This is a genomic window from Rhodanobacter sp. Root627, from assembly GCF_001427835.1.
GTDB classification, from domain to species: Bacteria; Pseudomonadota; Gammaproteobacteria; order Xanthomonadales; family Rhodanobacteraceae; genus Rhodanobacter; species Rhodanobacter ginsenosidimutans.
This window is the reverse complement of the sequence record NZ_LMGW01000004.1, coordinates 228,004-343,346: the sequence shown is the minus strand read 5'-3', so window position 1 is coordinate 343,346 and position 115,343 is coordinate 228,004. Positions and strand designations below refer to the sequence as shown.

Genomic DNA, 115,343 nt, shown 5'->3' with positions numbered 1-115,343 from the left:
GTCGGCGAAACGGTGGGCGTTGGCGGCGCTGGCGATGGATGCCAAGGGCGATTTCGACGGGCTGTCGGAAAACGTCTATCGGGTGCTCTACGAAGTGGAGAACAAGGCCGGCGATTACCGCGCCGCACTGGACTATTACCGGCACTACAAGGACGTGGAGTTCCGCTCGGTCAACAACACCCAGGCCATCGCGCTGGCCTACCACGCCGTTCACCAGCAACTGGCCATCCACAAGTTGCAGGTGGCCGAGCTGGGCAAGCAGAACAGCCTGCTGGAGTTGCAGCAGGCGCTGGACCGCAAGGCGATGGAGGCCAGCCGGCTCTACCTGGCCTTGCTGCTGGTCGTGCTCGCCTCGATCGGCTTCTGGCTGATCCGGCTCAAGCGCTCGCAGCTGCGCTTCAAGAAGCTGGCGCGCCGCGACAGCCTCACCGGCATCCTCAACCACCAGCATTTCGTGTGGGAGGCCGAACAGGCATTGCGCTACGCGGAAAAATCCTCGCGCCACGTCTGCGTGGTGGTCATCGACCTGGATCACTTCAAGCGCATCAACGACACCTACGGGCACGCGGCGGGCGATGCCGTGCTGATCCGGATCGTGGCCCTGTGCCAGACCCATCTGCGCTCCATCGACGTGTTTGGACGGCTGGGCGGCGAGGAGTTTGGGCTGGTGCTGCCGGAGTGCTCGCTGGGCGATGCGATGGCGATCGTCGAGCGGATACGCGCGGCCATCGCCACCACCCTGTTCGACGAACAGATTGTCGAAGGCGCCATATCGGCCAGCTTCGGGCTGGCCTCCAGCGACGGCAACGGCTACGTGTTGCCGGCCCTGATGGCCAAGGCCGATGCGGCCCTGTACCAGGCCAAGCACCGCGGCCGAAACCGCATCGAGATGCACACCGAGCAGGCCGGCTTCGTCCCGGCATGAAGCGGCAGCGGAAAGCCGCCAACGCCATGAACGCTGCCGCATTTTGAAGTGCGTACACTTGCCGGGCGTCCTGCCCGCTGCCGTTTGCAAGCGACGAGTCTGATGGACGACCGCGGTCGGCCCGTGTTGGCCGGCGTGCATCCGGGGTTGGGGGAGCGTCATGGGTTTCGACAGAAAGTATCTGGTGTGGGCACTGGGTTATGCCGTGGTCGGCATGGGCGTGGGCATCTACATGGCCGCGTCGAAGAATCATGCGGAGTACGTGGCGCACGCGCACATCCTGTTGGTGGGTTTCGTGGTGTCGCTGGTATACGGGCTGATCCACCGGCTTTGGCTGCACCGGCCGCGCAGGGCCATTGCCCGGACGCAGTTCGTGCTGCATCAGGCCGCCACGGTGGTCCTGCTTGCCGGTCTGCTGCTGCTCTATGGCAATGCGGCGTCCGAAGCGGCGCTTGAGCCGTTTCTCGGTATCGGTGCCATCGGGGTTCTGCTGGCGATGCTGTTGATGATCTTCATGGTGATCAAATACGCGGCCGCCGCCGAGGTGGCCGTGCCGGGGCTTCTTCCCCCGGCCGCCTAGACGTCTCCAGCGGCTGCGCTGGATGGGCCATCAGCCCGGCGTGCATCTCGGACAAGGCGGGTGGAGCGGTGTTTTTGCCGGTCCGGCACGGCCAATGCGCATTTTCGGGCCCGGTTCAGGATTTGCCGATCGCGGCTCCCCGAGTCAGGCAATGTAAATATTTCCGCGGCGTGGCGATGCTAGGTTGGACGACGCCCGAGCCGATGGCTGCGTCTGTGTCTGAAGTCACCGGCTCCTTACCCGAGGAGAAGCCATGATCAACTCGACGATGCGAAAGGTGTCCGTTCCGCTGTTTATTGCGGCCGTGGCGCTGGGTGGCTGCACCCACTACGTGAAACAGGCGGACTTCGATTCGGCAATCGCCGAGTTGCGAGCCAACGATCAGAAGCAACAGCAACAGCTGGATTCGCTGACCCAGGAAATGCAGCAGCGGTTCGCGAAATACGACGCCCAGATCGTCCAGATGGGCGGCCGGGTACGGGTCGATACCGCGGCGCACTTTGCGTTCAACGACGCCACCGTGCGCGATCAGGACAAACCCTTGCTGGATGATTTCGCCAAGGTCATCAGTAGTCATTATCCCGGCGCGACCGTCACCGTCGAAGGCTTTGCCGACCCCGCTGGCTCCAAAAGCTACAACCATCGCCTGGGCGAGCAACGCGCGAAGGCGGTGCGTGACTACCTGGTAGGCACCGGCCTGTCAGCCGACCAGTTGCGTGCGGTGAGCTATGGCGAGGACAGCAACCGCCAGGTGGATCGCGGCCAGTCGCGCGATGCGGGCGCCTCCAACCGCCGTGTCACCCTGGTGGTGGATTTTGCCGGCAGCGCCAGTAACGCGCAGGCCAGCGCCGGCTGATTGCAGGCAGGTCATCTGTGACATCCCGACAGGGGCGGGGCGCGCTTTTCCGGAAGTCGCGCGCCGCCCCTGCTTTTTTGCCGCCCAGGTCATGTTGCGCTGGCGTGTCGATCTGCTGGTCCGGCGGGCTGGATGGCCCGGTTTTCGGCGGCTGCCGGCCCGTTCGTGGCAGCACTAGCCAACGCCATCGAAAGGGTTAGACTGACCCCAGTAACCATTCCCGCCCCTCCCCAGGCGTGGAGGTTTCGACATGGTCATTCTGGCGTACGCAGCGTTGCTTGCTGTTGCCTCGACTGTTGCCTCGACTGCGCCGGTAACGCCGGTGTTGCCCCCCATGCCGCGCCCCGAACAGGTCATGGCGCTGCCGCCCGAGCTGCGCACGCAGTTGCAGGCGCAGGTGATTGACGGGGGCGGCTCGCGGCGATCACGACTGGAGCGGCTGGCGGGTTTCCTGTTCAAGAAGACCGGCCTGGGCATGGAGTACGCGGTCGACGCCACGTATACCGTCGAACAGGCGTATCGCACGCGCAAGGCCAACTGCCTCACCTTCACCCTGCTGACCGTGGCGCTGGCGCGCGAAGCGGGCCTTGATGCCTATGGGCAGGAACTTGTCGACGTCGTGTCGTGGCGCGCGGAGCGGGACATCGTCTACGGCTTCAACCACGTAAACGCGGGAATCCTGATCGGTCAGTCGCACTACACGATCGATGTGGCGCGGGATCTGCTTGTGGCGCGCAGCCCGCCCCAGCGGATTACCGACAAGCACCTGCTGGCGCTGTACTACAACAACCGTGCCGCCGAGCTGCTGGTGGGCGCCTCGCCCGCCGTGGCCGATCCGTACATGGCGATGGCGTTGCAACTGGCCCCGCATTATCCCAGCGCCTGGGCCAACGCGGGCGTGTTGAGCCTGCGCAAGGGCGACCGCGCAACCGCCGAACGCGACTACCTGAAGGCGCTGGCACTGGATCCGGAAAACTCGAGCGCACTGGTCAACCTGGTGACGCTTTACCGGGACGGCGGCGAGGAGGCGAAACGCGCCACCTACGCACGGCGGCTGGAGAAGATCCAGGCGAAGGACCCCTACTTCGCGTTCGTGCAGGCCGAGGGCGCGGCGAGGGAGGGGGATTACGAGGCGGCCGCGCAGCACTACCGCCAGGCCATCCGCCTGTACGACAAGGAGCCCCGCTTCTTCACCGGGTTGGCCCATGCCTATCAGCAGCTGGGCAAGGAGCGCGCGGCCGAATCGGCCCTGAATCGCGCCGCCACGCTCGGCCGCAGCACGGCGGGCAACTAGGCTCCGGCGCGCCCGGGGCGTCCGCCAAAAGTTCAGTCCCGGTTGCCGCGCGGCGGCCTAAGCTGTGCGGACGAAACCCGTATGCCGACGCCGCCCAGGCCGTTGCGGCCTGTCCTGTAAGGTAGGGGTGGGCCGGATCATCCGGCTGCCTCTGCTCCCCTTTTCCGCGTCGCCGTCGAAAGCCTGCCATGGGCGGTACAGCGCGCACTGCCCATCGCCTGCCTACCTCATGCTGTCCACCATCCGCACCGCGACACCGCTGCTGCTGAGTACCGTCTTCCTGCTGATGGGAGTCGGCCTGCTGCACACGCATATTGCGCTGGAGGGGCGCGCGCTGGGGTTTTCCGTGGCCATGATCGGCGTGCTGACGTCGGCCTATTACGCCGGGTTCCTGCTTGGCACCTACACCATCCCGCGGCTGACGCATCGCATCGGCCACATCCGCACGTTTGCGTTCTGCACATCGCTGGTGGCGGTGGTGGTGCTGGTGCAGGCGCTCGATCCGGTCTACGGCGTGTGGCTGGTGCTGCGCGTGCTGCAGGGCCTGCTGCTGGTCGGCTTGTACGCGATCATCGAAAGCTGGCTCAACGCGGTGGCCGAGCCGGCACATCGCGGCTCGGTGTTCGCGGTCTACATGATGGTGAACCTGGCGGCCAGCGCCACCGCGCAGCAGCTTTTGCGCATCCCGGGCGAGGGCTTCGTGCTGTTCTGTGTCGTCGCCATCCTGTTCTGTGCCGCCAGCCTGCCGGTGGTGCTGACCACCCAGCCGCAACCCCAGCTGCGTTCGATGCCCAAGGTGCAGGTCAGGCGCCTGTTCCGGCTGGCGCCCACGGCGCTGGTCAGTGCATTCATTTCCGGACTGGTGCTCGGCGCGTTCTGGGGTTTGCTGCCGTTGTACGCCGCTGCGCGTGGGCTGGGGGCGGGTGACATCGGCACTTACATGAGCGCGGCGATTGCCGGCGGCGTGGTGCTGCAATGGCCGCTGGGGCGCTTTTCCGACCGCATCGACCGCCGCCTCGCGCTGTCGCTGATCAGCGTCGTCGCGGCGCTGGCGGCGGTGGTCAACCTGTTGCTGCCGGCGGCCGGCGGGGCGGTGGCGATGGTGGTGATCTTCGTCTTTGGCGGCATGAGTTTCACCCTGTATCCGATCGCCGTGGCGCACCTGGTCGATTACCTGCACCGCGACGAATTGCTGTCGGCCTCCAGCACCGTGCTGCTGGTCAACGGCGTCGGCTCGGCGGTGGGGCCGCTGCTGGCCGGCGCGCTGATGTATCTGCTGCGGCCGGAGCTGCTGTTCGTGTGGTTCGCGGTACTCGACGGCGCACTGGCCGCCTACGCGCTGTACCGCTTCACCCGCCGCAAGCGCGAGGTGACCCCGGACGACAATTTCGTGCCGCTGGTGAACACCACGCCGACCGCGCTGGACCCGCGCGCGCCCTGATTTCCCGCCTTGCGCGGTCGATGTGGCGCAGGCCCACGCTGCACCGTTCCGCCGCGCGCCAGGCAGGGATGCGCGGCGCGCAAGCTGTTTTTTTTCGCGGCCGGAAGGCATGCTTCGCCCGTGGCTGTGGTCGCCATCGGGCGGCGTCGCCATCGACTTGGCAACGGGGGACACCAGGATGACCGAAGTCGCGCCGCACTTGTCAGTCCCCCGCGACTGTCGGCGATCGACGATGCATGGCCCTTCCGCATGCCGTGCGAACGTATCCCGATGCCACTGAATATCGACGCTGCCGCGCCGCCCCCGAACGGCGAGCGCCGGCCGGAACCTTACGCCGGCCGGGAGCGCAAGCGCGTCGTGATGCTGGCGATTTTCAGCCTGGCCTGGATCAGCACGGTGCTGGCCTGGACGCTGATGGCGTTGGGCGGCATCTCCTCACCGGCGCTGCGCGACGTGTTTGTGGCGAACCTCGTCTTTCACCCGTTGATGTTTGCGGCGGTCAGCGGGCGGATGCTGCCCGAGCGGGTGGTCGAGATGATGTGCCTGCTGTTTGCCACCGGCATCTGCGCGGCCTGCATGGTGCTGCGGCTGTACTTCCCCTCCTACGGCGGCCGCATTGACCTGGAGCCGCTGTATCTGTGGATTCCGGTGATCTATGTGTTCGCCTTCATCGTGGCCGGGCACAAGTCCAGCCTGCGCATTTCGCTGGGGATCATGGCGCTGTTCCTGGTGATCAGCCTGCCTTACCTGCTGCAGTCGCCGTCGCCGCGGTCCGCCAACTTCACCATCCAGTTGCACATGGTTTCGGCGGTGCTGGTGGCGGCGCTGTATTTCTTCTCCAGCTACCAGCAGCGCCTGCAGGTGGCGCAGTTGACGATGGACGAACTGGCGACGCTGTCGCACACCGACGAACTGACCCGATTGCCCAACCGGCGACGGATCTCGCAGGTGGTTGGCTACGAACTCGCCCGCTTCGAGCGCTACGGCAGCGGCTTCGCGCTGATCATGATCGACATCGACCACTTCAAGGACGTGAATGACCGCTTCGGTCATCCGGTGGGCGATCGGGCCCTGAAGGCGCTGGCGTTGCGCGCACGGCAGGCCTTGCGCGATGGCGACACGCTGGGTCGCTGGGGTGGCGAGGAGTTCGTGATCGTGCTGCCCGAGGCGGGGCTCGACGACGCCCTGCGCAAGGCCCATGCGCTGTGCGCGCACGTGGCACGCGCGCCGTTGATCGATGACCTGCCCATCACCATCAGTTGCGGCGTGGCCAGCGTCACGCCGGCCGATACGGCCGAAAGCCTGTTCCATCGTGCCGATGCGGCGCTGTATACCGCCAAGCAGCACGGCCGCAACCGGGCGGAAAGTGCCGCGCCGGCCTGATCGGGCGGGCGGCGCAAGCATGAAGAACGGTCCGGCTCGCCAGTCGGACGTGGGTACCGGGTCAGGGGAGTGGCGATGTCGATCGGATGGACTTTGCTGGGTACGTTCGGGCAGCTGATGCTGGCCTTCTACCTGTTCATGCTGGTCGCCTTTTCCGCCGGCGGCCTGGTCAATGGCGGCAATTTTCGACGGGCGCAGACAAGGCTGCTGGACCTGTCGTTGTTTGTGCTGCCCGGCACGTGTGCGTTGAGCGCGGTGATCGTGCTGTTTCTGCACTGGCACGGCGCTGACGGGAGGTCGTACGCCTGGTATGCGTTGCCACTGGGCGCGACGGCGCTGTACCTGATCTACTTCCGCATCCTGGTCCATCAGTCGCGCGGCGGTCGGTGAAGCGGGGCGAATCGGCAGGCGACTCGCCCCGTTGCCACATACGGGATGCTCGCGGCGTGTCGATCCGCCGTGGTGCGCTACATCCCCGCTGATTCGTCGACCTTCATCTGCGCGCGCGCCTCGCCCTTCGGGTGCGCCTTGGTGTGCAGGTTCACGTACGTCGCGCCGTCGAGCATGGCCGACTGGGTTGCGGCGTCAATGGTCACCGTATGGCTCATGCCGGTCTTGTACGGGCCGGGGATGAGTTTCATCACGCCGGCTTCCACGCCGGGTTTGGCCGGCCCATGGAAGTGCGCGATGGTGACGGGGCCGCTGAGGCCGCTGTAGTCGATGGTGTATTTGAGCTGGTGTGTGGTGGTGTCGAGGGTGGCCGCCACATGCCCCGAGGGCTGGCCGGCGGCGCCGTGCTCACCGGCGAAATCGCCGCTGAGGGAAACGTCCTTGGCCGTGGCGGCGGTGGAGAAGACGAGCATGGCGGCGATGGCCAGCGGTGCGAGTTTGAACAGGGACTTTTGCATGGTGGAATCCTCCGGGTGGGTGGCGCGGGTGTCCGGGCGGCAGCTGGATCGAAACGCCGGGCAGCCGGACCAACGGCGAGTGTGGTCCGCCCCGCGTGCAGGCCGTGGCAAGGTTTCGGGCAATGCCCCCTTATTGCTGCGGGTTAGGTAGACTTCGATGGCGCGTCGGGGATGCGCCAAAACAGGGGAAAATCAGGTGAACGAACTCGTCTACAGGAACGAGGCGACGTTGCGCGTCATTGCGCTCGTGTTGTCCGTTGTCATCTGGCTGGTGCTGATACTCGGCACCTTTGGTATCGCGCTGCTGTATCTGCTGGCGTTCGCGCTGTTTGCGCTGGTCGCCCATTCCGCCCTGATAGCGCATCTGCGGGGCAATGCCATTCCCATCAACGCGCGCCAGTTCCCGGACCTGCATGCGCGCCTGCAGCAGTGCGCGGCGAAACTGGGGATGTCGGTGCCCGAGGCCTATCTGGTCAACGGCAACGGCGTGTTGAATGCGTTCGCGACGAAATTCCTCGGCCGCAGTTTCGTGGTGTTGCTGTCGGACGTGGTCGACAGCATGGAGGATCGGCCCGACGCGCTGAATTTCTACATCGGGCACGAGCTGGGCCACTTGCGCCAGAACCACCAGACCTGGTCGACGGTGCTGGCCCCCGCGCTGTTCCTGCCACTGATCGGCGCGGCCTACTCGCGGGCGCGCGAGTACACCTGCGATCGCCATGGCCTCGCCGTTTGTGACCATCCGGAGGATGCGCAATACGGTCTGGTCGCGCTGGCGGCGGGCAAGCGGCGCTGGCGTTCGGTGAATCTGGCCGAATACAGCGCGAGCGCCGCGCCTTCACCGGGTTTCTGGATGTCGTTGCATGAACTGGCTGGCGACTATCCGTGGTTGAACAAGCGCCATGCGTGGTTGCACGCGCTGCCCGACCGACGCCAACCCGTGCTGGGTCGGCGCAATCCATTCGCCTGGCTGATCTGCCTGTTCATGCCGCGTGTGCCGGGGCTGGGTATCGGTGGCGGCGTGTTCGTGGTCGCCTACATCGGCATCCTGGCCGCCATCGCGCTACCCGCCTACCGGGACTATACGGGCCGTGTGGCGTCACGCACGGCGATGACGGACAGTGCGCCGTATCGCGATGCCGTGGCACGGTACGGCGCGAGCCACCAGCAGTGGCCCGCGTCGATGGAAGAGATGAACATGCCCCCGTTCGTGGGCAACCAGAGCACCGCGACGATTACTCTGGGTGAGAACGGCGTATTGGCGGTCGGGTTCGCCAAGCCACCGCTGCAGGGTCACGTATTGCAACTCACGCCCTACGTGACCGAGGGCGCCTTGCATTGGTCCTGCGCGGGTGATGTCCCCGCCAAACTGCTGCCGCTGGAATGCCGCGACCAGACGCAGCGGTAGCCATCCGAGGCAAGTGGCCGGTCCTGCCCCTGGTGGGTGGGCCGGTCCCCTGGCGAGCAGGCGGGCCGCGGAGGATGCGCCTGCGTCCAAGGTGTTTGGCGACGGTGCGGATTCATCGGGCATGCGGGGAACGGACGTATACTGACCGGGCCCGGCCGCGCCTCAGCGCTTTCCCCGCCGGACGCTGTGTTGACCCGATTCGGGAGACCGCCATGAAATTTTTCCCCGCGCCACTGCTCAGTGCCCTTGCCGTGCTGACGCTTGCCTGCGCCAGCGTGCGTGCGGCGCCGCCACCGCCGCCGCCACCGACCAACGTCACCGTCCACTACACCGACCCGAAGCTGTTCACCGAGACGAAGCGCAGCGCGTTCGCGCATCCGATCGATGCCAATGGTTACCTGAACCCGCTCAAGGATTACATCGCCCAGCGCGCGTCGCGCATCCTGGCGCCGGGCCAGCGGCTGGACATCACGGTGACGGACGTGGACCTGGCCGGCGAATACGAGCCCTGGCACGGGCCGAATTTGAGCAATATCCGCATCATCAAGAGCCGCTATCCGCCGCGGATCGATCTGGATTTCACGCTGTATGGCGCCGACGGCAAGGTGCTGCGCCAGGGCAGCCGCATTCTGCGCGACATGTCCTTCATGGACCACGCCGGCATCAGCGACAACGACTCGCTGCGCTACGAAAGGCCGATGATCGACCGCTGGCTGCGCCAGGGCCCCGACAAGCTCTGAGATATCGTCAGGCGTCCGGATCGCGCCCGAACCGCGGCAGGTTCCAGTGGCGGTGCAGGGACAGGAAACGCAGCGAAAAGCAGAACAGGATCGGCAACCACGTCGCCCACACCGGCGGCCAGCCCAGGCGCTCGCCGATGACCGTCATGGCGGCGCCGGCCAGCGCCGCCAGTGCGTAGATCTCCTTCTGCAACACGATCGACACGCGGGTCAGCAGCACGTCGCGCGCCATGCCCCCACCGATCGCGGTGACCATGCCCAGCAGCACCGCCACCTCCGCGTTGTGGCCGAACAGCAGCGCCTTGTGCGCGCCGTACACCGCGAACAGGCCCAGGCCCATCGCGTCGAACAGGCGCACGGGGTAGGTCAGCCGTTCCACCCACGGATACGCGGCGATGGTGAACAGCGCGGCGATCACCGCGGTGAGCAGGTAGCGCCAGTCGGACAGGCCGGCCGGCGGGATCGCGCCGATCATCACGTCGCGCGCAATGCCGCCACCGCAGGCGGTGATGTAGGCGATGGCGAGGATGCCGAACAGGTCGAGCTGGCAGCGTCGCGCCGCGGTGGCGCCGCTGATCGCGAAGGCGAACGTGCCGGCCAGATCCACTACGTTGAAAAGCAGTTGTTCGTTCATGCCGGTTCCATCACCCGCGCCGCGCGGCGATTCCCGTCGAACAATCTAGCCCATCCGGCGACGCGAAGAGCATGGTGCCGCGCCGCCACGTTGACCCGGCGGTTCCGCACCCGGTGCTACAGTGCGTGGCTTTCCACGCCGGGAGCATGCGCATGACGACAAGCCAGTCAACCTATCCCATCGGCACGCCCGGCCGTCCGTGGGGCGAGGCGGAAGTGGCGACCTGGCAGTCGCGCCAGCGCGTCCAGCGCAGCTACCGGGACGATGTGCTCGATGCCGTCGACGCGCTGCGTTCGCGTTTCGACGTGATCCCCTACGGCCAGCTGGATTACCCGCCGGACAGCTACCCGCTGCTGGCCATCCGCAGCCGCGACTGGCGCGAGGCGTTGCCCTGCGTGCTGGTGACCGGCGGCGTGCACGGTTACGAGACCAGTGGCGTGCACGGCGCGCTGCAATTCGCCGACCGGCACGCGGCGGATTACGCGGGCAAGGCCAACCTGATGGTGGTGCCGTGCGTCAGCCCCTGGGGCTACGAGCGGATTCATCGATGGAACATGCGGGCGCTCGATCCCAACCGCTCGTTTCGCGACAACAGCCCGGCGCAGGAGTCGGCGGCGCTGATGCGCCTGGTGGCGCCGTTCCGCGATCGCGTGCTGGTGCACGTCGACCTGCACGAAACCACGGACACGGACGAGTCGGAATTCCGCCCCGCGCTGGCCGCCCGCGATGGCGTGGCGTACGTGCCCGGCGAAATCCCCGATGGCTTCTATCTGGTGGATGACAGCGAGCATCCGCAGCCGGCGTTTCAGCAGGCCATCATCGACGCCGTGGCCAAGGTGACCCACATCGCACCGGCCGATGCCCGCGGCGAGATCATCGGCTCGCCCGTGGTGGGGCCGGGTGTGATCGCCTATGCGTTGAAGGCGCTGGGCCTGTGCGCCGGCATCACCGATGCGCCTTACAAGACCACCACCGAGGTCTACCCCGACAGCCCGCGCGCGACGCCCGAACAATGCAACGCCGCGCAGGTGGCGGCGGTATGCGCGGCGATCGACTACGCGTTGCAGCACGAGCGCTGAGCCGCCGATCCATCGGGGCGAAGGCGGCGCGGCGGATCAGGATTTGCGGATCAGGATTTCTTGCCGCCGCCGTCCTGCTTGTTCACCGTCGCCCAGGCGATGCGCTCGGCGGTCTTCTCCGACTTGCCTTCCTTCTTCTCGCTCTTCTCGATGTGCGACGCCTGCCGCTTCTGCTTGTCGGTGTAGGAGGATTTGTCACCTTTCGACATGACACGCTCCGTTGACGGGTGGGCGTTCACCGTATCGGGCGCCGAGTTAACGGGTAGTCGTGGATCGGCTGCAACGGCGTGAACAAAAACCGCTGTATCTGCAGGCCTCTTCTTCACGTTGCCTGCCACGGGCCTGTGGCATTGATGTGCCTTCACCATCGAGTTGCGAGGTCACCCCATGAGCCAGGTCCAGCAGGAACGTACCTTCGAGGACAGCGGCAAATCCTTCGCGGCGATTTTGAACAGGCAGGACGACGGGTTGTTCAGCGCCACCGTGAGGCTCCCCGACGGCTCGCTGCGCACGGTGCCGGCGGAGCACTTTGCCAGCGAGGACGAAGCCATGGAGGCGGCGCAATCCTTTGCGCACGAGTTGGTTGGTTCCTGCTAGATCCACACCTTCAGCGGCGGCAGTCGTCGCGGAGGGGCAGGAAATGGCGCGCCGTCTACAGCGATGAACACACCGGGGAAGGGCACGATGGCCGTGGCGGTTCGGTGGCGACGACACCTTCTCTGGATGCTGATCGGCGCGCTGGGGGCGGTGCTGACCGGCATCATCCTGCTCAACGTCTGGCCGCAGGAAAACCAGCTGGAGCAGCGGTTGGGCCATGTGAGTGCGGTGGAAAGCGCGCAGTTCCGGCGCGAGCTCGGCACGCTGCTGGGGCCAAGCGTCAGCGTGGGCAACGCGGTGGCGGATTTCCAGAACGGCGAGGAAATCTTTCCCGCGATGCTGGCGGCGATCCGTAGTGCCCGCCACAGCATCAACATGGAAACCTATATCTACTGGTCGGGCGAGGTCTCGAAACGGTTCATCGCGGCCTTGACCGAACGCGCGCGGGCCGGCGTGAAAGTGCATGTGCTGGCCGACTGGCTTGGCTCCACCCGCATGAAACAGGACGCCATCGATGCACTGCGCGACGGTGGCGTGCGCTTCGAGTATTTCCATCCGCTGCACTGGTACTCGCTCGACCGCATCAACAACCGCACCCACCGCAAGCTGCTGATCGTGGATGGCGAAGTGGCGTTCAACGGCGGCGTGGGCATCGCCGATGCGTGGGAGGGCAACGGCCTGCAACCGGATCGCTGGCGCGACATGCAGTTCCGGGTGGATGGGCCGGCCGCGGCGCAGATGCAGGCCATCTTCGGGGACAACTGGCTGGCCACCACCGGTGAAGCCTTGCTGGGTCCGGACTACTACCCCGAAACACCGGCGCGGGGCGACCTGGCGGTGCAGGCGTTCGCCAGTTCGCCCGAGGGCGGCAGCGAGAACATGCAGCTGATGTACCTGATGGCGATCAACGGTGCCCGCCGCCGCATCGATCTGGAGGCGGCCTATTTCGTGCCCGACGAACTTACCCTCACCGCACTGCGCGATGCGCTGAAGCGTGGCGTGCGCGTGCGGCTGGTGGTGCCCGGCCCGCATGTGGACAGCACGATCGTGCGCAACGCCTCGCAGGCGCAATGGGGCGCGATGCTGCAGGCCGGCGCGCGCATCTACCGTTACCAGCCCGCCTTGTTCCACAACAAGCTGATGATCGTGGACGGCTACCTCACCATCGGCGGCTCGGCCAATTTCGACAACCGCTCGTTCCAGCTCAACGACGAATCCAACATCAACATCTACGACCACGCCTTCGCCGCGCACATGACCGAGGTGATCGACCAGGACATCGCGCGTTCGCACGAGCTGACGCTGGCGCAATGGCGTGAACGGCCCTGGCGCCAGCGCGTGTTCGACTGGCTGTCGTCGCAAGCCGCCGAGCAACTGTAGGCCTGTGGGAGCGACTTCAGTCGCGATGCCTTTCACGCCGCGATGAAGATCGTAAACACCGGCGCTGACGTCCCTCCCGTAGTGGCGTTCGCCGCGCATTTCCATGGAAAACGCTACCGTCCACACCAGAATGTTTTACGCTGCCGGGACTCTCCATCAGGATCCCCGCCGATGAAACTCTCTCCCGTATGGCGCCACCCGCTGCACCGTGGCGCCGCTGCCGTGGCGATGATGATGCTGGCCTGCACGGCGCTCCCCGCCGGCGCGACGGCACCCACCGTGTCGTTGACGGCGGGCACTATTGCCGGCAACAGCAGCACCGAGGGCGACGTCGCCCTGCACGAGTTCCACGGCATTCCCTACGCCGCGCCGCCGGTGGGCGCGTTGCGCTGGAAGCCGCCGCAGCCGGTGGCGCCGTGGTCGGGCGTGCGCAAGGCGCAGCGCTTCGGGCCGCGCTGCATGCAGCGTCCCATCTTCAGCGACATGGTGTTTCGCAGCGACGGCGTCAGCGAGGATTGCCTTTACCTCAACGTGTGGGCGCCGGCGCAAGCGACCGGGAACAAGCTGCCGGTGCTGGTGTATTTCTACGGCGGCGGCTACGTGGCGGGCGATGCGTCGGAGCCGCGCTACGACGGTGCCAGCATGGCCGCGCAGGGCATCGTCACGGTGACGGTGAACTACCGGTTGGGCGTGTTCGGCTTCCTGGCCTTGCCTGCGCTCGCCGCCGAATCGCCGCAGCACGCGGCCGGCAACTACGGCTTGCTGGATCAGAACGCGGCGCTGCACTGGGTGCGGCAGAACATCGCCCGCTTCGGCGGCGATCCCGCGAAGATCACCATCGGTGGCGAGTCGGCCGGCTCCATGTCGGTGAGCGCGTTGATGGCCTCGCCCTTGTCCAGGGAGGTGATCGCCGGTGCCATCGGCGAGAGTGGCGCGCTGGTCGCACCGCTGGCGCCGCTGTCGCTGGCCGTGGCGCAACAGCGCGGCGAGAAGTTCATGGCGCAGGTGGGCGCCGATTCGCTGGCGGCGTTGCGCGCCATGCCCGCCGATGCCTTGCTGCAGGCCACGGCGGACAAGTCCACGCCCCGGTTCGCACCCGATGTGGACGGCTATTTCCTCACCGAGTCGCCAGCGGCCACCTTCGCGCGCGGCGCACAGGCCGCCGTGCCGCTGCTGCTGGGCAGCAATTCGCAGGAAGGTTCGTATGTCGGCCTGCTCGATGGAAAGGCCCCCGCGCCCGCCAACTACCGCGCCGCGCTCGAGCGCCTGTTCGGCGCGCAGGCACCGCGTGCGCTGGCGCTGTATCCGGGCAATGACGAGGAGGCAGTCAAGCGCTCGGGCACCGCGCTGGCGGGCGACATGTTCATCGCGCACAGCACCTGGCGCTGGATGGAACTGGCCCGCCACACCGGCAATGCACCGGTGTATTTCTATTACTACGACCAGCCGCGACCGGCCAAGCGGCATCCCGCGGCGGGCGAAACCGCCGATGCCGGTGCGGTGCACAGCGCCGAGATCGAGTACGCGCTGGGCAACCTCGACGGCAATCCCGTCTATGCGTGGACGACGGATGACCGCGAGACGTCGCGCATGCTGCAAGGCTACTTCGCGCAGTTCATCAAGCACGGCAACCCGAACGGCGAGGGCCTGCCGGAGTGGCCCGCAGCGACCGAATCCGCCGGTGGACTGCTGCGCCAGACCATCGATGCGCATCCGCACAGCGCCGCGGACAACGGTGCGGCGCGACAGGCATTCCTGCAGCAGTTCTATGCCAGCCAGCCCGGCGCGCTCTGAGGCAAGGCCGCGCGATGTGGCTCTGGTCGTGATTCCCGCCTGACCCGCTTCGTTGCTGGAAGCGGCCCGCGGGATGACGGCTCGCCAGGATTCCCAACGGTTCCGCGCGTGCCAGCTTCCTCCCCGTTTGGGGGCAAGGTGCCCGCGGGGCGGAAGAGGGCGTTCTTGCCCGAATCCCGACAAAACGGACTGGCGTCCTGCTCTCCAGGAGTGCCCGTTAAGGATTTGGCCGTCTGAATCGTCAAGGCGGCGTGCCCCGCTGATTTTCCTCGCCGTCAGCCGTGGCGGAACCGCCTGATTTCCGACTTCCCGACCACTGCGCTTCAGCGAGTTGACTTCACTATATCGGGCGGGTAACGTTACCAAGCTCCCGCGATTCGTGACTCGAATGTAGGAGCCGCTTCCATCGCGTTCCCTTCCGCGGAACGCGTGAGGTCGATGGGGAAGCGTCAGCCGAATGCGTCACGCAGCTCGTCAACACGCCGAGGATCCGGGGAGGATCTGGAATGCTGAACAGAGAGACCGGGAACGCATTTCGCGTTGCACGCGCCATCGTCATGGCCGCCGTCTTGTGGATGGTCGTGCCGGTGGTTTCCGCTGCCGTCCACGGCCCCTGGAATGCGCAGGTCCTGCAAGGTGGCGTCGGGCTCGATGCGCCGATGCCCGATCACGCCACGGTGCTCGACGCGAAGGCCGACTGGAGCGCCCATTCCTGGGTGTATCCGGCGCAGGTGTCGCAAGAAAAAGTATTGCTGGCCGGTTTCGGCGATCCCGCCGGGGCGGCGCGCTACTTCCTGATCGATCACGGTCGGCTGGGATTCTGGTGGGGAAACGCGTCGACCGTGTCATCGCCGGCTGCCTTGAGTGCGGGGCACTGGCATTTCATCGCGGCCGTCTCCAACGCCGACGGTTTCTCGTTGTACCTGGACGGCAAACGGGTGGCGTCCACGACGGCACCGCGGGTCGCGGTTGCCGCGAAGATGGTCATCGCGCCCGTCGCGCCATGGCCCGATGCGGACCACTTCGGTGGCAAGGTGGCCGGTTTCACCGTGCAGGATGGCGCTCTCGACAGCCGCCAGCTGGCGGCCATGGCCAAGCGGCCGCCCGATCCGCAGCTGACCCGGTATGCCGACGCCTCGCCATACTGGCCGGTGCAGGTCAAACAGATGGCCGGGCAGGTGGAGCCGCAGCCGCCAGCGACCTTGCCGGTGAGTCGCGCGCCGTTTTCCGCGCCTTCCGAAAAAGCGCCGGGCGATCGCATGGCCCTGAAGCCCGACGGCGCGCGGCAGTGGGAGCTGGGACGCTGGCAGCTCGCTTCCGCCACGGAACTCGACGGCGCAAAAGGCACCGCCATTTCGCTGCCGGGTTACGCGGCCGGCAAGCCATGGATGAAGGCGACGGTGCCGGGCACCGTGCTGACTACCCTGATCGACCGCGGCGTCTATCCCGACCCGGCGTACGGCCTCAACAACATGGCCATCCCCGAGTCGCTGCATCAGCACGACTGGTGGTATCGCACCACGTTCGCCCTGCCAGCCGGGCTTGCCGGCCAGCCGTTGCGGCTGACGTTCGACGGCATCAACTACGCCGCCGAAGTGTGGGTCAACGGGCAGCGCGCGGGGCAGGTCGTGGGCGCCTTCATCCGCGGGCAGTTCGATGTCACGGGCTTGCTGAAGCCCGGTCAGGACAATGCGATCGCGGTGCGTGTGTCGCCGCCGCCGAATCCCGGCGTGGCGCACGAACAATCAATCAGCGCCGGCGCCGGCCCCAACGGCGGCATGGAGGCGCTGGATGGCCCCACCTTCATCGCCAACGAAGGTTGGGACTGGATCCCGGCGATCCGCGATCGCGATACCGGCCTGTGGCAGAAAGTGGTGCTGAGCGCAGCCGGCCCGGTGCGGATAGGCGATACCCACGTCGTTACCCGCCTGCCGGATGCGGATCATCACCAGGCGGAAATCGACGTCGACGTACCGCTGGAAAATGCCGGCGCCACACCCATCCAGGGGCAACTGCGGATCGCCTTTGGCGACGTCAGCGTGGACAAGGCGGTGACCGTGGCGCCCGGCGGCACGACGGTAAAACTGCGCCCCGCCGAGTTCCCGGCGCTGCGGGTGCAGCACCCGCACCTGTGGTGGCCGAACGGCTACGGCGAGCCGTACCTGTACGACATGAAGGTCAGTTTCGCGACGGACGGAAAGACGTCCGATCAATCGCAGTTCCAGTTCGGCATCCGCCAGATCAGCTACGAGCTTTCGCTGTTCGACCGGCAAGGCAGTTTGCGTCGGGTGCTGGTGACGCCGGACATGACGAGCGCTCCGGGCGAACGCCTGGTCGACGTCACCCACAAGGGCATCCGCGAGACGCCGGACGCGTGGGCCTATTCCCTGTTGCCGGCGGCGGAACATTCGCCGGCGGTGACCGAGCTGACCGACAAGCGGCTGGCGCCGTACCTGATTCTCCGCGTCAACGGCGTGCGCATCGCGGTGAAAGGCGGCAGCTGGGGCACCGACGATTTCCTCAAGCGCATCTCGCGCGAACGGTTGGAGCCGTACTTCAAGCTGCAACGCGACGCCCACATCAACGTGGTGCGCAACTGGGTGGGGCAGAGTACCGAGCCGGTGTTCTACGAGCTGGCCGACAAGTACGGCCTGCTGGTATTCAACGATTTCTGGCAGTCCACCCAGGACTACAACCTGGAGCCGCAGGACGATGCGCTGTTCCTGCGCAACGCCGCCGACACCATCAAGCGCTACCGCAACCACCCCAGCGTCGCGCTGTGGTTTGGCCGCAACGAGGGTGTGCCGCAGCCGTTGCTGAATCAACGGCTGGACAAGTTGATCGCGGACCTCGACGGCACCCGGCTGTACATGCCCAGCTCCAATCGCATCAATCTGTGGAACAGCGGCCCGTACAGCTACCAGCCGCCGGCGGCGTACTTCACCACGCTGGCCAAGGGCTTTGCGGTCGAGGTGGGCACGCCGTCGTTTCCCACGCTGGAGTCGTTCGAGGCGATGATGCCCGCGGCCGATCGCTGGCCGATCAGCGACAGCTGGGCGTATCACGACTGGCATCAATCCGGTAACGGCGACGTGGGCAGCTTCATGGCCGCCATGCGCACCGAGTTTGGCGAGGCCACCAGCCTGGCGGACTTCGAGCGCAAGGCGCAGATGATGAACTACGTCAGCTACCGGGCGATCTTCGAGGGCCTGAACGCGGGCCTGTGGACGCAGAACAGCGGCCGGCTGTTGTGGATGAGCCACCCGGCCTGGCCCAGCACCACCTGGCAGATCTACAGCAGCGACTACGACACCCAGGCGTCCTACTACGGCGTCAAGGAAGCGTCCGAGCCGGTGCACGTGCAGATGAACCTGCCCGATCACCGCATCGTGGTGGTCAACAACACCGCCGCGCCGCTGCACGGCCTGACCGTGTCCGCGCACGTCTTTGCGCCCGATGGGGAAGGGCATCGCGAGCTGGCCACCGGCTCCGCCACGCTGGATGCCCCGGCCGTCGCGGTCACGCCGGTGACGATGGCGACGGCCGACATCGGCCGCTTGTCGAGCGAGCACGACCTGGTGTTCGTGCAACTGCAACTGCATGACGCCGGCGGCAAGCTGGTGTCGCGCAATTTCTACTGGGTGGCGCACGAGCCGGCCGACCTGCGGAAGCTTGGCGATTTGCCCCAGGTGGGACTGGACGTCCGGGCGCAACGCGACGCGGGCGGCATCCGTGTGGCGGTTCACAACCCGTCGCCGCAAGCGGCGCTCAGCACCAGGTTGACCCTGGTCGATGCACACGGCCAGCGCGTACTGCCGGCTTACTACAGCGGCAACTATCTCAACCTCGCGCCCGGCGAGACCCGTGAGATCAGCATAACCGGCGATGACCCGCCCGCGCTGGATGGCGCGGCCAAGGTGGAAGTGCGCGGATGGAACGTGCACGAGCAATCGGTGCCACTGCAAGCACGAAAGCCCACCATCCCGGCACCACACGCGCCGCAAGCCAGCGGCCCATAAGCCATGCATGCCGTCGCCCGACCGGGCGGCGGTGCGTGAAGGCGTGAGCGACCTTCGCTGCGCCGATGGGGAAGTCAGCACTTGATTAGGTAGCGTTACCACAATAACAAGGCCCGACAACAGGATGCGGCTCAAACCGCGGAGGAGAGAGAAATGACCCGTTTCAATTACCGCAATTTCCCGATGAAACCCCTGGTGGTGGCGGTTGCCGCCAGCCTTTCCCTTGGATGCTCGGCAGCGGTGTGGGCGGCGCCCGCCAATGGCGTTGCAGCATCCACGCCAGCGCAGCAATCCACACCGGATCAGAGCACACCGGATCAGAGCAGCGATACCACTGCCAAAAGCGGCGACGAACGCCGCGCCACGCGACTCCAGGCCGTGGTGGTGAGCGCGGGCATCCGCGCCTCCGAGCAGCGCTCGGTGGAATTGAAGCGCAACGCCACCTCGATCCAGGACAGCATTTCCGCCGTGGACATCGGCAAGCTGCCCGACGTGACGATCGCCGACTCGCTGCAACGCATCACCGGCGTGCAGATCAACCGTTCCGGCGGCGAAGGCAGCTCGGTCAACGTGCGCGGCCTGCCGCAGGTGGGCACCACGCTGAACGGCGAATCGTTCCTCACCGCCGGTTCGATCGTGTCGGTGCAACCCAACTTCACCGACATTCCCTCGCAGCTGTTTTCCGGTGCCGACGTGATCAAGTCGCCCACCGCCAGCCTGCTGAGCAGTGGCATCACCGGCACGATCAATCTGCGCACGCGCCGTCCGTGGGATCTGGAATCGGGCTGGACAGTCGCCGGTGCCGCGGACGGTTCGCATGGCTCCAAGGTGGACAAGTGGAACCCGGAGGCCAACGGCCTGATCGGCTTCAACGACGAGGGTAAATGGGGCGTGCTGCTTTCGGCCGCCTATTCCGATGACACCCTGGAGAACTCCACCGACGGCATGGACCAGTACGGCGGCAAGTTCTACGGCGAGAATGCGGCCAGCGCGACCGACGGCAGCGGCTTCCTCGGCGGCTTCAACACCGCGCCGATTCCCTCGGCCATCCATCAGCTGGGTGGCGGCAATGTCGACGTCAACGGCAACGGCAACGCCGGCGATGCGTTCTATGGCAGCCAGAATTTCACCGCCATCGACCGCCAGCTCGAGCGCAAGCGGCTGGGCATCAACGCGTCGGCACAAGCCGACCTGGGTGCGGGTTTCACCCTCACCAGCGACGCGTTCTTCACCCGCCAGAAGCAGTTCAACCGGCAGACCGGCTACCAGCTCAACTCGGCCAGCTGGATGGGCGGCACGTTCGTGCCCGTGGTTGCGCGCGATACCGGCAAAACGATCCAGGGCGCGTACAACGGCGACGAAGGCTGGAACCAGCAGCTGTACACCACGCAGGTGTACCAGAAGTGGCTCGGCGACCTGGAGACCTATTCCGAGAACGACGTCACCAACACCATCTCCCGCAACTTCAACCTGCAGCTGGATTACGACAACGGCGGCAATTTCACCGGCAGCGTCCGCGGCATCACGGCCAGCGCGCATGAAACGCTGATGCAGAGCTACGTGCAGTTCGCCGACGCCGATGGCACGGCGTGGCCCAACGATCCGGTTGATGCGGCGCCGCCGGGTACCTTCATCTATCCGGGCAGCAACCGCGTGTTCAACCCGAACGGCTTCGCGCCCAACGTGGTGCCGGTCACCGTCGACATGCGTGGCGACCATCTCGCGATCACGCTGCCGCAGGCATTGCAGACCTACCTGTCCGATCCGAACAACTACGCGTTGAAGACGGTGTCCAGCGAAGGCAACCATGAGCGCGAAAGCAACATGAACATCCTGCGCGCCGACGGTCACTATCGCTTCAATGACTCCGGCTTCAAGCTCGACTTCGGCATACGCAGCAGCATCCGTTCGGCGTCGAACATCAACTTCAACATGGTGGCACCGGTCTATGCCGGTAACGGTGCCAGCGACCCGAATGGTTGCCTGGTGCGCTGGAAGGCCGCCGACGTGGTGTTGAATGGCGGCGGCATCGACGGCGCCTGCACCGCGGGCAACGCGCAGGGCTTCTACCGTGCCGGCGTCATTTCCGCGCAGAACCCCAGCCAGCTGCCCGGGATCATCGGCAACAACATGCGCCACGACAACGGCCTGGCCGGCGTCAGCGGCGTGAGCATCTACAACCTCGATCCCAAGGCGATGGACAACCCGCTCGCGTTCCAGGAAGCGCTGTATCCGGGCGAGCAGCGCAACGTCGATCCGGGCGGTACCTGGGCCGTGCGCCTGAAGGAACGCACCGCCTACCTGCAAGCCGATTTCGACAGCGACGGCGAAGTACCGATCAGCGGCAACCTGGGCCTGCGGATGGTGCGCACCACGCTGGACGTCACCCAGCATGCGGTGGGCGACGCCGCGCCGTACGGCCTGCTGGCCGCGGACAACGGCACCATCCGCAGCTCGCGCACGTATACCGACTACCTGCCGGCGTTGAACCTGGCGTTCGATTTCACGCCGGAACTCAAGCTGCGCCTGGCGTACTCGAAAAACATGATGCCGTTGAACCTCGACCAGTGGGGCGGTGGCCTGACCCTGAACTACGGCATCGACACCTCCACGCCCGGTTCCACGCTGTTCCGCGTGCTGGGCGGGAACTCCTCCGGCAACCCGAACCTCGACCCGTGGCGCTCGTCGAACTACGACGCCTCGCTCGAGTACTACATGAGCCCGTCGACCATGGTCAGCGTGGCCGCGTTCTACATCGACGTGGACAGCTTCATCAACAACGGCAGCGTGCAGAACTGCGCCTTGCCCGACCAGGATGGCACGGTGCGCAACCACTGCGTGTCGATCAACGGGCCGGTGCAGGGCGGCGGCAACTGGCTGCACGGCTTCGAGTTCGGCCTGAAGCAGGACTTCAAGTTCCTGCCTGGCATCTGGTCGAACTTCGGTGTCGGTGCCAACTTCACCTTCTCGCCCAGCAACACGGGCACCGACCTGGCCGGCAACGAGATCCCGTTCCAGGACAACTCCAAGAAGCAGGCCAACCTGGTCGTCTGGTATCAGGACGACAGGTTCGAGGCACGGGTGGCGGGCAACTACCGCTCCAAGCGCGCCGTGTCGCAGAACTTCGGCGGCATCCAGGGCATGGAGGAGTACCAGGCGCCCACGTTCTACGTCGACGCCTCGGTCAGCTACAAGGTGACGCCGAACGTCGAGGTGTACGCGCAAGGCTCCAACCTGACCAACGAGCATGAGCGCTACTACCTGGTGTGGCCCGACCAGGTGGCCAACACCACGCAGTTCGAGCGTCGCGTGATGCTGGGTGTGCGTGCGCACTTCTGAGTGAAGTGAAGGCGGGTGCGCCGGGAGTTGCCACAACGACTTTCCGGCGCGCCACGCTGTGGTTCAGGCACGCTTTTCCGTCGTCCCGAACCGTTCGACGTGGCGTATTACACTCGGCCGACACTGGCCGCAGGTTCGACGCTCCCGAACGGCGAGCGACAAAGCCGGCGGCAACCGGGCGTCGAAAGCCGACGATCACTAACCCACGGTGAGAGTGCCATGTCGTCAACCAGAATTCTCATCCGCCGCCATGGGCGTCGGATCGCCATCGCCCTGCTGACGCTGCCCGGCCTGTCCGGTATGTACGCCGCGCATGCCGCGAGCGTGGGTACGGACGCCTGGTCGGCGGTCGATCCGCGCATCGGCACGGGTGGCGATGGCCACACCTTTCCCGGCGCCACCGTACCGTTCGGCATGATCCAGCTGAGCCCGGATACGGCGATGCCGGACTTCAAGCATGCGTACAAATGGGCGGCCGGTTACCAGTACGGCGACAGCAGCATCATGGGTTTTTCGCATACGCATTTTTCCGGCTCCGGCCATTCGGACCTGGGCGACGTTTTGCTGATGCCGATTGCCGGTGACATGCGGCTGGAGCCGGGCGACCCGGCCAGGCCGGGCAGCGGCTACCGCTCGCGCTTCTCGCATGACAGCGAAGTGGCGCAGGCTGGCTATTACGCGGTGACGCTGAGCGACTACGGCGTGCGCGCCGAGCTCACTGCGGGGCGCCGGGTCGGCTGGCATCGCTACACCTTCCCGGCGGGCAAGCCGGCGCACGTGCTGCTGGACCTGCGGCCCAGCATCTACGACTACACGGGCAAGGTGTTGTGGGCTAGCCTGCGCGTGCACGACGACGGCACGGTCACCGGCTGCCGCACCACGCGTGGCTGGGCGCCGGGGCGCGAGCTGTGCTTCGCGATGCGCTTCTCGCAGCCGATGGTTTCGCGCCGATTGCTCGATCGCGAAACCGATGTCGTCTACAAGGGGTTCAAGGGGCCAGGCAACCAGCCGGTGGACAACGATGCGCAGAACGGCCGCGCGCTGGTCGGCGTGTTCGATTTCGGCGCGTTGAAGAAGCCGCTGGAGGTGAAGGTGGCGATCTCGCCGGTGAGCGAGGCCAACGCGGTCGCCAATCTGGACCAGGATGGCGTCGGCTGGGATTTCGACGCCCGCCGCGCGGAGGCGAAAACCGCCTGGGCCAAGGCGCTGGCGGTGGTCGACATCGATGCGCCGAAGACGGCAAGAACGCAGTTCTACACCGCGCTGTACCACGCGATGCTGTCGCCGACGCTGAGCATGGACGTCAACGGCGATTACCGCGGGCCGGATCATGCGGTGCATCGGGCGAAGGATTTCGAGTTCTATTCCACCTGGTCGCTGTGGGACGTGTATCGCGCGCAGCAGCCGCTGATGGTGTTGCTGCACCCCGCCCGCAGCACGGATTTCATCCGCTCGCTGATCGCCGCGCGCGAGGCCAGCCCGTTCGGCATCCTGCCGGTGTGGGCGTACCAGGGGCTGGAGACGTGGTGCATGATCGGCTACCACGCGGTGCCGGTGATCGCCGATGCGTACATCAAGGGCGTGCGCGGTTTCGATGCGGAAAAAGCGCTGCAGGCGATGGTGACCAGCGCCAGCTACGGCCCCTACGGCGACCTGGCCGATTACATGAAGCTCGGTTACGTACCGATCGACAAGGAACCCGAGGGCGCCTCGAAAACGCTGGAATACGCCTACGACGACTGGTCGCTGGCGCAGATGGCCAAGGCCATGGGCAAGGCCGACGTCGCCGCCACTTTCGAAAAGCGCGCCGGCAACTGGAAGAACGCGTGGGACCCGCGGACTGGCTTCATGCGCGCCCGCCTCGCCGACGGCACATTCCGCGAGCCGTTCGATCCCACGGCGGCGGGCTACGGCAGCGATTTCACCGAGGGCAACGCCTGGCAGTACTCGTGGTACGTGCCGCAGGACGTGGCGGGGTTGATCGGTGCGATGGGCGGCGACGAGAAGTTTGTGGCCAAGCTCGATGCCCTGTTCGACGCCAAGGTCGACCCCGCGCACTTCAAGCACGTGGAAGACATCACCGGCCTGATCGGCTGGTACGCGCACGGCAACGAGCCCAGCCATCACATTGCCTATCTTTACGATTACGCCGGCGCCGCGTGGAAGGCGCAGGCGCGGCTGAAGCAGATCATGGACAGCCAGTACGCGGCGCGGCCCGATGGCCTCAGCGGCAATGACGACCTGGGCCAGATGTCGGCCTGGTACGTGTTCACCGCGCTGGGCTTCTATCCGGTGACGCCGGGCAGCGACGAGTACGCGATTGGCCGTCCCTTCGTGGCGCGCGCCAGCCTGCATGTCGGCAACGGCCGCACCTTCACGGTCAGCGCCACGCCGCTGGACGATGCCCATCCCTACGTGGGTGCGGTGACGCTCAACGGCAAACCGCTGGCGCGCACGTTCCTGCGTCACGCGGAGATTGTCGCGGGCGGTGAGCTGCACTTCACCATGCAGGCGCAGCCGGACAAGCGCTGGGGTACCGCCGTCTCGGCGCGGCCCGCGTCGATGAGCGCGTACCGGCCGTAACCCGCGGCAATGCGGACGGCGCTTGCTACGAAGCGTCCTCCGGCGGCGCCTTGCGCGGGCGCCGCGGGCCGGGCGCGGATTGCCGGCCCTGCGCCGCATCGATGGCGTCGATCCAGCCGGCGCGCGCGGTGGGGAAGGCATCGGCGTAGGGCACGTAGGGCTTGATGTCGAGAATCGGCGTGCCATCGAGCAGGTCCATGCCGCGCACGCGCAGCCGCGTTTCCTCCACCGCCACCAGCTCGACGGCGGACAGCCCGATCGCGTTGGGGCGATGCGGCGAACGCGTGGCCAGCACGCTGCGCTTGCCGCCACCGCGGGGCGGCTTCACCTCGGCCTTCCAGCCCTCGCTGCGATGGAAGGCGAACACCAGCCAGATGCGCTCGAACCCGGCCAGGTCGCGGAACGCGGCGGCCGGGAAACCCTCCACGAATTCGATCAACGCCTCGGCCGCCGCCGCCGTGGCCGTGCCTGCCACCACGGTGGACTGGTGGGGCGCGTCGATGCGTTGCGTATACGGCGACCGCGCATAGGCGATCGCATGGCAGGGCTGGGAGAAAGGCGTGTCGTGCATGGTCGAAGCGGCTGCGGGGGAGCGCCATTATTCCATTGGCCGAGGTTCCGGTCCGTTTTCGGCTGTCTCCGTGGCGGGCCGGGTGGATCCGTCTGTCCGGGCGGCCACGTCATCGTGTCGAAAGGTGCCGGCGCGGGTTGACGCACCAGTCACGCTCCGTGAGGCCACGATGTGGCATGGTGAAGTGGGCAGTTTCCAAGGATCCGTGCATGACCGACGCTCCCCAACCTGCGGCTGAAGACGCTCGCGCGGAGCGGCTTGCGGCCTTGTCGGCACTGGATACCGAGGCCGATCCGCTGTTCGATGCGCTGGCCCGCAGCACCGCCATCGCGACGGGCGCGCCGATCGCGCTGATCACCCTGATCGACAACGAGCGCCAGTGGTTCAAGGCCAACATCGGCTTCGCCGGCCTGCGCGAGACGCCGCGTGACGTGGCGTTTTGTGCGCAGGCCATCCTCGGTCCCGAGCTGATGGAAGTCACCGATGCCGGCAGCGATGCGCGCTGGGCCGAGAACCCGCTGGTGACCGGGTATCCGGGTATCCGTTTTTATGCGGGGATGCCATTGACGCTGCACGACGGTGTCCGCGTCGGTGCGCTGTGCATTCTCGATCGCACGCCACGCAAGTTGAATGACGAACAGCGCCGGGTCCTGGCGGCTCTGGCCGCGGCCGCGGTAGAGGCGCTGGAATTGCGCATGCTGTCGCTGCAGCGCCAGGCCGTGCGACAACGCCAGCGCGATGACGCCGTTTCGGGCCTGGAGGCGGCGAAAGCGATGGCGGCGCTGCTCGCCCGCACCGACCGGTTGATGGGCGCGGGGCGCTGGTCGCTCGATCTGGACACGAAGCAGGTCAACTGGTCCGATGAAACCTGTGCCGTGCATGACCTGCCGCCCGGTCATCACCCGACCTTGACGGAGGCGTTCAACTATTACACGCCCGAAGCCAGGCCGAAGATCGAATTGGCCGTAAAGGCGGCCATGATCGATCCGCATGCAAGCTGGGACATGGAGTTGCCCATGCTCACCGCCAAGGGGCGAAAGATATGGGTGCGCACCATCGGTTTCGCGCAAATGCAGCCGGCACCCGCCCGGCTGGTGGGCGTGGTCCAGGACATTTCCATCCGCCGGCGTGTCGTGGCGGCGCTGGAAGCCAGCGATCGGCGGTTCCGCAAGCTGTTCGAGTTCAGCCTTGGCCTGATCTGCACGCACGACCACGAAGGCGTGGTGCTGTCGGTGAACCCCGCCGCGGCGGCATCGCTGGGCTATTCGGTGGGCGAGCTGCTGGGGCGATCGCTGACCGATTTCATCCCACCCGAACGCCATGCCGCGTTTCACACCTACCTGTTGCAGTTGATGACCAAGGATCGCCACGCCGGCATGCTGGAACTGATTGCCAAGGATGGCGGCCGGCGCGTGTGGCAATACCAGAGCGTGCTGGACGACCAGAGCGACGAACCCTATGTGCTGGGACACGCGCTGGATATCACCGAGCGCTACCAGCAGGAGTTGCGGCTGTGGGACGAGGCCATCCGCGATCCGCTCACCAAATGCTTCAACCGCCGCTACCTGGACAACCTGTCCGACGCGCTCGCGTCCGAGGCGTGGGGTTGCATCGCCATCGACCTGGATCACTTCAAGCAGATCAACGACCAGTATGGCCATCAGCGCGGCGATGAGGTGCTGGTGGCCATGGCCAGATTCCTGTTCAGCCATGCCCGGCGCGACGACCCGGTGGTGAGACTTGGTGGCGACGAGTTCCTGCTGCTGCTGCGTGGCGCGGATGGCGAGGCGACCGCGCGGGTGGCGCGCGAGATCGAAGCGGACCGTGCCTCCGCGCCGATCGGATTCACCTTTGGTGCCGCCAGTTTCGGGCACGGCGTGTCGCTGTTCGACGGGCTGGGCGAGGCGGATCGGCGGCTTTACCAGCGACGGGCGATCGATCGCGCGCCTTCCTCCGGCGCCGCCGATCGGGTCAGCTGACTTCGCTGCCCAGGCGCAGGTTGATGCCCAGCGCGGTGGCCAGCTCGCGCATGGGTTCCGCGTCGCGGGTCAGCGTGATCCAGCCGGCGTGGCTGTCGTTGTCGGCTTCCCACGTCCACAGCGTGTAGCCGTATTCGGCCAGGCAGTCGTAGGCGGTGCCCAGCAGCGAAGCGCCATCCATGTCCTCGAAGAAGTCGTCATCGGCCGGGTCGCCGTTCCAGTCGATGGACAGGTTCCAGCGGGCGCACAACTCGTCGATCACCTGCACCAGCGCCCGCGAATCGCCGGCGTCGATGTGAAAGCCGGAGCGCCAGTCGATCACGTGGGCCATCATGTGGACCGGTTCGTAGCTGTCCTCGGCCATCGGCGCCACCGTCTCGCGGTAATCGTCGAACTGCTGCAGCGCGGTGTCCTCGTCGCCCGGGTTGATCAGCTGCAGCAGCTGCCACACCAGTGCTTCCACGGAGGCATCCTCGATGTCGTCGAACGCGTCGTCCGCATCGTAGTCGTCGTCGGAAACACTCATGGGGCACGTCTCGGGGGGAGGATGCCTATGGTTGCGCGTGCGGGCGGGATTGGAAAGCCTGCCGCGCCGGCCTAAGCCGATCCTAACGTCGACGCTGCACACTGCTCCTTTCCCGCCTCAGGTACGCGCCGGCTTTTTGCTAGAGTCCCGGCGCAGACAACGGACTGAAGAATGACAACGATCGACGACGATACGCGTGCCCGGCGCATGTTCTGGTGGTTCATGGCGGTGGCGCTGGTGGTGCTGGCCGCGGGCATCGGCCTGCGCGACCCGTGGCCGCCGGATGAACCACGCTTCGCGCTGGTCGCGCACCAGATGCTCAGTTCCGGGCAGTGGCTGTTCCCGCATCGCGGGATCGAGCTGTATTCGGACAAGCCGCCGCTGTTGATGTGGTGCGAGGCGATCACCTTCTGGCTTACCGGCGGCTGGCGCGGCGCCTTCCTGCTGCCCTCGCTGCTGGCCGGGCTGGGCAGCCTGCTGGTGGTCTACCGCACCGGGCGGCGCCTGTGGAACGCGCGCATCGGTTTGCTGGCGGCGGTGCTGCTGCTGGCGGCGATCCAGTTTGTCGATGTGATCAAGCACGCGCAGATCGACCCGCTGCTGCTGTTCTGGGTGACCATCGGCAATGCCGGCCTGCTGGTGCATTGCCTGCGCGGCCCGGATTGGCGGGCGTACTGGCTGGGCTGCTTCGCGGCGGGGCTGGGCGTGATCACCAAGGGCGTCGGCGTGCTGGTACTGCTGATGCTGCTGCCGTACCTGTTTGCGCGGCTGCGGCACTGGCCGGGGGTGACGCAAACCCGCGGTGATGGCTGGCGCTGGGCCGCGGGTGCGCTGGCGTTCCTGCTGCCGATCGCGCTGTGGCTGGTGCCGATGCTGGTGGCGGCCTACGGTTTCAACACGCCCGAATACATCGCCTACGTGCAGGATCTGCTGTTTCGCCAGACCGCCCAGCGCTACGCCAATTCATGGGCCCATGCGGAGCCGGCCTGGTTCTTCCTGCTGGTGATGGCGCGCGACTGGTTTCCGGTTTGCCTGCTGATCCCGCTGCTGTTGCCGGCATGGCGCGATGCGCTGCGCGGCCGTGAGGCACGCGTATTGCTGCCGCTGGCGTGGTGGTTGCTGGCCTTGCTGTTTTTCAGCATTCCCTCCGGCAAACGCGAGATCTACCTGTTGCCGGCGTTGCCGATGGTGGTGCTGGCGATGGCTCCGTTCGTGGACGGGCTGCTGGCCAGGCGCTGGTTTTCGCGGGCGGCGTTCGCGCTGGGCGTGTTGATGGGCGTGGTTTTCCTGGCCGCCGGTACCTGGGCGCTGTCAGCTCATCCGCGCGCCGCGCAGCGTATCGCCGCCGGGTACGAACTGCCCGATGGTGGCGCCGCGTTGTGGTGGTGCGCGATCGGCGTGGGCGTGCTGTTTGTGCTGGCGGCGGCGTGGTTCCGTCCCCGCCGTGGCGTGCTGGCGTTGCTGGTGGGGCTGGGTGCGGCGTGGGTGGGCTGGCCGGTCAGCACGTACCCGCTGCTCAATGACAACCAGTCCGTGCGTGCGCTGATGCGCAGTGCGGATGAGCGGATCGGCCCCGACGGTGAGCTGGCGCTGGTGCAGTGGCGCGAGGAGCTGCTGCTGCAGGCACGGCGGCCACCGGTGGAATTTGGCTTTTCGCGGCCCGCGGCGCAGCAGATGCACGATGCGCTGGCATGGCAGGCGCAAGCGCCGCAGCGGCGCTGGATCCTGGTCAACAGCGACGCCTTGGGCCCCTGCGTGGACCCGGCGCGGGTGGTGCGACTGGGCGTGGCCAACCGCAATGCCTGGTGGCTGTTCGATGCGGCGGCGGTGAAGCCGGGTTGTTCGATGGCGTCGCAATGAGCCGGCGGCGCCTCACGCAACGCCGGTGGCGCTCAGGTCACGCCGGCCTGGCAACGGCGCACCAGCCGCTCGAATTTCCGGCGATTGACGGTGGCGTTGTGGCGACGGCTCATGGAGCGGTGCGGGATGATGTTTTTCTCGCCGAAGCCGTCGATCATCATCAGCCGCGGCGCGGTGCCGTCGTTGCTGCCGTAAACCATGTTGAAGGCGTGCAGGTCGGTGGCGATCACGTTGTGCCGCAGCAGCGCGGCGAGCAGGTCGTCCAGCGCCTGGCGCATTGCGGCGGTGAAGCCGTCGCGGCCCAGCCAGGTCGCCAGCGTGGGCGCCAGCGCGCCATCGGCACCGAGGATCTTTTCCACCACCAGGCCCACGCCCAGGTCGGTGTCGGCCAGGCCGATGACCGCCGCCAGCGGAGTCGGGCCCGGGTCGGCGTGGCGCGAGGCCAGGTATTCCTTGAACTCGCGCACGTAGCCGCGATACGGGCCGGTGCGCGGCCATCGTGCTGTCGCCGCGGCGTTTTCGATCAGGTCGGTGCGGACCACCTTCACCAACTGCCCCGGCTGTTCCGGGTGCTGGTACACCTGCCGGTGCTTGCCGGTGGCGATCGGCGTGGCCTGGCTGAGTTGAAGCATGCGCGGCATCCCTGTTCGACTGGACGGTCATTGTGCGGCAGCGCCGCAACGATCGCATCCCGCGGCGCACTCATGGCGCTGCGCTAAACTGCACGGCTTCACCGGAGACTTCGTATGCGACGGCTTTCCTGGCGCTTCTTCGCGGCCACCATGGTTCTGCTGACGCTCAGTCGGCTGGGTCTGTCGGTGTGGCTTTGGTCGCGGGTGCAGCCGGCGGGTGGGCTGTGGCCGATCCTGTTCGGTGGCTGGCGCATCGACCTCAGTTTCCTGGCGATGATCTGCGCGTTTCCCATCCTGCTGTCGCCATGGCTGGGTCATCTCGCCTGGCCCACGCGCATCACCGCGTGGTGGTACCGCGTGTGGTGGCTGCTGTTCGTGCTGCTGGAAGTGTCCACGCCGCAGTTCATCCTGGAATACGACACCCGCCCGAACCGGCTCTACATCGAATACCTCAACAGCCCGCACGAGGTGTCGGCGATGTTGTGGCACGGCTACAAGGGCGTGCTGTTCTTTGGCCTGATCGTGCTGGGTCTGCTGGGCTGGTGGGGCTTCCGCTGGCTGCGCACGCAGCCGGTCGATGCGCGCATGAAGCTGGCCTGGCGGCCGGTGGTGACGGCGGTGGCGTTTGCCGTATTGCTGCTGGCCGGGCGCGGCACGCTGGAGCATCGCCCGCTCAACGCGTCGATGGTGGCCTTCAGCGACGACAGCATGGTCAACACGCTGCCGCTGAATTCCCTCTACAACGTGGCCAACGCGATCCGCGGCATGAGCAACGAGCGCTCCGCCGCGGCCGTCTACGGCAAGATGCCCGAGCCCGAGATGCAGCACATTGTGCGCGAGGCGGCGGGTTTCACCGGCCCCATGCTCGACCCCAAGTACCCCAGCATGCACCGCCAGCAGGCCAGCGCGAAGCCGGCCAAGCCGCTGAACCTGGTGATCATCATGGAGGAGAGCCTGGGCGCGCAGTTCATCGGCACGCTTGGCGGGCAGCAGCTGTCGCCGCAGTTCGATGCGCTGTCGAAACAGGGTTGGCTGCTGGCGCGCACCTATGCCACCGGCACGCGCTCGGTGCGCGGGCTGGAAGCGGTCAACACCGGCTTCCTGCCCACGCCGGCCGAGGCGGTGCTGAAACTGCCGCGCAGCCAGCGCGGCTTCTTCACCATCGCCGGCTTGCTGGGCGAATACGGCTACCACTCGCGCTTCATCTACGGCGGTGAGGCGCATTTCGACAACATGAAATCGTTCTTCCTGGGCAACGGTTTCGACGAGGTGATCGACCAGCCGAAGTTCGAGGTCAAGCCCGGTTTCACGGGGTCGTGGGGCGCATCCGACGAGGACATGTTCAACGAGCTGCACCACCGCTTGATGCAGGACGGCGACAAGCCCAACTTCACGCTGGCGTTCAGCGTGTCCAACCACACGCCGTGGGAATATCCGGCCGGCCGCATCAAGGCCACCGAGCCCGCGGCCAGCGTGCAGAACACGGTGCGTTATGCGGACTGGGCGATCGGGCAGTTCTTCGAGCGGGCGAAGAAATCGCCGTACTGGGACCACACCGTGTTCCTGATCGTGGCCGACCATGACGCCCGCGTGTTTGGCGCCAGCCTGGTGCCGGTGCGGCATTTCCACATTCCCGCGCTGATCCTGGGCGCGGGCGTGCCGGTGCAGCGCGACGAGCACATCGTCAGCCAGATCGACCTGGCGCCCACGCTGCTGTCGCTGATCGGCATCAGCAGCGTGCACCCGATGCTGGGCGCCGACCTCACCCGGCGTTATCCGGACCGGGCGATCATGCAGTACGGCGACAACTACGGTTACCTGAAATACGACCAGTTGGTGGTGCTGCAGCCGCACCAGAGCGCGAAGCAATTCCACTACGACGTGGGCGCCGAAACGCTCACCCCGGTGCCGCTCGACCCGACGCTGGACAAGCTGGCGCTGGCGCACGCGCTGTGGCCAAGCTGGGCCTACTTCAACCAGCGCTATGTGTTGCCGCCTGCCAGCGAGCAGCATGCGGTGCCGGCCACCGCCGGCAGCGCGGCCAAGCCGGCGGTGGTGCCGATCAAGGTGAACACGCCCGATTGCTGCGTGACGCGGCAGCTTTAGAAAAACAAAAACCCGGCATGACGCCGGGTTTTTGTTGTGGAAGCGCGGAAAACTCAACGCAGCAGCGAGCGCAGCATCCAGGCAGTTTTCTCGTGCTCCTTCAGGCGGCCGGTGACCATGTCAGCGGTGCCCTCGTCGCCCGCCTTGTCGGCGACCTTGATCGTCTCGCGGGCGGTGGCGGCGGCGATCTCGTGGCCTTCCACCAACTGGGCGACCATGTCCTTCCATTCCGGCACGCCGGCCTCTTCCTTGATCGAGGTGAGCTTGCCGAACTGGCTGTAGGAACCCGGCGCGAACACGTCCAGCGTGCGGATGCGCTCGGCCACTTCGTCGGCGGCCAGCCACAATTCGTTGTACTGCGTCTCGAACATCGCATGCAGGCTGTTGAACTGCGGGCCGGTGACGTTCCAGTGGAAGCTGTGGGTCTTCAGGTACAGCGAATACGTGTCGGCCAACAGCTTGGACAGGTTCTTGGCGACCGCTTCGCGATCCTTTTTGGCAATGCCGATGGAAATGGCCATGTGTCGCTCCTTCTTGGTGATCGATGCGATGGACCCACAGTAGCGGGGCGACCGCCGTTGGTGAAATGAAACCTTTGTATGCCGCCGATAGCTTTCGACTATCAGGCCGTCGCCAGCAGTTATCATGCGCGGTTCGATGAATGCCTCCGACCCGCCCACTCCCGAATCCGCCGCCGATCCCGGCCTGCGCAAGCTGCGCGGGCAGCTGGACACGGTGGCCAGCCGCGACTTCGGTCGCCTGCTGGGCCGCTGGCGTACGCTGTCGCGCCGGCCCGATGAGAACAAACTGGCGGCATTGCGCGCGGATATCGAGCGGTCGGCGGCAAAACGCCGCACGCGCGTCGCCGCCAAGCCGGCGATCCGGCTGGACGACTCGCTGCCGATCAGCGCCCGCGCCGACGACATCGTCAAGCTGATCCGCGAGCACCAGGTGGTGGTGATCGCCGGCGAGACCGGCTCGGGCAAGACCACCCAGCTGCCCAAGCTGTGCCTGGCCGCCGGCCGCGGCGAGGCCGGCATGATCGGCTGCACCCAGCCACGCCGGCTGGCCGCCCGCTCGGTGGCGCGCCGCGTGGCCGAGGAACTGGGCACACCGGTGGGCGACATCGTGGGTTTCCAGGTGCGCTTCAACGACCAGGTGTCCGAGCGCAGCCTGATCAAGTTCATGACCGACGGCATCCTGCTGGCCGAAACCCAGGGCGACCCGTGGCTGAGCGCGTATGACACGCTGATCATCGACGAAGCCCACGAGCGCAGCCTCAACATCGACTTCCTGCTGGGCTACCTGAAGCAGTTGGCGGCGAAGCGGCCACAGCTGAAGGTCATCGTCACCTCGGCCACCATCGACACGGCGCGCTTCGCCGAACACTTTGGCGGTGCGCCGGTGGTGGCGGTGGAAGGGCGTGCGTATCCGGTGGAACTGCGCTGGCGCCCGGTGAATGGCGCCCGCCCACCTGTGGGAGCGACTTCAGTCGCGATGGACGGCGCGAGGGAATCCGGATCGCGGCTGAAGCCGCTCCCACAGAAAGCCTCGTTCCAGCAAGGCAGCGCCGAACACATTGCTGCCGTGCTGGACGAAATCAGCCACGACGACCCGCGCGGCGATGTGCTGATTTTCCTGCCCGGCGAGCGCGAGATCCGCGACGCGCACCAGCTGCTGTCGCGCCGGCAATACCGCGAAACGGAGATCATGCCGCTGTACGCGCGGCTTTCCGCCGGCGACCAGGATCGCGTGTTCAGGCCCGGCACCAAACGTCGCGTGGTGCTGGCCACCAACGTGGCCGAAACCTCGCTCACCGTGCCGCGCATCCGCTACGTGATCGACACCGGCACGGCGCGGGTGAAGCGCTACAGCCAGCGCAGCCAGCTCGAACGGCTGCACGTGGAGCCGGTTTCGCAGGCCGCCGCCGACCAGCGCAAGGGCCGCTGTGGCCGCGTGGGGCCCGGCATCTGCTACCGGCTGTACGACGAGGTGGATTTCGCCGGCCGCGCCGCGTTCACCGATCCGGAACTGCTGCGCTCGTCGCTGGCCAACGTGATCCTGCGCATGCTGGCGCTGAAGCTGGGCGACGTGGAGCAGTTCCCGTTTCTCGACGCCCCCGATCCCCGCGTGGTGGCCGACGGCTATCGTCGCCTGGCGGAGATCGCCGCGATCGACGACGGGCGCAAGCTCACCGCCATCGGCCACACCCTGGCGCGGCTGCCGATCGACGTGCAACTGGCGCGCATGCTGGTGGAAGGCGAGAAGCTGCACAGCCTGCGCGAACTGCTGACCATCGTCTCCTTCCTCAGCATCCAGGACCCGCGCGAACGCCCCGCCGACGCGCGCCAGCAGGCCGATACCGCGCATGCGCTGTTCGCCGACCCCAAGTCCGATTTCATCGGCGTGCTGAACCTGTGGCGCGCCTATCACGATGCCCACGAGGAACTGACCCAGTCGAAGCTGCGCGACTGGTGCTCAAGGCATTTCCTCAGCTTCATGCGCATGCGCGAATGGCGTGAGTTGCATCGGCAGTTGTTGCTGGTGGTGGCCGAATTGGGGTGGCGCCTTTCCTCCGCGACCCCGTCGGGCAAGGGGCCGGTTCCGCGAGATAGTGGAAAGAAGAAGCACGTCCCCCATGAAGCGCCACGCAAGCCCCGACCCCTCTCCTCAATCCTCTCCCCAGAGGGGAGAGGAGGCGAACGCGAAGAGCAGGTTGCTGATGAAAAAGACGCTGCGCGTCTTTTTGAATCCATCCACCGCTCGCTGCTCGCCGGCCTGCCCACCCAGGTCGGTCGCAAGGACGAGAAGGGCATCTACCAGAGCACCCGCGAGCGCAAGTTCCACGTCTTCCCCGGCTCGGCGCTGTCGAAGACGCCGCCGAACTGGATCTTCAGCGCGCAGATCCTGGACGTGGGCGGGCGCGTATGGGGCATGAGCAATGCGCGGGTGGAACCGCTGTGGATCGAGCAGCAGGCCGCGCACCTGCTGCGCACCACTTGCCGTGAGGCGCACTGGTCGAAAAAGCGTGGCTGCGTGGTGGCGTACGAACAGGTGAGCCTGTTCGGGCTGGTACTGGTGGAGAAGCGGCCGGTGACGTTCCAGCGGCAGGACCCGGCGCTGGCCCACGCGATCTTCCTGCGCGAGGCACTGGTGCGTGGCGACATCGACAGCAAATCTGATTTCGTGCGGGCCAACCAACGGGTGCTGGAAGAGGCGTTGGGCATTGAGGCAAAGCAGCGACGCGAAGGCTTGATCCGCCATGAAGATGATCTGGTGGCGTTCTTCGAAGGCAAGCTGCCCGAGGACATCGCCAGCAGCCGCGCGCTGGATGCGTGGTACCGCAAGGCGCGTCCCGCCGAGCAGGCGGCGCTGCGCTGGTCGCTGGATGATGTGATGGCCGGCGGCGCGGGGCTGGATGCGAAGGCGTTTCCCGCGTGGCTGGACATCCCGCCGCTGGCCATGGATGGCCGAGTGTCGCGGGCGCAGGATGCGCAGGAGCGACCGCAACGCTACAAACTCGAATACCGCTTCGTGCCCGGCGACGAGGCCGATGGCGTCACCCTGCACCTGCCGCTGGCGATGTTGAACGCGCTGCCGGCCGCACGGTGCGAGTGGCTGGTGCCGGGCCTGCTCAGCGAAAAAGTGGCCGAGCTGATCCGCGGCCTGCCGAAAACCCTGCGCCGCAATTTCGTGCCCGCGCCGGATTTCGCCCGCGCCTTCGTCGAGGCCGAAGCGCCGCGCGACGCCTTGCTGGCGAAGGTGCTGGCCGGTTTCCTGAAACGCACCACCGGCGTCGACATCGACGCAGCGGCTTTCGACGCGGTCGAGTTGCCGGCGCATTTTCTGATGCGCTATCGCCTGCACGAGGGCGATGCCGCAAAACCCGGCAAGACCCTGGCCAGTGGTCGTGACCTGGCCGAGCTGCGTGGTCGTTGGGAAGGCCAGGCGCGCGAGGCGTTCTCGCGCAAGACCGACATCGAGCTGACCCGTGAGGACGTGGCCAGCTGGGATTTCGAGGAGATCCCCGCGCAGGTGCGCTCCGAAGGTGGCCTGGCCGCGTTCCCGGCCCTGGTGGACTTGGGCGAGACCGTGGCGCTGCGCGTGTTCGAGCGCAGCGACGAGGCGCGCGCGGCACACCGACAAGGTGTGGTGCGCTTGCTGCGCAACGCGCTGGCCAGTGAGGCGAAGCAGGCGCGCCGCCGCTTGCCGATCGCCAACCCGCTGTCGCTGAAATACACGCCGCTGGGCAGCATCGACAGCCTGCGCGAGGATCTGGTGGAAGGCGGCTTCACCGACCTGCTGGCGCGCCACGCACTGGATGCGCGCACCGCCGGCGATTTCGAAAAATTGCGCACGCAGTTGTCGCGCGAACTGTTCGGCGCCGCGGTGGAGCGGCTGAAACTGGCCGAGCCGATCATCGAGGCACAAGCCGATCTGAAGCCCTGGCTGCAGCCGCCGCTGATGGGCTTTGCCCGCGCCAGCTACGACGACCTGCACGAGCAATTCGATGCGCTGCTTACGCCCGGATGCCTGCGCGAGTTGTCGCTGGAACGGCTGGCCCACTACCCGCGCTACCTGAAAGGCATGCGGCTGCGCGCCGAACGGCTGCGTCAGGACCCGGCCAAGGATCAGCAACGCATGCTGCAGGTGATGCCGTACTGGCGCGCCTACCTGCAACATCGCGCCGCCGGCGTCGATGCGCAGGCGCTGGCGGAACTGCGCTGGCTGATCGAGGAGTGGCGCGTGTCGCTGTTCGCCCAGGAACTGAAGACGGCCGAACCGGTGTCGGCGAAGCGCCTGGCCAAGGCGCTGGGGGTTCTGTAGGAGCGGCTTCAGCCGCGACGGGAAGTGCAGCGGTGCGTGGTCGCGGCTGAAGCCGCTCCTACAGGTGGCGTGTTATCCCCGTTGCGACTTCAACCGCTTCAGGATTTCCCCGCGCGCCTCGCGCAGGATCGAATCGCGATCCAGGCTGGCTACGATGTCGGCGACGGCGCGCTTGGCGCCGGCGTCGCCCCAGGATTTGCCGCCGACCAGGTAGCGTTCGGCGGCGCGGCCGATCAGTACCGTGGCATACCAGCCCAGCGCGCCCTGCGCCGCGGCGGTCACCAGTACGGACAAGCCGGCGCTCATGCCCTTGAGCGCGGAAGCCACCAGTTGCATGCCCCAGATGGCGCCCATCAAGGCGGCCAGCTGCGCCGAGATCACCGCCACCAGCCGGCCGGATTCGGCACGCGTCAGCGGCAGGCCATAGATGCGCGACAGCTGCACCACCATCGCCGCATCCAGCCCCGCGGCGGCCAGCAGGTCGGCCACGGGAATCGGGTTCAACGCCACCGCCACGCCCTTGGCCAGGCAGTAATGGCGGATCAGCCGGGTGGCCACCTGTTGCCGCGTCTGCGCGATGCGGGCGCTGACCTGGTCGGTGAGCCGGCCCGCATACAGGCCGGCGTTGATGGCCGACAGCGTCTTGCCCTCATGCGCGGCGATCGCCAGCAGGCGCTCGCGCAACGCCGCCACGTCCGGGGCAGGAGCGCGTTGGTGGACGGTTTCCTTGCCCTGCGCGTCGACGTCGATCACGCGTTGCGCTGCGGGTAACGCGGCCGCGGCCAGCACGTCGTCGGGGCGTACCAGGCTAGCCACGCGCTGGCGCAGATGATCCAGCAGGTCGGCCAGTTCATCGGCGCCGTAGCGATCGGCCTTGTTCAACGCCAGCAGCAGCGGGCGCTGGGTGGCGGCCAGGGTTTTCAGGGCGTCCAGTTCCTGCCGGGTGAGGTCGCCATCGCAGACGAACACCACCAGGTCGGCGATCTCGGCCACATCGAAAGCCAGCCGCTCGCGCGCTTCGCCATCGAGTTCGTTGATGCCCGGCGTGTCGATCAACACCAGGCCGTCGTGTTGCGCCTCGTCCAGCAGCGCCTGGCCGGCCTCGGTGGTGGTGCCGTGCAGTACGCCCACGGGAAACGCCTGGTGACCGAGCAAGGCATTGCCCAGCGCCGACTTGCCCGCCGACACGCGGCCGAACACGGCGATGTGCAACTCGCCGCGCTCCAGTTTCGCCAGCATGCTTTCGATGCGAGCGAAATCCGCCGCCAGTTCGCTGCGCACCGCGGCGGGAATGGTGGAATCGTCCAGCAGGCTGCGCAGGCTGTCGGCCACGCGCGACGACCCGCTGGACGCGCGGGCTTGCGGCGCTGTTTCAGGATCGCGCGGCGTTGGCCGGACGAGTCCGCGCAGGCGCTGCCACAAGCTGTCGATAGCCAATGCCGCGCGCCGTTATTTCGCGGTCAGTTGCAGATGCGCGGTGACCTTCACGTCGGCGCCGATCACCGACGTGTCGGCGTACTCGCCGCCGCCCACGCCGAAGTCGAGCCGATGCACCACGCCATCCACATCCAGCGTGGCGCCCTGGGCGGCCGGCTGGAACGTCACGTCGAGGCTTACCGGCTTGGTGACGCCGCGCAGCGTGAGCTTGCCGTCGGCGATGACCTGCGCGCCGTTGCGGCGGAAACCGGTGGTGACGAAGTGGGCGGTGGGGAATTTCGCCACGTCGAAGAAATCGCTGCCGGGCAGGGCGCCGTCGCGATCGCTGTCGCCGGTTTTCACGCTGGCCAGGGTCACCGTGACGTCGAACGCGGCATGGGCCATGTCGGCAGGGTCGTAGCGTATGGCCGCGTTCCACGTGTCGAAATGGCCGTTGAACGTTTCGCCCTGGAAGCTGCCGCTGAAACCCAGCGTGCTGGCGGCCGGTTGCACGGTGTAATCGGTGGCGGCGGCAAGGCCGGGCAAGGCCAGCGCCAGCAGCAGGGCGACAGATAACAGGACGGGGCGTTTCATCGGCGGTCTCCTTCGGTATCCGGAAGCGGGCGCGGGCGACCGAACGGCAGCATCCTGCGCAACACATTGTCGTTGTCGAACACATGGTGTTTCAACGCGGCGCCCACATGCGCCACCAGCACCAGCAGCAGAAACCAGAACAGGTACTCGTGCACACCGTGGGCGAAGTGGCGCAGCGTGTCGTCCTTCGGCACCAGCGCGGGCAGGTTGAACTGCTTGAACCATTGCAGCGGCTTGCCGGTGACCGAATTGAACCACCAGCCGCTGAGCGGTATCGCCACGATCAATGCGTACAAAAAAGCGTGCACCGCCCGCGCTGACCATTGTTGCCAGCGCGGTGCCGGCTCCTCAGGTGGCCGACCATCGAACCACCGCCACAACAGGCGCAGCAACGCCAGCGCCAGCACGGTGAGGCCGATGGATTTGTGCAGCGCCAGCCAGTTGATCTTCTGCATCGGTGAATGGGAGAGATCCATCAGCAGGCCGAACGCGCCGTTGCCCAGGATCGCCAGCGCGATCGTCCAGTGGAAGGCCTTGGCGATCGCGCCCCATCGATCGGTAGTGCTGCGCAGTTTCATGCGATGTCCTGCAGGCGGAAATGGATGGCCGAAGTCTGGCTGACGGGTAGTGAAGCTGCCAGTAGCAGATCGACGAACGGTGTGTCCCCCCTGTAGGAGCGGCTTCAGCCGTGATGCTTCTGCTCTGGGGGGTCAAAAAACAGAAGCATCGCGACTGAAGTCGCTCCTACAGGTTCTTGGCGGGTGGTGGTGCGTTGCGCTCGCGCACGGCGTCGAGGGTGAGCGCGGCCAGCTGACGCAGGCGTGGGCCGTCGGCGTCGGTGAGCAGGGCTTTCAGGCGGGCGCCGGCATCGTCCTGGTCGAGGGTGTTGCGTTCGGCCAGCGAGGCGGACAGCGCGCGGCCCATCGCGTCGAAAATCAGCGCGTAGGCGAAGGCGTGCAAAATGCCGCCGCCCAGCGTGCCCAGGCCGGGAAACGCCTTCAGCGCATTGCCGGCCACGGCCAGCACGATCGAACTGCCGGTGCGCAGGGTGAGCCGGGCCTGGCGCACGAAATCCTCGATCTGCACATCGCTGACCGGCACCTCATGCAACTGGGCCAGGGCGCGAGTGAGGCCGGTGGCGAGCACACCCTGGATCACCAGGTCGCTGCCCGGCGCCACCGCGGCCAGCGCGCCCACCACGGCGCGGCGGGCGTATTTGCGCACGATGCGCTCGGCTTCCTCGGCGCGGCTTTGCGTTTCCAGCGCGCCGGTGCGTTGATGCAGGCCCGCCAGCACGGCGTTCTCGCGCCGGCTTTCCAGGCCTTCGGCGCCGCGGGCGGTGAGCCGGGCCAGGGCGCGCAGCAACGGTTCGATCGCCGGTTGGCGCTGGCGTTCGACGGTTTCGGTGCGGCCATCGGCGAGCGTGCGCTGGAAGCGCTCGCTGCCGCCGGCGCTGATCGCCAGCACCGCGCTGGCGATGCCACGCGACAACTGGCGCAGGTGGGCCAGCAACTGCTCGCGCTCGGTCGCGTCCCATTGGTCGGCCTTGTTCAGCACCAGCAGCAGCGGCTTGCCGAAATCGGCCAGCCAGCGTAGTTCTTCAGCCTGCTGGCGGTTGAGGTCGCCGGTGCACAGGTAGATCACCGCATGCGCCCGCAGTGCCTCCTCGCGGGCCAGGGTTTCGTGCACCTCGCCGCCGGCTTCGCGGCTGCCGGGCACATCGGCCAGCACCAGGGTGCGCCCGTCGGGCAACTGGCCGTCGTGGTGGCGCACCTCGCGCGTGGTGCCGCCGCGCACGTCGCTGGCGGCGATCGCCTGCGGCGCCAGTGCGCGGATCAGGCTGGATTTTCCGGTGGAGATTTCGCCGAACAGCGCCACGTAGACGCGCTCGCTGGCGCGGCGGCGGTCGAGTTCGGCCAGCTCGCTGCCCAGCGCGTCGGTGTCGGCGCCGCGGCTGTGCAATTGGTCGATCCGTTGCTCCAGGCTGCCGCGATCGGGCGCCGCCACCGGTCGGCGCTTGCGTCGCGGCCGCAGCAGCCACCACAGCACCGACAGGCCGGCCGCGGCGAAGATCGCCAGCGCGCCGCCCAGCGTCCATTGCAGCGCTGGGGGCAAGGCCAGGAAACGTTGCGCCAGCGCCAGTGCGCGCTCGGCGGCGGCAAACAGCAGCCACAGCAGCGCCGCCAGGGCCAGTGCGGTGAGCAGAAGTCGGAAGCGTCGGGGCATGCCGGCATTCTAGTGTGCATGCGCCCCGGTAACGGAGCGCCGGGGCCGCGGCACGGTGTCAGGCCGCACGCCGGACGCGTCGGCGCTCGCCGCATGTGGCCGCTTTTGGCATGATGGGCGCCGGGGAGGACATCCATGTTGGCAATGTTCCTGCGACACGCAGTGCGTGCGGCCGCCTTGCTGGTGCTTGCCGTGAACATGGCGTACGCCGCGTCGGCGTCCGCCACTACCGCGCCCGTCGCCGGTGCATCGGTTGTCGGCCCCCTGCCCACGCCGCAATTCCGTCGCTATGGCGTGGCCGATGGCCTGCCCAGCGGGCCGGTGTATGCGGTGGCGCAGGATCGCAACGGATTCATGTGGTTCGGCTCGTCGGCCGGGCTGGTGCGCTTCGACGGCGTCAGCTTCAAGACGTTTCGGCACTCGGACGCCGACCCCGAGTCGCTGCCGGCCAACACCACCTACGCCTTGTTCGTGGATTGCGAAAACCGCATCTGGGCCGGCGGCATTTCCACCGGGCTGATTTCCTACGATCAGCGCAGTGACCGCTTTCGCCATTGGCAGCATGGCGATGCGAAGCCGGACAGCCTCTCCGGCAACGAGGTGTGGAGCATCGCCGAAACCAGCGACGGCACGCTGTGGGTGGCTACCGACCACGGCCTGGATCGCCTGCGTGCCGACGGCAACGGTTTCGATCATCTTGCGCTGGACGCGGCGGGCGAACACGCCGCATCGTTCGGCGAGACCCGCGCGTTGCTGGCCGATGCGGATGGACGGTTGTGGATAGGCGCCAGGCGCGGCCTCTTCCTGCGTCGTGGCGACGGCACTATCAGCCGGGTGCCGATCGATCCGTCCTTCGAGGGCGACGTCGGCATGGCCTGGCACATCGAAGGCGGCCACGGCGAGGTTCGGGTGTCGATGACCGGCGGGTTGCTGGTCATTGGCAGCGACGGCGTGGCGCGCCCCGTGGCGAACAAGGCGCTGGCCGCCCGGCGCATTCCCAGCAGCACGCGCGACGCGCAGGGGCGGTTGTGGATCGGCACCATGGATGGCCTGCTGCTGGATACGGGCGACGGCAGGCTGCAGGCCATCGCCGGCCAGCCGCTGTTGCCGGGCGGGCTGCCCGGCAGCAAGATCTGGCAGACCGCGCTGGATCACGAAGGCGGCCTGTGGATCACCTTCGAGCAATCGAGCGTCGCCTACCTGCCGCCGGACTGGAACGGCTTCGCCCGTTTCACCCATGTGCCGGACGATCCGACCAGCCTGTCCAACATCGCCGCGTCGGCGATCCTGCTGGCGCGCGACGGCCAGTTGTGGGTGGGTGGCGAAAACGGCTGGGTCGACAAGCTGGACGCCACCACCGGCAAGGTCCAGCACGTGGTGCGCGGCGTGCGTGGGCAGATCGTGTGGCTGGCGGAGGATCTGCGCGGGCGCCTGTGGATCGCCAGCCCGGGCGAACTGCATCTGTTCGATCACGGCAAGCTGTCGCCCATCGATATCCGCAAGGCCGGCATCATGCGGCCGGTGATGCTTTGCGCCGCCACCGACGGCCGCATCTACGTGGCGGCCTGGGGCGGCGGCGTCTTCGCCATCGACGCCGACAGTCGCGCCATATCGAAAATACCGATGGAGGACCCTACCGAGGATTCGGTGGCCGTCGACCAGATCGGCTGCTACGCCGATGGGCCGTGGTACGCCAGCGCCGACGGGTTGCGGCGCTGGGATCCGGCGTCGCAGCAGATGGTGCTGGTTGACGGCGTGCCCAGGCATGAAATCCTCACGTTTGCGCGCGATGCCGGTGGCTTCTGGCTGGTGACGCGCAGCAGCATCGACCATTACCGTTACGCCGACGGCAAGGCCCGGCGCGACGATAGCGTCGACATCAGCGCGAAGCCGTTCACGTCGGTGCTGACCGACCTGCGCATCGACCGGACCGGGAATCTGTGGATGTTTGCCAATCCCGGTTTGTGGCAACTGGGCAAGGACAGCCGGCAACTGAAATCGTTTGGTCCGGCACAGGGTTTGTCGAATGTGGAGTTCAACAGCGGTGCCGTGGCGATCGCATCCAACGGCATGATGTTTGCCGCCAACAGCGGCGGCGTGGTGGCATTCCAGCCGGCGCTTTTCCCCGCGTCGGTGCCCGCCGGCTCGCCGCCGCAGGTGACCCTGGCCAGCCTCAACGTGCAGCGTGATGGTGCCATCCACGCGCTGCCACGCGATGGTTCCGTGGTGCCGCTGCACTGGCGCGACCGCGATCTGCGCGTGGAAGTGCGCGTGGCGTCCTACGTCAATCCGGAGGCCAATCGCTACCGCTTCAAATTGACCGGCTTCGACACCAGCTGGGTGGACGTGGACCATCGCGGCGAGCGCGATTTTGCCGGCCTGCCTGCAGGCGATTACACGCTCGAGGTGATGGCCGCCGGCCCGAGCGGCGTGTGGGGACACCTGGCCACGCCGCTGCGCATCCACGTGCAGGCGCCACCGTGGGCGCGCTGGTGGGCATGGGCGATCTACGTGGCGGTGCTGGCGCTGGTCGGCGGCCTGGGTCTGCGCGGGTGGCGCAACCGCATGGCCCAGCGCTATCGCCTGCAGCTCATCGAGCAGCAGCGCGAACTGGCCGAGCAGGCCAGCGCGGCCAAAACGCAGTTTCTGGCCACGCTCAGTCACGAGATACGCACGCCGATGACCGGCGTGATGGGCATGGCGGAGCTGCTGCTGGGCACGCCGCTCAACGCGCAACAGCACGACTACGCGCAAGCCATGCAACGCTCCGGCGGCATGTTGCTGAAGCTGCTCAATGATGCGCTGGACCTGGCCCGCATCGAGGCCGGCCGGCTGGAGCTGGAGCTGGCGCCGTTCGACCCGCGCCAGCTGGTCACCGACGTGGCGCAACTGGAGCAGGGGCTGGCACAGGCCAAGGGTCTGCGCTTCGTGCTGCAGGTGGATGACGACCTGCCCGAACGGGTGGTCGGCGACGCGGTGCGGGTCAAGCAGATCCTGCTCAACCTCGCCAACAACGCGTTGAAGTTCACCCAGCGCGGCAGCGTGACGGTGCGGGCGCAACGCAGCGCCGACGGTCTGCTTTTCAGCGTCAGCGATACCGGTCCGGGCATCCCCGAGGCCAGTCAGGCGCGACTGTTCGAGCGTTTCGAACAGGAGGCGGGGCCGCAGCGGCGCGCGGGCAGCGGCCTGGGCCTGGCGATCTGCCGCGAACTGGCCGACATGATGGGCGGCAGCATCGAGCTGGAATCGCGCATGGCCGGCGGCAGCACCTTCCGCGTGCGCCTGCCGCTGCCCGAGCCGCCGCCAGCGGCGCCGGTCACGCCGGTCGAGGGCAATCGCGCGCGCCGCATCCTGCTGGTGGAAGACGACACCATCGTGGCCGCCGTGTTGCGTGGATTGCTGGAGCAGCAGGGGCACCAGGTCTGCCACGTGGACAACGGCCTGGCGGCGCTGGCCGAACTGCCGCATTCGCGCTTCGACGTGGTATTGCTGGATCTGGACCTGCCCGGCGTGGACGGTTTCCAGATCGCCCGGCTGATCCGCCAGCGCGAGGGCGCCGGTCGACGCCTGCCGATCGTGCCGGTGACCGCGCGCTCGGGCAGCGAGGACGAGGCGCTGGCGCGCGCCGCGGGCATGGACGGCTTCCTGCGCAAGCCGGTGACCGGTGAGCAGCTGGCCGCGGCGTTGATCTGTTACGCCAATATCGACCTCGAGGAAATCGAGCCCGGCTGATGGATCGGTCGGCGGGAGGCACGTTGTGTGGGAGCGACTTCAGTCGCGATGCTTTCGACTTTTCCGAATCCCGAATCCCGAATCCCGAATCCCGTGAAAAGGCATCGCGACTGAAGTCGCTCCCACAGCGCTTGAGGCCTACATGTCGAACTTGCGTACCTCGAAACCTCGCCGCTGGTATTCCTTCCAGCGCGTGCGCGAACCTTCGCGCGCGGACGGGTCGGCGGGCACCACCTCCAGCACGCGCTGGTAGTTGCCGGGCGCGCAGGCGTCGCGCAGGTTCAGCACCAGCGGGCGGTCGGCAGTTTCCAGGCCCAGCGGCACGATCAGCACCGCGGTGGTCGCGTCATCCTCGTCACCGGCCAACTGGTGCGGGATGAAACTGTCCTCGTCGAACGACCACAGCAATTCGTCGACCGCCTCGGCCTGGGCGAAGTCGCGGGTCAGGATCAACAGCGGCTGCTGCGCGGCAAACGCCTTCTTGGTCAGCTCGCAGACCAGCAACAACGGCTGCTCGCGGAAGCGGGGTTTGTCGATCAGGTAGAAATCGGCGCGCATGGTTTTAAAGCCGGGATTCGGGATTCGGGATTTGGGATTCGATGGGGGTGCGGGCTTCGGCTGTTGCCAATCCCGAATCCCCAATCACGAATCCCGGTCGATAAGCCACTGCGCCAGCAACGCAACCGGCCGCCCCGTGGCCAGGCCCTTGCGGCCTTCGTCCCAGGCGGTGCCGGCGATGTCGAGGTGGGCCCAGCGCTGGCCTTCGGTGAAGCGCGACAGGAAGCAGCCGGCGGTGACGGCACCGGCGCTCTTGCCGCCGATGTTGGCGACATCGGCGAAGCCGGAGTCGAGTTGGCTCTGGTAGTCGTCCCACAGCGGCAGGCGCCAGGCGCGGTCGAGAGTTTCCTCACCGGCGGCCAGCAGTTCGGCGGCCAGGTCGTCGTGTTTGCTCATCAGGCCGCTGGCGTGTTTGCCCAGTGCCACCACGCAGGCGCCGGTGAGCGTGGCCGCGTCGACGATGGCCTGCGGCTTGAACTGCTGCGCCGTCCAGGTCAGCGCATCGCACAGGATCAGCCGGCCCTCCGCGTCGGTGTTGAGCACTTCGATGGTGAGGCCGGACAGGCTGGTGAGCACGTCGCTGGGGCGGTAGCTGTCGCCGCCGGGCATGTTCTCCACGCTGGGCACCACGCAGACCAGGTTGAGCTTCAGGCCCATCTTCACCGCGGCCACGAACGCGCCCAGCACGCCGGCGGCGCCGCCCATGTCGAATTTCATTTCCTCCATGCCGGCGCTGGGTTTCAGGCTGATGCCGCCGGAGTCGAAGGTGACGCCCTTGCCGACCAGCGCGTAGGGCTTGTCGCCCTCGCTGCCGCCCTTGTATTCCAGCGCAATCAGCCGCGGCTTGTTGACCGAGCCGCGCGCCACTGCCAGCAATGAACCGAAGCCCAGTTTCTCCATCTCGACTTCATCGAGCACGGTGCAGCTGACCTGCGCCTGCCCGTTGGCGAAGGCCTGCGCCTGTTCGGCGATATGGATGGGGTTGCAGATGTTCGGCGGCAGGTTGGCCAGGTCGCGGGCGAAGCGCACGCCCTCGGCGATGGCGCACGCCTGCTCCAGTCCACGCTGGGCATCGTCGCCGGCAGCGAAGGTGAGCGTGCCCAGCTTGGGCAGCGGGCTCTTGTCGCGCGGCTTGAAGGTGGCGGTGTAACGATAGGCGGCGTAATCGGCCGCCAGCGCGGCGATGCGTACGCGCCAGGCGCTGTCGCGACCGGGCACGTCCAGTTCGGTGAGATATGACACGGCTTCGACCACCGGCAGCTTCGCCAGCGCACGCGCCGCATCGATGCAGGCCTTGCGGAAGCGCGCGCCATCGAACGACTTCTGCGCACCCAGGCCCACCACCAGCACGCGTTTCGCGGCGATGCCCGCCGGCGCGAAAAGCACCACGCAGTCGCCGGCCTTGCCGCTGATGTCGCCGCTTTCCAGCTGGCGCTTGATGACGCCTTCAGCCGCGGCATCGACCTGTGCCGCCGCGCTGCTGAGCACGCCGTGTTCGTACACGCCGACCACCACGCAGGCGCTGTCGACGGTTTCGGGCGCGGCGGCGCCCAGGCTGAACTGCAATGTCATCGGAAGATTCCTGTGTGGGCCCGGCGCGGGCCGGACAGGCTAAACTCGCGGTTTGCCGGCCGGTCTGGGCACGGCTGGAGAGCGGGTTAGTTTATCGCATGCTGAGCATCCTCGACCGCTATTTCCTGCGTGAACTGGCGCAAACCGTGGCCGCCACCGTGGTGGTGTTGCTGGTGATCGTGGCCGGCAGCGCGTTCGCCCGCGTGCTGCAGCAAGTGGCCGGCGGCAGCTTTCCGGCCAGCGTGATGTTCCAGGTGCTGGGCCTGCGCACGCTCGACGGCCTCACCAACATGCTGCCGCTGGCCAGCTTCATCGGCGTGCTGATGGGCCTGGGCCGGATGTACCGCGAAAGCGAGATGCACGTGCTGGCGTCGTCGGGCATGGGCGCGAGCGGCTTGTTGAAACCCGTGCTGTTGCTGAGCGGCGTGCTGGTATTGATCACCGCCGTGGTGTCGCTGTGGCTGGGGCCGTGGGCGGTGCGCACCAGCGACATGATGGTGGCCGCGGCGAACCGTTCGGTGATCGCGGTGGGGCTGGATGCGGGCCGCTTCACCGATCTGCCGGGCAAGGGCGGCATCATTTTCGTCGAGAGTCTGAACCGCGACGGCAGCCAGCTGGGGCGTACGTTCGTGGCCACGCAGCGCGACGGCGACGGCCAGCCGCACATCAAGCTGGTCAGCGCGGCCAGCGGCCAGCTGTACCAGGAAAGCGATGGCGGCAATCGCTTCATCGCCTTCAAGCAGGGTTGGCAATACGACATTCCGCTGGGCACGGATGACTGGCGCAGCATGCACTACGCGCGCAACGACACCGCGCTCTCCGACGTGCAGGGCGATGACGACGATGACCCCGTGCATGCGCTGGACAGCTGGACGCTGGCCCGTACCGACGCCCCCGATGCGCGTGCCGAATTCGCCTGGCGCTCCAATGCGCCGGCACTGACCCTGGTGCTGTTGCTGTTGGCGGTACCGCTGTCACGGCAGAACCCGCGCGAACCGCGCTACGGCCGGCTGCTGCTGGCGGTGATCCTCTTCTACCTGTACTACCTGCTGCTGGCGATGGGCCGCGCGCAGATCGGCAAGGGCCACTGGCACAACCAGGCGCCGTTGTGGGGGCTGCATCTGCTGGTGGTGCTGCTCGCGGCATGGTTGCTGTGGAAGCAGTACAGCCCACGGAAAATCGCCGCCTTGCGGCCCGCGGCGGACAACGCATGAGCACGTTCACGATCAAGCGGGTCGACCGGCTGGTGGGCATGAGCGTGCTCGGCTCGCTGCTGATGGTGTGGCTGGTGCTGACCGGTTTCGATGCCATGACCCAACTGGTGCGCCAGCTGCACAACGTGGGCAAGAACGGCTACACGCTCAACAACGCCATCGTCTACGTGCTGGTGACCTTTCCCCGCCGCGCCTACGAGATGTTCGGCAATGCCGCCCTGATCGGCGGCTTGCTGGGTCTGGGTGGGCTGGCGTCGACGGGTGAACTGACCGCGTTGCGGGCGGCGGGCATGTCGCGATTGCGCATCGCCGCATCGGCCGCCGGGGTGATCGGGGTGCTGATCATGGGCGTGGTGGTGCTGGGCGAAACGGCCGCGCCGTGGGGCGACCAGCAGGCGCAGGCGATGCAGTTGCGGTTGAAGGCCGGCAACCTCGGCATGGCCACCAACAGCGGCCTGTGGGCGCGCGACGGCAACAACATCATCAACGCCAAGGCGGCCATGCTGAGCGCCCGGGGCACCGTGCAACTGGCGGACGTCCGCGTGTTCACCATGACCGACGACGGCCGGCTCAGCCGCTTCGACTGGGCGCGCACGGCCGAGCACGAAGGCAGCCAGTGGATGCTGCACGACGTGCGCAGCAGCGTGCTGGACGCGCAGGGCGTGCACACGCGCAAGACCGACACCCAGTCGTGGCAGTCGAGCCTGGACCCGCAGGTGCTGGCGCAGAACATGATCCAGCCGCAGTACCTGTCGATGCGGGATCTGCTCAGCAACATGGCCTACAAGGAGCGCAACGGCGAAAGCCCCGGCAGCTACGCCGTGGCGTTCTGGGGCCGTGCCCTGTACCCACTCAACGTGCTGGTGCTGGTGTTGTGCGCGATGCCGTTCGCGTTCGGCACGCTGCGTTCCGGCGGCCTGGGCAAGCGCATGTTCGTGGGGATGCTGCTGGCCATCGGCTGGTATTTCCTGCAACAGGCGCTGGTCAACTTCGGCACCGTCTACGGCGTGCCCGCCTTGCCGGCCAACCTGTTGCCCGCCATGGTGCTGGCGCTGGCCGCCTGGCTTTATTTCCGCCGCCACGCCTGATCCAACCCGTCTGCATGTCGACCGCGTGCGCCCCACGCCGGACATTTTTTGCGGCCGTCTTTCGATTATGAACGAAAGATAAACGCCGACTTCGGCGCCTTGAGCAAGTTCACGGCGCGACCACGCAGTAACAGGTGGAGCGACATTTCTGTCTGAAATCGCTTCCGCGGCACGTTCCATCGCTGTGCGCGTCTTCGTGCGCAGCCCGCGGGGCGGGCATGACGTGAACGCATCTGAAAAAGGGGTATCAAGTGCTGGTTTTTCGAGGGCATCGCGGCGGTTGCATGGCACCGCTGCGAGCTCATGCGCCCGACGGGCCGGCCACGTTGCGCCCAGTGAACAAGTTGCCCTTCCTCCGAGGAGACAAAAAGCATGGCCAAGCAGAGTAGTCAGAAATTCATCGCCAGAAATCGGGCGCCGCGCGTGCAGATCGAGTACGACGTCGAGGTTTACGGCGCGCAGAAAAAGGTCCAGGTGCCGTTCGTGATGGGCGTGATGTCGGACCTGTCCGGCGTCAACAACAGCGAGCTGCCGTCGATCGAGGAGCGCAAGGCGCTGGAGATCGACGTCGACAATTTCGACAACCGCCTGCAGTCGATGAAGCCGCGCGTGTCCTTTGCCGTGCCCAACACGCTGACTGGCGAAGGCAACCTCAACGTGGACATCACGTTCGAGAGCATGGACGACTTCTCGCCCGCCGCCGTGGCCCGCAAGGTCGGTGCCGTGGCCAAGTTGCTGGAGGCCCGCACCCAGTTGGCCAACCTCGGCACCTACATGGACGGCAAGGCCGGCGCGGAGAAGCTGATCTCCCAGGCCATCAACGACCCCGCACTGCTGCAATCGCTGGTATCGGCGGCCAAGCCCGCCGACACGGACGGAGAGTAAACACATGGCAACCGAAACACAGGCCGAACAGGGCGGCGCCACCGAAACCCTCGAAGCGGGCGACTTCGCCGCGCTGCTGAGCAAGGAGTTCAAACCCAAGAGCGAGCGCGCCAAGGAGGAAGTCGAATCCGCCGTACGCACGCTGGCCGAGCAGGTACTGAGCAAGTCCGACATCGTCTCCGATGATGTCACCCAGACCATCAACGCGTATGTGGCCGAGATCGATCGCAAGCTCAGCGAGCAGATCAACGAGATCATGCATCACGCCGACTTCCAGAAGCTGGAAAGCGCGTGGCGCGGCCTGCATCACCTGGTCAACAACACCGAGACCGACCAGCAGCTGAAGATCCGCGTGATGAACATCTCCAAGAAGGAGCTGGGCAAGACGCTGAAGCGCTACAAGGGCACGGCGTGGGATCAGAGCCCGATCTTCAAGAAGATGTACGAAGAGGAATACGGCCAGCTCGGCGGCGAGCCGTATGGCTGCCTGGTCGGCGACTACTACTTCGACCACAGCCCGCCCGACGTGGAACTGCTGAGCGGTATCGCCCAGGTGGCGGCGGCGGCGCATGCGCCGTTCATTGCCGCGGCCAACTCGTCGCTGATGGGCATGGACAGCTGGAACGAACTGTCCAACCCGCGCGACCTGGCCAAGGTGTTCTCCACGCCCGATTACGCCGCCTGGCGTTCGCTGCGCGAATCGGATGATTCCAAGTACCTGGCCCTGGCCATGCCGCGCACGCTGTCGCGCCTGCCGTACGGCGCGGCCACCAACCCGGTCGAGGAGTTCAACTTCGAGGAAGACACCGCCGGTGCGGATTCCTCCAAGTACACCTGGCAGAACGCAGCGTATTCGATGGCGGTCAACATCAACCGCTCGTTCAAGGCCTACGGCTGGTGCTCGCGTATCCGCGGCATCGAGTCCGGCGGCGCGGTGGAAGGCCTGCCGGCGCATACGTTCCCCACCGACGACGGCGGCGTGGACATGAAGTGCCCCACCGAGATCGCGATCACCGATCGCCGCTCGGCCGAGCTGGACAAGATGGGCCTGATGCCGCTGGTGCATCGCAAGAACTCCGACATGGCGGCTTTCATCAGCGCGCAGTCGCTGAACAAGCCCGAGGAATACGACGACCCGGACGCCACCGCCAACGCCGCTCTCGGCGCGCGCCTGCCGTACATGTTCGCCTGCTGCCGCTTCGCGCATTACCTGAAGTGCATCGTGCGCGACAAGATCGGTTCGTTCGCCGACCGCGAGCAGATGCAGAACTGGTTGACCAACTGGGTCATGAACTACGTCGATGGCGACCCGTCCAATTCCAGCGAAGAGACCAAGGCGCGCAAGCCGTTGTCTGCCGCCGAAGTCGTGGTCGAGGAAGTGGAAGGGGCACCGGGTTACTACACCTCCAAGTTCTTCCTCAAGCCGCATTACCAGTTGGAAGGCCTGACCGTGTCGCTGCGACTGGTTTCACGCCTGCCGTCGGCGGCAAAGGCCTGAGCAACGTTCGGCCGGATGGCGGCGCATGCCTCGTGCATCGCCACCATCCAGCCTTCGACGGGGAGAGAGCTCGATGCGTCTGATGCGCGAGGGCTGATTTTCTTCAGCAGGAGTGTGTCGGGTAGCGGGTGGCGCGAAGGGATGTATCGCTGCAAGTGCGATGCCGACGGCGGGGACAGTCCCGCGCCGGCGGCATCGATTTTCAATCAGATGAGTTCAAGGAGAGGTTTCAATGGCATTCGACATGCACATCAAGTTTGGCGCGGGCAAGGTCAAGATCGAAGGCGCGTCCAACCACAAGAAGCACAAGGGCGAAGTGCCGATCCTGGCGTGGTCGTGGGGCGTCAGCAACACGGGTGACCTGCACACGGGCGGCGGTTCGGCCAGCGGCGGCAAGGCACACGTGCAGGACATCTCGATCACCAAGTACGTCGATGGTTGCTCCAATGCGTTGATCGATGCCGTGTGCACCGGTGGCCGCATCGACACCGCGTGGCTGTACGTCACCAACGCCACCGGCGAGCAGACCGACTTCCTCACCATCGAGTTGAGTGAAGGCGTGTTGATCACCTCGGTGTCCACCGGCGGCAGCGGTGGCGAAGACAAGCTCACCGAGAACATCACCCTGCACTTCGGCAAGTTCAAGTACTCGTTCCAGCCGCAGGATGACAAGGGTGCCAAGCAAGGTGGTGCGAAGGAGTTCACCTACGACATCCAGGGCGTCGCCAAGGCCTGATCGATGTTGGGGAACCGGGCGGCGGGCTTCGAACAGCCGCGTCCTGCGTGGCTGCGCGTTTTTCGCCGCCCCGGTTCTCGCTGCGGTTCCGTTTCGCCACCAAAAACAATTCGAGCGTGGACATGACACCGGAAAACATGCTGAAGGAAGGTCGGTTGGACGAGGCGCTGCAGGGGCTGACGGCGCAAGTGCGCAGCAACCCCGCGGATGCGAAATGCCGGGTTTTCTTGTTCCAGCTGCTTGCCCTGTTGGGGCAGTGGGAACGCGCGAAGAATCAGTTGAACGTGAGCGGAGAGCTCGACGGGCTCAACCATATGCTGATGGTTAACGCCTACACGCAGGCCTTGCAGGGTGAATGCGGCCGCGTGCAGGTGATGGAGGGTGAGCGCTCGCCGGTATTGATCGGTGAGCCCGAACAATGGATGGCGCTGCTGCTGCAGGCATTGAAGCTCGATGCCAGTGGGCAGCATGGCCAGGCCGAGCCATTGCGGGAGCAAGCGTTCGCGCAGGCACCGGCAGTGGGCGGCAACATCGATGGCACGCCGTTCGAGTGGTTGGCTGACGCCGATCCGCGTTTCGGCCCGTGCCTGGAACTGATCGTCAATGGTGGCTATGCCTGGGTGCCGTTCGCACGCCTGAAAACGCTCGTGTTCGAGGCGCCCACGGACCTGCGTGACAAGATCTGGGCACCGGTGCAGATCACCTGGGCCAACGGTGGCCAGGCCGTGGGTTTTGTCCCCTGTCGCTACCCGGGCTCCGAACGTTCGGCGGACAGCGAGGTGGTACTGGCGCGCAAGACCGAATGGATCGATCAAGGCAATGACTCCTACATCGGCCTGGGCCAGCGCATGCTCGCCACGGATGCCGGCGATTACCCGTTGCTGGATATCCGCACCATCTCTTTCGACAGCGTTTGACCAGGGCGTACGCGAGCCATGGCCGAACTCACCACCCAGGAACGACTGCAGCCCTCGCTGCTTGACCGGCTGACCGACGACGAGCCGGGCAAGTCCGAAGAGAGCCGCGAGAAACGGGTGATCTCGGCCACGCGCTTGCGCGACTGCGTGACGCGCGACATTTCCTGGCTGCTCAATTGCGTGCACCTGGGCACCGATGTGGATCTGGAGCCGTACCCGGAAGTCAGCCGCTCGGTACTGAATTTCGGTATCCCCGATCTCACCGGCATGGCCTTGGCCGGCGTCGACGGCAGTGCGCTGCAACGCCAGATCAAGGACGCCATCCTGGCTTTCGAGCCGCGGCTTACCGGCAACACCTTGCGCGTGGTGGTGCAGTCCGACACCGCCCGCATGGATCGCCAATCGCTGGTGTTCAACATCGAATCGGAGATGTGGGCGCAGCCGATCCCGCTGAACCTGTACCTGAAAACCGAAGTGGACCTGGAAACAGGCAAGTTCAACGTTTCTGAAAGTTTTGGCTGAGCCTCATGGATCCGCGCCTGCTGCGTTATTACAACCGGGAATTGCAGCACGTCCGCGAGATGGGCGGCGAATTCGCGCGCGAGTATCCGAAGATCGCCGGCCGCCTGGGCATGGAAGGCTTCGAATGCGCCGACCCGTACGTGGAGCGGCTGCTGGAAGGCTTCGCGTTTCTCGCCGCGCGCGTGCAGTTGAAGCTCGATGCGCAGCAGCCGGTGTTCACCCAGCACCTGATGGAAATGATCTACCCGCACTACCTGGCGCCGGTGCCTTCGATGGCCGTGGTGCAATTGCAGGCGGACCTGAAGGAAAGCGCACTGGTGACCGGTCACACCGTGGCGCGCGATACCGCGCTGCGCAGCCTGATCGGGCGCGATGACCGTACCGCCTGCGAGTACCGCACGGCGCACGACGTCAGCCTGTGGCCGCTGCAGATTACCGAGGCCAAATATTTCGAGACGCCTGCCGCCATTGCGGCCGCGGGCGTGCCGATTCCAACGAACAAGACCGTACGCGCCGGCTTGCGGCTGAAATTCCAGGTCACCGCCGGCGCCCAGGCCAACATGCTGACGCTGGACGAGCTGCCGTTGTTCATCGCCGGTGCCGACGAACTGCCCAAGCGGTTGTACGAGCAACTGCTGGCCAACGCGGTGGGCGTGGTGGTGCGCACGCAGGGCGCCAGCGGTCCGATCGAAGAGCATCTCGACGCCGGCAGCATCCACAGCAAGGGCTTTGACGACAGCGAAGCGTTGATTCCCTACAGCGGCCGCTCGTTCAGCGGCTATCGCCTGCTGCAGGAATACTTCGCCTGCCCGGAACGCTTCCTGTTCGCCGTGTTCACTGGCCTGCGCAAGGTGCTGGCGCGTTCGAACAGCAGCGAATTCGAGATCGTGGCGCTGTTCGACCGCAGCGTCAGCCGGCTGCACAACGCCGTGGACGCGGGCAACTTTCGCCTGTTCTGCACGCCGGCGATCAACCTCTTTCCCCGTCGTGCCGACCGCATCCACCTGCAGCAGGGCAAGACGGAATACCACGTGCTGGCCGACCGCACGCGGCCGATGGATTTCGAGATCCACAGTGTCAGCAATGTCGAAGGCTTCGGCGACCGGCAAGAGCCCGAACAGCGCTTCCAGCCGTTCTATGGTTGCGACGAGCGCACCTGGCATAGCGGCAACGCCGCGTTCCATACCGTTCGGCGCGAGCCACGGATGCTGTCGGCGCGCCAAAAGTTGAATGGCGCGCGCTCGAGTTATGTCGGCAACGAGATGTTCATCTCGCTGGTCGATGCGGCCGACGCGCCGTACTCCACCCAGTTGCGCCAGATCGGCATGCAATTGCTGTGCACCAATCGCGACCTGCCACTGCAGATGCCGGTGGGCAAGTCGCATACCGATTTCACGCTGGACGTGGGCGCGCCGGTGGAATCCATCCGCTGTGTCGCCGGCCCGACCAAGCCGCGCGCGTCGGTGGCGGTGGGCGAAACCGCGTGGCGACTGTTGAGCCACCTGCAACTGAATTACGTGTCGCTGCTGGGCGACGGCAACGAGGATGGCGCCGCCGCGCTGCGCGAGATGCTGACGCTTTATTGCGATGAATTCGACTCCAGCGCCCGACGCCAGGTCGAAGGCATCAAGGCGGTCAGCTCGCAGCCGATCGTGCGGCGCATTCCGGTGCCCGGCCCGATCACTTTCGGCCGCGGCCTGGAGATCACGCTCACCTGTGACGACGGCGCCTTCGAAGGCACCGGGGCCTTCCTGCTGGGCTCGGTCATGCAGCATTTTTTCGCGCGCTACGTTTCGGTGAACTCGTTTACCGAAACCGTGCTGCGCACCCTTGAACGCAACGAGGTGGCCCGATGGCCGGTGCGGCTCGGCAAACGACAGACGCTGTAGCGCTGCAGAACGCGCTGCGCGACCGGCCGGAGGACTTCGAATTTTTCGAGGCCATCCGCCGGTTGGAGTGCGCCTATCCCGAGCAGCCGCGCGTGGGCGAATCCACCAAGCCGGCGGAGGACATGGTGCGCTTGTGCCACACGCCGTCGCTGTCGTTTGCGCCGCGCGCCATCGATCGTTTCGAGCCCGGTGGCCCGGGGGCGCCCGCGCGCATGCATGGCCTGTTTTTCGGTCTGTTCGGTCCCAATGCGCCGTTGCCGTTGCACTTGACCGAGTACGCGCTGGATCGCCAGCGCAACGAGAAGGATTCCACCTTCATCGCGTTCACCAACATCTTTCATCACCGCATGACGAGCCTGTTTTACCGGGTTTGGGCCGATGCGCAGCCGACGGTGCAGTTCGACCGCCCGCAGGAGGATCGTTTTGGTACGTACGTGGGGGCACTGGTGGGCTTGGCCACGCCCGGCCTGGCCGGCCGCGACGCCATGCCCGATCAATACAAGCGGTTTTTTGCGGGACGACTGCTGGCGCAGACGCGCAACGCGGAAGGTTTGCGCACGCTGCTGGAGGACTTTTTCCGCATCCCGGTGCGCATCGTGGAATTCATGGCCGAGTGGATGCGCCTGCCGTCGACGGCGCACCTGCGGCTGGGCCACTCCAGCGAGGTGGCGGGCCTGGGTCAGACCGCGGTGATGGGCGAATACGTATGGGGTGCGCAGCAGCGTTTCCGACTGCGCCTGGGGCCGTTGAACCGTGCGCAGTTCAACAATTTTCTGCCCGGTGGCGAAGCGCTGCGGCAACTGATGGCAGCAGTCAAGACCTACATCGGCGAAGAGAAAGCGTGGGATGTGCAGTTGGTGCTGAACCGGGATGAGGTGCCGGTGACGCGCCTGGGCCAGGCCGGCCGGTTGGGGTTGAGTACGTGGATGGGCCAGCGCCAGTACGACGGCGATGCCGATCACGTCGTACTCAGGCCGGTGGGGTAACGCGGCGCGCAGGCGCCATTCGATCAACAAGGGTTCGCTGCCGCATCCATCGGCGACGGCGGGCTCCGATAGCCAATCAACCGAAGGGATAAAAAGTCATGGCGGAAATTTCTCGCAGTGCGCTGTTTGGCAAGCTCAACAAGCTGGCGTACCGGGGCATCGAAAGCGCCACCGTGTTCTGCAAGCTGCGCGGCAATCCCTATGTCGAGCTGGTGCACTGGATCCACCAGATCCTGCAACTGCAGGACTCGGACCTGCACCGCATCATCAAGCAGTTCAACCTCAACCCGTCCAACCTGGCGCGCGATGTCACCGACGCGCTGGACCGGTTGCCGCGCGGCTCCTCCTCGATCTCCGACCTCTCCAGCAACGTGGAGGAAGCGGTCGAGCGCGGCTGGGTGTTCGCCACGCTGATGTTCGGTGAAGCGCAGGTGCGCACCGGTTATCTCCTCGTGGGCGTGGTGCGTACGCGTCACCTGCGCAATGCGCTGGTGGCCATTTCGGCCGAGTTCGACAAGATCAAGCCCGAGGCGCTGGTGGAGAAATTCGCCGAAGTGGTCGCCGGCTCACCCGAGGATGGCCAGAGCGCCAGCGACGGCTTCCACATTGGCGGCGCCGTTCCCGGCGAAGCCAGCGGCGCGATGGGCCCCGCGCAGATGGGCAAGCAGGAGGCGCTGAAGCAGTTCACCATCGACCTCACCGAGCAGGCGCGCGAAGGCAAGATGGATCCAATCGTCGGCCGCGACGACGAGATCCGCCAGCTCGTCGACATCCTGATGCGCCGCCGCCAGAACAACCCGATGCTGGTCGGTGAAGCCGGCGTGGGCAAGACCGCGGTGATCGAAGGTTTCGCCATGCGCATCGCCATCGGCGACGTGCCGCCGCCGCTGAAAGACGTGCAGCTGCGCGCACTCGACGTCGGCCTTCTGCAGGCCGGCGCCAGCATGAAGGGTGAGTTCGAGAACCGCCTCAAGCAGGTCATCGAGGAGGTTCAGTCCTCGACCAAGCCGATCATCCTGTTCATCGACGAAGCGCACACCCTGGTCGGCGCCGGCGGCGCCGCCGGGACCGGCGACGCGGCGAACCTGCTCAAGCCCGCGCTTGCCCGCGGCAACCTGCGCACGATCGGCGCCACCACCTGGGCCGAATACAAGAAACACATCGAAAAGGATCCGGCGCTGACCCGCCGCTTCCAGACCGTGCAGATCGACGAGCCCAGCGAGGAAAAAGCCATCCTGATGATGCGCGGCGTCGCCAGCGTGATGGAGAAGCATCACAAGGTGCAGATTCTGGACGAGGCGCTGGAAGCTGCGGTGAAGCTGTCGCACCGCTACATCCCCGCGCGCCAGTTGCCGGACAAGTCGGTCAGCCTGCTCGACACCGCCTGCGCCCGCGTGGCGATCAGCCAGCACGCCGTGCCCGCCGAAGTGGACGACACGCGCAAACGCATCCAGGCGCTGGAGACGGAGCTGGCCATCATCGCCCGCGAAAAGAACGTGGGTGTCAACGTCACGACACGCGAGGAAGCCGCCAACGACAAACTGGCCACCCAGAAAGCGCGGTTGGAAACACTGGAGGCGAACTGGGTCGCGGAAAAGGAACTGGTCGAAAAAGTCCTCGATATCCGCTCGAAGCTGCGCGGCTCCAATGCGCCGGTGGAAGGCACCGGCAGCGCGCTGGAGGAGTCGGCCAACCAGGAAGCGGAAGCCAAGAGCGCACCGCCGGCTGGCGAGGCCGCCTTGGACGGTGCCGAACGTGCGGCCGCACTGGAAGAACTGAAAGGCCTGCAAACCCGCTTGGCCGAGTTGCAGGGCGAAACCCCGCTGATCCTCGCCTCCGTCGACTATCAGGCGGTCGGCTCGGTGGTGTCGGACTGGACCGGTATCCCGGTCGGCCGCATGGTCAAGAGCGAGCTGGAAACCGTGATGAACCTGGCCGGCCTGATGGGTCAGCGTGTCATCGGCCAGGATCACGCGATGGAGATGATCGCCAAGCGCATCCAGACCTCGCGCGCCGGCCTGGTCGATCCGAACAAGCCGATCGGCGTGTTCATGCTCGCCGGCACCTCCGGCGTCGGCAAGACCGAGACCGCGCTGGCACTGGCCGAGGCGCTGTACGGCGGTGAGCAGAACATCATCACCATCAACATGAGCGAGTTCCAGGAAGCGCATACCGTCTCGACATTGAAGGGTGCGCCCCCCGGCTACATCGGTTACGGCGAGGGCGGCGTGCTCACCGAAGCCGTGCGCCGCAAGCCATACTCCGTGGTGCTGCTGGACGAGGTGGAAAAAGCCCATCCCGACGTGCACGAAATCTTCTTCCAGGTGTTCGACAAGGGCGTGATGGAAGACGGCGAAGGCCGCTCGATCGACTTCAAGAACACCCTGATCCTGCTGACCACCAACGCTGGCACCGACATGATCGCCGGCCTGTGCAAGGACCCTGAGCTGATGCCCGATCACGAAGGCATGGCCAAGGCGCTGCGCGAACCGCTGCTGAAAATCTTTCCGCCGGCGCTGCTGGGCCGCCTGGTGACGATCCCGTACTACCCGCTCAGCCCGGAAATGCTGGGCAAGATCGTCAAACTGCAGATCAACCGCATCAAGAAGCGCGTCGAAGCTCGCTACAAGATCCCGTTCGATTACAGCGAAGATGTGGTGAAGCTGGTGGTCGAGCGCTGCACCGAAACCGAATCAGGCGGCCGCATGATCGACGCGATTCTGACCAACAGCATGCTGCCGGATATTTCGCGTGCGTTCCTCACCAAGATGATTGAGGGTGAGGAGATTGCGAAAGTGCAGGTGGGGGTGACGGATGGGGAGTTTTCGTATGGGTTCGGGTGAGGCGCGGTTCACTCTTTGTGACAAAAATTGGGCCAGCTTAGTTTTTAACGATAATTGGAAACTTTATGCCTAATAAATCCTACGGAATACTGTTCAGTGATATTGGTGACGATTGCGGTAAATTCTATTTTCCGATAAAACTTTCGAGCTTGGCGTACGGCGATATGCCGCAATTTTTTGGCGGAACAATAAATGCCGGAGAAACGAAGTTAACCGCATTGATTAGGGAGGCTAAAGAGGAGAGCAACGACCAAGTTGTTGTATTGAGTTTGGGTACAAAAATACACAGCGCGAATGTTTTGGGAAGTACATATAATTTCTATGTGGTTACATCCTTTACGGGAACCCATTTTGTTGGCGATCTGAAGGGAAACAATGAAATGGCATCCATTCAGGAGTTTACTGTAACTACAGGTGGCGATGGCTCGATGGAGGATTTGATGAACAAATTGCGTGTTACGCCGAGCGAAGATTTTTCGTCATCAGAGACCTATGCGGCTTTTGAAAAGGCTATTGATTGGAGTCAACGTTAACTCTGAAGCGGGCCAGAGTACATTTTAATTTCAAATATTTGAAAAATGTGTCAGGGACAATTGTTAGAAGGATGCAGGGTCCTTAAACTGTCCTGACACCATTTATCGTCTCGACTTGAAATAATCAGTGCCATTTGGAGACCAAGGCATGGCAGATATAAAAGTTCCAACGAAATCAGAGTTCAAGTCGCTAACCGGTCGAACCGGAATGGGTAAGGTGTTTAAAAGGAAATCCGATCTCGATGCCATTTTCTCGGCATTGGAAAAGCATGACCATGCTTCGGGTATGGATGCGCAGATTTCCGCCCTGCGTGCGGTGAGAAGAGCCTGTATTCAATGGGTAACTGCCACGTTTGGCACCAATCGAGCGAGCTCGGGTGCAGTGAATCAATTGCTGACCCAATCAAACCAGAGATTTCTGGCGTTGATGGAAGCCCGGTATGCGGGTTCGCAGTCATCCTCAAGTCAAGTACCCGGCGCAAATAAAATCACCGCCGTCCCCAATCTTCCGTTTGGCAAAGAGCTTACGGGAAGCGACGTCAAGCGCACGGGTAATGCGCTTCAGGCCGGGCTGGCCGCCGAGAGAGGCGACCGCCATTGGGGCCCTCACGTACACAACAAGATGAAAGCCCTGTATGACCGATATGCCGCTACGGGCGGGTCGCTTTCGATGGGGGCATGGGCAGACCATGTCTTCCCCGCGAACTTGCAGGACGATCCCGGCGGAATGTACCTGGGGGGTGCCAATCAGGCTTCAGCTCCCTCCGCTCGGGAAATCTCCGAAGGCGTCAAATACTGCACGAAGGAGGAGCGGGCGGCCTACAAGTTGGACATCACGGCCGGAGTCGTCGATGACGTGGATGGGGATCCCTACGATACGGCGGGAAGGGAAACACATTTCTCCGGCTTTGGTTGGGCGATTTTCGTACTTGGATTTGACAACATCCTGTACTCGAACACGCATCTGGTGAACTTGTTCCATCACTCCAGTTTCTTCGCTGGAGAGCCCGTTCAATGCGGTGGAGAAATATGTTGCATTGGCGGAAAGGTTCGTTATTTGACCCCAAAAACCGGGCATTACCGGAGCGGAAAGCAGAACTTCTACAGAATGTTGAGCTTTCTTAGTTATCACGGTGTTGATCTGAACAACGTTCTGGCATGTCCCGAGCCGCACGTGTCGCCCATGAAATTCTGGCGCGCCGCAGATGTATTCAGTGCGAATGGAGGCGCACCTTCCACGCCACCCGTGCAGACTGGCGGCCCCGGAAAACTGCAAAACGCGGGGGTGCCGCAATGGCCGGTGCCACCCATGGCCCTCTGATATGCGTGATTGAATTGGGCATCGGCGCCGGTTGCCGATGGAGCTTTGAAAGGAGAACGCCGTGCAGCCAGCCGCTCGATTGACCGACATGCACACCTGCCCGATGACCACCGGGCCGGTGCCGCACGTGGGTGGCCCGATCATGGCGCCGGGTGCGCCGACGGTACTCATCGGCGGGTTGCCGGCGGCGTGCATGGGCGACATGGTGACCTGCGTCGGGCCGCCGGATTCGATCATCAAGGGCTCGCCGAAGGTGCTGATCGGCGGCAAGCCCGCCGCGCGCATGGGTGACAGCACGGCGCACGGTGGGGTGATCGTATTGGGCTGCATGAAGGTGCTGATCGGATGAGGTCGAAGCTGAAAAGAGCGAAGGCGGACAGGGCGAACGTGTCGTTTCGGCGGCCGTACCAGCGCGGCGCTGTTGATGCAACGGCAAACGTCTTGCAGCAAGCCATGCAAGCGCATCAGGCGGACGAGCTGGATACGGCCGAGAAGCTGTATCGCGAGATCCTGAAGTTGCAGCCGATGCAGCCGGATGCGCTGCACTACCTGGGCGTGCTGTGCCACCAGTGTGGGCGCAGCGATGAAGCGGTAGAACTCATCGGCAAAGCCTTGAGCATCACCCCGCGGCATCCCGATGCGCACAACAACTTGGGCAACGTCCACAAGGAATGCGACCGGCCCCTGGAGGCGGAGGCTTGCTACCGCCGGGCGTTGGAGTGCGGCCCCACGCATTACAACGCGTTGAGCAATCTAGCCGTGGTGCTGGAGATACAGGACCGCCTCGATGATGCCTTCAACGCCTATACCGCGTTGCTGCAGCAGGCGCCGCAGTTTGCGCCGGGCCACTATCTGCTGGGCTTGTTCCTGCGCAATCACGCACAGAATGTGGAGCACCTCGAGCAGTCGGCGGAATGCTTTCGCACGGCGTTCGAGATCGATCCGCGCAATGTGCGCGCGCTGGAGGCGTTGGGCGTGTCGTTGTATGCGCTCAAGCGACACGAGGAGGCAGCGCAGGTCTATCGGGACTGGCTGGTTCGCGAGCCGGAGAACCCGGTGCCCCGACACATGCTGGCCGCGTGCGGCGGCGCGGACGCGCCGGCGCGGGCGGACGATGACTATGTGCGCAACGTGTTTGACGGCTTCGCCGAAAGCTTCGACGAGCAGTTGCTGAAGAACCTCGGCTACCGGGCTCCCCAGGTGTTGACCGATGCGCTGACGCAGGTGCTGGAAGCGCCGCAGTCACGGCTGGATGTGCTCGATGCCGGCTGCGGCACGGGGCTGTGCGCGCCGTTGATTCGCCCGTGGGCACGCCAGCTGACGGGCGTGGACCTTTCCGGCGGCATGGTCGAAAAGGCTCGCCTGCGCGGCGGTTACGACACCTTGGCCGTAGCCGAGCTCACCGCCTATCTGGAAGCGCAGCCCGCCGCATACGACGTGGTGCTTTCGGCCGACACACTGGTCTATTTCGGCGACTTGCTGCCCGTGCTGCGCGCATCGCGTGCGGCATTGCGTCCCGATGGCTGGGTGGCCTTCACGCTGGAAGCGCTGGACGGTGAGCTGGATCGCAGTGAGCTGTCTTCCAGTGGTCGTTATCGGCATTCCCGCAACTACGTGGAACGGGCGTTGCTGCAGACCGGCTTCGACGACATTCGCATCGTGCCGGACACCTTGCGCAAAGAGGCAGGCGAACCGGTGCGCGGCTGGGTAGTGCTTGCACGCCGCGACAGCAGTGACGTGCGGGGTGAAGCGGAATGAGGTGACCGCGTACAAGTCACGCGACCCGCCAGCCATATCGGCGATCGCAACTTTCGCAGCGGATTCTGCGGAGGCTGATCAAAGGATTCGCCGAGCCGGTTCAGGCCCGGCGATCGAGTTGGACCGGTGATGGGGTGAACCCCGGCGCTGATCAGGCATGGCAAACACGCTGCTTCAGCGCAGCACACCACGGCTTCGGAGACGCGACAAGATGGCACACGCGATCACAATTTCGACCGACCTCGGCGACAAGCTGCTGTTCGCACGGATGACCGCGACCGAACAGCTGGGCCGGTTGTTCTCCATGCAGGTCGCGCTGCTGTGCAAGGACGAGAAGGTCGACCTGCGCAAATTGCTCGGTACGCCGATGACGGTGAAATTTGTTGCCGACGACGGTTACACGCGGTACTTCAACGGCATCGTGTGCGAGGCGGCGCAAACCGGCTTCGAGACCATTGCCGACGTGCGCTATGCCGCGTACAGCGCCACCCTGGTACCCAAGCCCTGGTTGCTGACGCGCAAGATCGACTGCCGCATCTATACCAAGAAGAGCGTGCCCGAAATCATCACCGCGGTGCTGGCTGAGATCGGCTATGCCGACGTCAAGAACAGCCTCAGTGGCAACTATCCCAAGCGCGACTACTGCGTGCAGTACCGCGAGGACTACTTCAGCTTTCTCAGCCGCCTGATGGAACAGGAGGGCATCTATTATTTTTTCACCCACAGCGCGAGCACCCATACGATGGTGCTGGCCGATGCGCTGGGCGCACATGCAAGCATCCCGGGCTTCGAAAAGCTGCCGTACAGCCCGGTGGCCGATCGCAGCCGGCGCGCCTCCGCGTCGATCAGCGAGTGGCGCAGCGCGCAGACCGTGAACTCGATGAAGTTCCAGCTCACCGACTACGACCCGCTCAACCCCAAGACGTCGTTGCTTGCCAACGGAACGATCGGTGACACCAGCGACTACCACGGCGTTTCGGGTCTCGACGTGTTCGATTACCCGGGCAGCCACGTGCTGACGGCCGACGGTCAGCGCTACGCCCAGGCGCGGCTGGAAGCGCTGAACGTGCCCCATTCCCAGCATCACGGCAGCACCGATGCATGTGGTCTGGCGGTGGGCGCGCTGTTCAAGCTGACGGAATTTCCGCGCAGTGAGTTGAACGCCGAATACCTGGTGACCGGCACCCGCATCCAGCTTGAAGAATCGGATTACGCCTCAGGCAATGGCAATGACGTTGAGCCATTTGCCTGCACATTCGAAGCCATCGACAGCAAACTGCCGTATCGCAGTGCGCACACCACGCCCAGCCCGCGCATCGTGGGCCTGCAGACGGCCGTCGTGACTGGCAGCGAAACCGACGAGGACATCGCCGTCGACAAGTACGGCCGCGTGCAGGTGACGTTCCACTGGAACAAGCCGGACAAGGACAAGGCGCAAAGCTCCTGTCCGGTGCGGGTGGCGTCGCCGTGGGCGGGCAAGACCTGGGGCGCGGTGAACATTCCGCGCGTGGGTCAGGAAGTGGTGGTGAGCTTTCTTGAGGGCGATCCGGATCGGCCGCTGATCATCGGCAGTGTCTACAACAACGACAACATGCCGCCGTACACGCTGCCGGACAACAAGACCCAGAGCGGCATCAAGAGCCGCAGCCTCAACGGCGTGGCGGCCGATGCCAACGAGCTGCGCTTCGAGGACAAGAAGGGCAGCGAGGACTTCTTCATCCACGCGCAGAAGGACATGCACGAGGAGGTGGAGAACGACCACGTGGTGGCGATCGACAACGACGAAACCATCACCATCAAGAACGACCAGACGCTCACGGTAAAGCACGACCAGACGGAGAAGGTCGACAACGACCGCAAGCATACGGTGGGCAACAACGACACGCTGGACGTGAAGCAGAACGGCACCACCACCATCGGGCAGAAGTTCAAGCTGGACGCGGGCAGCGAGATCGAGCTGGTCACCGGTTCGTCCAGCATCGTGATGAAAAGCTCGGGCGAGATCGAGATCAAGGGCGTCAACATCACCATTACCGGCAACAGCTCGGTGAAGGTGAACGGCCAGACGTCCGTGGCCATCAAGTCGGGCGCCACCATGGACATCGGTGCGGGCGCCAGCATGAAAGTGAAAGCGGACGCCATGCTGGACATGGCTGGCGGGGCGATGACCACGGTCAAGGGTACCAAGCTGACCCTGACCGGCGACGGGATGGCGCAGTTGTCCGGCGGCATCATCATGATTGGTTGAGCAGGGGGAATCGTCGACATGTCAGCGGTAATGCAAGCATCCACCGAGATGGAACTGTCCGAGCCCTCGAGCGCGCGGCTGCGCGCGGACATGGCGCCGTTGGCGGCGGTGCAGTTGCTGATCGAAGCGGGTGAGACACCCGAGGCACTGAAACTGCTGGCGCGGTTGCTGCCCAAGCGCTACGCCGTGGCCTGGCTGTGCCAGTGCGCCCGCGATCAGTCGTTGTCGATGGAAGACAAGGCGGGTGCCGCGCTGGCCGAGGCGTGGGTGCGCGATCCCGACGAGCCGCGCCGGCGCGCCGCGCTGGATTTTGCCAGCGCGGGCGAGTACCGCTCGCTGGGCGCGTGGATCGCGGCATCGGCGGGATGGTCGGGTGGCAGCCTGGCGCCGGCCACGCAGGAGGCTGCCGTACCGCCCGCCGACCATCTCACTGCGCGCGCCGTGGTGGCCTCCATCAACCTGATGGCTGCGCTGGATATCGAGCAGTTCACCGAGCGTCGCAACGGCTTCATCGAACGGGCTATGGTGCTGTTGGGCAACGGGGTGGGGTCGCGACATGACTGAGTACATGCCGTCGCGTCATTACCCGCTGCGCGGCGGTGCGCGGCAGCCGGCGGTCGCGCGGGCGTGGCGTTCAACCATTCAACAAAAGGGCCGCGGACAGGGCACCGCGGCGCTGATTTTCTTCGAGGTGATTTGATCGTGTCGACCCCACAGACATTGCTGCTGGCCGTGATCGGACACCAGGCGGCGCAATTCGGCAGCCGCAGCCAGAAGGCGTTCGAAGGGCGCGACGGCAGCATCGGGCGATCGGAGGATTGCGACTGGGTGTTGAGTTCGTCCGGCGTTTCGCGCGTGCACGCGATGATCCGCTGCCTCAACGGCATCTATTTCATCGAGGACCGCAGCACCAACGGCATGCTGCTCAACGGCCGTCCGCTGATCAAGGGCGACCCGTCCGCGCTGAAGGAAGGCGATCGCCTGCAGATCGACACCTTCGAGGTCAGCGTGAGCCTGCAGAGCGGGAATGCGGAGACCATCTTCGCGCCCTCGACGCCGATGGCCGCCGCTCCCGCACCGATCGCCAGCGACCCGCTGGATTTCGGCCTGCTCGATCTCGGCGCGCCCGCCGCGTCGTCGCCCGGCGATCTGCTGGGCGACAGCCTGATCCCCGGCAGCGGCCAGGGCGATGCGGGCGCGTTTCTCGATCCGCTGAGTTTCCTCGATGCGCCGCCGGCGTCGTCGCCGCTGATTCCCGAGACGCCGGCAAGCAGTGCCGGCTCCGACTGGAACCAGAACGTGGGGCTGGAGGATCACTTCCGTCCACCCACCACCACCGGCCAGCGCCAGGCCCTGCCGGAGAACTGGGACCTGACCATGGGCGATTTCGGGGCCAAGTCGCCGGCGCCCAGTCCGGCACCGGCACCTGCGCCCGTGCCGGCCCCGATTGCACAGCCAGCGGCGCCGATGGCGGCCGCGCCTGCGCCCGCCATGCCGCCGGAAGTCGAGCAGATTTTCCAGATCGTGATCGACGGCGTGATGGACGTGCTGCGCGCACGCGCGGAGATCAAGAACACCTTCCGCCTGCCGGTCACGATCATCCAGCGCTCGGAAAACAACCCGCTGAAATTCGCGCCCACCGCCGAAGAAGCCATGCAGAAAATCATGGCGCCATCGAACACGGCTTTCCTGTCCGGCTCGGCGGCGTTCCAGGACGCGTTCGACGACATCCGCTGCCACCAGATGGCGATGCTGGCAGGTGTGCGCGCGGGCTTCGATTCGCTGATGGCGCACTTCAACCCCGAACGGTTCGAGCACGAGGTCGATGGTGGCAAACGCTCCGCGTTCGGCGGCAAGGGCAAGTATTGGGAAAAGTACCAGGACAACTTCGAAGGCCTGATGAAGGACCCCGACGAATGCTTCCGGCGGCTGTTCGGCGACGAGTTCGCTCGCGCCTATGAAGAACAGCTGTCGCGGCTGAAATCGGCGCGACGGGCCAGCCATTCGTCACCGCGCTGAGCACGCATGTAACGAGCGTCGCAGCACGACAGCGACGAAAGAGAAGGGGCAGGGGTAGCGGTACGACAGCAATGAATGCGCCCGCATCGATCCATCGATGCGGGCGGGCAACGTCCGGCGGCAGCGCCGGCATGGTTCACCAAGATGGGCGGAAGTGAAGCGATGACGCAGAACAACAAGGTGGTTTGGAGCGAAGGCCTGTTTTTGCGGCCCCAGCACATGCAGCAGCAGGAGCGCTACCTGGAGCGCCTGGTGGAGCTGCGCGCCGGCGCCCTGCGCCCCTACACCTGGGGTTTCACCGAACTGGAGCTGGAGGCCGACCTGCTGGCGATCGGCAAGTTGGGCATCCGCAGCGCCCGCGGCACCTTCCCCGACGGCACGCCGTTCTCGATGCCCAACGACGACCCCCTGCCACCGGCACTGGAAGTCGATGCGAACTGGCGCGACCAGACCGTGTTCCTCACCCTGCCGCTGCGCTCGCCCACGCAGCCGGACAGCGGCCGGCCCGAAGCGCCAGCGGAAAAACTGTTCCGCTTCCGCGTGCGCGAAACCGAAGTGCGCGATGCCTCCGGCAGCGTCGATGGCCTGACCCCGCTGGAAGTCGGCGGCATGAGCAGCCGGCTGTTGCCGCAATCGCAGCCGATGGAAGGGCTGACCCAGATTCCGCTGGCGCGCATCGTCGAATGCCGCGCCGACCGGCGCGTGGTGCTGGACGAGGCGTTCATGCCCTCCGCGCAGAGTTGCCGCGCGGTACCGCGGCTGGTGACCTTCCTCACCGAATTGCTGGGCCTGCTGCACCAACGCGGTGAGGCGCTGGCCGCGCGGGTGGCATTGACCGACCGTGGCGGCGCGGCGGAAATCGCCGACTTCCTGCTGCTGCAAGTGGTGAACCGGTTCCAGCCGTTGATCGCGCACCTGGCCGAATCGCCGTCGCTGCACCCGGAGGATTTCTACCGCACCCTGGTCGGCATGGCCGGCGAGCTGGCCACGTTCACGGCGCCGGGCAAGCGTCCCGCCGCGTTTCCGCCGTACCGCCATGAACTGCTGCGCGAGAGCTTCGAGCCGGTGATAAGCGCACTGCGCACCAGCCTCAGCGCGGTGATGGAGCAGACCGCCACGCCGATCCCGCTGCAGCAGCGCAAGTTCGGCGTGTGGGTGGCGGTGGTGCCGGACCTGACCTTGCTCGATACGGCCGCCTTCGTGCTGGCGGCCAAGGCCGACATGAAGTCCGAGGACCTGCGCCGGCAACTGCCCGCGCAATCGAAAATCGGCCCGGTCGAGAAGATCCGCGACCTGGTCAACCTGCAACTGCCCGGCATCGCGGTGGCGCCGATGCCGGTGGCGCCGCGGCAGATTCCGTACAACGCCGGCTATCTGTATTTCGAGTTCGACAAGCACTCGCCCATGTGGCGTCCGCTGAAAACCTCGGGCGGCATCGCGTTCCATTTCGGCGACGAGTTCGCCGGTCTCGACCTGCAACTGTGGGCCATCAGGGGCTGATCACATGAACAACGGCAACGGGCCCATTGACGACGATCCCATGCGCGACGCCACCGTGGTGCGGCCGCGCTCGGCCACGCCCACGGCGGCGCCTCCTTCCGCGGTGCCGGCACCATCGTTGGCGCGCGGGCCGGCGCCGCGTATCGACCAGGCCAGTGCGGCGGAAATCAGCGAGTTTCTTGGCGGCGGCATGAACCCGCTGGTGCAGACCGCCAGCGCGCTGTTGCTGCTGGCGGTGCAATTGCGCCTGAGTGCCTCGCAGCCCGATGCCGCGCACCTGCGTGAGCAGGTGATCGCCCAGGTGCGCAAATTCGAAAGCCACGCGCAGGCGGCCGGCATCCCCGCGCAGACCGCGGTGGCCGCACGCTACGTGCTGTGCGCGATGCTGGACGAATCGGTGTTGAACGCGCCGTGGGGCGAGCACAGCGGCTGGGCGCAGAAAACCTTGCTGGTGACCTTCCATGGCGAGTCGTACGGCGGCGCCAAGTTCTTCCAGATCCTCGAGCGCCTGTGCGCGGATTTCGCCAAGCATGTCGACCTGATCGAGCTGATGTACATCTGCCTGGCGCTGGGTTTCGGCGGCCGCTATCAGATCGAGTCCGGCGGCCGCGCCAAGCTGGCCGAGATCCAGGAGGACCTGTACCGACGGATCAAGGCGCAGCGCGCGCCGGCCGCGGAAGAGCTGGCGCCGCACTGGCGCGGCGTCGAGGATCGCCGCAACCCGCTGGTGCGCTACGTGCCGCTGTGGGTGATCGCGGCGGCGGCAGCGGTGCTGTTGCTGGCGGGCTTCGTGTATTTCTATTCGCGCCTCAACGATCTGTCGGCGCCGGCCAGCGGCCAGATCGCCCAGATCGGGCTGGAAAGCGCCACGCCGCCGGACACCGCGCGCCTGAACCAGGCCCAGCCCAAGCCCGCGCGTCCGACGCTTAAGCAACTGCTGGCGCCGCAGGAACAGGCGGGCGAGCTCAGCATCATCGACCGCGACGATGGGCAGGAGCTGCTGCGCCTGAGTGCGCCGTCGATGTTCGCCTCCGGCGGTACCGAGGTGAGCGCGGCGCAGCTGCCGCTGCTGCAGAAGATCACCCAGGCGCTGAACCAGGTGCCGGGCCGGGTGATCGTGGTGGGCCACACCGACGACCAGCCGATTCACTCGCTGAAGTTCAAGGACAACTTTGCGTTGTCGGCGGCGCGCGCCCGTTCGGTGTTGCAGATCCTCAGCCAGGGCATCGACAACGCCGCGCGGCTGGAATCCAGCGGCGCCGGCGCGTCGAAACCGATCGCCCTGCCGCCGGATCTTCCGGCCAATCGCACGCGCAATCGCCGCGTCGAAATCATCTACATCCCCGAGGGTTGAGCGAGTGAGCAAGCTGATGACGTTGTTTAGGACCGGCTGGTTCATCACCCTCGTCGGGATCGTGTTGCTGTCGGTGCTGATCTGGCTGGGCGGCCCGTACCTGGGCCTGGGCGATTCGCAGCCGCTGGCCAGCCCGATCACGCGGCTGGTGCTGATCGTGCTGATCGTGGTGGTGTGGGTGGTGTGCCTGCAGGTGCAGCAGCTGCGCGTGCGCAGCAAGACCAAACAGATGTCCGGCGACCTGGCCGGGCAAGGCGAGCAGGACGCGGGCGATGACCGCAGCACGGCCGAGCGCGCGCAGTTGCAGGGGCGCTTCCAGGAGGCGATCGACACCTTGCGCAAGACCCGCCGCGGCGGCAGCAACCTGTACACCTTGCCGTGGTACGTGGTGATCGGCCCGCCGGGTTCGGGCAAGAGCACGCTGCTGCAGAATTCGGGCCTCAACTTTCCGTTGTCCGACCGCTTCGGCAAGGAAGCGCTGCGCGGCATCGGCGGCACCCGCAACTGCGACTGGTGGTTCACCGACGAGGCGGTGTTCCTCGATACCGCCGGCCGCTACACCACGCAGGATTCGGACCGCGGCGCCGATGCGTCGGCGTGGACGGAGTTCCTGAAGCTGCTGCGCAAGTACCGCAAGCGGCGGCCGATCAACGGCGTGATCATCGCCATGAGCATGTCCGACCTGCTGGTGCTGGACGAGACCGGCCGGCACGAGCACATCCAGGCGATCCGGCGCCGGCTGGACGAATTGGTGGAGCAGCTGCGCATCGGCGTGCCGGTGTACCTGGTGTTCACCAAGTGCGACCTGATCGCCGGCTTCACCGAGTTCTTCGACGACCTCAACCCGCAGCTGCGCAGTCAGGTGTGGGGCATGTCGTTCCCCGTCGGCAAGACCGTCGACGGCACCGCCGCGCGCAGTTTCGCCGACGAATTCGGCTTGCTGCTGGACCGGCTCAACACGCGCATCCTCGACCGCCTGCATACCGAGCGCGATCGGGCGCGGCGCGCGGCGATCCTGTCATTTCCGCAGCAACTGGGCGCACTGCGCGAGATCGCGCAGCAGTTCGTGGAAGGCGTGTTCAGCGGGCACAAGTACGGCACGCCATTGTTGTTGCGCGGCGTCTATCTCACCTCGGGTACGCAGGAAGGCACGCCGATCGACCGCATGATGGGCGCGGTGGCGCGCACGTTCGGCGTGGATGCGGCGCAGGTGCAGGCACCGGGCGCGCAGCGGCGCACGTTCTTCGTCGAGCGTCTGCTGAAGGACGTGCTGTTCAAGGAGTCGGGCTTTGCCGGCACCAACCCGAAACTGGAACGGCAGAAGGTGCTGCTGCAGGCCGCCTCGTACGTGGGTGTGCTGCTGCTGACGCTTCTGCTGTTCGCGGGCTTCACCACCAGCTACGGCCGCAACAAGGCCTATCTGGCGCAGGTGCAGACGTCGCTGCAGGGCTATTCGGCCGATAGCGACCCTTCGTCCGCCACCAGCCAGAAAGCCTATTTCGCGATGGCGCTGGAGCGGCTGGAGGCGTTGTCCGCCGTGCAGGACACGGCGCGCAAAGACCAGGGCGACGTGCCGCTGTTGATGCGCTTCGGTCTGTACCAGGGGCATGCCGTGGGTGACGAGGTGCACGACGCCTATATCCGCGAGCTCAACGGCGTGCTGCTGCCGGGCGTGGCGTCGCAGTTCCGCAGCGGGCTCACCGGCAGCGCCAGCGATCCGCAGGCGCTGTACTACTACCTCAAGGGCTATCTGATGCTGGGTGAGCCCGAGCATCAGGACGCCGATCAGCTGATCGCGCTGACCGACATCGAGTGGCGCAAGATCTTCCCCAACGATCCGGTACTGCAGAAGGCGTTGTCCAAACACTTCCAGGCCTTGGTGGCCGAACCGGGGCGGCTGCATCCGCTTACGCTCGACAACGCGTTGGTGGAGCAGGCGCGCAGCACGCTGCGCACGGCGGATCTGTCCACGCTGATCTACGGCAGCCTCAAGCTGTCCGCCACCGGCGCGGACCATCCGCCGTTGCGGCTGGACAAGGAGCTCGGCTTGCTCGGCAACGTGTTCCGGCGCAAGAGCGGCGCAGCCCTGTCCGACCCGTTGCCGGCGCTGTTCACCCAGCCGATGTTCGCCGACGAAGCCGGCAAGGGCATCGAGCAGGCGGTGAAGCAGTTTGCCGCGGACGACTGGGTATTCGGCGGCAGCAAGATCGACGCGATCGCACGGGCGCGCCTCGTGCAGCAGGTGCTGGCGCTGTACCAGCAGGATTACATCAAGGCATGGGACGCGCTGCTCGATGACCTGGAGCTGCAGCCGATCAACAGCATCCAGGATGCCAGCGCGATCGCGGCCAAGTTGTCCGGCCCCAGCTCGCCGCTGAAATCCCTGCTGCAGGTGGTGCGCGACAACACCCACGACATGCTGCGCGCGCCCCCGGCCAGCGCGGCCGAAAGCGCGGCAGCGCTGGCGGAGAAGGCCGCTGCGAAAAAGGCCACGCAGAGTGCGTTGTCGCGCGCGCTGGCCAACGCCAACGGCGCGCCGGCGGCTGACACCGGCGAGAAGCCGGGTGCAGCGATCAGCGAGCATTTCGACACGCTCAACAAGCTCACCGATGGCGCACCCGGCGCCGCGCCGATCGACCGCACCTTGAGCGTGCTCGACCAGCTCAGCAAGACCTTGCTGACGATGACCGACTTCAGCAGCGCGGCTGGCCAGCCCAACCCGCAGTTGCTGATGGCGCAGCAGGAAGCGGCACAGTTGCCGCCGCCGGTATCCGGCTGGGTCAACGCGCTGACCGGCAAGAGCCAGGCGCTGGTGGCCAGCGGCACCAAGGGTGCGCTGGGCGACCAGTTCCAGCAGGCGGTGGGCAACGATTGCGCCGATTTCATCCGTGGCCGCTATCCGTTTGCGCCCAACGGGCGCTCGGAAATCCCGCTGCAGAACTTCGGCGAGCTGTTCGGCAACGGCGGCCGCTTCGACACGTTCAACAAGCAGACGCTGGCCAAGCTGGTCGATGCCAGCGGACGCAACTGGCAATGGAAAACCGGCCCCGGCGCGGTCGCCGGCCCGCCCGGCGTGCTGCAGCAGGCGCAGGCAGCCGACGACATCCGCCAGATGTATTTCCGCAGCGGTAACCAGCCCGAGGTGGACTTCACGATCCTGGCGCCCACGCTGGATCCGGCCATCGGCAAGCTGGTGATCGACGTCGACGGGCAGAAGTACGAATACCAGCCCGGCGGCGCCACCAGTGCCGCGATGAAATGGCCGGGACCACAGCCGGGCAGCGTCACCATTGCCGCCTACGACACCGCCGGCACGCTGATCAGTTCGTTCGATTACCAGGGTGATTGGGCGTTCTTCCGCGCGCTGCAGGCGGCGAATCTGCAAAAACAGTCGGACCTGCGCTTTCTGGCCAGCTTCAACTTTGGCGGACACGTGGCCAAGGTGACCTTGCAGGCCAGCAATCTGCGCAACCCGTTCTTGAACACCGAGGTGCAGCACTTCCGGTGCGGAGGCTGAGCGCATGCCGAATCCGACAGGGGCAGGATTCTTCGGCAAGCTTCCCGGGGTAGGGGATTTCGTGCAGCGGCGCCTGCCGGTGCGTTTCGTCGATTGCTGGGACCAGCATTTCGAGCACGCGGTGGACGCGGCCCGCGGCGTGCTGGGCAACGACTGGCCAGCGGTGTATCACGCCAGCCCGACCTGGCGTTTCGCGATGCCCGCGGGCATCTGCGGGGATGCGGCGTGGGTCGGGGTGCTGGGGCCGGCCAGCGATCGGGTAGGGCGCTGTTTCCCGATGGTGATCGCCGCGCCATTGAATCGCAGCGAAGCGGTGACGCAAGCGCTGCTTCAGGGTGACCACTGGTTCGACACGCTGGCGCGCGTGCATGCGCGCGCGCAGGCCGATCCGTCGATCCACGCCGAGGCCTTCGATGGCCTGGTGGCCGATGTGGCCGGCCCCGGCAGTGGCGACCCGATTGCCGCACCACAACCGCCGCAGCCGCTGGACTGGCGCAGCGCCAGTCACTGGCGGTTCCCGCTGGCGCAAGGCGCCGCGGGGGCAGCGCAGTTGGGCGGGTTGTGGTCGCAGCTGACATCCGCTGGCGACTGGTGCCTGTGGTGGACGGCGGGCGCGGCGCGCGTGCCACCTACGCTGCTGGCCACGCGCGGCCTGCCGCAACCGGCGGCCTATGCCGCATTTCTCGATGCCGCGCACGCGGGCGCGCCGTGGCAGTCGGCGGGCGACTTCGGCCACCGTGCGGATGCGGAAACCACGCAGAACCGGCGCATCGCGTTTCCGCTGGCGCCAGCAATCGAGGTGGCGGATACACCGGCCGCCGCCGCGCCGCGAACCCTGTTGCCCGACGATCTCTCCGAACTTTTCGCCGACCTGATCGTGCCCCCGGCGCCCGACGAGCTGCCCAGCCACCTGGGCGACGTGCTGGAGGATGGCCCGGTCCGCTATCGCGCCGATGCGGCGCTGACCCTGGTGGCCGCCGATGACGGCTTGCGCGATCCGCGCCGGCAGGCGGCCGCCGTCGCGCATGCACTGGTCGATGAGCTGGATGTCGCGGACCTGGCAGGCGGCGTCGGCGTGTTGCGCCAGCGCCTGCTGGCCTCGCATGCGCCGCTGCGTCGGCGCGGCGAGGATCTGATCGATCCGGTCAGCGAGGATGCCGCCGTGGTGGTCGCGCAATTGAATCATCAGCACGCTGCCGTGTTGCGCATCGGCAGTGCCGGCGTGTGGCATTACCGCCATGGCCGGCTGCACGCGCTGTTCGCCGCCGGCGAAGCGGCGGACGACGACAGCCTCGGCCATGGCGGCGAGTTCGACGACTTGCTGTTCAGCCGCGTCACCGCCGCCGCGCCCGGGCTGGGTGCCGCGAGCGGCCCGGTTTGCGAGGAAGCAGCCTGCACCGTGGCCACCGGCGACCGCCTGTTGCTGATGGCGACGCAGGCGCTGGTGCAACTGCCGCTGGAACTGCTGGCCGAGGCGCTGGCACTGCCTTCCATCGACGGCGCGCGAGCGCGCATCGCCGCCGCGGCCGGTTTCCGGTCGCCCGCGGTCCACTGGCCTTTGGCCATCATCGAGATCACGCCATGACGATGCGCCATCAATCCGCCGGCTATACCGTGACCGGCAAGATCCGCAAGCACAACGAGGACGCAATCCTGGTGCGCGAGGACGTCGGCCTGTGGGTGGTGGCCGATGGCATGGGCGGCCATTCGGCCGGCGATTACGCCAGCGCGATGATCATCGAACGGCTGGGCGCGCTACCGCGGCCGGGCAGCGTGTACGACTTCATCGAATCGATCGAGGACGCGCTGGTGCAGGTCAACACCGACCTGGTGCGTACCGCGGTGACCCGTGGTGTGGACATCATCGGCTCCACCGTCGTGGTGTTGGTGCACGACCGCGATTTCATGCTGTGCGGCTGGGTTGGCGACAGCCGCGTGTACTGCTTCGAGGAAGGCCGCCTGCGCCAGATCACCAGCGATCACGTGCACGGCATGAAGGAGGACGTCACCCAGTTCGGCAGTGCCGCGGTGCCACCGCAACCTGGCGCCGGCGCGCTGACCCGCGCCGTGGGTGCCGAGGATCACCTGTTCGTCGACTGGGTTGTGGCCGGCAGCCGCCCCGGCATGCAGTTCGTGCTGTGCTCGGACGGCATCAACAAGGAAATGTCCGATGCCGAGATCGACGCCGAATGCCGCCGCCAGCTGGCCCCGCCCGAACTGGCCGCGCGATTGATGGAGCTGGCCACCAGCCGCGCTGCCCGCGACAACATTTCCGCCGTCACCGTACGGCTCCAGGATTGACGAAGACGTATCCATGAATTCCCTTGCTGAACTGATCGCCGCCTACCAGGCCGGCACGCTGAAACTGCTGGCATTGTTCAACGCCGTGGCGGCGCGTGGGCCCCAGGCGGAGGACGACCACCGCGCCGAGATCGCACTGGTCGAAACGATGGAAGCGGAGGGCACGCTGGAAGCGGACATCGCCCGCGCGCTGGTAGCCAAGCTGGTCAAGCTGCAGGCGCCGCCGACGGCCGCCGAGATCGAGGCCAACGACGACGCCACGGTGATCAAGCCCGCCTCGCAGAGCCGCCCCGTGGCCGACGATGCCACCGTGGTGCAACCCGCCTCGCGGCCCACCGCCACGCCACCGCATGACGATGCCACCGTGGTGAAGCCGGCTTCGTGGACGCCGCCGGAGGACAACCAGTCGACCGGCACGCAAGGCCGTACCGGCACCGGCACGCATTCCAACAGCACCTTCAACGCCGACACCTGGCAGCGCGTGGCCGATGCCGAAGGCGGCGACTACGCCACTGTGGGCATGCTCCTGAAGGGCCGCTTCCACCTGGAGCGCGAGATCGGCCGCGGCGGCATGGGCGTGGTGTTCCTGGCGCGCGACGAACGCAAGGTCGAGGCGCGCGACCGCGACCCGTACGTGGCGGTGAAGGTGTTGAACGACGAGTTCCGCCGCCATCCCGATTCGCTGATCTCGCTGCAGCGCGAATCGCGCCGCTCGCAATCGCTGGCGCACGACAACATCGTGCGCGTCTACGACTTCGACAAGGATCGCACCATCGTCTTCATGACGATGGAGTACATCGACGGCAGCGACCTGAAAACGCTGATCCGCGAGCGCGCCTACAACGGCCTGCCGCTGGCCGAGGTGCGCCCGCTGATCGAAGGCATGGCGTGGGCGCTGAAGCGCGCGCACGCCGCCGGCGTGGTGCACTCGGATTTCAAGCCCGGCAACGTCATGGTCACCCGTGACGGCGTGCCCAAGGTGTTCGACTTCGGCATCGCCCGCGCCGGCAAGCATATGGGCGACGCGGTGGGCGAGCAGACCGTGTTCGACGCCGGCACCCTGGGCGCGCTGACCCCGGCCTACGCCAGCCTGGAAATGATCCGCGGCGCCGAGCCCGCGCCCACCGACGACATCTACGCGTTGGGCTGCGTGGTGTTCGAGCTGCTCACCGGCAAGCATCCGTTCGACAAGGTCAGCGCCGAGGTGGCGCTGAAGGAAGGCCGCAAGCCGCCGCCGGTACCGGGGCTCAGCCGGCGCCAGTACAAGACGCTTTGCGACGCCATCGCGTTCCACGGCGAGCAGCGGCTGAAGAGCGCCAGCGACCTCATCGAAGGCTTGCGCGAGGTGGGTTGGCGCGAACGGCTGGGGCCGTACCTGGCCTACGGCGGCGCGGCGGCCGTGTTGCTGGCTGCCGGCGGCTGGGGTTTCGGGCGCTACCTGCACGAGCAGCAGGTGCGCGGCGTGATCGCCGGTTTCACCGTGACCGACCCGCGGCATTACCTCAACGAGGACCAGGCGCTCACGGCGTTCGACCGCCTCGGCGATGATGACCGCCTGCGCATCGTGGCCGACCAGGGCGACGCGATCCAGAACTTCCTGCTGAGCCGCGTCGATGCGTACTGGAACCCCGACCAGGGCCGTTATGCCTACGCCCGCGCGCTGCACGTGTTCGCGTTGCGCGACAAGCTCAAGCTGTATTCGCCCGCGCTCGACCTGAAGCGCAATGCGATCGAGGAACAGAAAAACGCCCTGCTGAACACGCTCGACACGCAGCTGACCCAGCGCATCGACAAGGGCGCGATCTTCGAGGACCAGACCGACAGCGCAGTGGCCACGCTGAAGCAGATCCGCGCCATCGATCCCGACAGCAGCCTGCTGAAGAACGGCGAGCTGGAGTTGAAGTACGACAGCGCCATCGGCCAGTCGCTGGCGGGCGGTCGGCTCGACGAAGCCGGCGCGCGGCTGAAACTGGCCAGCCAGTTGTTTCCCGCCTCGGTGCGATTGCAGCGACGTGAAGCGCAACTGGCCAGCCTGAACCAGACCGCCATCGCAGCCGCTGCACCGACGACCAGCCATGTCGCGCAAACCGTACCGCAGGCCCGCCAGGCGCTGACCGATCTGCTGGCCAAGCCGACCATGGATGGCAAGTGGCAGGCCGCCGTGGCGGACGCGATGCTCACGCTGAAGGGCGACAGCGCCGCCGAAACCACGCGTCTGGTCACCGCACTGGCGGACGCCATCGCGACCGAAACCGGCGGTCAGTCGGACCCGTTGCACCTGGCCCGGGCCGGCGAACTGGTGGCGTTCGGCCTGCGTTATGCGCCGGATTCCAAATCACTGCTGGCGCAGCGCGATCGCATCGATGCACTGCTGCATCAACAGCAGGCGCAACTGGATCAGGAAAGCGTGGCGGCCGAGGTCACCTCGCGCATCGAATCGCTGAAGCGCGCGGCGGCGGCCGGGGACACGGCCAAGGCGCAGGAGTCGCTGGCGCGGGTCCAGGCCCTGCAGCCGGACAATGCCTTCCTCAAGCACGACGGCCCGCAACTCGTGGCGAATGCCTACCTCGGCAAGGCGCGCGAGGCGTTCCGCAAGGGGCGTGATACCACCACCGCATCGGTGCTGGCGCAGGCCACGCAGGCGTTGGGCGATCGCGCCGATCTGCGCCATGCCGGCACCGGCTACGCGTTGGCGTCCGGTGTGATCAAGGCGCGCGGCAAGGCCGTCGCCGCGGCCGACTACCAGCGCCTCAGCGGCCAGCTGGCAGAGCTGCGTCGCGTCGATGCCGACGGTCTCGCGCAGCTGGAATCCGACATGAAACTGCGCGGCCAGTTGCCCGAGGGCAGCCTGTCGCGCGCGCTCGATGCCTTGAAGACCGGTGCCAGCGCACCGTCGCCCATCGCCACGCCTGGCCCCGCCGTGGCCGCGGCACCCACGCCGGCACCGACCGCCGCGACGCCCGTCGCCCCGACGCGGAATGGCACCAGGCCGGCGGTCGCCACGGCCAAGCCGGCAGCGCCCGGTCAAGCGACCGCGGCGCCGGGGTCGGCGCCGGCCAGCGCCGACCCCTGCGGTCAACCGGCGCTGGTGGGGCAGGGTCGCAGTTGCTTCGACCCGATCGCCGGCAAGCGCGGCCCCAGCCTGGTGGTGGTCAGCGGTGTGGGCGGCGGCAAGCCTTATGCGATTTCGCGTACCGAGATCACCGTCAACGAGTTCAACCGTTTCTGCGCGGCTACCGGCAAGTGCACGGCCATCACGGTGGCCGACCGCGAGAGCGGCGTGCTGCCGGTCAGCAACATCACGCTGGCCCAGGCGCGCGCTTATGCCGCCTGGCTGGGCAGTGCCAGCGGCTACGTTTATCGCTTGCCCACCGATGCCGAGTGGATGCATGCGGCGCAGGCGGGTTCGGGCTGGAAACAGGCACCCGACAGCAACTGCGTACCGCCCGGCGTCATCGGTGGTGATGGCTCCGGCGGACCGATCTCGGCCCGCGGGCGTGAGCCCAACCCGTGGGGCCTGGTCAACCTGACCGGCAATGTGTGGGAATGGGTGAGCAGCGGCGGCAGCGCCATGGTGCGCGGCGGCAGCTACACCAGTTACTGGTCCGATTGCACCGTGGCCAGCCATCGCCAGGACAGCGGTGCGGCGGCGAAAGACGTGGGTTTCCGGATTGTCAGGGAATTGAAATGACCGAGCAGGAACGAAAAGCCAACCAGGATCTGCATGCGCTCGACGAGGCGCACCGGCTGGGGCGGATCACCCGTGAGGACTACCGTGCGCGCCGCCGCCGCGTGCTCGGCGCCCTGTGCGACAGCAACGGGGTCACCGCGCGCAATGCCATCACGCCGCCACCGGCCAGCGCCCGGCGGCAGGCGGCGGATACCACCGCCCCGGGCGAGGCGTTGAACATGCTGTTTCCGGCGCGCTCGGGCCAGACCCGGAAATACCTGATCGGCCTGGTAGTGGTGGCGGTGGTCTGTGCGCTGCTGCTGTACGGGTTGTTGCACGGCAAATGACGTAGTGCGGGTCGGTGCTGCAGCGCCACAACGACGGTTGATCAAATTTTCCGCCATTTGACGCATTAGCAGAAAACGGCCCGGATGTACCACGAGGGCATGGCAGTTTCTGGTCGTCAGGCTGCCACGATCAACGATTGCAAGGGGAATGTCGTGCGGATTGCTTGCCTGGCAGGGGCGTTGGCGCTGGCCTTGAGCGGTACGGTGTTGGCGCAGGAGACGGCGCCGCCGCCGGCCGCCGCGCCGGAGAGTGGCGCGAGCGCGGCAACCCCGGACATGGCCGCACCGCAGATCCTGATCAGCGGCATCGCCCCGGGCGACGCCGTCGCGGCGGCCGCCGCGCAGCAGGCCATCGATACCGAATACAACAACGCCGTGGCCGCCGCCGGCGGCGCCACCACGCTCAGCCCCGCGCAATGGCAAGCGGTTGCCGACAAGGTGACCGCAGCGCTGCAGCAGGCCGGCCATCCCGACGCCCGTGCCTATCTGGCCACCCAGCTGATGGCGTTCCGCCCGCACGCGCCGGCCGCGGTGGCGCAAACCACTCCCGCCACCCCCGCTGCGCCGGCGGACAACGTGGTGCCGCCGGTGCGCGACCGCGAAACCGACGCGGCCGTGTCGCAACAGATCGCCGTACGCGGCTTCCGCGTGCAGGGCGTCGGCAATCACCCGGACAACGACATCACCCCGGCCTCGATCCAGGCGCTGGCCGATGCCCAGTTCAAGGCGCTGGGCGGCGACGCGACAACGCCGGCCCAACTGGATTTCACCCAGCTGCAGGAGGTGGCCGACAAGATCACCGCGCGCTACCGCAACGCCGGCTTCATCGTGGCCACGGCGTTCCTGCCTGCGCAGACCGTGGGCGACGACAAGCTCATCGAGATCAAGGTGCTGGAAGGCACCATCGGCAAGATCATCGTCAAGGGCACCAAGCGCTATCGCCCCGGCGTGATCGCCGCGCCGGCGGAGAAACTGCGCGGCAAGCCGTTGCGCAAGAGCGCCGTCGACACCGCCCTGCTTTACGACCGCGACTTGCCCGGCGTGTCGGTGACCTCCACCTTCCAGCCCGGCTCGAAGACCGGCGAAACCGACCTGGTGATGGTGGCGCGCGAGGCGAAACGGCCGTTCACCTTCACCACCGGCGTCAACAATTACGGCAACGAATTGACCGGTCGTTACCGCGCGCAACTGGGCGCCACCTGGTTGAGCCCGCTGGGCATCGGCGACAGCCTGGCCGCCAACGTCGACTACGCCTTCAACCCGCGCAACAACGTCTACGGCTCGCTGGTCTATCGCGCGCCCACCGTGGTGGTGCCGGGCCTCAGCGCCGTGATCGGCGCCACCCGCAGCGCGATGCAGATCAACACCGGCACCTTTACCGCGTTGGGCGTGAAAGGCCCCAGCTCGCTGTATTTCGGCGGCGCGGACTGGGCCTTCGTCAATACCGACGCGCTGAAACTGCAGGGCACGCTGCGTTACATCAAGGAGCAGTCCAAGCTCAGCACGGTCGGCACGACGTTGTCCGACCAGCGCTTCGACGTGGCCGAGCTCGGCTTCGGCATGAACCACACCGACCAGCGTTTCCACGGCATCGACCTGCTGCAGCTGGCCGTGCGCAAGTCGGTGAAGGATCGCTCGCGCCAGCCGGATCTGGTCAGCCCGGATCACGCCCGCAGCTTTCTCAGCGCCAAGCTCTCCTATACGCGCCTGCAGTTTCTTACCGACCGGCAACGGCTGTATTTCAAGCTGGCTGGCCAGTTCACCAACGACGCGCTGGTGCCGCTGGAGCAGTTTGGCCTGGGTGGCCCCGACAGCGTGCGCGCCTATCCGATTTCCGAGGGCCTGGCTGATCGGGGCTATTACAGCTCGCTGGAATACCACGTCGATGCGCCCGGCTTCGGTGACAAGGTGTCGCCGTTCTACGGCCGGCCGTGGCGCGAGCTGCTGGAGTTCGAGGCCTTCGTCGATTACGGCAAGGGCTACCCGGCCGGCGCCAATCGTCGCAACAAAACCCGCTCGGTCACCCTCAACGGTATCGGCGCGGGGCTGATTTTCCGCTTGCCCCAGTTCCATCAGTTCGAGTTCCACCTCGACGGTTCCGTACCGACGAGTCGGCAGCGCGCATCCGACGACAACGGCTACCACATCTATTCGCGCTTCGGCTTCACGTTTTGACGGGTGACACCATGAACAACACTATCGACGCGAAGACCCGCGGCGCACACGCCGCCACCCTGCCGCCGCATGCCGGCCGGCTGCGGCGAAAACTGTTGCCGGTAAGCCTGTCGCTGCTGCTGGTCAGCCCGTTCGTGTTTGGCGGTGAAGCGATGGCCGCCGCCGTCGGCGCCACCACCGGGCCCACCGGCGGCACCGTGGTGGGCGGTGTCGGCAGCATCACGCAGAACGGCGCCAACACCGTCATCAACCAGAACTCGGCCAAGCTGGCGCTGGACTGGCAGACCTTCAACGTGGGCAAGGATGCCTCGGTGAAGTTCAACCAGCCGTCGTTCAATGCGGTGGCGCTGAACCGCATCCTGGACCAGAACCCCAGCCAGATCTTCGGCCACATCAGTTCCAACGGCCAGGTGTTCCTGATCAACACCCACGGCATCATCTTCGGCGCCAGCGCGCAGATGAACGTGGGCGGCCTGATGGCCAGCACGCTCGACCTCACGCCCAAGGACTTTCTCGCCAGCCGCTACAACCTCGACGCGCACGGCGCCAATGCCGGCATCGTCAATCACGGCCTGATCAAGGCCGCCAGCGGCGGTTCGGTGAGCCTGGTCGGTGGCAGCGTCGCCAACGATGGCGTGATCCTGGCCAACTACGGCCGCATCAACCTCGACGGCGCCGATCGCGCCGTGCTCGATTTCGACGGCAATGGCCTGATCAACATCCAGGTCACCGGCGAGCTGAAACAGCGACTGGACAACAACCAGGCGGCGGTAACCAACAAGGGCACGCTGAAGGCCGACAGCGGCACCGTGGTATTGCAGGCGTCTGCCGCGAAAGACCTGTTCACCAACCTGGTCAACAACAGCGGCGTCATCGATGCCGGCGGCATCAGCACCCAGGGCGGCGTGGTGCGGCTGGTGGCGGCCGGTGGCAACACCGAGAACAGCGGCGCCATCAACGTCACCGGCGCACAAGGCGGCAGCGTGCAGTTGCTGTCGGACCAGAACGTCAGCGTCACCGGCAATGTCGATGCCTCCGGCAGCCATGGCGGCGGCAGCATCCGCGTGGGCGGCGGCTACCAGGGCGGCGAAGGATTGCAGGCCGCGGCAGTGACCTATGTCGGCCCGGACGCGCGATTGAACGCCGACGCCTTGCAGTCGGGCGATGGTGGTTCAGTGGTGCTGTGGTCGAACACCGCGACCGGCTTCAAGGGCAACATCAGCGCACGCGGCGGCGCGGCCGGCGGCAACGGCGGCATGGCCGAAGTTTCCAGCCGCGGCTACCTGGCTTTCGACGGCTCCGCCGACCTGCGCGCGCCGCACGGGGCATGGGGCACGCTGCTACTGGACCCGAATGACATCACTATCAGTGATGATCCGAATGCCAACCCGGCGACCCTGGACGGCTTCGACGCCAGTGGCGTTTTCACGCCAGGGGATGCGACCGCCGCATCCACCATCAACACGGGCACCATCGTCGCCCAGCTGGGCAGCAGCGACGTCAACATCAAGACGACCGACGGCAACATCACCGTCGTCAACGGTTTCACCTACAACGGTGAAAACGACCGCACATTGACGCTGGATGCAGCCGGCACGCTGACATTCAAGACCGGCGCGACCATTGAGTCCACCGGAGGAACCGGCGGCACGCATACGCTCGGCGGCGTTCTGACCGGAACGAGTGGTGTCGTTTTTGAAGGCGGTTCCAGTTTCATCACCAACGGCGGCGACCTGGCCGTCAACGGCGGCGCGTTCACGCTCGATGGCGCACTCGATGCCGGCGCCGGCACGGTCACGCTGGATTCGAGCGGCGCAATCGGCCAGACCAGTGGTGTCATCACCGCCGGCACGCTGACCGGCAGCTCGACCGGGGCGACGACACTCGGCGAAGCCAACCAAATTGGCACGCTGGGTGATTTCAGCGCGGCCAGCCTCTCGCTGACCAACAGCACGGCGCTCACCATTGCGGGCAACATCGTGGCAGGCGACGCGGGCGATCCCGTCGGACCGCCGGTCGTTCTGCCCACCGGCGGCAGCATCACGCTGAGTTCCGGCGGCATCATCACGCAGGACGCCGGCAGCAGCATCTCGAGCAACGGCGGCGACATTTCCCTCACCGGCAGTGCGGTGGCCTTGAGCGGCACGCTCGACGCCAGCAATTCGGACACCACCGGCGATGTGACCTTGACCAGCACGGCTGGCGGCCTGTCGGTGGAGGACATCACCGGTGACACGGTAACGCTGGAGGCCACGGGCGGCGGGATCACGCAAACCGACGGCGTAATCACGGCGGCTACGCTCACCGGCAGTACCACGGGCGATGCCACGCTCAACCGGTCCACCAACGTCATCGCAAAGCTGGACGACTTCAGCGCGGCCAGCCTTTTGCTGGCGAACAACACGGCGCTCACCATCGCGGGCAACGTCGTTGCAGGCGATGCGACCGGCACGCCGGTGGTGCCGGGCAATATCACGCTGAGTTCCGGCGGCGTCATCACGCAGGAAGCCGGCAGCAGCCTGTCGAGCAATGGTGGGGACATTTCCATCACGGGAAGTGCCACTGGCCCGGGCTCTACGCTGATCCTTGACGGCACGCTCGACGCCGGTACAGGTGGCGTAAGTCTGACCACCGATGCCGGCGATCTGTCGCTGGGTGGCGCTGTGACTGGCGCCACGGTGACGCTGACCGCAAACGGCGTGGACGGTGCCATCAAGCAGACCGCGGGCAGCATCACCGCCACTGGCGGTAACGTCACGTTGAACTCGGCTGGCGGCACGCAACTCGGCAAGATCGAGGCGGGAAGCCTGACCGTGACCGCCGGTGGCATCACCCAGTTGAGTGGTGCAGGCGATGCGTTGCTCGTCAGCGGCACATCGAGTTTCGACGCGGGCGCGCACGCCATCACGCTGGACAACACCAGCAATCACTTCACGGGCGCGGTGAGCCTCACCAACAGCGACGCGAACGCCGTCACGCTCAACAACGGCGGCAATGCGCTGGTGCTGGGTGATGTGCAGGTGGGTAGTGGCACGCTGACGGTGTCGGGCGTGGGCATCACGCAAGCGACCGGGAGCACGATCACCCAGGCGGCAAGTGCCGGTGCGGTGCAATTCAACGCCGGTGCGGGCGTGCTTCAACTGGACAAGGCCAACACCTTCACCGGTGCGGTGAGCCTGGCCAACAGCGACGCGAACGCCGTCACGCTCAACAACGGCGCCGATGCGCTGGTGCTGGGTGATGTGCATGTGGGCAGTGGCACGCTGACGGTGTCGGGCGTGGGCATCACGCAAGCGACCGGGAGCACGATCACCCAGGCGGCGAGTGCCGGTGCGGCGCAATTCAACGCCGGTGCCGGCGTGCTTCAGCTGGGCAACGCCAATGCCTTCACCGGTGCAGTGAGCCTCAAAAACAGCGGCGCCAACAATGTCACGCTCGACAACGGCACCAATGCGCTGGTGCTGGGTGATGTGCAGGTGGGCAGCGGCGCATTGACGGTGACGGGTGTCGGCATCACGCAAGCGACCGGCAGCACGATCACCCAGGCGGCGGGCGCGGGTGCGGCACAATTCGACGCCGGTGCCGGCGTGCTTCAACTGGACAAGGCCAACACCTTCACCGGTGCGGTGGGCCTCACCAACAGCGGTGCGAATGACGTCACGCTCAACAACGGTGCCAATGCGCTGGTGCTGGGCGATGTGCAGGTGGGTAGCGGCGCGCTGACGGTGACGGGCGTGGGCATCACGCAAGCGACCGGGAGCACGATCACCCAGGCGGCAGGTGCGGGTGCGGCGCAATTCAACGCCGGTGCCGGCGTGCTTCAGCTGGACAAGGCCAATACCTTCACCGGTGCGGTGGGCCTCACCAACAGCGGTGCGAATGACGTCACGCTCAACAACGGCGCCAATGCGCTGGAGCTAGGCGATGTGCAGGTGGGCAGCGGCACGCTGACAGTGTCGGGTGTCGGCATCACGCAAGCGGCCGGCAGCACGATCACCCAGGTGGCGGGCGCGGGTGCGGCGCAATTCAACGCCGGTGCCGGCGTGCTTCAGCTGGACAAGGCCAACACCTTCACCGGTGCGGTGGGCCTCACCAACAGTGGGGCGAATGACGTCACGCTCAACAACGGCAGCAATGCGCTGGTGCTCGGCGACGTGCAGGTGGGCAGTGGTACGTTGACGGTGTCGGGTACCGGCATCACGCAAGCGGTCGGCAGCACAATCACCCAGGCGGCGAGTGCGGGTGCGGCGCAGTTCGACGCCGGTGTTGGTGCACTTCAGCTGGCCAACGCCAATACCTTCACTGGTGCGGTCAGCCTGAAAAACAGCGGTGCCAACAACGTCACGCTGAACAATGGCGCCAACGCGCTGACCTTGGGTACATCAACGCTGGGCAGCGGCACTTTCAACCTGACGGGGACCGGTCAGACCACTCTGGCCGGCAACCTCAGCACCAGCGGTGGCGCGATCGCCTTGTCGGGACCGATAACGCTGGGTGCAGCGAGCACCGGTGTCGATACAACCGATGGTGGCAGCGTGGCGGCGGGCGCGGCGATCACGTTCAACGGCGCGGTGAATGGCGCTTCGACCCTTACCTTGAATGCCGGTACGGGAGGTACGGTCACGTTGGGCGGAGCAGTCGGTGCCGCAACAACCTTGACTGGCCTCGACGTCACCGCGGGCAGCTTCAGCGCGAACACGTTGAACATCGGTACCGGTGGGTTGGCGGTTACCACCCGCGCCGGTGACATCACGCAAGGCGGTGCATTCACGGTCACCGGCGCTTCGAGTTTCGACGCGGGCGCGCATGCCATCGCGCTGGCCAACACGAACAATCACTTTACCGGTGCAGTGAGCCTCGCCAACAGCGATGCGAACGACGTCACGCTCAACAACGGCGCCAATGCGCTGGAGCTGGGTGATGTGCAGGTGGGTAGCGGCGCATTGACGGTGTCGGGTGTCGGCATCACGCAAGCGACCGGCAGCACGATCACCCAGGAAGCGAGTGCAGGTGCGGCGCAATTCAATGCCGGTGCCGGCGTGCTCCAACTGGACAACGCCAACACGCTCACCGGTGCGGTGAGCCTCAAGAACAGCGGCGCCAACGACGTCACGCTGGACAATGGCAGCAACGCGCTGGTGCTGGGCGACGTGCAGATCGGCAGTGGTGCGCTGACAGTATTGGGTGTGGGCATCACGCAAGCGGTTGGCAGCACGATCACCCAGGCGGCGAGCGCGGGTGCGGCACAATTCAACGCCGATGCCGGCGTGCTCCAACTGGACAACGCCAATACCTTCACGGGTGCGGTGAGCCTCAACAACAGCGGCGCCAACAACGTCACGCTGAATAACGGGGCCAACGCGTTGGCGCTGGGTACGTCCACGCTGGGCAGCGGCACTTTCAACCTGACGGGCACCGGCCAGACAACCCTGGCCGGCAACCTCAGCACCAGCGGTGGCGCGATCATCTTGTCGGGACCGGTGACGCTGGGTGCAGCCAGCACCGGTGTCGATACAACCGGTGGTGGCAGCGTGACGACGGGCGCGGCGATCACGTTCAACGGCGCGGTGGATGGCGCTTCGACCCTTACCCTGAATGCCGGTACGGGAGGTGCGGTCACGTTGGGCGGAGCAGTCGGTGCCGCAACAACCTTGACTGGCCTCGACGTCACCGCGGGCAGCTTCAGCGCGAACACGCTGAACATCGGTACCGGCGGACTGTCGGTAGCGACCCAGGCCAGTGACATCACACAGGGCGGTGCATTCACGGTCACCGGCGCGTCGAGTTTCGACGCAGGCGCACATGCCATCACGCTGGCCAACACGAACAATCACTTCACCGGTGCAGTGAGCCTCACCAACAGCGGCGCGAACGCCGTCGCGCTCAACAACGGCAGCAATGCGCTGGAGCTGGGCGATGTGCAGGTGGGCAGCGGCACGCTGACAGTGTCGGGTACCGGCATCACGCAGGCGACCGGCAGCACGATTACCCAGGCGGCGGGTGCGGGTGCGGCGCAATTCAACGCCGGTGCCGGCGTGCTTCAGCTGGACAGCGCCAACACCTTCACCGGCGCGGTGAGCCTCAACAACAGCGGCAACCACGACGTGACGCTGGACAACGGTACCCACGCGTTGACCCTTGGCACGTCCACGCTGGGAAGCGGTGCCTTCAGTCTCGAGGGCAGCGGTCAAACGACCCTGGCCGGCAACCTCACCACGACGGGCGGTGCGATCACCTTGTCCGGTTCGGTGGCCCTGGGCTCACCCGTTACCGGCATCTACACGACAGGCGGCGGTGCGACGACAGGCGCGGCGATCACTTTCGACGGCGCGCTGGACGGTGCCTCCGGCCTGACCCTGGATGCGGGGACGACAGGCCTGGTCACACTGGGCGGAGTCGTTGGCAATACGACGGCCTTGACCAGCCTCACCGTTACCGCAGGCAGCTTCAGTGCGAATACGCTGAACATCGGTAGCGGTGGATTGTCGGTGACTACCCAGGCCGGCGACATCATGCAGAGCGGTACGGGCGCATTTACGGTGGTGGGAACGTCGGACTTCACCGCCATGAATGGGCACGAGATCACGCTGGAGGCCGCCAATAATGATTTCCAGGGGAGTGTCAAAGCCACCGGCACCGGGGTGTCGATCACCGACACCAACGACCTGACGATCGACACACTGACCAACGGCACCGACGGCACCGTGAGCCTGATCGCCGGCGGCGCGCTGCTGTTGCCCACCGGTTCGATCGACACCGGCGCGGCCGACCTGACACTGGAGGCGAATGGTGGAACCCTGGTTGCACCCGGTGTGCTGAGCGGCGCCAACGTAACGCTCAGCAGTCAAGGCGACATCACTCTGAGTAAAGCGGTGACGGCAACGGGAACCTTGAGCCTGACCAGCCTCGCCGGGGCGATCGGACAGAGCCTCACCGGCAACCTCACGGCGGCAGTACTGACGGGCAGTTCGTCCGGCAGCACACTGCTCGATGGCACCAATCACATCGCCAGCCTGGGCAATTTCAGCGCCAGCGGATTCAGCCTGACCAACAGCCAGGGTCTTTCTGTCAGCGGCGTGGTCGATGGTGGCAGCAGCGCCGCGCTGACCACCACCAGCGGCAACCTGACGGTCGGCGGCAGGCTCAAGGGCACGACGGTCACGCTTACGTCCGCAGGTGCGATCGACGAAGGCGGCACCAGTACTGGGGTGATCGAGGCGGGCACGCTGACAGGCACTTCGCAGGGCGATACCTTGCTCGATGGCGCCAACCTGGTCGACACGCTCGGCAGTTTCAGTGCGGCCAACTTCACCCTCGTCAACAATCAGGGCCTGGCGGCAAACGGCCCGCTGACCACAACGGGCGGCACCGGCAGCATCAGCCTGAAGACCACCACCGGGGCCTTGAGCCTGGGCAGCGACTTGTCCGGTGGCGCCATTTCGCTGGAGTCAGCCGACGACCTCGTGCTGGCCAAGGCCATCAACGGCAGCACGGTCGAGCTGATTTCTTCCGGTGGCGGCATCAGCCAGAGTGCCGGCGTCATCACGGCAGGCACGTTGAGCGGTCATGCCGCGGATAGTGTCGCGTTGAACCTGGGCAACCGGGTTGTGGCGCTGGGTAACTTCGATGCCGATGGATTCAGCCTGACCAACGACGCGGCCCTGGCCGTCAACGGCGTAGTCGATGGCGGCAGCAGCACCACGCTGACCACCACGACCGGCAACCTGACGGTCAACGGTACGCTCAAGGGCACGGCGGTCACGCTCAGCTCCGCCGGTGGCATCGGCGAAGGTGCCGCTGGTGTGATCGAGGCGGATACGCTGGCTGGCCACTCGCAAGGCGATACCTTGCTTGGCGGCGCCAACCTGGTCGACACGCTCAACAATTTCGACGCGACCAACTTCAGCTTCGTCAATGCGCAGGATCTGGCCGTCAGCGGTCCACTGGCGACGGGCGCCGGCGCTGGCAGCATCAGCCTGAAGACGAGCAGCGGGACCTTGAGCGTGAATGACGACCTGGTGGCGTCGGCCGTGGCGCTGACCTCAGCCGACGGCCTCACGTTGACCCACAACATCAATGCCACCGCGGTGTCGCTGGCGGCCGGCGGCAACATCAGCCAGAGCGCTGGCGTCATCACTGCCGGCACCTTGACGGGTCAATCGACGGGCACCACGACCCTGGGCCTTGCCAACCACGTCGGCACGCTGGGCAGTTTCAAGGCGGCGAACTTCAGCCTGGTCAATGACGCCGGGCTATCCGTCAACGGTCCGCTGCAGATCACCAGCCCCAACGGCGGTGTCAGCCTGAGGACGACATCGGGCATCCTGACGGTCAATTCGGTGCTGAGCGCCGGTGCCGTCAGCCTGGACTCCGCCGGCAACCTGGCGTTGGCACATGAAGTCAGTGGTGGCCTGGTCACGCTGAAGTCGGGCGGCAATATCAGCCAGACGGCCTCGGGAACACTTACGGCCACCACCTTGACCGGCAGCTCGACAGGCAGCACCACGCTCAACGGATCGGGCAACAAGATCGGCACACTGGGCAGCTTCACCGCGGCGGGTTTCAGCCTGACCAACAGTCAGTCGCTGTCGGTCGCCGGCCCGGTCAATGGCGGTGCCAGCACGTCGCTGGCGACCACGGCCGGCAACCTGGCGATCAACGGTGCCGTGAACGGAACCACCACCGCCTTCAATGTTGCCGGCAACATCACCCAGGGGGCAGGCGGCGTCATCACGGCGGCTACGTTGCGCGGTACGGCGGGGGGTGCGGTAGCGCTCGGCGGCAACAACCAGATCGACACGCTGGGTGACTTCAGCGCCGCCGGGTTCAGCCTGAAAAACGCGCGGGACCTGACCGTCGCCGGCACCGTGAATGGCGGCAGCAGCGCAGGGCTGGCGACGACAGGCAACCTGATCATCAACGGCACGCTCACCGGTGCAACCACCACGCTCGACGTGACCGGCGCCATCAGCGAGGCCAGCGCGGGCAGCATCGTCGCCGGCCGGCTCAATGGCGACACCACCGGGGCCGTCAGCCTTACCGGCAACAATCGCATCGGCGCGCTGGGCGATTTCAGTGCCGCCTACCTCAACCTCGGCAATGCCCAGGCACTGACCGTGGCCGGCACGGTCGACGGCGGCACCAGCACCACGCTGACCACCACCAGCGGCGATCTCACGATCAACGGCGCGCTGAAAGGCACGGCCATGACGCTGGACTCGGCCGGCGCGATCAACGAAGGCAGCCAGGGAGTGATCACCGCCGCCACGCTGACCGGGCGTTCGACCGGCATCACCGCGCTCAACGGTGCCAACCGTGTCGGCACCCTGGGCAGCTTCGATGCGGCGGGCTTCGACTTCACCAACGCGCAGGCGCTGTCGGCCAACGGCCCGCTGACGATCGCCAACGGTGGGCGCCTGCATCTGACGACGTCATCGGGCGTACTGTCGGTCAACTCCGCGTTGCGCGGTGGCGACGTGGGCCTGAGTTCCGCCAGCGACCTGACCCTGACCCAGGCGGTGCAGGGCGACACGGTTACGCTGGTTTCGGGCGGCAACATCAGCCAGACCGCCAGCGGCATCGTCACGGCAGGCACGCTGGCCGGCCGTTCCGTCGGCAGCACCATGCTCGATCCGGTCAACCATGTGGACGCGCTGGGCAGCTTCAGTGCCAATGGTTTCGACCTGGCCAGCGACCGGACACTGACCGTCATCGGCCCGGTCGATGGCGGTGACCACGTCAACCTGATCACCACCAACGGCGACATCATCATCAACGGCCTGGTCAGTGGCACCCGCACCACGCTCAGCTCGGCCGGCGCCATCAATCAGGGCTCGGCAGGTGGTATTGCCGCCAGCACGCTGAGCGGCAGTTCGACGGGCGCCACCACACTGGAAGGTGGCGGCAACCGGGTGGCCACGCTGGAAGCATTCAAGGCCGCGGGCTTCAGCTTCACCAACGGGCAATCCCTGATCGTGGCCGGCCCGATCGACGGTGGCGCGCGCACCACGCTCACCACCACCCGCGGTGGTGACCTGTCGATCGACGGCGCCGTTCAGGGCGGCATGATGACCCTGGTTTCCGCCGGTGCCATCAACGAAGGCGCCAGCGGCAGCCTCACCGCCGATACGCTGACCGGCAGCGCGACGGGCATGGTCATGCTGGGCGATGCCGCGCACCCGCTGGCCAACTACATCGGTACGCTGGGTGGTTTCTCGGCGCCGGCCGGTTTCAGCCTCACCAATGCACAGACCCTGACCCTGGCGTCGGTGAACGGCAGCGGCTACACGGTGGATGCCGGCACGTCGTCAACCTACCTTTCGGTGGTCAACGGCGACTTGCTGCAGGCTGACCAGGCATGGCTGTACAACGGCGCGGGCGTATGGGCGTCCACCGGCCACATGGGTGTCGGCGGCGCGCCGATCTATGTGACTGGTGTCGACGCGCAGGTCATCGTGCCGGGTGGCATTTCGCCTGCGTATTTCTATGCGGTGGACCGGCAGGGCAACATCCTGCCGCTCACCGGTGGCAGCAGCATCAACGTGCCCACGTCGGCGTTGACCAGCCGCGCGCAGAACACCAACAAGCACACCGACTCGTACATCGACTCCAGCGTGATCTCGGCCAACTACCGAGCCTTCGGCATCGTGCCGTCGGGTTTGCTGCTGCCGCCCGACCAGCAGCGCTGCGCACCCGATGCGATGGATTGCGATGATGAGTAAAGCCCGTCCCACCCGCGCACGTGCGATGCGATGGTGGATTGCCGCGGCCGGTTGCGCGCTGGCGACCCCCACCGGTGCCCAACTGGCGCCGCGGGTCACCGGTGAAACGGTGATCGCCCAGCTCGACGCGGCACAGCATGACCTGGCCGCGAAGGCGCATGCGTCGTCCGATCCGCAACTTGTGGCCACCAGCGACCAGCTGGCGCACATGGCCAGCGACTTGCGCGCCACGCTGGGCGGTTCCGATGCGACCAAGCCCGTGGACATCATCGACGGGCGCGCGCAGGCAAGAGCCCGGCGTGCGCAGGCCGCCGCGCAACGCACGCGCGCCTATCTCGACATTTCCGGTGGATGCGTCGGCGGCGACGCCCGCGCGCTTGCCGATGCCCTGGCTGCCAGCGTCAAGCGGCTGGCCGACGCCGAGGATGCGTCCAAGGACGCGCAGCCGGTGATCGATGCGGTCGAGACGCTGGATCACAAACCGTTGTTCGCCCTGCATCCCGGCGACAAGCCGTTGGCGTTTGCCCTGACCGGCACGAACCTGTCGGACGCGCAATGCGCCGATCCCGAAGTTACGGCCACCGACGGGCAGGGCGCGCCGCTCGCGGTGCAACCGGTGATCACCGGCGTCTCGGCGGCCCGCATCGAACTGAAACTGCCACCCAGCCAGATGCTCGAACCGGGAAGCTACGTGCTGCACGTCGTGCCGAAGCGCAAGACCTTCCTGCTGGGCTGCGTCACCCAGCCCGAAGCGGTTGCCGTGGTGCAGATCGCGAAACCGTTGCGACTTTCCGTGGACTACAGCTTGACCGCCATGTGCGCCGCCGACCCTGGTGGTGCAGGGAAAAGCGTGCCGCTGGGCGCGGGCACCTTGCCCGACATCAGCGCCTACGGCAGTACCGTTTCGCAGCAGATCGATACCACCGCCTGCGGTGATCCGCTGAGCTACGCGGTGAGCGCCACGGTCCGGCGCGCGGACGGCAGCAGTGCGTCGATCGGGCCGATCGTGCAAAGCGCCAATGCCAGCATCACCGCCGGTTTGCCCGGCGGGCTTTCGCTGAACTGGAATCCATCGATCCACACGATGTTCGTCCGCTCCGGCGCGAACACCTGCAAGGGCGTCCATTGACGCCCTTGCCGTGTTTCATTCGTATTCGGTGCGGCCGGAAACAACCTGCAGCTCGCTGACTCCGCCGGGGGCCAGGTCGTTCAGCAGGTCCAGGAAGCTCTTGTCGACCAGGCGCTTGGCACGCTCCAGCAACAGCGGGATCGGGCTGGACGGCTCGTTTTTCGCGTAGTACTCGCACAGTTCGTCGAGCCGCTTGATGACGTCCTGCGAGTTCTCGATGCGGCCGCTGGCCACGGGCTTTGCGTGGCCTGATGCAACGGCTTGCGCACCTTCCTCCGCTTCGTATTCACCCGCGGCCTCGTCTTGCGGCATGCGCTTGGCAAGCTGTGCTTCCACGAATTTTTTCAGCTCATGGATATCGCCGATCAATGCCTTCAGGTCCGGGCCGGCGGTACCGATCTGCTCGCTGAAAATGCCGTCGATCGCTTTGGCCTGATCCAGCGCCTCGTTAATCGCCGTGGCGTTGGCCAGCAATTGCTCTTCCGGACAATCCAGGCAACACGCCTCGATCTCGGTCAGGCCGGGTGCTTCGCCGGACTCGCTATCAGTCGAGCTGATTTTCAGCGTGCCTTGGGCAATCTGCAGATCGCGCAATGAAAAACGCCCCAGTCGCGGCGACTGCACAAAAGGCGTGGTGCGGAAATAACCGAGCACGCTCTGGGTGTCGCTGATCGGCACCACGGCGTTGACGCGGGCGGTCGGATCGTTGTCGTCCTCGGCGTCCAGTTGCGGGTGCACGCCATCCCAGTAGTTTTCCAGCAGGGCGCGAATCAGGCCAAGGCCCGACGCCCAGCCCGGCATGCCATCGGTACGCATCCAGGCGGTCGCCAGGTGCGTGGCAACGCGCAGATCCTTGGAGCGCCCCAGCAGCGCTTCGGCCATGCTGGCGACCTTCTCCCAGTCCGGCTCCTCGGCGGCCTTGACGCTGTCGCCGATGGCGCGTTCGGCCTTGGGCGAGGCGGCGCGGTCGAGCGCCAGAAAATCCTGGTCGTATTCCAGGTTTTCACCGGTGGGCAATTCATCCCCCAGCGGAGCAATCAACGATTCCAGATCATGGTTTGACATGGCGTCCATATATCGCGGCAATGGAGGCCCTCATGGTAACGCAATTGCGCCGTTCCATACGATCTCGTGGCATATTTTTAGCGTGTTCCCATAATCATTTTTCCGGCGTGGTCACGGCTTAATCGCGTGGTGCAAGATAATCGTCGCGAGGGATCGTGCAAGCCACCCGTCGGGCTCAATGCTGTTGTGCACAGGCAGCTGCCTGCGCGGCACTGGCGTGGCCACCGCGGATGCGTCCGGAGTTGGCCACGACGACGTTGAGCGCCTGCTCGGGCGTGCCGCGGCGGCAGAACACGAAGGTAAGGTTGCTGCCGCGGGCGCTGCCATCGGCCTGGAAACGTACGTGGTGTCGGCCGACCGAACTCTGGATCGTGAGGCGTTCGGCGTAGTTGCCATTGACATGCAGCGGCTGGCCGTCGGGCTGGTTGTCATGATCGCGATCGGCGGCAAGCAGCCAGCCATGGTCCCAGCGCTCTTCATCGGCGCATTGCCGACCGTCGCGGCTGGGGCAGAACACCGTGGCATGCCGCGCAATCACGGCCGCTTCGCGGGTGTGATGCAGGGCGCCGATGAAATCGGCCTGGGCTGTCCGCAGCTGGTTCCGGTCGAGCAGGTGCCGCATCGACGGCATCGCGGCACCGACCAGGGTCGCGATGATCGCGATCACCATGACCTGTTCGACGAGCGTGACGCCACGCTCCCGTTGACCGTTTATCCATCCCTGATCCGGCACGTTCACGCTCCTGCGTCGCCTGGAACCGGCATGCTAGGTGTCTGCCGGGAACGTGGCTGTCGCCCGATCGGCGTCTCCGGCGTCGGTCACTGCTGACGCCAGCTGTCAGCAGGCCCGATTTAAAATGGCCCGTCGCACCCACACATGTAGCCGATGACCGACCGCTTCCAACTCGTTGCTCCGTACCAACCCTCCGGCGACCAGCCGCAGGCGATCTCACGCCTGGCCGAAGGTTTCGAGGCCGGCCTGGCCGCGCAAACGCTGCTGGGCGTCACCGGCTCGGGCAAGACCTACACCATCGCCAACGTGATCGAGAAGGTGCAGCGGCCCACCATCGTGATGGCGCCGAACAAGACCCTGGCGGCGCAGTTGTACGGGGAATTCAAGGAGTTTTTCCCGCACAACGCGGTGGAATACTTCGTCAGCTACTACGACTACTACCAGCCGGAAGCGTACGTGGTGGCGTCGGACACGTTCATCGAGAAGGACGCCTCGATCAACGAGCACATCGAGCAGATGCGGCTGTCGGCGACCAAGGCGCTGCTGTCGCGGCGGGACTCCATCATCGTCGCCACCGTGTCGGCGATCTACGGCCTGGGCAATCCCGAGGACTACCTCAGCCTGCGGCTGATCCTGGCCAAGGGCGAACGGATCGACCAGCGCAAGCTGATCCATCAATTGACCGAATTGCAGTACACCCGCAACGAAATGGAACTGCGCCGCGGTACGTACCGCGTGCGTGGCGAGATCATCGACGTGTTTCCGGCCGAGTCGGAAACCGAGGCGTTGCGGATCGAGCTGTTCGACGGCGAAGTGGAAAACATGGCGCTGTTCGATCCGCTCACCGGCGAGACGATCCGCAAGATTCCGCGCTACACCGTCTACCCCCGCACGCACTACGCCAGCACCCGCGAGAGCGTGCTCAACGCCACCGAGACGATCAAGACCGAGCTGAAGGAGCGGCTGGAAGTGCTGTACCGCGACAACAAGCTGGTCGAGGCGCAGCGGTTGGATCAGCGTACCCGCTTCGACCTGGAGATGATGGTGGAGGTGGGTTACTGCCAGGGCATCGAGAACTACTCGCGCCATCTCACCCGCCGCTTGCCCGGCGAACCGCCGCCGACCCTGTTCGACTACCTGCCGCCCGACGGCATGCTGGTGGTGGATGAATCGCACGTCACCGTGCCGCAACTGGGCGCCATGTACAAAGGCGACCGCTCGCGCAAGGAGACCCTGGTGGAGTTCGGTTTCCGGCTGCCTTCGGCGATGGACAACCGGCCGCTGAAGTTCGAGGAATGGGAGCAGCGGGTGCCGCGCGCGATCTACGTCTCCGCCACCCCGCGCGATTACGAGCTGCAGAAATCCGGCGACGCGGTGACCGAGCTGGTGGTGCGCCCCACCGGCCTGGTCGACCCGGAAGTGGAAGTGCGGCCGGTGCGTACCCAGGTCGACGACCTGCTCAGCGAGGCGCACAAGCGCATCGCCATGGGTGACCGCGTGCTGGTCACCACGCTGACCAAGCGCATGGCCGAGAACCTCACCGAATACCTGTCAGAGCACGACATCAAGGTGCGCTACCTCCACTCGGACATCGAGACGGTCGAACGCAGCGAGATCATCCGCGACCTGCGCCTGGGCGAGTTCGATGTGCTGGTCGGTATCAACCTGCTGCGCGAGGGCCTGGACATGCCCGAGGTGTCGCTGGTGGCGGTGCTGGATGCGGACAAGGAAGGCTTCCTGCGTTCCACCGGCTCGCTGATCCAGACCATCGGCCGCGCAGCTCGCAACGTGCGCGGCAAGGCCATCCTGTACGCCGACAACGTCACCCGCTCGATGCAGGCGGCGATGGATGAGACCGCCCGCCGCCGCGAAAAGCAGATCGCCTGGAACCTGGAGCAGGGCATCGTGCCCACCACCATCGTGCGGCGCATCGCCGACATCATGGAGGGGGCGCGCAGCGAGGTCGGCAGCCGCCGCGGCAGCAAGACCCGTGTCCGCGCCGTGGCCGAGCAACCGGCCGACTACGCCGGCCTCAGCGCTTCGCAGGCCGCCAGCATGCTGAAAAAGCTGGAGTCGCAGATGTACAAGCACGCGCAGAATCTCGAGTTCGAGGACGCCGCGAAGCTGCGCGACCAGATTCACCAGCTGCGCGAGCAATCGCTGCGTTAGCTTTTTTGCTTCCCTCCCTGCGGGGCACAAAACGGCAGGATTACCGTTTTGTGCGGCGCGAGCCGCCTGTAGGGCGAGTTCCATGGATGGCGCGAGTACAGCTGCCCGAAGGGCTGAAGGGGGCGCTTCGCCTTGGAAGCAAGATCAAAAGCGCCCCCATCCGCCTGCGGCACCTTCCCCCGCATAGCGGGGGAAGGAAGCGTCTGCTTCGCGTCAGTGCGCTGAAGCCGCCAGGCGTCTGGATTTTTACCTGGGTTTGGCGGCGCCTTGCCGTCGGTGCATGGGTTATTGTCGACCGCCGGTCGCTACCGTATACTGCGCGGCTCGCACGGCATGCCGTGGCGAGACGGGCGGTTAGCTCAGCGGTAGAGCACTACCTTGACATGGTAGGGGTCACAAGTTCGATCCTTGTACCGCCCACCAATACCCCGAACGGCGCGGCCCCACAGGCCGCGCCGTTTTTGTTTGTCCACGGAGCGTTGTCATGACCTATCTGTTGATCAAGTCGCTGCATCTGCTGTTCGTGATCGCCTGGATGGCCACGGTGTTCTACCTGCCGCGGATCCTGGTGAACCTGGCCGAAACCGCGAACGAACCGACGGTGCAGGCGCGGCTGCAGTTGATGGGGCGGCGTCTGTACAAGTTCGGTCACAACATGTTCGGCATGGCTTTCCTGTTCGGCGTGACCTTGTGGCAGGGCTGGCGGGTGTTTCCGACGGCGCTGCCGAACGTCACCGCGGGCACGCACTGGATCGACGCCAAGCTGACCCTGGTGGCCATCCTGCTGGCGTATTTCATCTGGGCTGGCCGTGCCTTGAAGCGCAAGGCTGCCGGCGGCAACCTTCCATCGGCCCGGGCACTGCGCTGGATCAACGAACTGCCGGTCTTGCTGCTGCTGGGCGTGATTTGGCTGGTGCTCGCCAAGCCGTTTTGATGCCTTGGCCCTGATGGTGGGAGCGACTTCAGTCGCGATGCCTTCGATCTCGGCAGCACCCGAAGGGCATCGCGGCTGAAGCCGCTCCCACAAGGGTTACGCGTAATACCCGCGATACCACTCCACGAAACGCGCCACGCCCTCCTCGATCGAGGTGGCCGGCGCGTAGCCCACGTCGCGGCGCAGCGCGGAAACGTCGGCCCAGGTGTCGGCCACGTCGCCAGGCTGCATCGGCAGCAGGTGTTTTTCCGCGGTGCGGCCCAGGTTCTGCTCCAGCAACTCGATGAAGCGCATCAGCTGCACCGGCTGGTCGTTGCCGATGTTGTAGACGCGGTAGGGCGCGCTCGATGTGGCGGGATTGGGGTGCTCGGCGTCGTACGCGGGGTCGGCTTCGGCCGGATGGTCGAGCGCACGGATCACGCCTTCCACGATGTCGTCGATATAGGTGAAATCGCGGCTGTGGTGGCCGTGGTTGAACACGTCGATCGGCTCGCCCCGGCTGATCCGGTCGGCAAAAAGGATTGGCGACATGTCCGGTCGGCCCCATGGACCATACACGGTGAAGAAGCGCAGGCCGGTGGTGGGAAGGCCGTATAGATGGCTGTACGTGTGCGCCATCAGCTCGTTCGCCTTCTTGCTGGCGGCGTACAGACTCACCGGATGATCGACGGCATCTTCCAGCGCGAAAGGCATCTTGCGGTTGGCGCCGTAGACTGAGCTGGACGATGCATAGACCAGATGCCCGACCTTGCCATGGCGGCACGCTTCCAGGATGTTGACGAAGCCGACCAGGTTGCTTTGCACGTAGGCGCGCGGGTTCTGCAGCGAGTAGCGCACGCCCGCCTGCGCCGCCAGATTCACCACCCGCTGCGGCTGGAACGCGGCAAACGCCTGATCCACCGCAGCAGCATCGGCCAGGTCGGCGCGCTGGTGCGTGTAGTTCGGGTGATCGATGAAGCGCGCCAGCCGTGCTTCCTTCAGCGCCGGGTCGTAATAGTCGTTGTGGTTGTCGAAGCCATAGACCTCGTCACCGCGATCCAGCAACCGTTGCGCCAGGGCGGCGCCGATGAAGCCGGCGGTGCCGGTAACCAGGATGCGCATGGAGGGATCCGATGAGTGCAGGTTCGCTCATTCTACCGGCCGCTGCCCGCGCGGCGGGACGCATCGCCACGCGATCGCTCTACAATGTTTGCCTGCATGCGGCCATTCAGGGGAATGCCATGATCGACAAGCTGCTCCAGCGTCGTCCAGTGCTTGCCTGCATGCTCGCGCTTGCCCTGGTGGGCGGCTGCACAGCGCCTTCCGGCAACCCGGCGGATACGTCGTCAGCGCTCTCGCGCGACGTGAAGCTCGCTTATGTGGATTGGTCCAGCTGCTCCGACGCCACCCACGTGGTCAAGGCCGTGCTGGAGCAGGAAGGCTTTCGCGTAAAAACCGTCCTGCTGACTGGCGCAGCGATGTATTCGGCGCTGGCGCAAGGCGACGCCGATGCCACCGTGTGCGCCTGGTTGCCCAGCACGCACGCGGCTTATTACGCGCGTGCCCAGGACCGGTTGATCAACCTGGGGCCGAACATGGCCGGCACCCGGATCGGTCTGGTGGTGCCTGATTACGTGTCGATCGACACGATCGATCAGCTGGCCGCGCACGCCGATCGGTTCGGCCACCGCATCGTCGGCATCGATCCCGACGCTGGCGAGATGGGCATTGCGCGCAAGGCGATCGAGACCTACCAGCTGCCGCTGAAACTCGTCGAAGGCACCGACGCCAGCATGGCCGCCGCGCTGGGGCGCGCGATCGGCGCGCGGCAGTGGATCGTGGTGACCGGCTGGACGCCGCACTGGATGTGGGCGCGCTGGAAGCTGAAATACCTGGCCGATCCCAAGGGCAGCTTCGGCGGTGCCGAAGACATCGACACGCTCGTGCGCAAAGGTCTGCAGCACGACAAGCCCAGGGCCTACACGATACTCGATGGCTTCCGCTGGACGTCGGCACAGATGCAGCAGGTGATGGCGGCCGGTCGGCAGCCGGGCGCGGATGCCGACGAAAATGCCCGCGCATGGGTGAAGGCGCACCCGGAGCTGGTGTCCGGCTGGATCAGTGGCGGCGTTGACACCCGAACAGGTGCGAAGTAACTTTTTGGTCCCTTCGCGCCTGCCGTGGTGGCCTGCGGGTAACCGCCGGTCGAGTGTGTGACATGGACACTAGCAACGTTTCCGGTTGACCCCATCCTGCAAGGCAGTACCGAAGGGCGCGCTTTGCGCCCTTTTTCGTGGCCGCTACCCGGTCTTTGCGGCCAGTGAGCACGCTTGCAGTCATACTTCGTTTTTCGATCCGCCACTGGGGCGGGTCATCAGGTGCCATCCATGATTGAGATCACGCTACCCGACGGCAGCAAGAAGCCGTTCGATCATCCCGTTACCGTGCAGGACGTGGCCGCCTCCATCGGCGCCGGCCTGGCCAAGGCCACGCTGGCCGGCAAGGTCGACGGCCAGCTGGTCGATGCCGGTTTTTCGATCGATCACGACGCCAGCCTGCAGATCGTGACCGACAAGAGCCCCGAGGCGCTGGAGATCCTGCGCCATTCCACCGCGCATCTGATGGGACAGGCCGTGCAGCGACTGTTTCCGGGCGCGCAGGTGACGATCGGCCCGGTGATCGACAATGGCTTCTTCTACGATTTCGCCTACGAGCGCCCGTTCACGCCCGAGGATCTGCCGAAGATCGAGGCGGAGATGCACAAGATCGTGGCCGAGCAGTTGCCGGTAACGCGTACGGTGAAATCGCGCGATGAGGCGGTGGCGTTCTTCCGTGGACTGGGCGAGGAATACAAGGCCGAGATCATCGAGGGCATTCCCGCCAACGAGGATCTTTCGCTGTATTCGCAAGGTGAGTTCACCGACCTGTGCCGCGGCCCACATGTGCCGAACACGGCCAAGCTGCGCTCGTTCAAGCTGATGAAGGTGGCCGGTGCGTACTGGCGCGGTGACTCCAACAACGCCATGTTGACCCGCATCTATGGCACCGCGTGGCTCAACGACAAGGACCTGAAGGCGTACCTGTTCCAGCTGGAAGAGGCCGAGAAACGCGACCATCGCAAGATCGGCAAGCAGCTCGACCTGTTCCACCAGCAGGAAGAAAGCCCCGGCATGGTGTTCTGGCACCCGAACGGCTGGGCCATCTGGCAGCAGGTCGAGCAGTACATGCGCGGCGTGTACAGGAAGAGCGGCTACCAGGAAGTGCGCTGCCCGCAGGTGCTGGACGTGTCGCTGTGGAAGAAGTCCGGCCACTGGGACAACTACCAGGAAAACATGTTCTTCACCGAGTCGGAGAAGCACACGTTCGCGCTGAAGCCGATGAACTGCCCCGGGCATGTGCAGGTGTTCAACACCACCTTGCACAGCTACCGCGAGTTGCCGATCCGCTACGGCGAATTCGGTGGCTGCCACCGCAACGAGCCGTCCGGCGCGCTGCACGGCATCATGCGCGTGCGTGCGTTTACCCAGGACGACGGCCACATCTTCTGCACACCGGAACAGATCGAGCCGGAAGTTACCGCCTTCCACGCGCAGGCCATGCAGGTCTACGCCGATTTCGGTTTCGAGCACATCGACGTGGCGCTGGCGCTGCGTCCGGAAAAACGCATCGGCGATGACGACGTGTGGGATCGTGCCGAGGCCGCGCTGCGCAGCGCGCTGTCGGCCGCCGGGGTGAAATGGACCGAGCTGCCGGGCGAGGGCGCGTTCTACGGCCCCAAGATCGAGTACCACATGAAGGATTCGATCGGCCGCGACTGGCAGGTCGGCACCATGCAGGTGGATTTCATGATGCCCGAGCGCCTGGGCGCCGAATACGTCGACGAGCATTCGCAGAAGCGACACCCCGTGATGCTGCACCGGGCCATCGTGGGTTCGATGGAGCGCTTCATCGGCATCCTGATCGAGCATCATGCGGGCTTGCTGCCCGCGTGGCTGGCGCCGGTTCAGGCGGTGGCGTTCAGCATCACCGATGCGCAGGCCGATTACGCCGCCCAGGTGACGCAAACCCTTGTCGACAAAGGTTTCCGGGTACAATCGGATTTGCGCAACGAGAAAGTCGGCTATAAAATCCGCGAGCATACGATGCAGAAAGTGCCTTACCTCCTCGTGGTCGGTGATCGCGAGAAAGAGACGGGGACGGTTTCTGTGCGTACCCGTTCCGGCGAGGATTTGGGCAGCATGCCGCTGGCCGACTTCATCGAACGACTGGAGACCGAAACCCGGCGCTGAGCCCGAACGCTCAGATTCGGCGGTCTTTTTCATCACTTCTTCTGGAGGATCGTGGTATCGCAACCACCGACAACAAGGGCAATCGTCGTAACCTGGAAATCCGTGTGCCGCGGGTGCGTGTCATCGGTGCCGAAGCGGAGCAGCTCGGTATCCTGACCCGTGACGAAGCGCTGGCACTGGCGCAGGAAGCGGGCATGGACCTGGTCGAGATCCAGCCCAACGGCGATCCGCCGGTCTGCCGCATCATGGATTACGGCAAGTTCAAGTTCGAAGCCCAGAAGAAGGCGCAGGCCGCCAAGAAGAAGCAGAAGCAAGTCGAGATCAAGGAAGTGAAGTTCCGCCCCGTCACCGACGTGGGCGACTACCAGATCAAGCTGCGCAACATGCTGCGGTTCCTCGAGGAAGGCGACAAGGTCAAGGTCACCATCCGTTTCCGCGGCCGCGAGATGTCGCACCAGGACCTGGGCCAGAACCTGGCCCGCAAGATCCAGGAAGACATCGGCGACAACGGCCAGGTGGAGTCCTATCCGCGCCTGGAAGGCCGCCAGATGGTCATGATGATCGGGCCGAAGAAGAAATAATCCCGCGCGACGAGGCCCTCTTGGTCTTGTCGGCGCGACCTGTGGGAGCGGCTTCAGCCGCGATGCTCTTGCTCTGGAGGCTCCAGGACAAAGGCATCGCGACTGAAGTCGCTCCTACTGGTATCGGGGCTTTGAACTCCGTATAATCGCCGGTTCGACCCGCCTGGATGGGTCGTGCACCGATCGTGGCAGGACGGAAAGCGCAACCTGCGGTTGCCGCCAGATCAGTCAGAAACGGGGGTTTTCCCCACCCAAGGAGCAGTTTCATGCCCAAGATCAAGACCAACCGGGCGGCGGCGAAGCGTTTTCGCAAGACCGCGTCGGGCAAAATCAAGTGCGGTCACGCTTACCGGTCACACATCCTGACCAAGAAGTCGACCAAGTTGAAGCGCGGCCTGCGTGCCAAGAACCACCTGAAGGCGTGTGACGCCCCGGGTGTCGCCCGCATGTTGCCGTACTGAAGACGAGGAGATAAACCATGGCTCGTGTAAAGCGTGGCGTTACCGCCCGTCGTCGTCACAAGAAAATCATCGGTCGTGCCAAGGGCTACTACAACGCCCGTCGCAAGGTCTTCCGCGTTGCCAACCAGGCCGTCGTCAAGGCCGGTCAGTACGCGTACATCGGCCGCAAGCAGCGCAAGCGTCAATTCCGTGCGCTGTGGATCGTCCGCATCAACGCCGCTGCGCGCATGTTCGGCCTGTCCTACAGCCGCCTGATCAATGGCCTGAGCAAGGCCGGCATCACGGTGGACCGCAAGGTCCTGGCCGACATCGCCGTGCACGACATCAAGGCGTTTGAAGTGATCGCCGAGAAGGCCAAGGCCAGTCTGGCCGCTTGATCGTCGGACGCCTCTGCGTCAGCGCGATATGATGTAAAGCAAGCGGGGAGGAGGCTTTGGTCTCCTCCCCGTTTTTTTTGGCGGGATTCGGGATTGGGGATTCGGGATTGGCAAGAGCGACAGGCGCAGCCGTTCCGAACCTCCATCCCAATCCCGAATCCCGAGCAAGTACCGGAACCGCATCGATGGATGATCTGGAAAGCCGCGCCAAGCAGGCGCTGGCCGATATCGGCAACGCCGCCACGCTCGACGCGCTTGACGCGTTGCGCGTAGGCCTGCTGGGCAAGAGTGGCATCGTCACTGCCGCGCTGAAGTCGCTGGGCGCGCTGGCACCGGACGAACGCAAGGCACGCGGCGCCGAGGTCAACACGGTCAAGCAGTGTCTGGCCGACGCGCTGGCCGCGCGCAAACAGCAACTGGAGCAGGTGGAGCTTGATCGTCGCCTGGCCTCCGAGAAGCTGGACATCAGCCTGCCCGGGCGCGACGGCGAGCGTGGTGGCATCCACCCGATCACCCGCGCGCTGGAGCGCATCGCCTCGATCTTCGCGCGGCTGGGTTACCAGCGCGCCGACGGCCCCGAGATCGAGGACGACTGGCACAACTTCGAGGCGCTGAATTTCCCGCCGCATCATCCGGCGCGCGCCATGCACGACACGTTCTATTTCGGTGATGGCCGCCTGCTGCGCACGCATACCTCGCCGGTGCAGATCCGCGCGATGGCCGGCCGCCAGCCGCCCATCCGCATCATCGCGCCCGGCAAGGTCTACCGCAGCGATTCGGACCAGACCCATTCGCCGATGTTCCACCAGATCGAGGGCCTGCTTGTCGATGAAACCTCGAGCATGGCCGATCTCAAGGGCACGCTGACGGAATTCCTGCGCGCGTTCTTCGAGCGCGATTTCGAGATGATGTTCAAGCCCACGTATTTCCCCTTCGTGGAGCCCGGTGCGGACGTGATCATCCGCTGGGAGCAGGAGGACGGATCGAGCCGCTGGCTGGAGGTGCTCGGCTGCGGCATGGTGCATCCCAATGTGCTCAAGAACGTGGGCATCGATCCGGAGCGCTACACCGGTTTCGCGTTCGGCATGGGCGTCGAGCGCCTCGCCATGCTGCGTTATGGGGTGAAGGACTTGCGAGCGTTCTTCGAGAACGACCTGCGTTTTCTGAAACAGTTTGCTTAAACGGGAATAGGAAGGGGAAATAGGGAATCGTAAAAGCGGCCGCGGTGCCACGGCTTTTGCTCTTCCCATCCCCATTCGCTATTCCCCATTCCCGGGTCCGAACAATGAATTTTTCCGAGAACTGGTTGCGTGAACTGGTCGAGATCGATGCCGATCGCGATACCCTGGTTCGCGCGCTGACGATGGCTGGCCTGGAGGTCGAGGACGTCACTCCCCTGGGCGAATGCCTTGAGCACGTCGTCGTGGCGCAGATCGTCGCCGCCGAAAGGCACCCGCAGGCCGATCGCCTGCAGATTTGCCAGGTGGACGCGGGCCTGGGCCAGCTGTTGCAGATCGTGTGTGGCGCGCCGAATGCCCGCACCGGCATCAAGGTTCCGTTGGCGATGGTGGGCGCGAAACTGCCCAACGGCATGGCGATACAGGCAGCGAAACTGCGTGGCGTCGAATCGAACGGCATGCTTTGCTCGGCCAAAGAGCTGGTGATCGATGCCGACGCGTCCGGCCTGCTGGAATTGCCGTCCGATGCGCCGGTGGGGCAGCCGTTGGCCACCTATCTGGGCTTGCCCGATGCCAGCATCGAGCTCAGCCTCACGCCCAATCGTGCCGATTGCCTCAGCCTGCACGGCCTGGCCTACGATGTGGCGGCGCTGTTCGGCAGCGCCGTGAAGCTCCCCGCGGCGGTCACGGTTCCCGTCAGCTCCGACGCACGCCGCGGGATCCGGCTGGAGGCAGGCAAGGATGCGCCGCGTTACCTGGGGCGCGTCGTCGAGGGTATCGATCCTTCCGCACGCACGCCGCTCTGGATGGCTGAGCGTCTCAGGCGCGCCCATCTGCGGCCGATCAGTGCGGTGGTCGACATCACCAACTACGTGATGCTGGAACTGGGCCAGCCGATGCATGCGTTCGACAACGACGCGTTGCATGGCGACATCGTGGTGCGCCATTCGCGTTCGGGCGAGACGCTGAAGCTGCTTGATGGCAGCGATGCCCGTCTCGACGAGGGCTTTGTGCTCATCACCGACGAGCAACGGGTGCTGGCCGTTGCCGGTGTCATGGGCGGCCACGAGTCGCGTGCCACCGAGACCACGTGCAACGTCTTCCTGGAGTCGGCCCATTTTGCTCCGGCCGCGATCATGGGGCGCGCGCGCAAGCTGGGCTTGCACACCGAAGCCTCGCATCGTTTCGAGCGCGGCGTGGATCCCGAGTTGCCGCGTCGTGCCCTGGAGCGCGCCACCGAATTGCTTCTGGCGATCGCCGGCGGCACGGCTGGCCCGATCCTGGTTGCGGAAAATGTCGCCGACCTGCCGCGGCCCGCTCCGGTGGCGCTGCGCCGCGCGCGGCTGAAACGCGTGCTCGGGGTGGATGTGGACGATGGCGAGGTGACGCGCATCTTCACCGCGTTGGGCATGCAGGTCACCATCCTTCCCGATGGCTGGCAGGTCATCGCGCCGAGCAGTCGCTTCGACATCGAGCGGGAGGAGGACCTGATCGAGGAAGTGGCGCGCATCTTCGGCTACGACAACATCCCCACCCTGCGCCCCAGCGGTGCGCTTGCGCTGGCGGTCGAGCCGGAAACGCGCATCGGCGAGCTGGCCTTGCGCGAGCAGTTGGCGGCGCGCGGTTATCACGAGGCAATCAATCTATCGTTCTTGCCACTGGAACTGCTGACGCGCTGGGGTTTCACCGACGAGCTGGTTTCATTGGCCAATCCGCTGTCGGCCGACCTGGCGGTGATGCAGCCTTCGCTGCTGCCCGGCCTGATCGAGGCCCTGCGCCACAACCGCGCACGTCAGCAGGAGCGGGTGCGGTTGTTCGAGGTGGCCCGCGTTTTCGCGGCGGGCAACCCGCCGCGGGAAACGCCGAGCCTCGCCATCGTGGCCTGCGGCAACGCTCGCGCGGAGCAGTGGGGCGAACCGTCGCGCGCGCTGGATTTCCATGACCTCAAGGGTGATCTCGATGCCCTGATCGCCTGGGGTGGCGAGCCGTCGCGGTGGTCGGTCGACGCCACCAGCCTGCCGGCCTGGTTGCATCCCGGCCGCGGTGCGCGGGTCATGCGCGATGGCAAGACGGTGGGTTACCTGGGCGCCCTGCATCCGCAGCTGGCCAAGGCGCTGGATCTGGGCGCCGACGTGCATGTGATGGAGCTGGCGCTGGAGCCGTTGCTGGCGCGTCGCCTGCCGTTGGCGCGGGCTGTACCGCGGTTTCCCACGGTGCGTCGCGACATCGCCCTGGATTTGCCTGAGGAGGTGCGTTGGTCGCAGGTCGAGGAAGCGGTTCGGCAAGCCTTGGGCGAACGCCTGCAGGAACTGCGCCTGTTCGACCGCTACAGCGGAAAAGGCGTCGAGCAAGGCCGAAAAAGCCTCGCTATGGGCTTGATTTTACAGGACGCTTCACGCACGCTTACTGATGACGACGCGGACCGTTGCATACGAGAAGCGGTAGCCGCGTTGGAGCAAACATGCAAGGCAAAGTTGCGAGGATGAGATGGCGCTGACCAAGGCGGAGATGGCCGAGCGGCTTTTCCTCGACGTAGGCCTGAACAAACGTGAGGCCAAGGAATTCGTGGACGCCTATTTCGAGGTGGTCCGCGAAGCTCTGGAGAAAGGGGAGCAGGTGAAACTGTCGGGTTTCGGCAATTTCGATCTGCGGCTCAAGAACCAGCGACCGGGACGCAACCCGAAAACCGGTGAGGAGATTCCCATCTCCGCCCGCCGCGTGGTGACGTTCCGCCCGGGACAAAAGCTCAAGGTGAGAGTCGAGAGTTATGCTGGATCAGGGGAATAACACCGAGCTGCCCGCCATTCCGGCGAAGCGCTATTTCACCATCGGTGAAGTGGGCGAACTTTGCGGAGTGAAGCCGCACGTGCTGCGCTATTGGGAGCAGGAGTTTCCTGCGCTCAATCCGGTCAAGCGGCGTGGCAACCGGCGCTATTACCAGCGTCATGACGTGTTGATGATTCGGCAGATTCGCTCGCTGCTGTACGAAGAGGGTTTCACCATCACCGGCGCCCGTGCCCGGCTGGAAGGCCCGCAAGCGCGCATGGAGGCCAGCATTTCGCACCAGATCGTGCGTCAGGTACGGATGGAGCTGGAAGAAGTGCTGACGCTGCTGCGTCGTTGAAATTACGGCTACCGGGAACACCCCTGTAGCTGTTAGAATTCCGGTTCTGTCGGGGCGTAGCGCAGCCTGGTAGCGCACTACGCTGGGGGTGTAGTGGTCGCGAGTTCGAATCTCGCCGCCCCGACCAATCATTGAAAACGACAACGGCACCCGCGGGTGCCGTTGTCGTTTCTGCGTGTCTGATGTCTTGGGCGCCTGTGCGAGCGACTCTTGTGGGAGCGGCTTCAGCCGCGATGCTCTTTCTTCGGTCTACAGAACAAGAGCATCGCGACTGAAGTCGCTCCTACACACAAGGTTGCCTGCAGCGCGCCTCAGTACAGGATGCGGGTGCGCAGCGTGCCCGGGATGGCGGCCAGTTTCGCCTTCAGCTCGTTCGCCTTCGCCTCATCGGCGGAGACGTCGATCACCACGTAACCCACCTGGGCATCGGTCTGCAGGAACTGCGCGTTGATGTTGACGTTCTCGCCCGAGAACACATCGTTGATGCGCGACAGGATGCCCGGCACGTTGCGGTGGATGTGCAGCAGGCGGCGGCTTTGCGGATGTTCCGGCAGGCTCACTTCGGGGAAGTTCACGGCCGACAGCGTGGAGCCGTTGTCGCTGTAGCGGATCAGCTTGCTGGATACCTCGACGCCGATGTTGTCCTGCGCCTCCAGTGTGCTGCCGCCGATGTGCGGGGTGAGGATGACGTTGTCCAGACCGACCAATGGCGACACGAACGCCTCGCCGTTGCCCTTGGGCTCGACCGGGAACACGTCGACGGCGGCGCCGGACAGATGGCCGCTCTTCAGCGCCTCGGCCAGTGCCTCGATGTCGACCACGCTGCCGCGCGACGCATTGATCAGCATGGAGCCCTTGCGCATTTTTTCCAGCTGCTCGCGGCCGAACATCATCTTGGTGGCGGGCGTTTCCGGCACGTGCAGCGTGACTACGTCGGAGCGCTCCAGCAGCTCGTCCAGGCTCGCCACGGCATGGGCATTGCCCATCGCCAGCTTCGCTTCGATGTCGTAGAACAGCACGCGCATGCCGAGGCCTTCGGCCAGCACGCCGGTCTGCGTGCCGATGTGGCCGTAGCCGATGATGCCCAGCACCTTGTCGCGCGCCTCGTAGCTGCCCACCGCCGACTTGTCCCAGCCGCCGACGTGGCATTGGGCGTTCTTGTGCGGGATGCCGCGCAACAACATGATCGCTTCGGCCACCACCAGTTCAGCCACGCTGCGGGTGTTGGAATAAGGCGCGTTGAAAACCGGGATGCCCAGCTTGCTTGCCTCGACCAGATCCACCTGGTTGGTGCCGATGCAGAAGCAGCCCACCGCCATCAACCGCTTGGCGTGCGAAAGCACGTCGGCGGTCAGCTGGGTGCGCGAGCGCAGGCCGATGATGTGCGCATCGGCGATGCGCTCTTTCAGCTCGGCTTCGGGCAGGGATTTCGCATGCAGCTCGATCTGGCTGTAGCCTGCACGGCGGAAATTTTCGACCGCGGTGGCGCTGAGACCTTCCAGCAACAGCACCTTGATATCTTCTTTCGGGAACGAGGTTTGCATGAGAGCCCTTAGGGTAAATGGACGTCTATACTATGCCACGAATTTGTCCTTTTGTCGCAGCGCAGCACTGGACAGCCCCAACCCGGGCTGCCACGCTTCCGCTGACCACCTGGAATTCTGATGACTGATCTTCGCCTCGCCGGGCTCGCCGCCCGCCTGCCCGGACTGCGCCTGCTTTCGACCCCGGCGGAACTTGAATACTACGGACGTGACTGGACCCGCCGCTGGACGCCGGCGCCGCTGGCCATCGCGTTGCCCGCCAACATCGACGAAGTACAGGCGATCGTGCGCTGGGCCAACGAGGAGCGCGTGGCAATCGTGCCGTCGGGTGGACGCACGGGGCTTTCCGGCGGCGCCGTGGCTGCCAACGGCGAGCTGGTGCTGAGCCTGGAGCGCATGAACCAGGTGCTGGATTTCAATGCCGTGGACCGCACGCTCACCGTGCAGCCTGGCGTGATCCTGCAGAAGGTGCACGAGGCCGCGCAGGAGCATGATCTGATCTACCCGGTGGATTTCGCCGCGCGTGGCTCGTGCTCCATCGGCGGCAACATTTCCACCAATGCCGGCGGCATCCGGGTGATCCGCTACGGCAACACGCGCGAATGGATCGCCGGCCTGAAGGTCGTCGCCGGCAACGGCGAGTTGCTCGACCTCAACCGTGGCCTGATCAAGAACTCCAGCGGCTACGATTTCCGCCAGTTGCTGATCGGTTCCGAAGGCACGCTGGGCATTGTGGTGGAAGCCACTTTGAAACTTGCCGAGCCGCCGCCGCCGTCGCAGGTGATGCTGCTGGCATTGCCGGACATGGATGCCTTGATGCAGGTGTTTGCGCTGTTCCGCCAGCGCCTGAATCTGCAGGCATTCGAATTCTTCACCGATATCGCGTTGAAGCACGTGCTGGCCCACGGCGCGCAGCGGGCGATCGATGGTGACTACCCGTATTACGTGGTCACCGAGTTCGATGCGGCTGACGAGCTGGCCCAGGAGACGGCGCTGGCGGCGTTCGAGCACGCGATGGAGCAGGGGTGGGTCAGCGACGGCGCGATCGCGCAAAGCGAGAGCCAGGCAGCCGCCTTGTGGCGCCTGCGCGAGGGCATCACCGAGAGCCTGGCCGCGCACAAGCCGTACAAGAACGATGTATCGGTGCGCATCAGCGCCGTGCCGGCTTTCCTGCACGAAATGCAGGACTTGCTGGGCCGCGAGTATCCGGACATCGAGGTGGTGTGGTTTGGCCACATCGGCGACGGCAACCTGCACATCAACGTGTTGCGTCCCGAGGATCTGGCCGAGGACGCATTCATCGCGCAGTGCGAGCACGTCACCAAGCTGCTGGCCGAAACGCTGCACCGCCACGGCGGCAGCATCTCGGCCGAGCACGGCATCGGCCTGGTCAAGCGCGCCTACCTGGAAAGCACCCGCAGTGCGGCGGAAATCGCCCTGATGCGCGGGGTGCGGCAGGTGTTCGACCCCAACGGCATCCTCAATCCCGGCAAGGTAATGACCGCCGGCTGAGCGCCATTGCCTGCGGCGCGCTGATTCTCGGGATGGTAGCCTGCGAGGCTTCATCGCCTCAGGAGTTGCCATGTCCCCGGAACGCCGTTCGCTGTACCCCGAGATCGAGCCGTTCGATCGCGGGATGCTCAAGGTGTCCGAGCTGCATACGCTGTACTACGAGCAGTGCGGCAACCCGCACGGGAAGCCGGTGGTGTTTCTGCACGGCGGCCCGGGCGGTGGCACCAATCCCAAATGCCGGCGTTTCTTCGACCCGGCGGTCTACCGCATCGTGTTGTTCGACCAGCGCGGTTGCGGCAAGTCCACCCCGCACGCGGAACTGAGCGGCAATACCACCTGGGATCTGGTGGCCGATATCGAGCGCGTGCGCGAGCACCTGGGTATCGACCGCTGGCAGGTGTTCGGCGGCTCGTGGGGTTCCACGCTGGCGCTGGCCTACGCGCAAACGCATCCGGAGAAAGTCACCGAGCTGGTCTTGCGCGGCATCTTCATGCTGCGCCGGCAGGAGCTTGAATGGTTTTACCAGCACGGCTGCAACGCGCTGTATCCGGATGCGTGGGAAACCTATCTCGGCGCCATTCCCGAAGTGGAGCGCGGCGACCTGATGAGCGCCTACCATCGCCGCCTCACCAGCGCCGACGCCGACACGCGTGTCGCGGCGGCGCGCGCCTGGTCGGTATGGGAGGGCGCCACCAGTTTCCTGTGGCAGGACGCCACCCACATCCAGTCCAGCGCCGAGGATGAATTCGCGCTGGCGTTCGCGCGGATCGAATGCCACTACTTCGTGAACGGCGGTTTCTTCGAACACGACGACCAGTTGCTGCGCAATGTGGACTGCATCCGCCACATCCCCGCCGTGATCGTGCAGGGCCGCTACGACGTGGTTTGTCCGCTGCGCAGCGCGTGGGACTTGCATCGCGCATGGCCGGAGGCGGATCTGCGCATCGTGCAGGACGCGGGTCATTCTGCGTTCGAGCCCGGCAATCTGCATGAGTTGATCGAGGCGACCGACCGGTTTGGCCGCTGAGGGCTTTGCCGCCCTTTGTGGGAGCGGCTTCAGCCGCGATGCTCTTGTTTTTCGGGAGGCAAAAGCATCGCGGCTGAAGCCGCTCCTACAGGAACGAGGCGACTCCGGGTTAATCGTTCGGTGACAGCTGCTTGGTGCCAAAGATCTTGTCGCCCGCATCGCCGAGGCCGGGCAGGATGTAGCCGTGTTCGTTGAGTCGCTGGTCGATCGAGGCGGTGTAGATCTCGATGTCGGGATGCGCCGCCTCGACGCGCGCGAGGCCCTCGGGCGCGGCGACCAGGAACAGGCCCTTGATGCGCGTGCAGCCGGCGGCTTTCAGCATGTCCACGGCGGCGATCAGGGTGCCGGCAGTGGCCAGCATCGGGTCGACGATCAGCGCGATGCGCTGGTCCATGCGGCCGCTGAGTTTTTCGTAGTAGGCGACCGGTTGCAGCGTGTCTTCATCGCGTTGCACGCCGACCACGCTGACCTTGGCCGAGGGGATCATGTCGAGCACGCCGGGCAGCATGCCCAGGCCTGCGCGCAGGATCGGCACGATGGTGATCTTCTTGCCCTTGATGCGGTGCACCTGCAGCGGCCCGGCCCAGCCTTCGATGGTTTCCTCGGCGGTTTCCAGGTCCTTGGTGGCTTCGTAAGTGAGCAGCGCGGCCACTTCGGTGGCCAACTCACGAAAATCCTTGGTACTGACGCCTGCGCGGCGCATCAGGCCCAGCTTGTGCTGGATCAACGGATGCCGGACTTCAACGATCTTCATGTGCGGGCGCCGTTTTGCGTGGCATTCGAGCTTAACCAAGCGGCCCCGCGCATGCACCTGCGCGGGGCCGTGGTTCGTTCATTCAATGCGTGGCCGGCGCGGCCTTTTTCTTGAGGCAGGAGCTCATGAATGCCTTGCGCTCATCGCCTTTTTTGCCGGTCGCGCGCTTGTTGCAATCGGCCATGCGCTGCTGTTGCGCGGTACGGTGCTTGACCGGCGGTGCCTCGGTTTTCGGTGCCGCGGCGAGGGTGCTGCCGGCGAACGCCAGCGCCGCGCTGGCGGCCAGTACACGCAATGAGATCGACATCCTTGAATCCTCCTTGTGACCGGCGGTCGCCGGCCACTGCGAGTCTGATTCGACGGAGGGGTGATGGCCGTGGGAAAAGCCTGATGGCGGCGCCGTATTCCGCAGCGTCGCCTTGTCGCCCGTCGCCGCGTTGCGACTCAGGCGGCCTTGTCCCCGGCGATGCGCGGCCCTTCCAGCAAGGCCTTGCGCACGCTGGCCACCACCAGATCCACCTCGGCGCTGGTGACCTTGAAGTGCGGCGTGAAGCGCAGCGAATTGACGCCGCCGTGGATCACGCCGACGCCGTGCTCGCGCAGGTATTCCTCGATCGAGCCGGCGCCGTAGCACTTGTATTGCGGCGCCAGCTCGCAGGAAAACAGCAGGCCGGTGCCTTGCACCTTGGTGATCAGGCCGGCCAGCTCGTCCTTCAGCGCGTTGAGCTTGTCCACGAATTCGCGACCGCGGGCGCGGATGTTTTCGCGCACCTCATCGGTCAGCTGGTCGAGCGTGGCCAGCGCCACGTCGAGCGCGCGCGGGTTGGCGGTCATGGTGTTGCCGTAGGTGCCCTTGCGGTAGAGCGCCGCGGTGCGCTCGGTCACC

81 protein-coding genes, 2 tRNA genes and 1 pseudogene (2 of these 84 only partly in view) are annotated in these 115,343 nt (G+C 65.9%); 64 read left to right on the top strand and 20 right to left on the bottom strand.

The window, feature by feature from the left end:
- From ASD68_RS16120 to ASD68_RS16090, 7 genes are all read left to right on the top strand, one after another.
- A protein-coding gene (locus ASD68_RS16120) for a GGDEF domain-containing protein (RefSeq protein WP_056608617.1) crosses the window boundary here: on the top strand, positions 1-925 show its 3' portion. 860 nt of this gene lie to the left of the window's left edge; 925 of the gene's 1,785 nt are visible here — the last part of the coding sequence; its start codon lies off the left edge, out of view; its stop codon occupies positions 923-925.
- A gap of 160 nt (positions 926-1,085) precedes the next feature.
- Positions 1,086-1,505: a hypothetical protein gene (locus tag ASD68_RS16115; protein ID WP_056608614.1), complete on the top strand. Its 420-nt coding sequence runs from the start codon at positions 1,086-1,088 to the stop codon at positions 1,503-1,505.
- 253 nt (positions 1,506-1,758) lie between these two features.
- Positions 1,759-2,361, top strand: a complete 603-nt coding sequence (locus tag ASD68_RS16110; RefSeq protein WP_056608610.1) for an OmpA family protein — start codon at positions 1,759-1,761, stop codon at positions 2,359-2,361.
- 334 nt (positions 2,362-2,695) lie between these two features.
- Entirely contained in the window at positions 2,696-3,655 is a 960-nt protein-coding gene (locus tag ASD68_RS16105; protein ID WP_082546112.1) for a transglutaminase-like domain-containing protein, read from the top strand.
- 229 nt (positions 3,656-3,884) lie between these two features.
- A complete protein-coding gene (locus tag ASD68_RS16100; protein WP_007080386.1) occupies positions 3,885-5,096 on the top strand; it encodes an MFS transporter in 1,212 nt (403 codons plus the stop codon).
- Between the two features lie 270 nt (positions 5,097-5,366).
- Positions 5,367-6,479, top strand: coding sequence for a GGDEF domain-containing protein (locus ASD68_RS16095; RefSeq protein ID WP_056608604.1), 1,113 nt, complete (start codon positions 5,367-5,369; stop codon positions 6,477-6,479).
- Positions 6,480-6,554: 75 nt separating this feature from the next.
- A complete protein-coding gene (locus ASD68_RS16090; RefSeq protein ID WP_156458444.1) occupies positions 6,555-6,869 on the top strand; it encodes a hypothetical protein in 315 nt (104 codons plus the stop codon).
- Positions 6,870-6,946: 77 nt separating this feature from the next.
- Here ASD68_RS16090 and ASD68_RS16085 read toward each other — a convergent pair whose 3' ends face one another.
- Positions 6,947-7,387 carry a CHRD domain-containing protein gene (locus ASD68_RS16085; protein ID WP_056608598.1) on the bottom strand — a complete coding sequence of 147 codons (441 nt, stop codon included), beginning with the start codon at positions 7,385-7,387 and terminating at the stop codon, positions 6,947-6,949.
- Positions 7,388-7,583: 196 nt separating this feature from the next.
- On the opposite strand from ASD68_RS16085, the gene ASD68_RS16080 reads away from it, so the two are divergent.
- Complete coding sequence (locus ASD68_RS16080; RefSeq protein WP_007080382.1) at positions 7,584-8,795, top strand: M48 family metalloprotease; 1,212 nt, start codon at positions 7,584-7,586, stop codon at positions 8,793-8,795.
- Positions 8,796-9,007: 212 nt separating this feature from the next.
- Positions 9,008-9,535, top strand: coding sequence for a DUF3016 domain-containing protein (locus ASD68_RS16075; protein WP_056608595.1), 528 nt, complete (start codon positions 9,008-9,010; stop codon positions 9,533-9,535).
- A gap of 7 nt (positions 9,536-9,542) precedes the next feature.
- Here ASD68_RS16075 and ASD68_RS16070 read toward each other — a convergent pair whose 3' ends face one another.
- Entirely contained in the window at positions 9,543-10,169 is a 627-nt protein-coding gene (locus ASD68_RS16070; protein ID WP_007080380.1) for a trimeric intracellular cation channel family protein, read from the bottom strand.
- 152 nt (positions 10,170-10,321) lie between these two features.
- On the opposite strand from ASD68_RS16070, the gene ASD68_RS16065 reads away from it, so the two are divergent.
- Entirely contained in the window at positions 10,322-11,248 is a 927-nt protein-coding gene (locus ASD68_RS16065; protein WP_056608787.1) for a M14 family metallocarboxypeptidase, read from the top strand.
- Positions 11,249-11,301: 53 nt separating this feature from the next.
- Here ASD68_RS16065 and ASD68_RS17155 read toward each other — a convergent pair.
- Positions 11,302-11,457 (bottom strand): annotated as a pseudogene (locus ASD68_RS17155) (HupB); the annotation flags it as partial.
- 178 nt (positions 11,458-11,635) lie between these two features.
- On the opposite strand from ASD68_RS17155, the gene ASD68_RS16055 reads away from it, so the two are divergent.
- From ASD68_RS16055 to ASD68_RS16030, 6 genes are all read left to right on the top strand, one after another.
- Positions 11,636-11,845: a hypothetical protein gene (locus ASD68_RS16055; RefSeq protein WP_056608593.1), complete on the top strand. Its 210-nt coding sequence runs from the start codon at positions 11,636-11,638 to the stop codon at positions 11,843-11,845.
- 87 nt (positions 11,846-11,932) lie between these two features.
- Entirely contained in the window at positions 11,933-13,225 is a 1,293-nt protein-coding gene (locus ASD68_RS16050) for a phospholipase D-like domain-containing protein (RefSeq protein WP_056608590.1), read from the top strand.
- Positions 13,226-13,396: 171 nt separating this feature from the next.
- Positions 13,397-15,019 (top strand): carboxylesterase family protein, encoded by a 1,623-nt coding sequence (locus tag ASD68_RS16045; RefSeq protein ID WP_056608588.1) that lies wholly within the window; start codon positions 13,397-13,399, stop codon positions 15,017-15,019.
- 557 nt (positions 15,020-15,576) lie between these two features.
- On the top strand, positions 15,577-19,038 hold the full coding sequence (locus ASD68_RS16040; RefSeq protein WP_235578771.1) for a LamG-like jellyroll fold domain-containing protein: 3,462 nt from the start codon (positions 15,577-15,579) through the stop codon (positions 19,036-19,038).
- Between the two features lie 153 nt (positions 19,039-19,191).
- Positions 19,192-22,377 carry a TonB-dependent receptor gene (locus ASD68_RS16035; protein WP_056608586.1) on the top strand — a complete coding sequence of 1,062 codons (3,186 nt, stop codon included), beginning with the start codon at positions 19,192-19,194 and terminating at the stop codon, positions 22,375-22,377.
- A gap of 219 nt (positions 22,378-22,596) precedes the next feature.
- Positions 22,597-24,960 carry a GH92 family glycosyl hydrolase gene (locus ASD68_RS16030; protein WP_056608583.1) on the top strand — a complete coding sequence of 788 codons (2,364 nt, stop codon included), beginning with the start codon at positions 22,597-22,599 and terminating at the stop codon, positions 24,958-24,960.
- Between the two features lie 25 nt (positions 24,961-24,985).
- Here the strand turns inward: ASD68_RS16030 and tsaA are convergent, their stop codons facing one another.
- A complete protein-coding gene (gene tsaA, locus ASD68_RS16025; protein ID WP_056608580.1) occupies positions 24,986-25,531 on the bottom strand; it encodes a tRNA (N6-threonylcarbamoyladenosine(37)-N6)-methyltransferase TrmO in 546 nt (181 codons plus the stop codon).
- Positions 25,532-25,740: 209 nt separating this feature from the next.
- On the opposite strand from tsaA, the gene ASD68_RS16020 reads away from it, so the two are divergent.
- On the top strand, positions 25,741-27,510 hold the full coding sequence (locus ASD68_RS16020) for a diguanylate cyclase (protein ID WP_056608577.1): 1,770 nt from the start codon (positions 25,741-25,743) through the stop codon (positions 27,508-27,510).
- On the opposite strand, the gene ASD68_RS16015 is transcribed toward ASD68_RS16020, so the two are convergent.
- Positions 27,503-28,036 (bottom strand): hypothetical protein, encoded by a 534-nt coding sequence (locus ASD68_RS16015; protein ID WP_007080369.1) that lies wholly within the window; start codon positions 28,034-28,036, stop codon positions 27,503-27,505. The genes ASD68_RS16020 and ASD68_RS16015 overlap by 8 nt on opposite strands.
- 171 nt (positions 28,037-28,207) lie before the next feature.
- On the opposite strand from ASD68_RS16015, the gene ASD68_RS16010 reads away from it, so the two are divergent.
- Positions 28,208-29,896, top strand: coding sequence for a glycosyltransferase family 39 protein (locus ASD68_RS16010; protein ID WP_056608573.1), 1,689 nt, complete (start codon positions 28,208-28,210; stop codon positions 29,894-29,896).
- 32 nt (positions 29,897-29,928) lie between these two features.
- Here the strand turns inward: ASD68_RS16010 and ASD68_RS16005 are convergent, their stop codons facing one another.
- On the bottom strand, positions 29,929-30,528 hold the full coding sequence (locus ASD68_RS16005) for a YrbL family protein (protein ID WP_162247424.1): 600 nt from the start codon (positions 30,526-30,528) through the stop codon (positions 29,929-29,931).
- A 114-nt stretch (positions 30,529-30,642) separates the two neighbouring features.
- Here ASD68_RS16005 and ASD68_RS16000 point away from each other — a divergent pair, with 114 nt between their 5' ends.
- Positions 30,643-32,634 carry an LTA synthase family protein gene (locus tag ASD68_RS16000; RefSeq protein ID WP_056608567.1) on the top strand — a complete coding sequence of 664 codons (1,992 nt, stop codon included), beginning with the start codon at positions 30,643-30,645 and terminating at the stop codon, positions 32,632-32,634.
- Positions 32,635-32,687: 53 nt separating this feature from the next.
- Here ASD68_RS16000 and ASD68_RS15995 read toward each other — a convergent pair whose 3' ends face one another.
- Positions 32,688-33,155, bottom strand: a complete 468-nt coding sequence (locus ASD68_RS15995; protein ID WP_056608564.1) for a Dps family protein — start codon at positions 33,153-33,155, stop codon at positions 32,688-32,690.
- Positions 33,156-33,291: 136 nt separating this feature from the next.
- Here ASD68_RS15995 and hrpA point away from each other — a divergent pair, with 136 nt between their 5' ends.
- Complete coding sequence (gene hrpA, locus ASD68_RS15990) at positions 33,292-37,461, top strand: ATP-dependent RNA helicase HrpA (RefSeq protein ID WP_056608781.1); 4,170 nt, start codon at positions 33,292-33,294, stop codon at positions 37,459-37,461.
- 72 nt (positions 37,462-37,533) lie between these two features.
- Here hrpA and ASD68_RS15985 read toward each other — a convergent pair whose 3' ends face one another.
- From ASD68_RS15985 to ASD68_RS15970, 4 genes are all read right to left on the bottom strand, one after another.
- A complete protein-coding gene (locus ASD68_RS15985) occupies positions 37,534-38,898 on the bottom strand; it encodes a GTP-binding protein (protein ID WP_056608561.1) in 1,365 nt (454 codons plus the stop codon).
- 12 nt (positions 38,899-38,910) lie between these two features.
- Positions 38,911-39,471: a YceI family protein gene (locus tag ASD68_RS15980; protein WP_056608558.1), complete on the bottom strand. Its 561-nt coding sequence runs from the start codon at positions 39,469-39,471 to the stop codon at positions 38,911-38,913.
- Entirely contained in the window at positions 39,468-40,049 is a 582-nt protein-coding gene (locus tag ASD68_RS15975; protein WP_056608555.1) for a cytochrome b, read from the bottom strand. Before ASD68_RS15975 ends, ASD68_RS15980 begins: the two co-directional genes overlap by 4 nt.
- A 166-nt stretch (positions 40,050-40,215) precedes the next feature.
- A complete protein-coding gene (locus ASD68_RS15970; RefSeq protein WP_056608552.1) occupies positions 40,216-41,697 on the bottom strand; it encodes a GTPase in 1,482 nt (493 codons plus the stop codon).
- 135 nt (positions 41,698-41,832) lie between these two features.
- On the opposite strand from ASD68_RS15970, the gene ASD68_RS15965 reads away from it, so the two are divergent.
- Positions 41,833-45,429 carry a hybrid sensor histidine kinase/response regulator gene (locus tag ASD68_RS15965; RefSeq protein ID WP_056608548.1) on the top strand — a complete coding sequence of 1,199 codons (3,597 nt, stop codon included), beginning with the start codon at positions 41,833-41,835 and terminating at the stop codon, positions 45,427-45,429.
- Between the two features lie 138 nt (positions 45,430-45,567).
- Here ASD68_RS15965 and ASD68_RS15960 read toward each other — a convergent pair whose 3' ends face one another.
- On the bottom strand, positions 45,568-45,987 hold the full coding sequence (locus ASD68_RS15960; RefSeq protein ID WP_056085515.1) for a DNA polymerase III subunit chi: 420 nt from the start codon (positions 45,985-45,987) through the stop codon (positions 45,568-45,570).
- 84 nt (positions 45,988-46,071) lie between these two features.
- Positions 46,072-47,559, bottom strand: coding sequence for a leucyl aminopeptidase (locus ASD68_RS15955; protein WP_056608546.1), 1,488 nt, complete (start codon positions 47,557-47,559; stop codon positions 46,072-46,074).
- A 98-nt stretch (positions 47,560-47,657) separates the two neighbouring features.
- Between ASD68_RS15955 and lptF the strand changes: the two genes are divergently transcribed.
- The 28 genes from lptF (at position 47,658) to ASD68_RS15825 (ending at position 94,730) form a co-directional block, all read left to right on the top strand.
- Positions 47,658-48,773 carry an LPS export ABC transporter permease LptF gene (lptF, locus tag ASD68_RS15950; protein ID WP_056608543.1) on the top strand — a complete coding sequence of 372 codons (1,116 nt, stop codon included), beginning with the start codon at positions 47,658-47,660 and terminating at the stop codon, positions 48,771-48,773.
- Complete coding sequence (gene lptG / locus ASD68_RS15945) at positions 48,770-49,861, top strand: LPS export ABC transporter permease LptG (protein WP_056608540.1); 1,092 nt, start codon at positions 48,770-48,772, stop codon at positions 49,859-49,861. Before lptF ends, lptG begins: the two co-directional genes overlap by 4 nt.
- Before the next feature lie 372 nt (positions 49,862-50,233).
- Positions 50,234-50,746: a type VI secretion system contractile sheath small subunit gene (gene tssB / locus ASD68_RS15940; RefSeq protein ID WP_056608536.1), complete on the top strand. Its 513-nt coding sequence runs from the start codon at positions 50,234-50,236 to the stop codon at positions 50,744-50,746.
- A 4-nt stretch (positions 50,747-50,750) separates the two neighbouring features.
- Positions 50,751-52,244, top strand: a complete 1,494-nt coding sequence (gene tssC / locus ASD68_RS15935; protein WP_056608532.1) for a type VI secretion system contractile sheath large subunit — start codon at positions 50,751-50,753, stop codon at positions 52,242-52,244.
- 232 nt (positions 52,245-52,476) lie between these two features.
- Positions 52,477-52,980 (top strand): type VI secretion system tube protein Hcp, encoded by a 504-nt coding sequence (locus ASD68_RS15930; protein WP_056608529.1) that lies wholly within the window; start codon positions 52,477-52,479, stop codon positions 52,978-52,980.
- A 116-nt stretch (positions 52,981-53,096) separates the two neighbouring features.
- Entirely contained in the window at positions 53,097-53,897 is an 801-nt protein-coding gene (locus ASD68_RS15925) for a type VI secretion system accessory protein TagJ (protein WP_304437675.1), read from the top strand.
- Between the two features lie 18 nt (positions 53,898-53,915).
- Complete coding sequence (gene tssE / locus ASD68_RS15920) at positions 53,916-54,419, top strand: type VI secretion system baseplate subunit TssE (RefSeq protein ID WP_056608527.1); 504 nt, start codon at positions 53,916-53,918, stop codon at positions 54,417-54,419.
- Positions 54,420-54,424: 5 nt separating this feature from the next.
- Positions 54,425-56,308, top strand: a complete 1,884-nt coding sequence (gene tssF, locus ASD68_RS15915) for a type VI secretion system baseplate subunit TssF (protein ID WP_056608524.1) — start codon at positions 54,425-54,427, stop codon at positions 56,306-56,308.
- Positions 56,272-57,294 carry a type VI secretion system baseplate subunit TssG gene (gene tssG / locus ASD68_RS15910; RefSeq protein WP_056608521.1) on the top strand — a complete coding sequence of 341 codons (1,023 nt, stop codon included), beginning with the start codon at positions 56,272-56,274 and terminating at the stop codon, positions 57,292-57,294. Before tssF ends, tssG begins: the two co-directional genes overlap by 37 nt.
- A gap of 98 nt (positions 57,295-57,392) precedes the next feature.
- A complete protein-coding gene (tssH, locus tag ASD68_RS15905) occupies positions 57,393-60,137 on the top strand; it encodes a type VI secretion system ATPase TssH (protein ID WP_056608519.1) in 2,745 nt (914 codons plus the stop codon).
- 65 nt (positions 60,138-60,202) lie between these two features.
- Positions 60,203-60,670, top strand: a complete 468-nt coding sequence (locus tag ASD68_RS17025; protein WP_156458443.1) for an NUDIX hydrolase — start codon at positions 60,203-60,205, stop codon at positions 60,668-60,670.
- 148 nt (positions 60,671-60,818) lie between these two features.
- Positions 60,819-61,991, top strand: coding sequence for a hypothetical protein (locus ASD68_RS17020; RefSeq protein ID WP_156458442.1), 1,173 nt, complete (start codon positions 60,819-60,821; stop codon positions 61,989-61,991).
- Between the two features lie 88 nt (positions 61,992-62,079).
- Positions 62,080-62,340, top strand: a complete 261-nt coding sequence (locus tag ASD68_RS15895; protein ID WP_056608776.1) for a PAAR domain-containing protein — start codon at positions 62,080-62,082, stop codon at positions 62,338-62,340.
- 104 nt (positions 62,341-62,444) lie between these two features.
- Complete coding sequence (locus ASD68_RS15890; protein WP_056608513.1) at positions 62,445-63,749, top strand: tetratricopeptide repeat protein; 1,305 nt, start codon at positions 62,445-62,447, stop codon at positions 63,747-63,749.
- 211 nt (positions 63,750-63,960) lie between these two features.
- Positions 63,961-65,997 carry a type VI secretion system tip protein VgrG gene (tssI, locus tag ASD68_RS15885; RefSeq protein ID WP_056608510.1) on the top strand — a complete coding sequence of 679 codons (2,037 nt, stop codon included), beginning with the start codon at positions 63,961-63,963 and terminating at the stop codon, positions 65,995-65,997.
- An 18-nt stretch (positions 65,998-66,015) separates the two neighbouring features.
- Entirely contained in the window at positions 66,016-66,561 is a 546-nt protein-coding gene (locus tag ASD68_RS15880) for a hypothetical protein (RefSeq protein WP_056085501.1), read from the top strand.
- Entirely contained in the window at positions 66,554-66,697 is a 144-nt protein-coding gene (locus tag ASD68_RS17015; protein ID WP_156458441.1) for a hypothetical protein, read from the top strand. The genes ASD68_RS15880 and ASD68_RS17015 overlap by 8 nt, the downstream gene beginning before the upstream one ends.
- Before the next feature lie 2 nt (positions 66,698-66,699).
- Positions 66,700-68,016: a type VI secretion system-associated FHA domain protein TagH gene (gene tagH, locus ASD68_RS15875; protein ID WP_056608773.1), complete on the top strand. Its 1,317-nt coding sequence runs from the start codon at positions 66,700-66,702 to the stop codon at positions 68,014-68,016.
- A gap of 162 nt (positions 68,017-68,178) precedes the next feature.
- On the top strand, positions 68,179-69,516 hold the full coding sequence (tssK, locus tag ASD68_RS15870; RefSeq protein ID WP_056608769.1) for a type VI secretion system baseplate subunit TssK: 1,338 nt from the start codon (positions 68,179-68,181) through the stop codon (positions 69,514-69,516).
- Positions 69,517-69,520: 4 nt separating this feature from the next.
- Positions 69,521-70,870 carry a type IVB secretion system protein IcmH/DotU gene (gene icmH / locus ASD68_RS15865; protein WP_056608507.1) on the top strand — a complete coding sequence of 450 codons (1,350 nt, stop codon included), beginning with the start codon at positions 69,521-69,523 and terminating at the stop codon, positions 70,868-70,870.
- Between the two features lie 16 nt (positions 70,871-70,886).
- The gene (gene tssM, locus ASD68_RS15860) at positions 70,887-74,387 is read left to right on the top strand and encodes a type VI secretion system membrane subunit TssM (RefSeq protein ID WP_056608766.1); all 3,501 of its coding nucleotides are present in this window, start codon (positions 70,887-70,889) and stop codon (positions 74,385-74,387) included.
- Between the two features lie 4 nt (positions 74,388-74,391).
- Complete coding sequence (gene tagF, locus ASD68_RS15855; RefSeq protein ID WP_082546105.1) at positions 74,392-75,972, top strand: type VI secretion system-associated protein TagF; 1,581 nt, start codon at positions 74,392-74,394, stop codon at positions 75,970-75,972.
- On the top strand, positions 75,969-76,688 hold the full coding sequence (locus tag ASD68_RS15850) for a PP2C family serine/threonine-protein phosphatase (protein ID WP_056608500.1): 720 nt from the start codon (positions 75,969-75,971) through the stop codon (positions 76,686-76,688). Before tagF ends, ASD68_RS15850 begins: the two co-directional genes overlap by 4 nt.
- 13 nt (positions 76,689-76,701) lie before the next feature.
- The gene (locus ASD68_RS15845; protein WP_082546104.1) at positions 76,702-80,379 is read left to right on the top strand and encodes a bifunctional serine/threonine-protein kinase/formylglycine-generating enzyme family protein; all 3,678 of its coding nucleotides are present in this window, start codon (positions 76,702-76,704) and stop codon (positions 80,377-80,379) included.
- Positions 80,376-80,705, top strand: a complete 330-nt coding sequence (locus ASD68_RS15840) for a hypothetical protein (RefSeq protein ID WP_056085496.1) — start codon at positions 80,376-80,378, stop codon at positions 80,703-80,705. Before ASD68_RS15845 ends, ASD68_RS15840 begins: the two co-directional genes overlap by 4 nt.
- A gap of 153 nt (positions 80,706-80,858) precedes the next feature.
- Complete coding sequence (locus ASD68_RS15835) at positions 80,859-82,880, top strand: ShlB/FhaC/HecB family hemolysin secretion/activation protein (RefSeq protein ID WP_235578770.1); 2,022 nt, start codon at positions 80,859-80,861, stop codon at positions 82,878-82,880.
- A gap of 11 nt (positions 82,881-82,891) precedes the next feature.
- The gene (locus tag ASD68_RS15830) at positions 82,892-93,601 is read left to right on the top strand and encodes a filamentous hemagglutinin N-terminal domain-containing protein (RefSeq protein WP_056608495.1); all 10,710 of its coding nucleotides are present in this window, start codon (positions 82,892-82,894) and stop codon (positions 93,599-93,601) included.
- A complete protein-coding gene (locus ASD68_RS15825; RefSeq protein ID WP_156458440.1) occupies positions 93,594-94,730 on the top strand; it encodes a hypothetical protein in 1,137 nt (378 codons plus the stop codon). Before ASD68_RS15830 ends, ASD68_RS15825 begins: the two co-directional genes overlap by 8 nt.
- A gap of 15 nt (positions 94,731-94,745) precedes the next feature.
- Here ASD68_RS15825 and tssA read toward each other — a convergent pair whose 3' ends face one another.
- Together tssA and ASD68_RS15815 are read right to left on the bottom strand one after the other, a co-directional pair.
- Positions 94,746-95,804, bottom strand: coding sequence for a type VI secretion system protein TssA (gene tssA, locus ASD68_RS15820; RefSeq protein ID WP_056608488.1), 1,059 nt, complete (start codon positions 95,802-95,804; stop codon positions 94,746-94,748).
- 166 nt (positions 95,805-95,970) lie between these two features.
- Positions 95,971-96,528: a GspH/FimT family pseudopilin gene (locus ASD68_RS15815; RefSeq protein WP_235578769.1), complete on the bottom strand. Its 558-nt coding sequence runs from the start codon at positions 96,526-96,528 to the stop codon at positions 95,971-95,973.
- Positions 96,529-96,681: 153 nt separating this feature from the next.
- On the opposite strand from ASD68_RS15815, the gene uvrB reads away from it, so the two are divergent.
- From uvrB to ASD68_RS15800, 3 genes are all read left to right on the top strand, one after another.
- The gene (uvrB, locus tag ASD68_RS15810) at positions 96,682-98,697 is read left to right on the top strand and encodes an excinuclease ABC subunit UvrB (RefSeq protein ID WP_056608485.1); all 2,016 of its coding nucleotides are present in this window, start codon (positions 96,682-96,684) and stop codon (positions 98,695-98,697) included.
- Positions 98,698-99,045: 348 nt separating this feature from the next.
- Positions 99,046-99,120: transfer RNA gene (locus ASD68_RS15805), tRNA-Val, on the top strand.
- Positions 99,121-99,181: 61 nt separating this feature from the next.
- On the top strand, positions 99,182-99,631 hold the full coding sequence (locus ASD68_RS15800; RefSeq protein WP_056608482.1) for a CopD family protein: 450 nt from the start codon (positions 99,182-99,184) through the stop codon (positions 99,629-99,631).
- A 96-nt stretch (positions 99,632-99,727) separates the two neighbouring features.
- Here ASD68_RS15800 and ASD68_RS15795 read toward each other — a convergent pair whose 3' ends face one another.
- Positions 99,728-100,732: an NAD-dependent epimerase gene (locus tag ASD68_RS15795; protein WP_056608479.1), complete on the bottom strand. Its 1,005-nt coding sequence runs from the start codon at positions 100,730-100,732 to the stop codon at positions 99,728-99,730.
- 119 nt (positions 100,733-100,851) lie between these two features.
- Here ASD68_RS15795 and ASD68_RS15790 point away from each other — a divergent pair, with 119 nt between their 5' ends.
- From ASD68_RS15790 to ASD68_RS15745, 10 genes are all read left to right on the top strand, one after another.
- A complete protein-coding gene (locus ASD68_RS15790; RefSeq protein ID WP_056608476.1) occupies positions 100,852-101,766 on the top strand; it encodes a glycine betaine ABC transporter substrate-binding protein in 915 nt (304 codons plus the stop codon).
- A 231-nt stretch (positions 101,767-101,997) separates the two neighbouring features.
- On the top strand, positions 101,998-103,899 hold the full coding sequence (thrS, locus tag ASD68_RS15785) for a threonine--tRNA ligase (RefSeq protein ID WP_056085487.1): 1,902 nt from the start codon (positions 101,998-102,000) through the stop codon (positions 103,897-103,899).
- Between the two features lie 41 nt (positions 103,900-103,940).
- Positions 103,941-104,480, top strand: a complete 540-nt coding sequence (infC, locus tag ASD68_RS15780) for a translation initiation factor IF-3 (RefSeq protein ID WP_082520303.1) — start codon at positions 103,941-103,943, stop codon at positions 104,478-104,480.
- A 266-nt stretch (positions 104,481-104,746) separates the two neighbouring features.
- Positions 104,747-104,941, top strand: a complete 195-nt coding sequence (gene rpmI, locus ASD68_RS15775) for a 50S ribosomal protein L35 (protein ID WP_007080321.1) — start codon at positions 104,747-104,749, stop codon at positions 104,939-104,941.
- Positions 104,942-104,958: 17 nt separating this feature from the next.
- Positions 104,959-105,318, top strand: coding sequence for a 50S ribosomal protein L20 (gene rplT, locus ASD68_RS15770; RefSeq protein WP_056085486.1), 360 nt, complete (start codon positions 104,959-104,961; stop codon positions 105,316-105,318).
- A gap of 185 nt (positions 105,319-105,503) precedes the next feature.
- Entirely contained in the window at positions 105,504-106,499 is a 996-nt protein-coding gene (gene pheS / locus ASD68_RS15765; RefSeq protein WP_056608473.1) for a phenylalanine--tRNA ligase subunit alpha, read from the top strand.
- A 104-nt stretch (positions 106,500-106,603) separates the two neighbouring features.
- A complete protein-coding gene (pheT, locus tag ASD68_RS15760) occupies positions 106,604-108,982 on the top strand; it encodes a phenylalanine--tRNA ligase subunit beta (RefSeq protein ID WP_056608470.1) in 2,379 nt (792 codons plus the stop codon).
- A gap of 1 nt (position 108,983) precedes the next feature.
- Positions 108,984-109,283: an integration host factor subunit alpha gene (ihfA, locus tag ASD68_RS15755; protein ID WP_007080317.1), complete on the top strand. Its 300-nt coding sequence runs from the start codon at positions 108,984-108,986 to the stop codon at positions 109,281-109,283.
- Complete coding sequence (locus ASD68_RS15750) at positions 109,264-109,620, top strand: MerR family transcriptional regulator (RefSeq protein WP_007080316.1); 357 nt, start codon at positions 109,264-109,266, stop codon at positions 109,618-109,620. Before ihfA ends, ASD68_RS15750 begins: the two co-directional genes overlap by 20 nt.
- 50 nt (positions 109,621-109,670) lie before the next feature.
- Positions 109,671-109,747 (top strand) — tRNA-Pro (locus ASD68_RS15745).
- 184 nt (positions 109,748-109,931) lie between these two features.
- Here ASD68_RS15745 and serA read toward each other — a convergent pair.
- Positions 109,932-111,164 (bottom strand): phosphoglycerate dehydrogenase, encoded by a 1,233-nt coding sequence (gene serA / locus ASD68_RS15740; RefSeq protein WP_056085483.1) that lies wholly within the window; start codon positions 111,162-111,164, stop codon positions 109,932-109,934.
- A 120-nt stretch (positions 111,165-111,284) separates the two neighbouring features.
- Here serA and ASD68_RS15735 point away from each other — a divergent pair, with 120 nt between their 5' ends.
- Positions 111,285-112,676: an FAD-binding oxidoreductase gene (locus ASD68_RS15735; RefSeq protein ID WP_056608467.1), complete on the top strand. Its 1,392-nt coding sequence runs from the start codon at positions 111,285-111,287 to the stop codon at positions 112,674-112,676.
- Positions 112,677-112,746: 70 nt separating this feature from the next.
- Complete coding sequence (pip, locus tag ASD68_RS15730; RefSeq protein WP_056608464.1) at positions 112,747-113,703, top strand: prolyl aminopeptidase; 957 nt, start codon at positions 112,747-112,749, stop codon at positions 113,701-113,703.
- 109 nt (positions 113,704-113,812) lie between these two features.
- Here the strand turns inward: pip and upp are convergent, their stop codons facing one another.
- The 3 genes from upp to ASD68_RS15715 form a co-directional block, all read right to left on the bottom strand.
- Positions 113,813-114,457 (bottom strand): uracil phosphoribosyltransferase, encoded by a 645-nt coding sequence (gene upp, locus ASD68_RS15725; RefSeq protein WP_056608462.1) that lies wholly within the window; start codon positions 114,455-114,457, stop codon positions 113,813-113,815.
- 82 nt (positions 114,458-114,539) lie between these two features.
- Entirely contained in the window at positions 114,540-114,764 is a 225-nt protein-coding gene (locus ASD68_RS15720; RefSeq protein WP_082520302.1) for a PsiF family protein, read from the bottom strand.
- 137 nt (positions 114,765-114,901) lie between these two features.
- Positions 114,902-115,343, bottom strand: partial view of an aminotransferase class III-fold pyridoxal phosphate-dependent enzyme gene (locus tag ASD68_RS15715; RefSeq protein ID WP_056608459.1) — the final stretch only. The gene runs 1,055 nt beyond the window's last position; 442 of the gene's 1,497 nt are visible here — the last part of the coding sequence; its start codon lies beyond the right edge, outside the window; it ends in the stop codon at positions 114,902-114,904.

Coding starts and splice junctions, on each gene's coding strand:
- ASD68_RS16115 (WP_056608614.1), top strand. CDS start 1,086: ATGGGTTTCGACAGAAAGTATCTGGTGTGGGCACTGGGTTATGCCGTG.
- ASD68_RS16110 (WP_056608610.1), top strand. CDS start 1,759: ATGATCAACTCGACGATGCGAAAGGTGTCCGTTCCGCTGTTTATTGCG.
- ASD68_RS16105 (WP_082546112.1), top strand. CDS start 2,696: ATGCCGCGCCCCGAACAGGTCATGGCGCTGCCGCCCGAGCTGCGCACG.
- ASD68_RS16100 (WP_007080386.1), top strand. CDS start 3,885: ATGCTGTCCACCATCCGCACCGCGACACCGCTGCTGCTGAGTACCGTC.
- ASD68_RS16095 (WP_056608604.1), top strand. CDS start 5,367: ATGCCACTGAATATCGACGCTGCCGCGCCGCCCCCGAACGGCGAGCGC.
- ASD68_RS16090 (WP_156458444.1), top strand. CDS start 6,555: ATGTCGATCGGATGGACTTTGCTGGGTACGTTCGGGCAGCTGATGCTG.
- ASD68_RS16085 (WP_056608598.1), bottom strand. CDS start 7,387: ATGCAAAAGTCCCTGTTCAAACTCGCACCGCTGGCCATCGCCGCCATG.
- ASD68_RS16075 (WP_056608595.1), top strand. CDS start 9,008: ATGAAATTTTTCCCCGCGCCACTGCTCAGTGCCCTTGCCGTGCTGACG.
- ASD68_RS16070 (WP_007080380.1), bottom strand. CDS start 10,169: ATGAACGAACAACTGCTTTTCAACGTAGTGGATCTGGCCGGCACGTTC.
- ASD68_RS16065 (WP_056608787.1), top strand. CDS start 10,322: ATGACGACAAGCCAGTCAACCTATCCCATCGGCACGCCCGGCCGTCCG.
- ASD68_RS16055 (WP_056608593.1), top strand. CDS start 11,636: ATGAGCCAGGTCCAGCAGGAACGTACCTTCGAGGACAGCGGCAAATCC.
- ASD68_RS16050 (WP_056608590.1), top strand. CDS start 11,933: ATGGCCGTGGCGGTTCGGTGGCGACGACACCTTCTCTGGATGCTGATC.
- ASD68_RS16045 (WP_056608588.1), top strand. CDS start 13,397: ATGAAACTCTCTCCCGTATGGCGCCACCCGCTGCACCGTGGCGCCGCT.
- ASD68_RS16040 (WP_235578771.1), top strand. CDS start 15,577: ATGGCCGCCGTCTTGTGGATGGTCGTGCCGGTGGTTTCCGCTGCCGTC.
- ASD68_RS16035 (WP_056608586.1), top strand. CDS start 19,192: ATGACCCGTTTCAATTACCGCAATTTCCCGATGAAACCCCTGGTGGTG.
- ASD68_RS16030 (WP_056608583.1), top strand. CDS start 22,597: ATGTCGTCAACCAGAATTCTCATCCGCCGCCATGGGCGTCGGATCGCC.
- tsaA (WP_056608580.1), bottom strand. CDS start 25,531: ATGCACGACACGCCTTTCTCCCAGCCCTGCCATGCGATCGCCTATGCG.
- ASD68_RS16020 (WP_056608577.1), top strand. CDS start 25,741: ATGACCGACGCTCCCCAACCTGCGGCTGAAGACGCTCGCGCGGAGCGG.
- ASD68_RS16015 (WP_007080369.1), bottom strand. CDS start 28,036: ATGAGTGTTTCCGACGACGACTACGATGCGGACGACGCGTTCGACGAC.
- ASD68_RS16010 (WP_056608573.1), top strand. CDS start 28,208: ATGACAACGATCGACGACGATACGCGTGCCCGGCGCATGTTCTGGTGG.
- ASD68_RS16005 (WP_162247424.1), bottom strand. CDS start 30,528: ATGCTTCAACTCAGCCAGGCCACGCCGATCGCCACCGGCAAGCACCGG.
- ASD68_RS16000 (WP_056608567.1), top strand. CDS start 30,643: ATGCGACGGCTTTCCTGGCGCTTCTTCGCGGCCACCATGGTTCTGCTG.
- ASD68_RS15995 (WP_056608564.1), bottom strand. CDS start 33,155: ATGGCCATTTCCATCGGCATTGCCAAAAAGGATCGCGAAGCGGTCGCC.
- hrpA (WP_056608781.1), top strand. CDS start 33,292: ATGAATGCCTCCGACCCGCCCACTCCCGAATCCGCCGCCGATCCCGGC.
- ASD68_RS15980 (WP_056608558.1), bottom strand. CDS start 39,471: ATGAAACGCCCCGTCCTGTTATCTGTCGCCCTGCTGCTGGCGCTGGCC.
- ASD68_RS15975 (WP_056608555.1), bottom strand. CDS start 40,049: ATGAAACTGCGCAGCACTACCGATCGATGGGGCGCGATCGCCAAGGCC.
- ASD68_RS15970 (WP_056608552.1), bottom strand. CDS start 41,697: ATGCCCCGACGCTTCCGACTTCTGCTCACCGCACTGGCCCTGGCGGCG.
- ASD68_RS15965 (WP_056608548.1), top strand. CDS start 41,833: ATGTTGGCAATGTTCCTGCGACACGCAGTGCGTGCGGCCGCCTTGCTG.
- ASD68_RS15960 (WP_056085515.1), bottom strand. CDS start 45,987: ATGCGCGCCGATTTCTACCTGATCGACAAACCCCGCTTCCGCGAGCAG.
- ASD68_RS15955 (WP_056608546.1), bottom strand. CDS start 47,559: ATGACATTGCAGTTCAGCCTGGGCGCCGCCGCGCCCGAAACCGTCGAC.
- lptF (WP_056608543.1), top strand. CDS start 47,658: ATGCTGAGCATCCTCGACCGCTATTTCCTGCGTGAACTGGCGCAAACC.
- lptG (WP_056608540.1), top strand. CDS start 48,770: ATGAGCACGTTCACGATCAAGCGGGTCGACCGGCTGGTGGGCATGAGC.
- tssB (WP_056608536.1), top strand. CDS start 50,234: ATGGCCAAGCAGAGTAGTCAGAAATTCATCGCCAGAAATCGGGCGCCG.
- tssC (WP_056608532.1), top strand. CDS start 50,751: ATGGCAACCGAAACACAGGCCGAACAGGGCGGCGCCACCGAAACCCTC.
- ASD68_RS15930 (WP_056608529.1), top strand. CDS start 52,477: ATGGCATTCGACATGCACATCAAGTTTGGCGCGGGCAAGGTCAAGATC.
- tssE (WP_056608527.1), top strand. CDS start 53,916: ATGGCCGAACTCACCACCCAGGAACGACTGCAGCCCTCGCTGCTTGAC.
- tssF (WP_056608524.1), top strand. CDS start 54,425: ATGGATCCGCGCCTGCTGCGTTATTACAACCGGGAATTGCAGCACGTC.
- tssG (WP_056608521.1), top strand. CDS start 56,272: ATGGCCGGTGCGGCTCGGCAAACGACAGACGCTGTAGCGCTGCAGAAC.
- tssH (WP_056608519.1), top strand. CDS start 57,393: ATGGCGGAAATTTCTCGCAGTGCGCTGTTTGGCAAGCTCAACAAGCTG.
- ASD68_RS17025 (WP_156458443.1), top strand. CDS start 60,203: ATGCCTAATAAATCCTACGGAATACTGTTCAGTGATATTGGTGACGAT.
- ASD68_RS17020 (WP_156458442.1), top strand. CDS start 60,819: ATGGCAGATATAAAAGTTCCAACGAAATCAGAGTTCAAGTCGCTAACC.
- ASD68_RS15895 (WP_056608776.1), top strand. CDS start 62,080: ATGCACACCTGCCCGATGACCACCGGGCCGGTGCCGCACGTGGGTGGC.
- ASD68_RS15890 (WP_056608513.1), top strand. CDS start 62,445: ATGCAAGCGCATCAGGCGGACGAGCTGGATACGGCCGAGAAGCTGTAT.
- tssI (WP_056608510.1), top strand. CDS start 63,961: ATGGCACACGCGATCACAATTTCGACCGACCTCGGCGACAAGCTGCTG.
- ASD68_RS15880 (WP_056085501.1), top strand. CDS start 66,016: ATGTCAGCGGTAATGCAAGCATCCACCGAGATGGAACTGTCCGAGCCC.
- ASD68_RS17015 (WP_156458441.1), top strand. CDS start 66,554: ATGACTGAGTACATGCCGTCGCGTCATTACCCGCTGCGCGGCGGTGCG.
- tssK (WP_056608769.1), top strand. CDS start 68,179: ATGACGCAGAACAACAAGGTGGTTTGGAGCGAAGGCCTGTTTTTGCGG.
- icmH (WP_056608507.1), top strand. CDS start 69,521: ATGAACAACGGCAACGGGCCCATTGACGACGATCCCATGCGCGACGCC.
- tssM (WP_056608766.1), top strand. CDS start 70,887: ATGACGTTGTTTAGGACCGGCTGGTTCATCACCCTCGTCGGGATCGTG.
- tagF (WP_082546105.1), top strand. CDS start 74,392: ATGCCGAATCCGACAGGGGCAGGATTCTTCGGCAAGCTTCCCGGGGTA.
- ASD68_RS15850 (WP_056608500.1), top strand. CDS start 75,969: ATGACGATGCGCCATCAATCCGCCGGCTATACCGTGACCGGCAAGATC.
- ASD68_RS15845 (WP_082546104.1), top strand. CDS start 76,702: ATGAATTCCCTTGCTGAACTGATCGCCGCCTACCAGGCCGGCACGCTG.
- ASD68_RS15840 (WP_056085496.1), top strand. CDS start 80,376: ATGACCGAGCAGGAACGAAAAGCCAACCAGGATCTGCATGCGCTCGAC.
- ASD68_RS15830 (WP_056608495.1), top strand. CDS start 82,892: ATGAACAACACTATCGACGCGAAGACCCGCGGCGCACACGCCGCCACC.
- ASD68_RS15825 (WP_156458440.1), top strand. CDS start 93,594: ATGAGTAAAGCCCGTCCCACCCGCGCACGTGCGATGCGATGGTGGATT.
- tssA (WP_056608488.1), bottom strand. CDS start 95,804: ATGGACGCCATGTCAAACCATGATCTGGAATCGTTGATTGCTCCGCTG.
- uvrB (WP_056608485.1), top strand. CDS start 96,682: ATGACCGACCGCTTCCAACTCGTTGCTCCGTACCAACCCTCCGGCGAC.
- ASD68_RS15800 (WP_056608482.1), top strand. CDS start 99,182: ATGACCTATCTGTTGATCAAGTCGCTGCATCTGCTGTTCGTGATCGCC.
- ASD68_RS15795 (WP_056608479.1), bottom strand. CDS start 100,732: ATGCGCATCCTGGTTACCGGCACCGCCGGCTTCATCGGCGCCGCCCTG.
- ASD68_RS15790 (WP_056608476.1), top strand. CDS start 100,852: ATGATCGACAAGCTGCTCCAGCGTCGTCCAGTGCTTGCCTGCATGCTC.
- thrS (WP_056085487.1), top strand. CDS start 101,998: ATGATTGAGATCACGCTACCCGACGGCAGCAAGAAGCCGTTCGATCAT.
- rpmI (WP_007080321.1), top strand. CDS start 104,747: ATGCCCAAGATCAAGACCAACCGGGCGGCGGCGAAGCGTTTTCGCAAG.
- rplT (WP_056085486.1), top strand. CDS start 104,959: ATGGCTCGTGTAAAGCGTGGCGTTACCGCCCGTCGTCGTCACAAGAAA.
- pheS (WP_056608473.1), top strand. CDS start 105,504: ATGGATGATCTGGAAAGCCGCGCCAAGCAGGCGCTGGCCGATATCGGC.
- pheT (WP_056608470.1), top strand. CDS start 106,604: ATGAATTTTTCCGAGAACTGGTTGCGTGAACTGGTCGAGATCGATGCC.
- ihfA (WP_007080317.1), top strand. CDS start 108,984: ATGGCGCTGACCAAGGCGGAGATGGCCGAGCGGCTTTTCCTCGACGTA.
- ASD68_RS15750 (WP_007080316.1), top strand. CDS start 109,264: ATGCTGGATCAGGGGAATAACACCGAGCTGCCCGCCATTCCGGCGAAG.
- serA (WP_056085483.1), bottom strand. CDS start 111,164: ATGCAAACCTCGTTCCCGAAAGAAGATATCAAGGTGCTGTTGCTGGAA.
- ASD68_RS15735 (WP_056608467.1), top strand. CDS start 111,285: ATGACTGATCTTCGCCTCGCCGGGCTCGCCGCCCGCCTGCCCGGACTG.
- pip (WP_056608464.1), top strand. CDS start 112,747: ATGTCCCCGGAACGCCGTTCGCTGTACCCCGAGATCGAGCCGTTCGAT.
- upp (WP_056608462.1), bottom strand. CDS start 114,457: ATGAAGATCGTTGAAGTCCGGCATCCGTTGATCCAGCACAAGCTGGGC.
- ASD68_RS15720 (WP_082520302.1), bottom strand. CDS start 114,764: ATGTCGATCTCATTGCGTGTACTGGCCGCCAGCGCGGCGCTGGCGTTC.